Here is a 94,147-nt window from a genome sequence, read left to right as displayed (position 1 = left end):
CCCGACCCGCTCGGCCAGCTCCACGTTGGGAATCCGGCCCTCGCGCTGGAGGATCCTGAGGATCTGCCGGTCGACCCGGTCGAGCCCGTCCGTCATTCTCGCTGCCAAAGCCCGGTTTTGCCGCCGATTCTGCGGCCGACCCCGGATATGCGCCATCGAAGCGCGGCGAAAGGCCCTCTAGGCTGAGAATCGTTCAAGCGCCTCGCCCGGACCGCCCCGATGCCCGCCCCGCTCCCCGTGTTCCACGCTCCCTATGCGGCCGACGACGCCGCCCTCGCCCGCTGCTTCCTGGAGCGCGGCGGCCTCACCCCGGAGCGCGAGGCGCGGGTCGATGCGCTGGCCCGCGACCTCGTCGGCGCGATCCGGCAGGAGACCGGGGGCCTCGGCGGCGTCGAGGCGATGCTGCGCGAGTACTCGCTCTCGACCAAGGAGGGCTTGGCCCTGATGGTGCTGGCCGAGGCGCTGCTGCGGGTGCCGGACGCCGCCACCGCCGACCGGCTGATCGAGGACAAGCTGCGCTTCGGCGGCTTCGAGCAGCACGCCACCCGCTCCGACGCCCTCCTGGTGCGCTCCTCGGCCTGGGCGCTCGGCCTCTCGGCCCGGATCATTCAACCCGGCGACACCCCGGAGGGCATCCTGGCGGGCCTCGCCAAGCGCCTCGGCCTGCCCGCCGTGCGCCAGGCCGCCCGCCAGGCGATGCGGGTGATGGGCGGGCACTTCGTGCTCGGCGAGACGATCGAGGCGGCGCTCAAGCGCTCGGCGAGCGGACAGGGCCGGCTCTACCGCTACTCCTTCGACATGCTCGGCGAGGGCGCCCGCACGGCGGAGGATGCCCGCGCCTACGCCGCCTCCTACGCGAGTGCCATCGAGGCGATCGGCCGCGCGGCGGGCAACCGGGCGCTGCCCGACCGGCCGGGCATCTCGGTCAAGCTCTCGGCGCTGCACCCGCGCTACGAGGCCGTCAGCCGCGACCGGGTGATGGCGGAGCTGGTGCCGGTGCTCCTCGGCCTCGCCAGGGCGGCAAAGAGCTACGACCTCAACTTCACAGTCGACGCCGAGGAGGCGGACCGGCTCGAGCTCTCCCTCGAGGTGATCGCCGCGGTGCTCAGCGATCCCTCGCTCGCCGGCTGGGACGGCTTCGGCCTCGCGGTCCAGGCCTATCAGAAGCGCTGTCTTACCGTCATCGACCACGTCGCCGACCTCGCAGCCCGGCTCGACCGGCGCCTGATGGTGCGCCTCGTCAAGGGCGCCTACTGGGACACCGAGGTGAAGCGGGCCCAGGAGCGGGGGCTGCCCGACTACCCCGTCTTCACCCGCAAGAGCATGACCGACCTGAGCTACCTGGCGGCGGCGGAGCGGATGCTCGCCCACCGGCCGCGGCTCTTCCCGCAATTCGCCACCCACAACGCGCTGACCGTCGCGGCCATCGTCGAGCGCGCGGGGCCGGAAGCCGGGACCTACGAGTTCCAGCGCCTGCACGGCATGGGCGAGGCCCTCTACGCGCGCCTCCTCGCCACCGTGCCGGGGGCGGCCTGCCGCACCTACGCGCCGGTCGGCGGCCACCGCGACCTGCTGGCCTACCTGGTGCGGCGGCTGCTCGAGAACGGCGCCAACTCGTCCTTCGTCTCCCAGGCCGCGGACCCGGCGGTGCCGGTCGAGACCCTGCTGCGCCGGCCGGCCGAGAGCGTCGGCAATCCCGACCGGGCCCGGCACCCGCGCCTGCGCCGCCCCGCCGACCTGTTCGCGCCGGAGCGGATCAATTCCGCCGGCGTCGAGTTCGGCGACCGGGCGGCCCTGGAGCGCCTGACCGAGGCGGTGGCCGCCGCCCGCGGACCGGCGGACGCCGCCGCGGTGATCGACGGCGTCGCGAAAGGCGGAGCGCGGCGCGACGTGGTGAGCCCGAGCGACGCCCGCACGGTCGTCGGCACGGTCGCGGAGGCCTCGCCCGAGATTGCCGCCGCGGCGATGGTCGCCGCCCGCAAGGGCGCGGTCGCCTGGGGCCTGCTGCCCGCCGCGCAGCGCGCCGCCGCCCTGGAGCGGGCCGCCGACGCCATGGAGGCGTCCCGCGGACGCTTGATCCACCTGCTCCAGGCCGAGGCCGGCAAGACCCTGGACGACGCGGTGGCGGAGCTGCGCGAGGCGGTGGATTTCTGCCGCTACTACGCGGCTCAAGGAAGGAAGCTCTTCGGCGCGCCCGAAGCCCTGCCGGGCCCGACCGGGGAGAGCAACCGCCTGTCCTTGCGCAGCCGCGGGGTGTTCGTGGCGATCTCGCCGTGGAATTTTCCCCTCGCCATCTTCGTCGGCCAGGTGGCCGCGGCGCTCATGGCCGGCAACGCCGTGGTGGCCAAGCCCGCCGAGCAGACGCCGCTCATCGCCGCGGAGGCCGTGCGCCTGATGCACCGGGCCGGCGTCGCGCCCTCCGCGCTCCAGCTCGTGCCGGGCGACGGCGCGGTCGGGGCGGCGCTCGTGGCGCACCCGCACGTCGCCGGCGTGGTCTTCACCGGCTCGACCGAGGTGGCGCGCCACATCAACCGGGCGCTCGCCGCCAAGGACGGTCCGATCGTGCCGCTGATCGCCGAGACCGGCGGCATCAACGCGATGCTGGTCGACGCCACCGCCCTGCCCGAGCAGGTCGCCGACGACGTGGTGACCTCGGCCTTCCGCTCCGCCGGCCAGCGCTGCTCGGCCCTGCGCCTGCTGCTGGTGCAGGAGGACGTGGCCGACCGGGTCATCGCCATGGTGGCGGGCGCCGCCCGGGAGCTGCGCCTCGGCGATCCCGCCGACCCGGCGACCCATGTCGGCCCGGTGATCGACGCCGAGGCCCGCGCCCGCCTCGACCAGCACGGCGCCGCCATGCGCCGAGCCGCCACGGCCCATTACGTCGGCGAGGTCCCGGGCAAGGGCCACTTCGTGGCGCCGCAGATCTACGAGATCCCCGGCCCCGGTGCCCTGACCGAGGAGGTGTTCGGCCCGATCCTGCACGTCGCCCGCTACCGGGCCTCCGACCTCGACCGGGTGCTCGATCAGATCGAGGCCACCGGCTACGGCCTGACCCTCGGCGTCCATTCCCGCATCGACGCCACGGTGGAGCGGGTGGTGTCGCGCCTCTCCACCGGCAACATCTACGTCAACCGCAACATGATCGGCGCGGTGGTCGGGGTTCAGCCCTTCGGCGGCCACGGCCTCTCCGGCACCGGCCCGAAGGCCGGCGGGCCGCACTACCTCACCCGCTTCGCCACCGAGCAGACCGTGACGATCAACACCGCGGCGGCCGGCGGCGACGCGGCGCTGATCGCGATGGAGGGGTGAGCGGCACAGCGGGTGCGCGCCCGGGCCGGCAGGCGACCGGCTCGGCGCCACAAAGGACGGCACCTCGCGCAGCGGAATGGCACAGCTTCCGCTGCTGACTGGCCGCATCCGGACCAATTTTTATTCCGTTCGGCCGCGTGCGCGAGGACACATCGCGGCGGGAAGCTGCAATCTATATTCCAGTCATCCCAACGGAAGCAGGTCGATCCAGACCAATCTTCCCCCAACAGGAGACTGAATACCATATGAAGACCCGTATCGCCGCCGTCGTCACCGCCCTCGTCCTTGGCGCCGCTCCGATCTCGTCCGCCATGGCATTCAGCGCGAACTCCCCAGCCGGCCCGTTCTGGAGCCAGGATGTCGAGACCACCGGCTCGCTCGGCAACCCGTTCGGCAACGGCACCCGGCCGTTCTACGGCGCCTGCCCGATGAGCTCGGCCTCGGAGGGCAACGCCAACCAGCAGAACTTCCCGGTCAAGCAGTACGGCCAGACCTCGGGCGGGTACCGCTGCTGAGGAACCTGAGATGAGCGAGATGAAGCTCCTGCGCGCCGTGTCCTACGGCATGATCGGTGTCCTGGCCGGCGGCCTCGCCATGACGGTGGTCGGCACCGCAGCGCCCTGATGAACATGTGAGGCTCACCCCGGTGAGGCTCGCCGAGGACCGCCCCACGGGGCGGTCCTTTTCGCGTGATCGATGGGCCGCCCACCGGATGGACCTTCCTCGCGTCCGGGCCGGCACCGTCACCCGAAATACACACCCCCGGCGCAACCGTGAGCATACCCGGAAATCGCCGTAAACCGCCGTCACAGATCGGGCCTCGGCGCGAGGCATTCGTTGGCCCCGGGCCGTGTCATCCGACGCTCGTTCAGGCGGCAAGTTTGGCACTTCGTTAAGCACTCACTTGCATCCTCGCGCCAACACCCTTTCGGAGATCCTCAGCGTGCGCGCTCTGCCCTCTCACGGCCTTCCGCGTCTCGGCGCGGGCGCGGCGCTCGTCGCCGCCCTCTTCGTCTCAGCCCCCGAGGCCCGGGCACGGGACAATGTCGGCGCGGCGATCCTCGGCGGCGCGGCCGCCGGCGTGCTCGGCGGCGTCGCGGCGGGCGCCCTCATCAACGGCGCCCAGGCGGCTCCCCCGCCGCCCCCGGCCTACGTCGTGCCGCCGCCGCGGCGGGTCTACGTCGAGGAGCCCGAGACCGTGATCGTGCGCCCGCGCCGCGGCCCGATCTGCCACTTCGAGCGCCGCAAGGTCTGGCTCGACGACGAATCCTTCACCTACAAGCGCGTCGAGGTCTGCGAGTAATCCTCGCGCGAGACCGTCCCGCACGGCAAGGGCCGGCACCCGGGAACGGGGCCGGCCCTTCTCATGCCCGCACCCCGTCCTTCACCAGGATCCAGTCCTCGATCACCACGGCGTCGAGCCCGGTGGTGGAGAACATCAGGATCGCGTCCTCGGCGGTGTGGAGGATCGGCTTGCCCATCACGTTGAAGCTGGTGTTGAGCAGGATCGGCACCCCGGTCCGCGCGGCGAAGGCGCGGATCAGGGCGGCGTAGGCCGGGTTGCGGTCCTCGGTCACGCTCTGGAGCCGCCCGGTGCCGTCCTCGTGGACGACCGCCGGCACCCGGGCCCGCATCTCCGGCCGCCACACCAGGGTGCGCTCCATGTAGGGGCTGTCCTGGTAGTCCTCGAACCAGTCCGGCCCGGCCTCGGCCAGGATCGAGGGCGCGAAGGGCCGGAACGCCTCGCGGTACTTCACCTTCGCGTTCAGGATCGCCTTGGCGTCGGCCGGCCGCGGGTCGGCCAGGATCGAGCGGTTGCCGAGCGCCCGCGGACCGAACTCCGCCCGCCCCTGGACCCAGCCGACGAGGCCGCCCGCCGCCAGGATGTCGGCGGCGGCCTGCGTCACGCCGTCGTGGCCGAGGCGGCGCAGGCGCGGCTCCCAGCCGACCATGCGCTCCAGCGGCTCGGTCGAGACCCGCGAGCCGAGATAGGGCGTGGCGAGTGCCCCCGGCCCGGTCCAGTCCGGGTTGTCCTCCTGGAAGGCGAGCCAGGCGGCCCCCAGCGCGTTGCCGTCGTCGGCGGGCGCGGACGGAACGTGGAGGCGCTGGAACTCGCAGCGCCCGAGCAGTCGGCCGTTATAGGACGAGTTGAGGGCGCAGCCGCCGGTAACGACGAGGTTCTCGTGGGGCGCGAGCCGCCAGGCCTCGGCGACCAGCACGTCCATCATCTCGGAAAAGACCGCCTGGCCGCAGGCCGAGAGGTCGGCCCAGCCCTCGTCGTCGGCCTCCGCTGGGCGCCGGGCGCGGATCTCGTCGGCCACCGCCTGCACGGTGGCGGCGTCGGAGAATCGCAGGCGGCCGCCCTCGACCCGGTAGAGCCGGCGCAGGAGCGCCATCAGCTCCGGATCGGGCCGGCCATAGGGGGCGAGCCCCATGATCTTCCACTCCTCGCCCTTGGCCTGGTCGAACCCGGCGAGGTCGGTGACGAGGCCGAAGAAGAAGCCGACCGATTCGCGGCCGCGGTGGCGCTTCACCTCCGCCAGGCGCCCCGCCTCCATCCGGTAGATCGCCGAGGCGCCGGTCTCGCCCATGCCGTCGACGACGAGGCAGGTGGCGTCCCGGAACGGCGAGCCCCACAGGCCGTAGGCCGCGTGGGTGAGGTGGTGGGGGTAGCGCCTGAGGCCCGCGATCCGCGAGCGGCCGCCATGGGCCCGGTCGAGGCCGAGCAGGGTGCCGTAGCCGGCCCGGCCCTGGGCGAGGGCGAGCTCGGCGATGAAGGTGCGCTCGGCCCGCTCCGGCACCAGCGAGCGGTTGAGGGCGGGGGAATGGGCCGAGAGGGCGTCGAGCGCGAAGGCGCCCGTGGCGGCCTGGCCCGCGAGGTAGCGGCTGAAATCCGGTCCCCAGCTGGTGGCGACGACGAGCTCGGCCCCGGGCGGCAGGTGGGCCTTGAGCAGGCCCGCCATGCGGGGCGCCGAGTCCGGCTCGCAGTTCGGGGCGCGCTTGTACTGGAGGTAGCGCTCCGTCGCCTCGGCGAAGAGCACCGTGCCGTCCGGGCCGACCAGGGCGAGGGCCGGGTCGTGGAAGGTGGTGGCGAGGCCGAGATAGTAGCGCATCGGGTCCGGGGCTCTGGACCTCGCCCGACGAAGCCGGCACCGGCTCTTCGGACGAGGCGATCGATCGGCGGCGGGAGCGAAGCCCCTGCATCACGCCGCCGATCTAACAGCGCCGGCCCGCGGTGTCAGGCCGGGACTCAGCGTTGCGCCGGCGCATCGGGGGAGCGCCCTCGCTCCGTGCTCCGGGCGGATTTCGGCCGCGGGCGGGTGCCGATATGCTAGCGCTGTCATCGGGGTACGGCCCGTCGGGCCGTCGGACGAACATGAGGCGGCGCTCTCCTCGCGGGGCGGCACGGACAGCACGGTGCGCGACATCCTGACCGCCCTGGCGGGCCTCGTCATCCTGATCCTCGCCGCGGCGCTGGTCGCGCCGCCCTTCGTGCCGTGGGAATCGTACCGCACCGCCTTCGACGCCGCGCTCAGCCGCTCCCTTGGGGTCGAGGCCCGCAGCGACGGCCGCCTCGAAGTCCGCCTCCTGCCCTCGCCACGCCTGCGGATCGACCACCTGGTGGTCTCGACCGGGCGGGACCGGCCCTCCCTCGACGCGCGCTTCGTCAAGGCCGAGATCGCCCTCACCCCGCTCCTCTCCGGGGAGATCCGCTTCACCGAGACCCGCATCGGCCGCGGCGAGGTCACCCTGCCGATGACCGAGGCCGGCAGCTTCCTGCGCCCGCCGGGCCGCGCCGAGGGCGGGGATTTCCCGGGGCGCGAGCTGGCGGTGGAGGACCTGCGGGTGGCGCAGCTCCTCCTCACCACCCGGGTGGCGGCGACCGGGCGCACCGACCAGGTCTATGCCGAGAACGTGCGGCTCTCCGCGCCGCGCCTCGCCGGCCCCTGGCGGGCCGAGGGCAGCGTCGAGGCGGTGCCGTTCCGCCTCACCACCGGCGCCCCGGGCCCGGACGGGGCGGTGCCGGTGAAGCTCGGCGCCGGCGGCGACACGGTGCCGCGCCTCGATCTCGACGCCAGGGTGTCCGTCGCGTCGGACCCGGAGGGAGGCGGGGTGCCGGAGGCCGGCGGCACGGTCCGCCTGGTGGTGGGACCGCCGGCCCAGGTCGCCGGGCCCGGCCTGCCGTTCTCGCTCCAGGGCGGGTTCAAGGCGCGGGGCCGCCTCGCCACCCTCGACGGGCTCAGCGTCGAGGTGCCGGGCGAGGCGCCCCTGCGGTTCTCCGGCCGCGGCACCCTCGACCTCGCGGCGGCGCGGGCGTCCCTGAGCCTCGAGGCCCGCCGCCTCGACCTCGACGCGTTCCTGATGAGCGCCGCCGGTCAGGCGCTGCTGAGCCGGGGCCTCGGCACCGGGCCGCTGCCCGGCACCCTCGCCCTCGACGTCGCGGTCGACAGCCTGGTGCTCGCCCGGGAGGAGTGGAGCGGCGCCGGCCTCGGGGCCGTGCTGCGGCCCTCCGGCGCCGTGTCCCTGCGCCGGCTGGGCGGCACGGCCGCGGGCGGCCTGCGGCTGGGGCTCACCGGCGACGTGACGCCGAGCGGCGGCTTCTCGGGCCACGCCGCCATCGACGCCCCGGCCTCGGAGCGGCTCGCCCGCCTGATCGACCGCCTCGGCCTCGGCGGCCCGCTGCTCGGCCTCCTCGACGGCCGGCCGTTCTCCGCCGAGGCCGACGTGGCGGCGGCCCTGCCGGTGCTCTCCCTGCGCAACGCCCGCCTGGCGCTCGGGGCCGCGAAGGTCACCGGCAGCGCCCGCTACAGCCCGGCGGGGCCGGACGTCCCGCGCCCGCGCTTCGACGCCCAGATCATCGCCGACGGGCTCGACGTCGCCGAGCTGCCACCGATGCGCGGCGCGGTCGCGGCCCTGCAGGGCCACGATGTCGGGCTGACCCTCCTCGCCCGCGACCTGCGCTACGGCCCGACCGGCACCCGCACCGGCGAGATCGCCGCCAGCCTGCAATCCGAGGGCGCAGCCCTGCGCCTCGACAGCCTGGAGGTGCGCGACCTCGCCGGGGCCCAGGCCAGCCTCTCGGGCCGGATCGGCGCCGACGGCGCCGGGCGCATCGCCGGGCGGGTGAGCGCCCCGGTGGCCGCGCCGCTGATCGACCTCGTGTCCCGGACCTTCGTGGACGAGGCGCGGGTGCTGCCGGCCTTCCTGCGCGACGGCCCGGTCGCCCTCGACGTGACGCTGGAGCGGGAGCCGGGCGCGACGGAGGACGGCCGGCTGCGCGGCCATGCCCGCGGCAGCACCGCCGGCGGCCGCCTCGGCCTGTCCCTCGCCGCCCGGGCCGGGCGGCTCGACAGCCTGGACGCCCGCCTCGACGGCGTGACCTCCGGCCGCTGGCTCGGCCGGCCGGACGATTCGAGCCTGGCGGCACCGGCGAGCCTGCGCCTCGGCGGGCGCCGGGCGGAGGCGAACGGTCCCCTGAGCCTGACCCTGGAGGCCGAGATCGCCGGGGCGGCCATCGGCACCACCCGGCCGCTGCTCCTGCCCGCGGCGGGAGGCCCGCTCCAGGACGGCGCGCTGACGCTGGCCTCCCCCGACCTGCGGCCGCTCGCCGGCCTCCTCGGCCGCGCCGCCATCCCGCCGGAGCCGGTGCCGGCGCGGCTGACCCTCGGCTTCGGCCGCACCGGCGAGGCGCCCCGCCTCGCCGTGGCCGGCACGGTGGCGGGATCCGGGATCGACGCGACCCTGACCCGGAATGCGGGCGGCGACGTCGCCGGCACCGTCGCCCTTGAGCGCCTCGCCCTGCCCTGGCTCGCCGACGCGCTGGTGCTGAACTCCGGCGCGGCCCCGGCCTCCGGGACGGCCGGGGCCTGGGCCGCCGCCCGCTTCGGCCCGCCCCCGGCACTGCCGGCCACCGGGCACGTGACCCTGACGGCGCGGCGGCTCGAGCTCGGCCGCGGCCTCGCGGCGGAATGGGCGCGCTTCGGCCTCGGCCTCGGCCCCGACGGCCTCGCGATCCGCGACTTCGAGGCCGGCCTCGCGGGCGGGCGCCTCGCCGGCAGCGCCACCCTGGCGCGCCAGGGCGCCCAGGCGACGCTGGCGGTGGAGGGCAGCCTGACGGCGGCCGCGCTCCCGGCGCTGACCGGCGGCGACGCCGTGCGGGGCCAAGTCTCCTTGCGCCTGCGCCTCGGCGCGGCGGGCGACAGCCCGGCTGCCCTCGTCGGCAACCTCGCGGGCAGCGGCAACCTGGAGCTCGCCGGCCTGAGCCTGCGCGACCTCGACCCGGCCGCGGTGCAGCGGGCCCTCGGCCGGCTGCTCGCGGAGGAGGACCCGCTGCGGGCCGGCCGCGTCGAGCGGGTGGTGTCGGAGGAGTTCGATCGCGGATCGCTGGTGCTGGCCGGGCCGGTCTCCGTGCCGGCCTCGATGGTCGGCGGGGTGCTGCGCACCGGCACCCTCTCCCTCGACCTCGGCCCCGCTTCCTGGTCCGGCCTGGTGCAGGTGGACGCCAAGTCCTGGCGCCTCGACGCACGCGGCACCCTGACCGCGACGGTGACGCCCCGGACCTGGACGGCGCCGGCCCCGACCCTCGGCCTGGCGCTCGCCGGCTCCCTCGCCCGGCCGCAGCGGGACCTCGACCTGGTCCCGCTCAGCAACCTGCTGGCCGCGGTGGTGCTCCAGCGCGAGCTCGACAAGATCGAGACCATCGAGGCCGACCGCAACGAACTCGCCCGGCGCCGCAGCCGTCTGGAGATGGACCGCGCCCGCGCCGCCGAGGAGGCGCGGCAGGCCAGGCAGCGGGCCGAGGACGCCGCCAGGGCCGCTGAAGCGGCCCGCGCGGCGGAGGCGGCTCGCGCCGCGGAAGCCACGCGTGCGGCAGAAGCAGCGCGTGCGACGGAGGCGGCCCGCGCTGCCGAAGCGGCCCGTGCCGCGGAGGCCGCCCGGGCGGCGGAAGAGGCGCGCGCTGCGGAAGACACGCGCCGGAGGGCCGAGGAGGAGGCGGCGCATCGCAAGGGCGCCGGGGCGCCCGAGACGGACAACCCGTAGGCGCCGGCTCCCGGCACAGGCACCGGCCGCCCTGCCGGGGCTCCGCGGCGGATCCTCCGGGGTCAGGCACTCCTCGGAAACGGCACCACCGTCCCGTCGCCGGCCGTCCCGCGCAGCACCGCCTCGATCATCCGGGCGAGCGCCGCCTGGTCGTAGGGCTTGGCGAGCCGCGGCAGGCTCGCGGCCTCGTCGGGGCCGAGATCGGCGTAGCCCGTGGCCAGGATCACCTTGAGGCCGGGCCGCTCGGCCGCGATGCGGGCGGCGAGCTGGAGCCCGGTCATCTCCGGCATGGCGTGGTCGGTGAGCACGAGGTCGAGGGTGCGCGCCCGGCGCATCAACTCGAGGGCCTCCGGGCCGGAGCGGGCCTCGATCACCCGGTGGCCGAGATCCTCCAGCATCGCGGCGCTGTTCTCGAGCACCAGGGGGTCGTCGTCGACGATGAGGACGACCTGGGAGGTCAGGGCGTGGGACGCGGCGGGGCGGCGGGCCGGCAGCGCCTCGGTCCCGGCGCCCGCGGCCGACGGCGCCGCGACCGGCAGCCAGATCTCCGCCGTGGTGCCGGCCCCCGGCCGGCTGAGCAGCACCAGGCGGCCGTGGGACTGCGCCGCGAGGCCGTGCACCATCGAGAGGCCGAGGCCCGTGCCCTTCCCGACGCCCTTGGTGGTGAAGAACGGCTCCTGCGCCCGGGCGAGGGTCGCCGCGTCCATGCCGGTGCCGGTGTCGGTCACCGACAGGCAGAGCATCGGGCCGGCCTCGCCGGGCTCCCCCTCGCCCGCACGGGCCGCGATGGTGACGGTGCCGCCCTCCGGCATCGCGTCCCGGGCGTTGACCACGAGGTTGAGGAGCGCGAGCTCGAGCTGGTGGGCGTCCACCAGGGCCGGCGGCAACCCCGGGGGAAAGCGCGTCTCGATCCGCACGCTCGGGCCGATCGAGCGCTGCAGCAGGTCGGTCATGTCGCGCACCAGGCGCGACAGGTCGACGGGCTCGGGCTTGAGCTCCTGGCGCCGGGCGAAGGCGAGCATGCGCTGGGTCAGGGCGGCCCCGCGCTCCGCGCCCTGCACGGCGTTGTCGAGCAGGCGCAGCAGGCGCGGATCGTCGGGCAGGCGCTTGCGCAGGAGCTCCAGGCTGCCGAGCACCGCCATCAGGAGGTTGTTGAAGTCGTGGGCGACGCCACCGGTGAGCTGGCCCACCGCCTCCATCTTCTGGGCCTGGGCGAGGGCGGCCTGCGCCTGCTCCAGGGCCTCCTGCGCCTGCTTGCGCTCGGTGATGTCGCGGGTGACCTTGGCGAAGCCGACCAGCGTTCCGTCCTCGCCGATGATCGGGTCGATGACGACGCTGGCCCAGAACCGGGTGCCGTCCCGGCGCACGCGCCAGCCCTCGGCCTCGAACTTGCCGCTGCCGGCGGCGGTGGCGAGCGCCCGGGCCGGCACGCCCTGCCGCTGGTCCTCCTCGGTGTAGAAGCGCGAGAAGTGCCGGCCGATGATCTCGTCGGCCTCGTAGCCCTTGATGCGGCGGGCGCCGGCGTTCCAGTTCGCCACCACGCCGTCGCGGTCGAGCATGAAGATCGCGTAGTCGGTCACGCTCTGGAGCAGCAGGCGGTAGCGCTCCTCGCTGGCGCGGAGCGCCGCTGATTCGCGGGCGGCGCGCTGCGAGAAGCGGCGGTCGATGGTGGCGGCCGAGAGCGCGAGGGCGAGGACCAGGAAGGTCACCGCCGTGATCCCGGCGGCGAGGCGGACCTGGTCGAAGCCCGCCGCCACGCTCGCCTGCGCCGCGTCGCCCGGGTGGAGGAAGGACACGCCCTGCATGGCGGCGTAGTGCATGCCCGCGATGGCGAGGCCCATGATCCCGGAGGCCGCGACCCGCAGGCCGAGCCCGCTCTCGCGCACCGCGAGCCAGACCGCCACGGTGGCGGCCCCGACAGCGATCAGCACCGAGACGGCGACCCAGGCCGGGTCGTAGCGCAGGCCGGCCGGCAGGCGCATCGCCGCCATGCCGGTATAGTGCATCGAGACGATGCCGAGCCCGGTCACGAGGCCCGCCAGGGCGATCGCCCCCGGTCCCGCGCCCCGCTGCTGGGCGATGGCGAGGCCCGCCGCCGTCACCACGACGGGCAGGAAGAGGGAGAGGAGCGTCAGCCCGACGCCGTAGGTGATCTCGATCCCCGGCAGGCGGAAGGCCAGCATCGCCACGAAGTGCATCGACCAGACGCCGCCGCCGAGGACCAGCGCGGCGGTCACCAGCCAGGCCCGCCGCGGCCAGCCGGCAGCGGCCTTCATCCGGCTGGCGAGGTCCAGCGAGACGTAGGAGGCCAGTATGGCGATCGCGATCGAGAGCGCGACGAGGACGGGATCGTGAACGCCGGCATGCTCCATCAGGCACCTTGGGACTCGCGCGGACGGCCGCCGGGATGGGACCACCCATCCCCGGCTCGGCCGAGCCGGGGAGCTTCGAACCTCATGTCATAGCGCAGGTCGCCGGGCCGTGCGATGCACGAAACCGGAGTTGCACAATCTCATATGATCGTCTTCAGGTTGCGATTCTCACCAGGTCGTGGGCTTCGGGTTGCGCTCGTCGAAGCCCTTCTGGTGCCAGTAGGGATAGATCGGCGTCTCCTGGCTCGCGGCGTCGAGGCGGGCGATCTGCTGGGGGTCGAGGGACCAGCCCACCGCGCCGAGATTCTGCTTGAGCTGCTCCTCGTTGCGGGCGCCGACCACGATGTTGGCCACGGTCGGGCGGCTGAGCAGCCAGTTGAGGGCGACCTGCGCCACGCTCCGCCCGGTCTCCGCCGCCACCACGTCGAGGACGTCGACGACCCGGAACAGCGCCTCGTCGGACACGGGCGGACCGCCCTCGGCGCCACCGGCGGCGATGCGCCCGCTGGCATTCGCGCCGCGCCGGATCTTGCCGGTGAGGCGGCCCCAGCCGAGCGGGCTCCAGACCATCAGGGCGACGCCCTGGTCGAGGCCGAGCGGCATCAGCTCCCACTCGTAGTGCCGGCCGACCAGCGAGTAGTAGCCCTGGTAGGCGACGTAGCGGGCGAGCCCGTAGCGCTCGGAGGTGCCGAGCGCCTTCATCAGCTGCCAGCCGGAGAAGTTCGAGGCGCCGATGTAGCCGATCTTGCCCGCCCGCACGAGGTCGTCGAGGGCCCGCAGGGTCTCGTCGACGGGGGTGAGCGCGTCGAAGCCGTGCATGAAGTAGACGTCGATGTGGTCGGTGCCGAGCCGGCGCAGGCTCGCCTCGCAGGCGCGCACCAGGTGGTAGCGCGACGAGCCCTTGTCGTTCGGGCCCTCGCCCATCGGGAAGGTCGCCTTCGTGGAGATCAGCGCCCGGTCGCGCTTGCCCTTGAGCGCCTGGCCCAGGATCTCCTCCGAGGCGCCCTGCGAGTAGATGTCGGCGGTGTCGAAGAAGTTGACCCCCGCGTCGAGGCAGAGGTCGACCATCCGGCTCGCCTCCGCGACGTCGGTCTGCCCCCAGCGCTGGAAGAACTCGTTGTTGCCGCCGAAGGTGCCGGTGCCGAGGCTCAGGACCGGAACCTTGAGGCCGGACCGCCCGAACTGCCGATACTCCATGCTCGATCCCTCATCCGTTGGCCGGGCGGCAAGGCTGCGCTCCCGGGCTGCCGCGGAACGGGGATGTCTTAGGTTCCGAAACCGGCCGGACAACCCGGCCCGGCGCCGGGCCGGCCCGCGCCCGACGCCTTGACCCGGCGGGAGGCCGGCCACCGATCTCGGGCCTGCCCGAGATCGGGAGCGTCGGTCCCGGGCCTGCCCGAGGCCGGCGTCGATGCGCCGGCATCCCGGGCGGGCGGCATCAGGCCGCCTGCCGCAGGTCTGGCCCGGCGAGCACCACCCGGTCCCGCCCCTGGGCCTTGGCCTGGTAGAGCGCCCGGTCGGCGAGGCCGAGCAGGGCCTCGAAGTCGCCGCGGCCCCGGGCGACGCCGACACTGACCGTGACCGCGAGGCTCGGGAGCAGGTCCGGCCGCATCGCGCCGACGGCGAGCCGCACGGTCTCGGCGACGGCCTGGGCCTGCGCCGCGCCGGCGCCCGGCAGGACGCAGGCGAACTCCTCGCCGCCGAGGCGCCCGAGCACCGCCTCCTCGGGCAGGACCTGGCGCGCGGCGGCGCAGAAGCCGACCAGCACCGCGTCGCCGACGGCGTGCCCGAAGGTGTCGTTGACCCGCTTGAAGTGATCGAGGTCGAACAGCAGCAGGCAGGCCGGTCCCGCCGCGAGGTCGCGGCGCGCCCGCGCGACGAGGGCTCGGCGGTTGGCGACACCGGTGAGCGGGTCGGTCTCGGCGGCGCGGCGCTGCTCGGCCTCGAGCCGCTCCTTGGCGAGCGCCATGAACAGCACCGAGACCGCCACCGTGTAGAGCAGCGCGACGAAGCAGAGGACCGCCACCCAGAAGGTCTGGGTCGGGCTGCCGACCGGCGGCGACGGCAGGGCCAGGGTGGCGGGCACCCGGGCCCAGCACAGCAGCGCCTCGCTGGCGAGCAGGATCGCCGCCGGGCCCCGGGACGGCAGCACCTCGCCGCGGTGGTGCCACAGGGTGCGGGCGGCGAGCGCGCAGTACAGGCCGGCGACCGTCGAGGAGAGGATCACCCGGGCGCCGAGGGAGGCGTAGAACGGCGGCACCAAGCAGGCGGCGAGCCAGAGGAGCGCGCCCGCGCCGACCCGGGCGGGCGAGACGCGCATCCCCTGGAACGAGCGGGCGCCGGCCCAGATCAGCCCGAAGGCCGCCAGCATCACCGCGTTGGCGAGCCCGATCGAGATCCAGTCCGGGATGATGCCGCGCAGGCCGAACAAAGCCGCCGCGAGGGCGCCGATGATCTGGGCGGCGCCGAGGAAACCGAGGGCGCGGGTCTGCCGGTCCTGGCTCCAGGAGAGGAGGAACAGCGCCCCCATGATGACCGTCACGAAGACCGTCACGGTCACCAGGGTCGGCGCATCCAGATTCATCCCCGTGGTTCCCCCGGCGCCGCTTCGATGGCGCACCTTAGCACGGCAGCCTGACCGAAAACTGTTCAATGATCGCTGCGGCACCCCCAAACGGGTGACGCCGCAGGAAAATGTCCGGTCGCGGCTAAGCGGCCAGCCGGCGGAAGCGCCACGCCACCTGGGTGCCGTCGCTGGCGGTGAGGTGGAGCACGATCTGCTCGGTGCGGCGGGCGCCGTGGAGGGCGGCGAAGAACACGCTCTCCTCGATCACCGGATCGATCTCGTCGGCCTCGAACAGCCAGGGCGCGCCGGCGCCGACGAGCCGCACGCCCCGCCCGACCCGGCTCGCCCGCACGGTGGGGTGGAGGTGGAAGCGGATCGCCGCCTCGACGGGGCCGCGGCGGGCGGCGGGATCCCGGTGCCCGGCGTCGCGCACGAAGCCGTCGTGCCCCTCCAGCAGGGCGCCGTCCGGGTGCAGGCGCCAGCGCCGCTCGTGGCGCAGGCCCAGGGTCGGGGCGTATCCGTCGTGCCGGGCGGCGAGCACGCTGGCGCCGGCCGCGTCGCTGCCGCGCTCCACCGTGACCTCGGCGGGCCCGCGCACGACGATCGGCCCCATCCGGCGCTTCAGCCAGGACGCCAGGGGGTGGATCAGGCCCGGCTGCGGCAGGGCGAGGAAGCGGCAGGACGAGCTGTCGGCCAGGCAGGCGGTGGAATGGGCCGCGGTGGTGCGGGCGAGCTCCCGCATCTCCTCGCCCGTGGCCGGCATGCCGCAATTCACCACCAGCCGCTGCGGCCCGCAGGACAGCTCGAACGACAGGCAGCCGGCCCCGGCCGCGGCCGAGTAGGCCGGCGGCGGGGCCGGGCCGATATCGGCCACCACCAGGGTGCCGCCCCCGCCTTCGAGGCGGGCGTAGCCGGAATGCGGCGCGTGCATCAGCGGCTGGGCCAGGGCGCCGTCGTAGATCAGCAGGGTGGCGAGCTGGTCGGCGGCGGTCGCCCCCATCCCGTTGTGGTGGCCCAGCGAGGCGTCGCCGTGGCGCAGCAGGCGCAGCAGCGGCAGCATCCGGTCGATGGCATTGAGCAGCGCCTCCGGCGGGGCGATGTCGCGGCTCAGGAAGCTCTGGCGCAGGGGCAGGAGGTCGAGGAGCAGGTCCTTGGCGAAGCCCGGGTCGCGGCTGCGGTGGCCGCCGTCGGGGAGGATCTGGCGGGTCAGCTCCCGGTGGAGCAGCCGCGTGCCCCGGCGCAGCACCGGCTCGAACCCCTCGCAGCACAGGCCCGCATAGGCGAGGGCCACCGCGGCGGCGAGGCGGTCGCGGGGCAGGACGCCGCGGCGCAGGGCCCGGTCGAGGGTGCGGGTGCAGCGCCCGATCAGCTTCAGGAAGGCCTGGTAGAAGGCGTGGTCGGCCCCCTCCAGCACCAGCGGCGACTGGCACAGGAGCGAGATCAGCCGCCGCGCCACCACGGCGGGGCGCTGCGCCAGGGCCTGGTCGCCGCGCCCGGCCATGAAGTCCTGCACGAAGGCGCGGGCGTTGGAGCGCGACAGCGCGCTCTCGGCGGCGCGCAGGTGGCGCAGCCAGCCGAAGCCGTAGAGGTCCTCGCCCCACTGCACCGAGGGCGGCGCGAAGTCGAACGGCGAGCGCCCGCCGGTGGCGAGGGCCCGGCCGGCGAAGACGAACAGCCCGGCATAGATGTCGGCCGCGATGGTGGCGTCGCTGGTGCGCAGGTCCTGCGGCGCGATCACCAGGCCGGTCGGCCGCAGGCGGGCGAGCGCCGAGGGGCGCGACGTGGCCCGGACGGCGGCGGCGCGCAAGCTGCGCCCCGCCTCGTGCCCGACGAGCCGGTAGAATCGCCAGCGGTCAGGCCCCCAACCCACGCCACCTCCTGCCCGGCCCGCGAAACCCGGCCGCCCGCGTCGCGACGCGGATCCCGTCCTCGCTCAGGCGCCGCGCGGGCGTGCGGCACGCTCCCCGGAGGCAACCTCCCGGGCGGCGTGCCGGCCGTCGCCCGCAGGCGGCCACTCTCGTCAAGGAATGGTCAAGGATCATCGCGCGGTCAAACCGCCGGCCGGCCCTGTGAACAGGTTCCGCGCCCCGCTCATGCCCCTGCGCGCTCCAGCCGGACCGCATAGAAGCCGTCGAGGCCGCCGCGCCCGCCCTCGTCGGGCCAGTGCGACGGCAGGGTGCGCAGGTCGCCGGCGGCGGTGACGAGGGCCGCGTCGCCGACCTCGTCGGGCGAGATCGCCCGGCGGGCGAAGTCCGGGTGGCGGGCGAGGAACGAAGCGGCTTGGGCCTCGCCCTCCTCCGGCTCGAGCGAGCAGGTGCAGTAGACGAGGCGCCCGCCCGGACGCACGAGGCGCGCCGCCTTGTCGAGGAGCCGGTGCTGAAGGGCGGTGAGGCGGGGAAGGTCGCCCTCGCGCTTCGCCCAGGCCACGTCCGGGTGGCGCCGCACCGTGCCGGTGGCGCTGCACGGCGCGTCGAGCAGCACCGCGTCGAAGGTCTCGTCGTCCGGCAGCGCCAAGGCGTCGGCGGCCCGGATCTCGGCCGAGAGGCCGAGGCGGGACAGGTTGGCCTCGAGGCGGCGCAGGCGCGGGGCCGAGCGGTCGACTGCCAGCACCTGGGCGCCGGCGGCGGCGAGCTGGGCGGTCTTGCCACCCGGCGCCGCGCAGATGTCGGCCACCCGCTCGCCGGGCCGCGCCGCGAGGAGGTGGGCCGGCAGGGCCGCGGCGGCGTCCTGCACCCACCAGGCGCCGTCCGCGAAGCCCGGCAGCTCGGGTACCGGCGTGCGCGCATCGTCGAGGCGCAGGCTCAAGGATCCCGGCAGGCGCCGGCCGTCGAGCCCCTCGGGGATCGGCGCGCCGGGGCGCAGGGTGAGGTCGAGCCCCGCCCCGCGGGCGTTGGCGGCCGCGATGGCGCGGGCGGTCTCCTCGCCGTAGGCCGCGATCCAGCGGGCGGCGAGCCAGCCCGGCGTGTTGAGGCGGAGCGGCTCGGCGTCGCCCTCGCGGCGGATCGCGTCGCGCTCGCGGGCGATCCGGCGCAGCACCGCGTTGGCGAGGCCGGCGAGGTGCTGCAGGCCGGGCTCGGCCTTGGCGAGGCGCACCGCGAGGTCGACGGCGGCGTGGTCCTGGACGTTGAGGTAGAGGATCTGCGCCGCACCGGTGGCGAGCAGCGCGACGAGGCCGGGCTGGTCCTCCGGCAGGCCCTTGGCGAGGCGCTGGTGCAGGGCGTGGCGGATCACCCCGAGGTGCCGGAACGTCGTCGTGGCGATGGCGCGGGCGAGGCCCGCATCCTGCGGCGGCAGCGCGGCGCGGTGGGCCGCCGGCTCCATCACGTCCTCGAGCGCCGTGCCGCGGTTCTTGCCGATGAGATCCGCCACGGTCTCCCAGGCGAGGCGCCGCGCCGGCAAGCCGGCGACCTCGGTGCGCTGTCCGTCCATCCTCACTCCACTGCGCCCGCGGGCCGCGAGCCCGTTGCCGGGCCGTGACCTTGACGCTGCCTCTTCCGCCCTCCACCTCGGGGACGTCATCCGCTCGAGCCGGGGTGGCATCCGGCCGCCCGAGATGCAAGCGTCAACAGAGCCGATCCTTCGAGAGAGCCGACCGATGAGCGAGAGCGAGGCCACACCCCGCAAGCCCCTGTCGCCCGAGGCGCAGCGCGCCCTCGCCGAGGCCGAGGCGCGCCGGGCCGCGATCGACGCCCGGGCCGAGGAGATCCGGCGCGAGCGCGAGATCAACGGGCGCGGCGGCCTCGAGCCGGTGCGCTACGACGACTGGGAAGTGAAGGGCCTGGCGACGGATTTCTGAGGGGAGAGCGGCATGGGTTTGCTCGACGGCCTGCTCGGCCACGGCAGCGACGCGGCGCCGGAGGCGGTGGCCCAGGAACTCGACGGGATGCTGGTGCCGGGCGAGACCGTGCAGGTGGCGTTCCGGGTGATCCGCGACCTGATGGTCTTCACCGACCGCCGGCTGATCCTGGTCGACAAGCAGGGCGTGACCGGCCGGAAGGTCTCGTACCTCACCGTGCCCTACCGGGCGATCACCTCGTTCTCGATCGAGAACGCCGGCAACTTCGACCTCGATTCGGAGCTGACGATCTGGGTCTCGGGCCGGCCCGACCCGATCGCCCGCACGCTCAAGCGCGGGGCCGACATCCGCGGCATCCAGCGGGCCATCGCCGCCTCCCTGCGGTGACGCCGTCGTCCCGCCGGTGACGCGGGGAACGCCGCTCGCCGGCTCCCGTTGGGGTCGCGAGATCCCTTACTGGAGCAGGACGATGGGCGACACGACGATCAAGAAGGTGTCCGGCGGGCATTCGCCGCAGGGGCCCGACGGCCAGCGCTACCTCGCCTCCGGCAAGCACGTGGCGATGCGGCTGTGGGTGGACGAGCCGCCCACCGACGACAAGCCCAGCGCCGCCCGCGACTACGAGACCGTCGGCTACGTCATCGCGGGCCGGGCCGAGCTGCTGGTCGAGGGCCAGACCGTGCGGCTGGAGCCGGGCGATTCCTGGCTGGTCCCGGCCGGGGCGCAGCACACCTATCGCATCCTCGAGACCTTCACCGCCGTGGAGGCGACCTCGCCGCCCGCGCAGGTGCACGGGCGCGAGGGCTGAGGCCGCCTCAGCGCGTCACCACCACCGTGGCGCCGACCTGGACGCGGCCGTACAGGTCGGCCACGTCCTGGTTGTACATCCGGATGCAGCCATAGGACGCGAAGGTCCCGATCGAGCCCGGCCGGTTGGTGCCGTGGATCGCGTACTCGCCCCGGTCGAGGGTGAGGGCCGCGACGCCCATCGGGTTGCTGGGCGAGCCGCCGGCGATCACGTCCGGCAGGCGGGGATTGTCCCGCTTCACCTCGGCGGGCGGCGACCAGGCCGGCCGCAGGTATTTCCCGTCGATGCGGGCGTAGCCGGTCCACTGCTTGCCGGCCCGGCCGACCGCGACGGGGTAGCGGATCGCCGTCCCGTCGCCGTTGACGAAGTACAGCCGCCGCTCGGCGGTGCGCACCACCACCGTGCCGGGCTCGGCCGCGGCGTCGAAGGCGACCAGTTCCCGCGCCGCCGCCGGCGCGGCCGTCAGCATTGCCGCAGCAAGCGCCGCCGCGGCCCATCCACTCTGCCTGTGCATCCCTGCGGTCCTCGAAGCGTGACCTTTTGAGCAGAGCGATAATCCGCCCGGAAACCTGTCGTTCCGGTTGGCAAAGATGCTTGCTGGCGGGTGAAGGGCGGGGTGGCGCGCGGGAGCGTTAAGGAGCGGTTGCGCGCCGATGCGGAAGTCGGCGCCAGGGGCGTCGCCGGGGAGCGCCCTCCCCTCTCCCGGGCGGCGGAGGCCGCACGCCCGGGAGAGGGCGGGAGACGTCTCACACCACCCGAAGCGGCTTCTCCAGCACCCGCAGCACCTGCGCGAGGTCGTGGCCGCGCTTCAGGATCCGGCCGGTCTCGGCGATCACCGCGTAGGCGCCCTGGCGGCGGGCGAGGCGGGGATCCTTCTCGATGCGGTAGAGGGGCCGCTCGGAGGTGCGGCGGTGGATCGAGAACACCGCCTTCTCGCGGGTGAAATCCATCGTGTAGTCCCGCCACTCGCCCTCGGCGACCATGCGGCCGTAGAGGTTCAGGATGAGGCGCAGCTCGTCGCGATGGAATGACACCTGCGGCGGGGCGGCGCGCGGGAAAGGCACCACGTGGGCCCCGGCGCCGGCGGTCCAGCTCTCGGCCGTCTCTCCCTCGCTCATCGCGTCTCCTGACTGTCGGGGTGATTCGCGCTTCCGGACGGGGCGCGGCGCGGGACGCCGGGGCGGCCCGTCAGGACCATGATGGGATCCCGCAAACGGCCTCGCAAGGGTTGCGCCGGGGCGACAGGTTACCGGTATCGCATCGTAACGAATCGGAAACGCGCGGGATCGGCGGCCTTCGCCCACAAACCGCCGTAATCGCGCCGCGCGCCGGCCTTGATGCGCGCGTAGAGGAGAAGGGACCTCTCGGCCCGTTCCGCCGGCCCCTCCGGTTCCCAGCCCCCCAGCCCCCGCGATGCCGGCGGGACGGGCCTCCTCCAGAGGTTTCGAGACCCACACTTCAGGGCCGCCTCCTCGGAGCGCGGTCCCTTTTTTGAGCCGGCCGGGGGCCGCTACGGCTGCGACCACATCTGCGCGGTGAGCGCGCGGGTGCGGTTGATCCGGATCTCGTCGAGCGTCCAGAACCCGATCACCAGGGCTCCGGCCAGGAAGGCGATCGGGTAGGCGAGCGCCAGGAAGCGGTTCTGCCGCGGCGGGGTGGTCATGCATCCTCCTCGTTCCGGGCGGCGCGGGCCGCCCTGGCCCGGGGAACGCGCGCGGCGCCCCTCCGGTGCCGGCGGGGCCGCGTCAGCCGGCCAGGGGCGCGAAGAAGCAGAAGACGTAGCTGCCGCGGTGGCACCAGTGGAAGCGCCCGTCCTGGCTCGGCCGCACCTTCGCCATCGGCACGAAGATCCCATGCGTCTGGTAGCCGCCCGGCACCTCGACGGCGTCGGAGATCGGCTCGCAATCCTGGTCCGAGCAGCACTCGTAAGGGTACCAGGAATGCGTCGGCTGAACGAGGGAGAGCGCGGCAACGGCGAGGGCGACCTTCATGGGCGGCGTACCTCCTGCGGTTGAATCCGGGCCGAAGGGACACCGGATCTCGGGAGCGGCATGCGGCGTGCCAAGCGTGAGCGCGTCATCGCGGCGCAGGCCTTCCTCCTGTCCGGGGACGGGCGCGTCGCCGCACTTCGTTGACGGCGATCGTCTCGCGCTGCGATCCAGGCAGAAACCCCAGGTTGTCTGCGGCGGGTGGGCCGGCATTTGCGAATGTTAGGATTTCTCAATGTTAGGATTTCTCAACGAGCCGGGCCGCACAACCGGATGATGCGCCCGTTCGATGCCCGCCACGCCGCCCGCTATCCCGTCCTCATCGGTTGCGACGAGGTCGGCCGCGGCGCCCTGTGCGGGCCGGTGATCGTGGCGGCGGTGCATTTCGACCCCGTCGCCCTGCCGGGCGACCTGCTCGAGGCCCTCGACGACAGCAAGCGCCTCGACGCCGCCACCCGCGAGCGCCTGGCCCCGCGGATCGAGGCCACGGCGCGTGTGGCGCTGGCGGGCGCCTCGCGGGCGCTGATCGACCGGATCAACGTGCGCGCCGCCACCCTCGACGCGATGCGGCGGGCGGTCGGGCGGCTCGGGATCGCCGCGGAGGTGGCGGTGGACGGGCGCGACGTGCCCCCCGGCCTGCCCCTGCCCTGCCGGGCCCTCGTCGGCGGCGACCGGCTGGTGCCCCAGATCGCCGCCGCCTCGATCGTCGCCAAGGTGGTGCGCGACCGGCTGATGCGGACGCTCGCCCGGCGTCACCCGGCCTATGCCTGGGAGCGCAACGTCGGCTACGGGACGGCGGCCCACCGGGCCGCCATGCTGGAGCAGGGCCTCACCCGGCATCATCGCCTGAGCTTCCGCTCCCGCGCCTCGTGACGGCGCGCATGCGCGCGCCGCGCTTCCGCTCGGCGCCCGGACCGTCGTAAGCTCCCGCGATGCAGCGCGCACGGGCCGAACGGCCGGCGCCGCCAGGGAGGAGATGCCGCGTGAGCACGATGAGCCGCCGGAGGGCTGCCCGATGATGACGCCGATGTCGCGCCGGGTGATGAACCTCGCCCATGCCCTCACCCAGGCCGCCGCGCGCCATCCCGGCCGCCCCGCCATCGTCTGGGGCGAGCGGCGCTGGAGCTGGGCCGAGTTCGACGCCCGGGTCTCCGCCCTCGCGGCGGGGCTCGCCGCCCGCGGGGTGCGCAAGGGCGACCGCCTGCTGGTCCATGCCCGCAACGGCAACGCCATCCTGGAGATCATGTACGCGGCGTTCCGGCTCGGCGCCGTGTTCGTGCCGACGAACTTCCGGCTGATGCCGGACGACGTCGCCTACCTGGCCCAGCAATCCGGCGCGACGGCCTTCCTGTGCCACGCCGATTATCCCGACCACGTCGCGGCGGTGCGAGCCGCCTGCCCGTCCCTAAGCCGCGTCATCGTCGTCGGCGAGGGACCGGCGCAGGGCGAGGCCTACGAGGACGTCGTGGCGGAGGGCGAGGGCCGGGCGGTGGCGAACGCCGCCGTCGAGCACGACGACCCGTGCTGGTTCTTCTACACCTCCGGCACCACCGGCAAGCCGAAGGCCGCGGTGCTGACCCACGGCCAGATGGCCTTCGTCATCACCAACCACCTCTGCGACCTGATGCCCGGCACGACGCCGGAGACCGATGCCTCCCTGGTGGTGGCGCCGCTCTCGCATGGGGCCGGCGTCCACGCGGTGGCGCAGGTCGCCCGCGCCGTCACCTCGGTGCTGCCGGGCTCCGAGCGCTTCGACGCCGCCGAGGTCTGGGGCCTGGTGGCGCGCCACCGCATCACCAACATGTTCACGGTGCCGACGATCCTGAAGATGATGGTCGAGCATCCGGCGGTCGACGCCAACGACCATTCCTCGCTGCGCTACATCATCTATGCCGGCGCGCCGATGTACCGCGAGGACCAGAAGCGGGCCCTGCGCAGCCTGGGCAAGGTGATCGTGCAGTATTTCGGCCTCGGCGAGGTCACCGGCAACATCACGGTGCTGCCCCCCGCCCTGCACGAGGCGGAGGACGGGCCGGCGGTGAAGATCGGCACCTGCGGCTTCGAGCGCACCGGGATGCAGGTGCAGATCCAGGACCCGGAGGGCCGCGAGGTCGCCCCGGGCGAGGCCGGCGAGATCTGCGTCTGCGGTCCCGCCGTGTTCGCCGGCTACTGGGAGAACCCGAAGGCCAATGCCGAGGCCTTTCGCGACGGCTGGTTCCGCACCGGCGACCTCGGCTACCTCGATGCCGAGCGGTTCCTGTACATCACCGGCCGCGCGTCTGACATGTACATCTCGGGCGGTTCGAACATCTACCCGCGGGAGATCGAGGAGAAGATCCTGGCCCATCCGGCAGTGGCCGAGACGGCGGTGCTCGGCGTGCCGGACCCGACCTGGGGCGAGATCGGCGTCGCGGTCTGCGTGCCCCGCGAGGGCATGGCGCTGACCGAGGAGGACGTGATGGCGTTCCTGTTCGACAAGGTCGCCCGCTACAAGCTGCCCCGGCGGGTCATCCTGCGCGAGTCGCTGCCGAAATCCGGCTACGGCAAGATCACCAAGAAGATGGTGCGCGAGGAGCTGGAGGCGGCCGGCCTCCTCGGCCAGGGGATCCAAGAGGGGCGCAAGACCGATGCGGCCTGAGCCGGCGCCGCGCTTCGCCACCCTCGCCCAGCCCGGACCGGCGCGGCCCGAGCGCCGGCTCGCCGCCGGCGGCGCCTCGATCCACCGCGCCTTCGACCTGGCGCCGGGGGGGCGCACGCTGCTCGACGCCGTCGCCGGGCCGCTCGCCGAGGCCGGGATGCGCGGGGGCGTGGTGCACCTGGCGGGCGGGAGCTTCGCGCCCTTCGCCTACGTGATGCCGGCCCTCTCCACCGAGCCGCGCTTCGCCGCCTACTACAGCGAGACCTTCCGGCCGCCGGGCGAGACGCGGCTGGAGCGGGCGAGCGTCACCTTCGGCGAGCGCGACGGCGCGGCCTTCCTGCACGTGCACGGGGTCTGGACCGAGGCCGACGGTCGCCGCCGCGCCGGCCACCTCCTGCCGGCGGAGGTCGTGGTGGCGCACGGCGTCCGGGCCGAGGCCTGGGGCACGGCGGAGGCCGCCTGGCGGGTCGAGCCGGACGCCGAGACCAACTTCTCGCTGTTCACCCCGGCGCCCCTGCGCCGAGACGGCGCCGGGTGCCTGCTCCTGAAGCTCCAGCCGAACGAGGAGGTCCACCACGCGATCGAGGCGACCTGCCGGGCGCACGGCATCGCGGCAGCGCGGGTGCGCGGTATCGGGAGCATCGTGCGACCGGCCTTCGCTGACGGCCGGGTGATCCCGACCGACGCGAGCGAGGTGCTGATCCGCGACGGCACCGTGCGGCCGGGACCGGACGGGGCGCCGGAAGCCCGGCTCGACATCACGGTGGTGGATGTCGGCGGGGCGATCCACGAGGGCGTGCTGCTGCGCGGCGCCAACGCCGCCTGCATCACCTTCGAGCTGTGCCTGGAGACGGTGCGGGACTGATCTCCGCGGCCATCCCTACGCAGGTCTCGTTCGCCGGATCGCGGCAGGCCAGCGCCGGAAGCGGTCCGGCGCCGACCCTGCGGCAGGATTTCGTGGATTCCCGGAAATATCGGCACCGTGCTAAATTTCCGGGGATCACGTCGTCGCCAAGGCCGAACCATGCTGCACGGAACCGTTTCGGTCGTACTGCCGACGCTGAATCGATACGACGTCGTCCTCAAGACGATTCGGGAACTCCTTTCAGGCGATCCCGCATCCCTGCTGGAAATCATCGTCGTCGACCAAAGCGACGAGCCGTTGAATCTGGACAGGTCCTGCGAGGACCCGCGCCTCCGTTACGTCCACACCCCGATCAAGAACCTGCCGCGGGCCCGGAACATCGGCGCCCGGATCGCGGCCGGAGAGATCGTCCTGTACCTGGATGACGACGTCACCGGCGTTCGGGACATCGTCGCGCGTCACCGGGCGGCCCACGAGGCCGTTCGCGCCGACATCGTGACGGGACCGATCTTCGAGGCGAGGGACCACCCGTCGCTGAGCGACGCACCGCGCCGGGCCGGGCGGCACCCGATCCCGGAACCGGGCTTCGCCCCGGGGGGCAACGCGTCGTACCGCCGGGACGCGATCTTCCGCGCCGGCGGCTTCGACGAGAACTTCACCGGCGGCGCGGTCGGCGAGGACGCGGAGATGAGCCACCGGGTCCGGCAAGGCGGCGGAACCATCGTCCTCGACCACCAATGCGGGATCATCCATCTCAACATTCAGTCCGGCGGCTGCAAGAACGAGAGTGCCGAGATGGACCGCCTCTCGACCCGAATAACCAATTGCCATTACTTCTGGCACAAGGTCGGCGACCGCAGGGCATCGACGACGCAGATCCTGACGTTGATCCGCGCGAACGCGATCGTCCACAGGCCGGCGAGCGGCGGCCTCGCGTTCTTCCCGCCCGACAGGCTCCCGAAACTGCTCGGGTGCTGGATCCGGGCACGCCGGCGGACCAGGGTCCTGCTGGCCAAGCCGCAGACGTGGCTGTCGGCCTGATCCTTCCACGCTTGGGTCGGCAAAGCCCTGCCCCGACACGGCTCGCGCCGCCCGCGGGCGGTGCCGACAATCAGGCGTGACACTCCTCGCGCCGGATCCCGTAGATATGGACGGCCTCGTCGCGCGATCGGGCCGGGGCGTGGATCACCGCCTCGCGCCGGAAGCGCAGACCGCAGCGCCGCATGACGGCGAAGGAAGCGGCATTCTCCGGATGCGCGCTGGCTTCGACGGCATCAAGATCGAGCCAGACGAAGGCGGTGGCGAGGAGCGCGGGGGCCAGTTCGCGCAGGTAGCCCTGGCGATGATGCGCCTCGCCGAGCCAGTAGCCGATCGTGCCGCAGCGGGGATCGTTCGGCATCCGGTGCGCCATCGCCCAGCCGAGCACGGTGCCGTCACCGCGCAGCGTCACGGCGAAGGAGATGGCCTCGCCCGACTCGGCCTGGGCGCGGGCCGTGGCAATCCTCTCCTGCGCCATCGCCACGGTGAACGGCACCGGCCAGCTGGCGACCCAGCGGCTCACCTCCGGGGTCATCAGGGTGGCGGTGACGACCGCATCCTCGGGCACAACGAGGCGTAGTCGCAGGCGGGTGGTTTCCAGAACCGGGAAAAGCCTGTGTGTCATGGCAGCAGGCTACCACGGCTTTCCCTTGAGGAAATCGAGCCCTTCCCGTCAGAACAGGCTGTACTGCCCGCCCACCCGCACCGGCACCCGGAACAGGTCGGCCCTCAGGCGCAGCCTGTCCGCCGGATAGCCGAGCCGGGTCATCGCGGCCTGCATTCGCCGGTCGAGCAGCTCGGCATAGGGCCCCGTGCCCGTGAAGCGGCGGCCATACGCGGCGTCGTAGACCTTGCCGCCGCGCGCCTGGTTGAGGAGCGAGAAGGTGCGGCCGGCCCGGTCGGGATAATGCTCGGCGAACCAGTCGCGCATCAGGTCGGCGAGTTCGTGCGGCAGGCGCAGGAGCACGCCGCCGGCCTCGCTCGCCCCGGCCTCCCGGGCGCGGGCGAGCACCGCCTCGATCTCGTGGTCGTTGAGGCCCGGGATCAGCGGCGCCACCAGCACCATCACGGGCACGCCGGCCGCGGCCAGCGCCCGAATCGCCGCGAGACGCTTCTCGGGCCGGGGGGCGCGGGGCTCCATCCGGCGGGCAAGGTCGGGGTCGAGGGTCGTGATCGAGAGCGCCACCTTCACCAGCCCCTCCCCCGCCATGGGACCCAGGACATCGAGGTCGCGCAGCACGAGGTCGGACTTGGTGACGAGGCCGACCGGATGGCGGAAGCGCGCCAGCACCTCGAGCACGCTGCGCGTCAGGCGGTAGCGCCGCTCGATCGGCTGGTAGGGATCGGTGGCGGTGCCGAGCGCGATGGTGCGCGGGCGATAGCCGGGGGCGGAGAGCTCCCGCTCCAGCAGGGCGGCGGCGTCGGGCTTGGCGAAGAGCTTGGTCTCGAAGTCGAGACCCGGCGAGAGGCCCGCATAGGCGTGGTTCGGCCGGGCGAAGCAGTAGACGCAGCCGTGCTCGCAGCCGCGATACGGGTTGATCGAGCGGTCGAAACCGATGTCGGGAGAATCGTTGCGGGTGATGATGCTGCGCGCCCGCTCCATCGTCACCTCGGTGCGCAGGGGCGGCAGCTCCTCCTCGCGGTCCCAGCCGTCGGCGAAGGCCTCGTGCGACGCCGCCTCGAACCGGCCGGTCGGGTTGGCGGTGGCTCCGCGCCCGCGGCGGCGCTCCTCCGCCGGGGTCGATCCGGCGAGGTGACGGCCGTCACCCCGCCCGCATCCCGATTCCATCCCTGCCTCCGCACTGATTGCGGCCGAGCTTTGAACAAAACAGGAACAAGCGCAAGTGCCAACGATCAAGGCAGGACGCGCCGCCTCCCATCCGCTATGGCGCGATCATGTTTACGGCTGCCATTCATCTTCCGGGCGCGATCGATCTGGAGCGCATCGACGCCCTCGCCGACACCCTGGCGGCCCTGGTGGCCGGCGTGGCGGCGGGCGTGGTGGGCGACGCCGTAATCGCTGCGGCGCATCCGGACGACCCGGAGATCGGCACGATGGCGGAGAGCACCGGGGCGGCCCTGGTAGCGCGGGGCCACTCCCCCTGGGTCGCCGCGGCCGCCGTGGCGCGCCGACCCTGGATGCTGTGCCTGGAGGCCGGCGACGTACCGGCGGAGGGCTGGATCCGGGTGCTCGACCGGTTCGGCGCCACCGCGACGCCAGAGGCGGTCGGTCGCCTGCGCCGCCCGCACGCCCCCTTGTTCGAGCGGATCGCGGCCCGGCGCGAGGCCCTGACCGGCACCCGACGGGTCCGGGCCGGCGATCTCGTCCGAGCGCAGGCCCTGCAGGCGGGCTTGCCGCTGCGCGCCCGCGCGCCGGTCAGGCCCCTGCGGTGCTCGCTGCTGCGGGGCTAGGGTCAGAAACCCAACCAGCCTGCCCGTTCGGGGACTGCTTGTGCCCCTTAGCGGACGGGATCGACGCTGAAGCTTACCTCACGTGCGTAGATCGACCCCTCCAAGCCGTAACTGGTCTCGAAGCCCACCTCGATATCACCGACATTGGGTCCCCCGCAGGTGCTGAAACCAGTCGGGGCGACCGCAACCCGACGAATCCCAACTTCTAAGAGGATTGATGCGGCAATGCCCGTGAGATGCACGCCTGTCACATCGGAAAAGTGAAGTGTCACAACCGCGTGCTTGTCGAGCACGAAGAAGCCCTTCGCGTCCACGGCCTCCGTCATGCGGAAGGCTCGAAGCGCCATTGAGGCCGCACCTCTCGCCAACTCCAGCCGATCCAGTTCTGCGTCATGGAAGGACGGAACGAAGCCGAACCAGTCGATCACCGCTCGCCCACCCGGAAGGGCAGCGAACAACGCCATGTCGGTGGACCAATGGGTGCCGTCAGAGTTCATCATCGCGCTCAGCATGCATCCTGCGACTGAATATTTCGTGGACGACTCGAAAGAAAATTCGGCCTTCGACTCAATGTGGGCCCTCGCGATGTCCGCTTCAGGGCATTCCACAGCATCATATCTCTATGGATGAACAAATATTAGACAAATGATCAAATTCATGATAATCTTCGATCCAAATTTATTGTCTGGCAGTACAGATAATAACAAACCTATAATGCAGTTATTTCTTCTCGATATCGATGTCTATTGATAGAAATAGTTTAGGATTTCGGGATTATCTTTCATCCGGCAAGCGATAAAGAAACAAGCCGTTCGCATCCAACCCCGGCACCCAGCCTCCCTTGAAAAGACGCCAGCCCGACTCGGTCAAATCCGGTTCGTCTTCATGGGAGCAAAGAGGCCACATCGCCCAATCGCGCACGGTGTAGAAGGAGGCAAGCCTGTATAATGGTTCTGAGAGAAAAAAATAGGCTTGTCGACCAATGGCGCCGCTCCGTCGCCCTGCTCGAGCCGACAAGGTGTCTCCCAAACCCTCGAATGGCGTGTCGGCTTCCCTGAAGGCCTCGAGATAGGAGATGGTGCTGGCATCCATGAACCGGACGGCGCTCGTCTCGTCGGGCGCGTCGACGCCGTCGCTCCGAACGGCCCGCAGGCCGCTGCGCAGAATGGCCTCGGCCTCGCTTTCCTCCATGAGGTGCCGGGGCGTTCGAAGGTGGCGTTCGATCCGGCCCGCGATCGCATCTCCATGCGGCAGGAGACCGAGAGCTTCGCCGCGAATACGGACACCCTGGTCCGTGTCGAGGGTCCAGAAGGCGAAATGAAGCCGGAAGTCCTCTTCGATGGGCGGGAGCTGCGCCGGATCGGTCCTGCCTTCCAGCTCGATACCATTGCGGTCGAGGATGGCGTGCCAGCGCCGCTGCCAGTCCTTCACATCAGCGATGGGCGTGCCTTGGTTCGTCATTCGTCCCGCTGGGTCAGCTGTCGATTGATTGCAGCATGAAGGTGACCGGCAGGAAATGAGCCGAAGACGCCGACAGGCTGGTCCAGCTTGGGTGCACTCACACTGGACCGATCTCGACCGGCTTGAACGTCTGGTTTCGGCAGCAGCGCCGAAGCCCGCTCCCCACCCGGAACAGCCTGTCGCACTGTCAAGCTGATCGCGTTTGGACCCTGGGCACCCCTTGCGGGGCGGGGGCTCCGCGTTTCAGGTGCTCGTCGAGGCGCGGCATGATCTCGACGAAGTTGCAAGGCCGGTGCCGGTAGTCGAGCTGGGCGGCCAGGATGCCGTCCCAGGCGTCGCGGCATGCCCCAGGCGAGCCCGGCAGCACGAAGACGTAGGTCGCGGCCACGACCCCGGCGGTGGCCCGCGACTGCAGCGTCGAGGTGCCGATCTTGTCGTAGGAGATGCGGTGGAAGATGGCGGAGAACCCGTCCATCCGCTTCTCGAACAACGGCTCGAGGGCCTCCGGCGTCACGTCGCGGCCGGTGAAGCCGGTGCCGCCGGTGGTGATCACCACGTCCACCCCCGGATCCTCGGCCCAGGCCTTCACCTGGCCGCGGATCGCCTCGACCTCGTCCGGCACGATCGCCCGGGCGGCGAGGCGGTGGCCGGCTTGCGTGAGCCGCTCGGCCAGGGTGTCGCCGGAGCGGTCGTCCGCGAGCGTGCGGGTGTCCGAGACGGTGAGCACCGCGATCCCGAGCGGCACGAAGACGCGGGCGGTGTCGAGGCCGGCCATCAGAGCTGCGCCGCCCGGAAGGTGTCGCAGGACTGCGTCTGGCCGCTGCGGTAGCCGGTCTGGAACCAGCGCATGCGCTGGGCCGAGGAGCCGTGGGTGAAGGAGTCGGGCACCACGTAGCCCTGGCTCTGCTTCTGCAGCCGGTCGTCGCCGATGGCGCTCGCGGCCTGCATGGCTTCCTCGATGTCGCCCGGCTCAAGCGCGTTGAAGCGGTCGTTCGAGTTCTTGGCCCAGACGCCGGCGAGGCAGTCGGCCATCAGCTCGACGCGCACCGAGAGGGCGTTCGCCTCCCGCTCGCCGACCTGCTGCTGGCGCTTCTGCACCTTGGGCAGGATGCCGAGCACGTCCTGGACGTGGTGGCCGACCTCGTGGGCGATGACGTAGGCGTAGGCGAAGTCGCCCTTCACCCGGAACTTCTGCTCCATCTCCTTGAAGAAGGAGGTGTCGAGATAGACCTTCTTGTCGAGCGGGCAGTAGAACGGGCCCATGGCGGCGCGGGCCTGGCCGCAGCCGCTGCGGGTGCCGCCGGTGTAGAGCACCATCGTGGTCGGGGTGTACTGGCGCCCGGTCTGGTTCGGCAGCACCTCCTTCCACACGTCCTCGGTGTTGCCGAGGATCGCGGCGGCGAACTTGCCGGTCTGGTCGGAGGGGGCGCCGGTGCGCCGGTCGGGCTGCTGGCCCTGCTCCTGGGGCGCGCGCTGGCGCGTCACCGTCTCGGCGCCGCCGATCAGGATCGCCGGGTTGATGCCGGTGACCCAGCCGATGATGCACAGGATCACGATCGTGCCGATGCCGAGGCCGCCGGCGCCGCCCCCGGGGAAGCCGAAGCCGCCACCTCCGCCCTCGCCGCGACGGTCTTCCACGTTGTCGGAGGTACGAAAGTCTTCCCAGCGCATGGTCAGCTACCCGTTGGCCCGTGAACCTTGGCCGCGACGGCTACGCGGCGCAGGCTTAAGGCTCAAGGGTAATCGACCAGCGCCGGCACGGTTCCGCTTGGCCGGCGCTCACCGCTCCCCCTCGTCGAGAGCCGCCCGCAGGGCCCGGAAATCGCGCCAGGCGAGGCGCTTCTGCAGCGGCTGGCGCAGCAGGTAGGCCGGGTGCAGGGTGGCCAGCAGCCGGATCTCCCGCCGACCGGTGCGGTAGGGGTACCAGCGGCCGCGGGACTTCAGGATGCCGTCCTTGGTGCCGGCGAGGGACTGCGTGGCGACGCCGCCGAGGCAGACCAGGAAATCGGGGTCGGCCAGCGCGATCTGCCGCTCGATGAACGGCTTGCAGGTCGCGATCTCCTGCGGGGTCGGGTTGCGGTTGCCCGGCGGGCGCCAGGGCACGACGTTGCCGACGTAGGCGTTGGACCGGTCGAGGCCGATCGCCGCCATCATCCGGTCGAGGAGCTGGCCCGAGCGGCCCATGAACGGCTTGCCGACCCGGTCCTCGTCGGCGCCCGGCGCCTCGCCGACGAACATCACCCGGGCCTGCGGGTTGCCGTCGGCGAAGACGAGATTCTTGGCGGTGAAGCGCAGCGCGCAGCTCTCGAACCGGGCGAGCAGCCCCTCCAGCTCCTCCAGGCTTGCCGCGGTGGCGGCGAGCTCCCGGGCGTCGCCGGCGGCCTCGCCGGGGGCTGCGGCGGCCGAGCGGCCGTAGGTGCTGGGCGGCTCCGCCCTGGCGGGCTCCATCCGGGCAAGATCTGGCCGGGCGGGATCCGGCCGCACCGGCTCCGGACGCGGGGCACCGGCGGGCTCCGCCGGCGCGGCACGGCGGTGCGGCTCCTCGCTCGCGGGCTCCGCCCGGGCGGCCCGGCGCGGGGCCTCGGGCTCGGAGAAGCGGTCGTGGGGCGTCTCGTCCAGCGCGGCATCGACCCCGGCCTCGACGTGGAAGTCGAGGAAGGAGAGGAGGTCGCGGCTGTCGGGAGCGTCGGTCGTCATGGGACGGATGTGGCGTGTCGCGCAGCTGTGGACAACCGCCGCGACACTGCGCGCGGGCGCGTTCTCGCGGGCGAGGGACCGCCCGGCGGCTTGCGCCCGGGGACACGGCGTCGCACGGTTCCCACCTTGGAACCGCTTGAGGCGTTTCCAGATCGTTTATATGTGAACCATCGCAGAGTCGAGGGAGGAACGGGATGGAGCTGCCGGAACGCGAGGCGATGGACTTCGACGTGGTGATCGTCGGAGCGGGCCCGGCCGGGCTGGCTGCCGCCATCCAGCTGAAGCAGCTCGCCACCGAGGCCGGCACCGAGGTGTCGGTGGTGGTGGTGGAGAAGGGCAGCGAGGTCGGGGCGCACATCCTGTCGGGCGCCGTCATCGACCCGAGCGGCCTCGACCGGCTGCTGCCCGAGTGGCGCCAGGACCCCGACCGCCCCCTCAAGACCGAGGTGGTGAAGGACGAGTTCATGTTCCTCGGGCCGGCCGGCGGCGTCAGCCTGCCGAACATCGCCTTCCCGAAGCTGATGAGCAATCACGGCAACTTCGTCGGCTCGCTCTCGAACGTCACGAAGTACCTCGGCCGCAAGGCGGAGGAGCTCGGCGTCGAGATCTATCCGGGCTTCCCGGCTGCCGAGATCCTCTACGACGACGCGGGCGCCGTGGTCGGCGTCGCCACCGGCGACCTCGGCATCGCCCGCTCGGGCGAGGCGCGGGACGACTTCACCCGCGGCATGGAGCTGCGCGCCAAGTACACGGTGTTCGGCGAAGGCGCCCGCGGCTCGCTGACCAAGAAGCTGATCGACCGCTACCGCCTCAACCAGCATTCCGACCACCAGAAGTACGGCCTGGGGGTCAAGGAGCTGTGGCAGGTCAAGCCGGAGAAATTCCGGCCGGGGCTGGTGCAGCACTCGATGGGCTGGCCGCTGCCGAACAAGGCCGGCGGCGGCTCCTGGCTCTACCACTTCGACGACCACCTGGTCTCGGTCGGGTTCGTGACGCACCTGAACTACGAGAACCCGACCCTGTCGCCGTTCGAAGAGTTCCAGCGCTTCAAGACCCACCCGATGATCCGGGACGTGTTTGAGGGCGCCAAGCGCATCGGCTACGGCGCGCGGGCGATCATGGAGGGCGGTTGGCAGTCGGTGCCCAAACTGGTCTTCCCGGGCGGCTGCCTCGTCGGCGACTCTGCCGGCTTCGTCAACGTGCCGCGGATCAAGGGCTCGCACAACGCGGTGCTCTCCGGCATGCAGGCGGCCGGCGCGATCCACGAGGCGCTCGTCGCCGGCCGGGCCCAGGACGAGCTGACGTCTTATGAGGAAGGCTGGCGCGCGAGCCCGATCGGCTACGACCTCAAGCGGGTGCGCAACGTCAAGCCGCTGTGGTCGAAGTACGGCACCCTCGTCGGCGTGGGCTTAGGCGGCCTCGACATGTGGCTCAACGAGCTCGCCGGCCTGTCGCTGTTCGGCACGCTCAGCCACGGCAAGCCGGACTATGCCTGCACCAAGCCGCTCAAGGACGTCACGCCGATCAAGTACCCCAAGCCCGACGGGGTGCTGACCTTCGATCGCCTGTCGTCGGTCTACCTCTCGAACACCAACCACGAGGAGGACCAGCCGGTCCACCTCCAGGTCAAGGACATGGGCCTGCAGAAATCCTCCGAGCACGACGTGTTCGGCGGGCCCTCGGCCCGGTACTGCCCGGCCGGCGTCTACGAGTGGATCGAGGAGGGCGGGTCACCGCGCTACCAGATCAACGCGCAGAACTGCGTCCACTGCAAGACCTGCGACATCAAGGACCCGAACCAGAACATCAACTGGGTCACGCCGGAAGGTCCGGGTGGGCCGAACTACGTGAACATGTGAGGAAGAGGGCGGGCCCTGTTCTTGGGCCCGCCCTTCTTCTACGTAGTCAAGTCATTCCGGGGGCGAGAAGCGTAGCCTGGCATCCAGAACCGCGGCTTTTTGCCGAATGAAATCGTCGACGATCGGCTGCGTTCTGTACTGCCCGAGGCTCTGGATCCCGGGCTCTCGCCTCAGGCAACCCCTGGGATGACCAGGTGAGGCTGAGAGCCTGTTTGTTTGGATCCCATAGATTTGACACCCTGCATGTTATTCCGGGCTCCGCTGCGCGGCGCCGGGATGACGAAGAGAGTGCTAATACTATCCAGAAATTCAACCGGGCTCTGAGGTATTACCAAGCCAAATCCCGCGATGTGATTTTCACGCCGCTCTGACCGTCGTCAGGAACCGTCCCATCTCCCCGCGCAGGTGCTCGGACTGGCGCGACAGCTCGCTTGCCGCGGACAGGACCTGGACGGCCGCAGTGCCGGTCTCCTCGGCGGCGCCCGCGACCTGGACGACGCTGCCGGTCACCTCGTCCGTGCCCTTGGCCGCCTCGGCGACGTTGCGGACGATCTCCTGCGTCGCCGCGCCCTGCTCCTCCACCGCCGCCGCGATGGCGGTCGAGGCGGCGCTGATCTCGCCGATCTGCCCGGCGATGCCGCCGATCGCCGCCACGGCCTGCTCGGTCGAGCCCTGGATGCGGGCGATCTGCTCGGCGATCTCGGCGGTGGCACGGCCGGTCTGGCCGGCGAGCGCCTTGACCTCGGCCGCCACCACCGCGAAGCCGCGGCCGGCGGCACCCGCCCGCGCCGCCTCGATGGTGGCGTTGAGCGCGAGCAGGTTGGTCTGGTCGGCGATCGAGGAGATCAGCCCGAGCACGTCGCCGATCCGGGCGGCGCCCTGGCGCAGGTCGTGGACCAGCCGGGCGGTGTCGCCCGCGGCCTCCGCGGCGTTCCGCGCCATCTCGGCGGAGGAGCCGACCCGGCGGCCGATCTCGTTCACCGAGGCGCCGAGCTGGCCCGCCGCGGCCGCGACGGTCGCGACGTTCGAGGACGCTTCCTCGGCGGCGGCGGCGACGCTGGTGCCCTGGTCCGCCGTGCGGCCGGCAATCTCCGTCATGCCGTGGGCGGTGGCCTCCATCTCCGACGCGGCAGCGGTCACCGCGACGAGGACGGCGCCGACGGAGCCCTCGAACCGGTCGGCGAGCTCCCGCAGGGCGGCGCGGCGTTGCGCCTCGGCTCCGGCACGGGCGCCGGCGGCCTCCTGCTCCAGGACGGCACTGCGCGCGAGGCCGTCGCGGAGCTGGCGCATCGCCGACGCCATGGCGCCGATCTCGCTGCGGGCCGAGGCGGCCGGCACCGCGACGGCGAGATCGCCGGCGGTGAGGCGGCGCATCGCCTCGATCATCCGGGCGAGCGGCCCGGTCACGCCGCGCACGAGGAGCAGGGCGCCGCCGCCGACCGCCGCGCAGGCGCCGGCGAGGATCGCGAGCGCGCCGAGGAACCGGACCTCGCTGGCGCGGCTCTCCGCCGCCACGATGGCGCCGAGCGACGCGGTCGCGGCGGTGCGGGCCTGGTTGAGGCCGGTGATGACCTCCGTCGCTTGGCGGAACCACTCCTCGGCAGTGACCGGGTAGGGCTCGCGGGCGGCCCCGGCCCGGTAGACCGCCGCGCGGGTCGCCTCGAACGCTTCGAGGCGGCGGCCGGCGGCGGCCAGCGCCTCGGTGACGTCGCGGCCGAGGGCGGCCCCGGAGGCGTGAGCCTGGTCCAGGGCGGCGTCGACGCGCCCGGCGAGGACGGCCAGGGCGCGGACCTGCTCCACCGGCAGGCCCTGGCGCCCGGCGATCGCGGCGTTGAGGCGGCCGCGCTCGCGGCCGGCGAACTCGCTCGCGTCCCACAGCGCCCGCTTGACGTCCAGACCGCGATGGATCTCCCCCGGCAGGGCCCCGACGATGCCGGCCCGGACGGCGTCGAACAGGGCCTGCTCGCGGGCGATCACGCCGGTCACGCCAGTGAACCAGGTGGCGGCGAGGTCGGGATCGGGAGTGCCCGAGAGGACTTGGTCGGCCCGCCGGCGCAGGGCCGCGAGGTCCTGGCGCGCGGCGCCGAGGGCGGCGGCGGCCCGGGACACGGTCTCGTCCTCCCGCAACCGCGGCAGGGCGGCGGCGAGGTGGCGGTCGCCCTCCTCCCGCAGGCTGGCGAGCACGGATCGCTCGGAGGCCGCCGGCGGCTTGGCCAGCCATCCGTTCGTCAGGCCGCGCTCGGCCGCGAGGGACGCGGCCGCGGCCGCGAGACTGTCAGTCACACTGTTGGCTTCCGCCGCCCGCCGCATGATTTCAGCCCGCTGCCACGCATCTATACCGTGATAACCGGCGAGCCCGACCAGCAGGCAGCCGATCAGACCCAAGATCAGGAAAATTTGTCTACGCAGCGACATGTCCGGCAGCTCAGAGAACGATAATCGAGATCTTCGCCACCATTCGTGCGCATCGCTTAAGATAGCCCTTACAAAACGGAGCGATGCGCGTCGGCACGCTCCGGCGGCGCGGCGGCACCCCCGGTCCCAGCCGTTCCGCCGCGGGGCGCCGACACATCGCCGCCGCCGTTTGGTCTTGCCGCTGCCCCGCGCAGGGTCCAATGTCGCGCCGATTTCGCGCACCGGCGCCGCGGCCGGTGCGACCACGGAGCCAGCGCTTGGTGCCCACGACTCGACTCCCCGCCCTCCGCCGCGGACGCGCGCTCGCCGCGCTGGCCCTCCTCCTCGCCGCCTCGACGGCGCCGGCCCTCGCGGCGCGGCTGCCGGCGCGGGAGGTCGCGGCCGCGCAGGCCTACGAACCGGCGGATTCCCTGGAAGGCAACTTCCTGGCGGCGTACATCGCCGGCGCGTCCCGCGACACGGCCGCCGCGGCTACCTACTACCGCGAGGCCGTCAAGGGCGACCCGCGCAACGCCGAGCTCCTCGAGCGGTCCTTCGTGGCGCTCCTCGCCGACGGCTCCCTGCCCGAGGCGTTCCGGGCCGCCGAGCGCCTGACCGCCCGGGACGGCGCCAACGGCCTGGCCCAGCTCGCCCTCGGGGTGCAGAAGATCAAGGCCAAGCAGTTCGCCGCGGCGCGCCAGAACCTGCAGCGCGGCGGCAAGGGCGCGGCGGCGGACCTGACCTCGACGCTGCTGACCGCCTGGTCCTTCGCCGGCAACAGCGAGGGCAAGAAGGCGCTCGAGACGATCAACAAGCTCAAGGGCGAGCGCTACTACAACGTCTTCCGCGACTATCACGCGGGGCTGATCGCAGCGCTCGTCGGCGACAAGGTCGAGGCCGAGCGGCGGCTCAAGGCGGCCTACGACGCCGACCGCAACACGCTTCGCATCGTCGACGCCTACGGGCGCTTCGAGGCCGAATCGGGCCGGCCCGACCTCGCGGTGGCGGCCTACCAGGAATTCGACAACGTCCTGCCGCGCCACCCGATCGTGCGCGACGCCCTCGACAAGCTCAAGGCCGGCAAGCCGCTCACGCCGCTGATCGCCTCGGCCCAGGAGGGTGCGGCGGAGGTGCTCTACGGCCTCGGCTCCGCCGGGACCTCGCAGGGCGACGAGCTGCCGGCGGTGGTCTACCTGCGCCTGGCGCTCCACCTGGCGCCCGAGCACTCCCTCGCGCTGCTGACGCTCGCCGACACCCTCGAGCGGATGAAGGCGCCCAACCGGGCGAACGAGACCTTCGCCCGCATGCCGGCGAACTCGCCGCTCAAGCTCAACGCCGACATCCAGATCGGCCTCAACCTCGAGCAGATGGGCAAGGGCGAGGAGGCGATCGCCCACCTCGACCAAGTCGCCAAGACCTATCCCAACGACATCGACGTGATCTCGGCGCTCGGCAACGTCCAGCGCTCGCGCAAGAAGTACGCCGAGGCGGCCCAGACCTACACCAAGGCGATCGAGCTGATCGGCGACCAGCCGGCGCGCAACTACTGGACGCTGTACTACTTCCGCGGCACCGCCTACGAGCGGGCCAAGGAGTGGCCGAAGGCCGAGGCCGACCTGAAGAAGGCGCTCGAGCTGGTGCCGGCGACGCAGCCGAACGGCCGCGCCCAGGTGCTGAACTACCTCGCCTATTCCTGGGTCGACCAGAACCAGAACATCGATGAGGCGTTCCGCATGCTGAAGCAGGCGGTCGACCTGCAGCCGCGCGACGGCATGATCATCGACAGCCTCGGCTGGGCCTATTACCGGCTCGGCCGCTGGGACGACGCCGTGCGCGAGCTCGAGAAGGCGATCGAGCTGAAGCCCGGCGACCCGACCATCAACGACCACCTGGGCGACGCCTACTGGCGCAGCGGCCGGCGGCTCGAGGGCAAGTTCCAGTGGCAGCACGCCAAGGACCTGAACCCCGAGCCCGAGGACCTGGCGAAGATCGAGGCGAAGCTGAAGGACGGGCTGCCGGAGCTGGAGAAGCCCGCCGCCACCGCCGACAGCCAGCCCCCGGCCCAGCCCGAGATGCCGAAGGGCGCCCCCGCGCCGAGCGAGCCGCCGGCGATGGGCACGGAGACGAAGAGCGGCGGCTGAGCCCCGTCGATCGCGCAGTCGAGATGACACCCGCGGGCGCGGCGCCGGAGAGGCGCCGCGCCCCATGCCTGTTTCGAGACCCACTCCTGTTTCGGAACCCACGCCTGTTTCGAGAGACGTGAACGTGCCGCCCCTTCCGCCGCCCTTGGCCACCCGCGCGCCCGCCAAGATCAACCTGACGCTGCACGTCCTCGGCCGCCGCCCCGGCGACGGCTACCACGCCCTCGAGAGCCTGGTGGCCTTCGCGGGGCCGCGAGCCGGCGACCTCCTCTCCCTCGAGCCCGGACCGGCGCTCGCCCTCTCGGTCTCCGGCCCGACCGCCGGCCCGGCGGGCCGGACCGACGACAACCTGGTGATGCGGGCGGCCCGCCACCTCGCCGCCGAGCATCCCGGGCTGCGGGTGGGACACTTCCGCCTCGTCAAGCGCCTGCCGGTGGCGGCGGGGATCGGCGGCGGCTCGTCCGACGCGGCGGCGGCCCTGCGGCTCCTCGGGCGCCTGAACGGCCTTTCGCCCGACCCCCCGTCGCTGATGGAGGCGGCCCGCCGCACCGGCGCCGACGTGCCGGTGTGCCTCGACCCGCAGGCGCGGATGATGCGCGGCGCCGGCGAGGCGGTCGGCCCGGCGGTGGGCCTGCCGGCCCTGCCGGCGGTGCTGATCAATCCCGGCGTGCCGGTCGAGACGGCGCCGGTCTTCCGCGCCCTCGGGCTCGCGGTCGGCGAGGCGCATCCCCTCGCCGGGCAGGCCCACCCGGAGATCGCGGGCCTCGACGGCCCGGAAGCCCTGCTCGCCCGCATCGCCCCGGCCCGCAACGACCTCGAAGCCCCTGCCCTCACGGTCGCGCCGGTGATCGGCGACACCCTCGCGGCCCTGCGCGATCAGCCCGGCTGCCGCCTCGCCCGCATGTCCGGCTCCGGCGCCACGGTCTTCGGACTTTTCGCCCACCGCTCGGCCGCCCGGCGCGCCGCCCGGGCGATCGCGGCGGCCCAGCCGGGCTGGTGGGTGCGGGCGACGCTGCTGCGGTAGGCGCAGGCGCACGACGGCGCCCTCGGAAACCTGCCTCGGGCTGCGAGGCGGGTCACTCCCCCGCCGCGCTCTTGCCCGCGGCCTTGGCGGCCGGCTTCTTCGCGGGCACCTTCTTAGCCGTGGTCTTGGCTGCCGCGCTCTTGGCCGAGGACTTCCGGGCAGCGGGCTTGGCCTCGCCGTCCTCCTCGCCGGCCGCGGTCGCCGCCTTGGCAGCCGTCGACTTGCCGGCCGTCTTGCCGCCGGCCGCCTTGCGCGCGCCCGCCTTCTTCTTGGTCCCGCCACCGGCCTCGCGGCGCGCCGCGATCAGGCGCAGGGCCTCGTCGAGGGTAACGGCCCCGGCATCGGCGCCCTTGGGCAGGGTGGCGTTGATCTCGCCGTCGGTGACGTAGGGCCCGTATCGGCCGGCCTTGACGGTGACCGGGCGGCCGCTGTCCGGCGCCGTGCCGATCAGCCGGCCGGGATCCTGCGCGGGGCGCCCGCCGCCCTGCTCCTTCTGGACGATCAGGTCGATGGCGCGGTTCGCCCCGACCTCCAGCACGTCGTCGTCCTTGCCGAGGTTGGCGTAGGTCTTGCCGTGCTGCACGTAAGGGCCGTAGCGCCCGATATTGACGAGGATCGGCTCGCCGGTCTCGGGGTGGCGGGCCACCTCGCGCGGCAGCGAGAGGAGCTTCAGGGCCTTCTCGAGGTCGACCGCCGACGGCGACAGACCTCGGGGCAGCGACGAGCGCCTGGGCTTCTCGGCGCCCTTCTCGGCCGAGGCCTCGCCGAGCTGCACGAACGGGCCGAATCGGCCGTCGCGCAGGGTGACGGGCAGGCCGGTCTCGGGGTCGTCGCCGAGCACCCGCACGCCGGGCTGGCCGCCCTCGCCGGCCCCCTCGCCCTCGCCGTCGAGGCCGGTGGCGTTGAGCTGGCGGGTGTACTTGCACTCGGGATAGTTCGAGCAGCCGACGAAGGCGCCGTACTTGCCGAGCTTGAGCGAGAGCTGGCCGCTGGCGCAGTTCGGGCAGGCGCGCGGGTTCGAGCCGTCGGCCTTGGCCGGGAAGATGTGCTCGGCGAGAAGCCCGTTGAGCGCCTCGAGCACCTCCGCGGTGCGCAGTTCCTTGGTGCCGGCGATCGCCGCGGAGAAGTCGCGCCAGAAGTCGCGCAGCACCGCGCGCCAGTCGATCTCGGCGTTGGAGACCCGGTCGAGCTGCGTCTCGAGGTCGGCGGTGAAGTCGTACTCGACGTAGCGGCGAAAGAAGCTCTCGAGGAAGCCGGTGACGATCCGGCCCTTGTCCTCCGGCACCAGACGCTTCTTGTCGATCTTGACGTATTCGCGGTCGCGCAGCACCTGCAGCACCGCGGCGTAGGTCGAGGGCCGGCCGATGCCGAGCTCCTCCATCCGCTTGACCAGGCTCGCCTCGGAGTAGCGCGGCGGCGGCTCGGTGAAGTGCTGGGTCGCGGCGATGCGCTCGCGGGTGAGGGGATCGCCGGCCGCCATCGCGGGCAGGCGGCGGGCTTCCTCGTCCTCCTCGTCGTCCTTGCCCTCCTGGTAGAGGGTGAGGAAGCCGTCGAACTTCACCACCTGGCCGGTGGCGCGCAGGTCGATGCGGCGCGGGCCGACCTGCGCGGCGATGTCGACGGTGGTGCGCTCCAGCTCGGCCGACTCCATCTGGCTCGCGACGGTGCGGATCCAGATCAGCTCGTAGAGCCGGGCCTGCTCGGGCTCGAGGAAGCGGGCGACGTCCTTGGGCAGGCGGCCGAGGTCGGTCGGGCGCACCGCCTCGTGCGCCTCCTGGGCGTTCTTGGCCTTGACGCTGTACTTGCGCGGCGCCCCCGGCACGTAGGGCGCGCCGTACTCCGCCTCGATCACCTGGCGGGCCTGCGCGACGGCCTCGGGCGCCATGTCGACGCCGTCGGTCCGCATGTAGGTGATGAGGCCGACGGTCTCGCCGCCGATCTCCACGCCCTCGTACAGGCGCTGGGCCACCCGCATGGTCTGGGCCGGAGCGAGGCCGAGCTTGCGCGAGGCCTCCTGCTGCAGGGTCGAGGTGGTGAAGGGCGGCTGCGGGTGGCGCCTGGCGGGCTTGGCCTCCACCTGGGCCACCGTGAAGGTCGCGAGTTCGAGGTCGCGCCGGAACGCCTCCGCCTCCTCGGCGGTGCCGACGTCGAGGCGCTGGATGCGCTTGCCGTCGGCGCCGACGAGGCGGGCGTCGAACACGCCGCCGCCCTTGGTGGCCAGCGTCGCGACGATCGACCAGTACTCGCGGGGCTTGAAGGTCTCGATCTCGCGCTCGCGGTCGCAGACGAGGCGCAGCGCCACCGACTGCACCCGGCCGGCCGAGCGGGCGCCCGGCAGCTTGCGCCACAGGACCGGCGAGAGGTTGAAGCCGACGAGGTAGTCCAGGGCGCGCCGCGCCAGGTAGGCGTCGACGAGGGCCTGGTCGATCGCCCGGGGCTGGGCCATCGCGGTCTCGACCGCGTCCTTGGTGATGGCGTTGAAGGTGACGCGCTCGACCGCGACGTCCTTGAGCACCTTGCGCGCCTGCAGCGCCTCCAGCACGTGCCAGGAGATCGCCTCGCCCTCGCGGTCCGGGTCGGTCGCCAGGATCAGCGTGTCGGCGCCCTTGACCGCCTTGGCGATCTCGGCGACGCGCTTCGCCCCGCGATCCTCCAGCTCCCACAACATATGGAAGTCCTGCTCCGGATCGACCGAGCCGTCCTTCGCCGGAAGATCGCGGATATGTCCGAACGAGGCCAACACCTCGTAGTCGCGGCCGAGATATTTATTGATTGTCTTGGCTTTGGCCGGCGACTCGACAACGACGACTTTCATAGACGGCTTGCCTTTTCGAAGAGCACACCGCGGCAGATCGGGCTTCAACTTGTGCGGGGCGGCCGGCGCGGGTTTTCGCGCGGCGAAGCGGACAAGTGGGTGATGACGCGGCGGTTGTCAAATACCGGCGACCATCGCATGCCATCCGTCTTGGCATCCTTGCGGCCCGCCCCCGCGGCTCCTATAGCGCTCGGCTCAGGATGAGCACCTCGGCACCCCCCGGCTTCCCGCACCGCCACCTCCTCGGCATCGAGGGCCTCTCGCCCCTCGACATCGTGGCGCTCCTCGACCGTGCCGACGAGGCCGTCGAGATCAGCCGCCAGGTCGAGAAGAAGCGCACGACCCTGCGCGGGCGCACCCAGATCAACCTGTTCTTCGAGCCCTCGACCCGGACCCAGTCCTCGTTCGAGCTGGCCGGCAAGCGCCTCGGCGCCGACGTGATGAACATGTCGGTCGCCTCCTCGTCGGTGAAGAAGGGCGAGACCCTGATCGACACCGCCGCGACACTGAACGCGATGCGGCCCGACATCATCGTGGTGCGCCACCACCAGGCCGGCGCGGTGCACCTGCTCGCCCGCAAGGTCGACTGCGCGGTGGTCAATGCCGGCGACGGCGCCCACGAGCACCCGACCCAGGCCCTCCTCGACGCCCTCACCATCCGCCGCAACAAGGGCCGGATCGAGGGGCTGACGGTGGCGATCTGCGGCGACGTCCTGCACTCGCGGGTCGCGCGCTCGAACATCATCCTGCTCATGGCGCTCGGCGCCCGGGTGCGGGTGATCGGCCCCTCGACCCTGCTGCCGCCGGGGCTCGCGCGCTTCGGCGTCGAGGTCTTCACCGACATGCGGGCGGGCCTGAAGGACGCCGACATCGTGATGATGCTGCGGCTGCAGCGCGAGCGGATGAACGGCTCCTTCGTGCCGTCCGTGAAGGAGTATTTCCGCTATTTCGGCCTCGACGGCGACAAGCTGCGCCACGCCCGGCCCGACGCCCTCGTGATGCATCCGGGCCCGATGAACCGCGGCGTCGAGATCTCCTCCGAGGTCGCCGACGGCGCGCAGTCGCTGATCCGGGAGCAGGTCGAGATGGGGGTCGCGGTGCGCATGGCGGTGCTGGAGGCGCTGGCCACGCACCTGCCGAACGCGTGACGCCGTCCGCCGCTTGACATGCCGCCGCGGGACTTCGACCTTGACATCCAGGCGATCCGGCGGCGCCTCGAGCGGGAGGGGTGGCGGATCCGGCCATCGAAGGGCCCGCATGACATCGACACCATGCCGGGACGCCCGCACGTCGCGGTGCCCCGGGGCCGCGGCAGCCTGCCGCCCGGGACGGCCCGGTCGATCGCGCGCAATGCCGGGTGGCTGGACGGGAGCGAGGAGCCGTGACGGCGTATATCGGCATACCGGAGCAGGAGCCCGGCACCCTGTGGGGGCTCTGGTTCCCCGACCTGCCGGGCTGCATCGCCGCCGGCGCGGCGGCCGGCGAGACCCTGGCCCAGGCCGCCGAAACGTTGGACCAGTGGGCTGCCCTGGCGCCGGAGGACGGCGTCGTCCTCCCGGTGCCCCGCTCCATCGAGGCATTGCGATCCGACCCGGACGTCGCCGGTGCCCTCGCGTCGGGCCACGTCGCCGTCGCGGTCAGGCCTCCGGCCGACGATCTCGGCCTCGATGACGCCCAGCTCCAGGCCGTCGACCGGGCCGCCGAGCGGCGCGGCCTGGCCCGCAGCGGCCTCGTCCGGGTCCTGGTGCTCGACGAGATCGCCGGCTGACCCGCCCCTCTCATCCGCTCCCGCTTCCGTAGGCCGATGTCACCCTCCTGCCTCCTCCTCACCAACGCCCATCTGATCGACCCCGCCTCCGGCCGCGAGGGGCCGGGCGCGGTGCTCGTCCGCGATCGATCGATCGCCGACGTCCACTGGGGCACCCCCGCGGTCCTGCCCGAGGGGGCGGAGGTGATCGAGTGCGGGGGGCAGGTGCTCACCACCGGCCTCGTCGACCTGCGCGCCTTCGTGGGCGAGCCCGGCGCCGAGCACCGGGAGACCCTGGCGAGCGCCAGCGCCGCGGCCGCCGCCGGCGGCGTGACGACGCTGGTGTGCATGCCCGACACCAACCCGCCGATCGACGATCCGGCGATCGTCGACTTCGTGCTGCGCCGGGCGCGCGACACCGCGAGCATCCACGTGCTGCCGACGGCCGCCATCACCCGGGGGCTGGCCGGCCAGGTGATGACCGAGTTCGGCCTGCTCACCGAGGCCGGCGCCGTCGCCTTCACGGACGGGCTGAAGGCCGTGACCAACGCCCAGGTGATGCGCAGGGCGCTGACCTACGCCCGCGACTTCGGCGTCCTCTTGATGCAGCACGTCGAGGAGCCGACGCTCGTCGGCGACGGGGTGATGAACGAGGGCGAGATGGCCTCGCGGCTGGGCCTGCACGGCATCCCGCGGGAAGCCGAGACGATCCTGCTCGAGCGCGACATCCGCCTCGTGCGCCTGACCGGCGGGCGCTACCACGCCGCGATGATCTCAACCGCCGACTCGGTCGAGATCGTGCGCCGGGCGAAGGAGGCGGGCCTGCCCGTGACCTGCGGCGTCTCGGTCAACAACCTGGTGCTGAACGAGAACGACATCGGCCACTACCGCACCTTCTGCAAGCTCTCGCCGCCCCTGCGCACCGAGGAGGACCGCCAGGCCGTGGTGGCGGCGCTCAACGAGGGCGTGATCGACGTCGTGGTCTCCGACCACAACCCGCAGGACGTCGAGACCAAGCGCCTGCCCTTCGCCGAGGCCGCCGACGGGGCGCTCGGGATCGAGACCCTGCTCGCCGCCGCACTCCGACTGGTCCACGCGGGCGATATCGGCCTCCCGCGGCTCCTCGCCGCCCTCTCGGCCGCACCGTCGCGGCTGCTCGGCCGCGAGACCGGGCGCCTCGCCCCCGGCGCCCCGGCCGACCTCGCGCTGATCGACCCCGACGCGCCCTACGTGCTCGACAAGCGGCACCTGAAGTCGCGCTCGAAGAACTCGCCCTTCGACGAGGCGCGGCTGCAGGGGCGGGCCACGCTCACCCTGGTCGCCGGCCGGATCGTCCACCGCACCGAGGAGCCGCGCTGATGGCGCCGGACTGGACGCTCGTCGCCGCGGGCCTCGCCCTCGGCTACCTCCTCGGCGCGATTCCCTTTGGGCTGATCCTCACGCGCGTCGCCGGGCTCGGCGACGTGCGGGCAATCGGGTCGGGCAATATCGGCGCCACCAACGTGCTGCGCACAGGCCGCAAGGGGCTCGCCGCGGCGACGCTGTTGGGCGATGCGCTGAAGGGCACCGCCGCGGTCCTGATCGCCGCGCACTTCGGCGGCCAGGAGGCGGCGCTGGCGGCGGGGCTCGGCGCGTTCCTGGGCCATCTCTTCCCCGTCTGGCTCGGCTTCAAGGGCGGCAAGGGCGTCGCCACCTTCATCGGCGTGCTGCTCGGGCTCTTCCCCCTCGGGGTGCTGGTCTTCGCCGCGGTGTGGCTCGGCCTCGCCTTCCTGCTGCGCTACTCCTCGGCCTCGGCGCTGGCGGCCTCCGCCGCGACGCCCGTCGCCCTGTGGGCCTTCGGGCAGGGCCGCCTCGCCGTGCTGTTCTGCGTGCTCGCCCTGCTGCTATGGTGGAAGCACGCGCCCAATATCCGCCGCCTCGCCGCGGGGACCGAGGGGCGCATCGGACAGAAGGGCTGAAGGTCTTACACTGGCCCTCACCCAAGGTTCGCGTGACCTCAAGGGGGAGAGGGCCTTGCACCTCAGCGACGCGCAGCGCCTCGACTGGCTCCGGCTGATCCGCTCGGAGGGCATCGGTCCGCGCACCTTCCGGGGACTGGTGAACCGCTTCGGCGGCGCCGGCGCGGCGCTGAAGGCGCTCCCGGGCCTCGCCAAGGCCCGGGCTAAGCCGATCCGGGTCACGACCAAGGCCGAGGCCGAGCGCGAGCTGGCGGCCGCCGCCCGCCTCGGCGCCCGGTTCGTGGCGATGGGCGAGCCCGACTACCCGCTGCCGCTCCAGGCCACCGCCGACGCGCCGCCGCTGCTGGCCGTGCGCGGCGACGCCGCCTGCCTGAAGCGCCCCGCCGTCGCCCTCGTCGGCTCGCGCAACGCATCCGCCGCCGGCCTCACCTTCACCGAGCGCCTGTCGCACGCGCTCGGTGCCGAGGGGCTGGTGATCGTCTCCGGCCTGGCCCGCGGCATCGACGCCCGGGCCCACAAGGCGGCGCTCGCGAGCGGCACCGTGGCGGTGCTGGCCGGCGGGCACGACCGGATCTACCCGTCGGAGCACGAGGAGCTGGTCGCGCGCATCCTGGAGGCCGGCGGCGCCGTCGTCGCCGAGATGCCGATGGGCTGGGAGCCCCGGGGCCGCGACTTCCCGCGCCGCAACCGCATCATCTCCGGCCTCTCTCTGGGCACCGTGGTGGTGGAGGCGGCGCGCCGCTCCGGCTCGCTCATCACCGCCCGCTTCGCCCTGGAGCAGGGCCGCGAGGTCTTCGCGGTGCCGGGCTCGCCCCTCGATCCCCGGGCCGAGGGCACCAACGACCTGATCCGCGACGGCGCCACCCTGTGCGCCGCCCCCGAGCACGTCATGGCGGTACTCGGACCCCTGATCGACCGGCCCGGTCCGGCGACGGGCGCCGAGGAGGCGGCGGACCTGCCGGAGGCCGCCCTGTACTGGGACGAGATCGACTTCTCGGCCGAGCCGATCACCGCCATGGCGGCCGAACCGGCGCAGAGCCCCCTCGAAAGCTCCCTCGAACCGGCGCCGCCGCGGCCGGTGCCGCAGGACGACCGGATCATCCTGCTCGAACTCCTCGGACCGTCGCCGGTGCCGGTCGACGCCCTGGCGCGGCAGGCCGGATTGTCGGCGCGGGTGGTCCAGGGGCTGCTGATGGAGCTGGAGCTCGATGGGAAGGTATGGCGGCACCCGGGCGGGTCGGTGTCGCTGCGGTGAGGCGTCCGAGCGATCCTCGTCGGTTGAGAGATGACGACGGCGGAACCGCACCGCAGCCCCACGCCGACGGTTCTCGATACGGCACGTCCGCTCCCCCGCCCGGCAGGGCTGTCAGAGCCAACCCGCGCCCGTCCGACGTTTCGAGCTACTACCGGGGCGCCTCACCCCGGTGCATCGCCTCGACCTCCGCCGTGAAGCGCCCGTCCGGCCCATGCAGCACCAGGGCCGGCGCCAGGGTGAAGGGGCCCCGGCTGCCGCGCACGCCCGCCACCAGCACCCGGATCGCCGCCGCCTCCGCCCGCGGCTGGACCGGCGTGACGGTGAGCGCACCGAACCGGCCCGCCATCGCGTCGAGGCAGGCGGGGAGAGCGTCGGCCCGATGGATCAGCACCATCCGGCCGCCGGGGCGCAGCAGGTCGGCGGCGGTGCGCAGCCAGGCTTCCAGCCCGCCGGGCTCGGGGAAGCCGTGCGCCACGGCCCGGGTCGCCACCGGCGAGGCGCGGTGCCGGCCGGGCTCGAAGAAGGGCGGGTTGGTGAGCAGCAGGTCGACCGAATCCGGCAGGAGACCGGCGGCGCGGCGCTCGCGCCCCGGCGCCGTGACGTCGGCTTCGATCACCCGGACCCGCTCGGCGAGCCCGTTCTCCTGCGCGTTGAGGCGGCCCAATGCCGCGGCCTCCGGGTCGCGCTCGACCAGCATCACCCGCGCCTCGGGGCAGGCGAGGGCGACCGCGAGACCGACCGCGCCGGTGCCGGCGCCGAGATCGCACACGGTCTCCCCGCCTCGCGCATCGGCGCTCGCCGCGAGCAGCACCGCGTCGGTCCCGGCGCGGTGGGCGCCGCGGGGCGGCTGGCGCAAGGTGAGCCGTCCGCCGAGCCAGGAATCGGGAACGGACCGGGCGTCGGGCGGGCTCATCGGCTCACGCCTCGTGACGCAACTCGTGGGCCAGGCCCGCATCGGTGAGGAGGCGCCGGGCCTGGCGGGCGTGGTCCTCCGGCACCAGCAGCCGGCGCGGGAAGGCGCCGATCATCCCCTCCATCACGCTGATGTGGTTATCGGCCACCAGCACCGGGATCCCGGCCCCCGCGAGGAGCGATTCCGCGAAGCCGATCAGGACGATGTCGTTGGTGCGGATCAACTCGATCATGGGGTGGCCAAAGGTCTCTCGCCGGGGGTCCCTGGCCGGTCGTTCGCCGGACCGCGGCGGCCATACCACACAAGCCCGCCGGGTGCGCCGCATCCCCAGACCGCCGCACTGCAGCAGGGCCTTGCGGCAGCTTGCGTGTTGCCGCCGGGGGCGCCTGCGTGCCAAAGGGGGCGGGAGATGATCGAGGAGCCCCGCGATCCGGGGCGGCGCTGAGGAGATCGCGCGGGCGTGGGCGTCGTACTTCCCCTCCAGGACAAACCCTCCGACCCGGAGGCCAGCCTCGACGCCCTGGTGGCGCTCGTGGCGGGCGGGATGGAGCGTGTCAACGCGATGATCCTGTCGCGCACCGGCTCCGACGTCACGATGATCCCGGAGGTCGCCAACCACCTCATCTCCTCGGGCGGCAAGCGCCTGCGCCCGATCCTGACGCTCGCCACCGCGGCCCTGTCGGGCTACGACGCGGCCGGCGACGGCGACGTGAAGCTCGCCGCCAGCGTCGAGTTCATGCACACGGCGACGCTCCTGCACGACGACGTCGTCGACGAGAGCGACATGCGTCGCGGCAAGGTCGCGGCCCGGATCAAGTGGGGCAACGAGGCCAGCGTCCTCGTCGGCGACTTCCTGCTCGGCCAGGCCTTCAAGATGATGGTCGAGGTCGGCTCGCTGCGCGCCCTCGACATCCTGTCGTCGGCCGCCTCGGTGATCGCCGAGGGCGAGGTGATGCAGCTCACCGCCGCCCGCAGCACCGAGACCAGCGAGGACGAGTACCTGGCGGTGATCCGGGCGAAGACCGCCGAGCTGTTCGCCGCCGCCTGCGAGGTCGGCCCGGTCCTGGCCCAGCGGCCGAAATCCGAGATCGCCGCCTGCCGCAGCTACGGCATGAACCTCGGCATCGCGTTCCAGCTCGTCGACGACGCCCTCGATTACGGCGGCACCAGCGCCGACCTCGGCAAGAACGTCGGCGACGATTTCCGCGAGGGCAAGATCACCCTGCCGGTCGTGCTGTCGTTCCGCCGCGGCACCGACGAGGAGCGGGCGTTCTGGCGCCGCACCCTGGAGCGCCAGGAGATCGAGGAGCCCCGCGACCTCGACGCGGCGATCGCGATCATGCGCCGCCACCGCGCCCTCGAGGATACGATCGAGCGCGCCCGGCACTACGGCGCCATGGCCAAGGATGCGCTCGCCCTGTTCCCGAATGCGCCGATGAAGCAGGCGCTGCTCGAGGCGGTGGATTTCTGCATCGCGCGGGCGCGCTGAAAGCAGGTTTCGCAGAGGCGGTTGACGCCTCCGTAACAGGAACCTGCGACAGGGCAGACCTTTAAGCGAACGACGCGCTGGCCAGCCGGCGCGGGTCCTCTTGGACGGCGCGCCTTGCCGTCATGCCTCGGTGAATCCGAGCCACCGCCGCACCTCCCCCGGGCTCACGCCCCGCTCCCGCAAAGCCGCCAGCGCCTCGGAGCCCAGGCTCTTCGAGAGCTTCTCCCCCGCCGCGTCGCGGATCAGCGCGTGGTGGTGGTAGCACGGCGTCGGCAGGCCGAGGAGGCGCTGGAGCAGGACGTGAAGGTCGGTCGCGGCCTCGAGGTCCTGGCCGCGGACCACGTGGGTGATGCCTTGCGCGGCATCGTCCAGCACCGCGGCGAGGTGGTAGCTCGTCGGCACGTCCTTGCGGCCCAGCACCACGTCGCCCCAGCGGGCCGGGTCGGCGGCGCGGGTCGCGCCGGGGACGCCCGGCGCGAAGGCCGTGTAGGCGTGCGGTCCCGGGCAGGACTGCAGCGCCCGCGCCATGTCGAGGCGCCAGGCATGGGGCGCGCCCGCCGCCACGGCCGCGGCGGTCGCCGCCGAGCCGCGGCAGGTGCCCGGATAGAGCGGCGCGCCGTCCGGGTCGCGGGCGCCCGTGGCGGCGGCCTGGATCTCCCGGCGCGTGCAGGTGCAGGGATAGACGAGGCCCCGCGCCCGCAGGTCGTCGAGGACGGCCCGGTAGGCGGGCATCCGGTCCGACTGGCGCCAGACCGGCTCCGGGAAGGCGAGCCCGAGCCAGGCGAGGTCGGCGACCAGCGCGTCGGTCAGCTCCGGCCGGCAGCGCACGGGGTCGATGTCCTCGATGCGCAGCAGCAGCTCGCCCCGGATCGCCCGGGCGACGGCCGCGTTGAGGAGGGCCGAGTAGGCGTGGCCGAGATGCAGGCGCCCGTTCGGGCTCGGGGCGAAACGCAGGCGAGGAGACGGCACGGCGGGATGCGGACGCGGAGGAACCCCAAGCCCATAAGCCCGCCGGCCGCCGGCGTCACCGGGCCGCCCTCCCTCTTGCTCGATTCTGAGGCGGTGCTGCGCGAGGGCGTGGCGGCGCTGACGGCGCAGGACCCGATCATGGCGCGCCTCGTGGCGGAGGGCGCGGTGCCGCCCCTGCGCAAGCGCCCGCCGGGCTTCCAGGGCCTCGCCGGCATCGTGGTGGCGCAGCAGCTCTCCACCGCCAGCGCCGGGGCGATCTGGGGCCGGCTCACCGCCCGCCTGCCCGACCTCACCGCCGAGGCCCTGGCGGCGGCCCCGGACTCCGCGCTTCGCGAGGCCGGCCTGTCGGCGCCGAAGATCCGCACCCTGCGGGCGGCGGCCGGGGCCGTCGTCGGCGGCGCCCTGCCCCTCGACACCCTGCACGCCCTGTCGGCGAACGAGGCCCACCGGCTGATGGTGGCGGTGCACGGCATCGGGCCCTGGACCGCCGACGTCTACCTGCTGTTCTGCCTCGGCCATCCGGACGCCTTTCCGGCCGGCGACCTCGCCCTGCAGGAGGCGGCGCGCCTCGCCGACGGGCTCGACGCGCGCCCGAACGCCGCCGCCCTGACGGCGCGGGCCGAGGCCTGGCGGCCCTGGCGCGGGGTCGCCGCCAAGGTGCTGTGGGCCTATTACCGGATCGCCAAGGCGCGCGACGGCGCGCCTGTCCCATCGTAAAGGCGCGCGACGGCGCGCCGCGCCCATCGTGAAGCCGCGCGATGGCGCGGCTCTTCCATCATGGAGGCCGCGCGGTGGCGCGGCCCTTGCGCCCGACGACGCGACCGAACGGAGTTCGACCCGATGCCGATCCTCACCGGCCCGCGCCTGCGACCCCGCTCGGGAGCGCCACCGCGCCAGCTCGTTGTCCTGCTGCACGGCTTCGGGGCCGACGGCAACGACCTGATCGACCTCGCCCAGGAGTGGCAGCCGCTCCTGCCGGACGCCGCCTTCGTGGCGCCGCACGCCCCCGAGCCCTGCATCCAGGGCTTCGGCCGGCAGTGGTTCTCCCTCACCTTCCGCGACCCGCACGAGCGCTGGCGCGGCGTGAACCGGGCCGGCCCGACGCTGGACGCGTTCCTCGACGCCGAGCTCGAGGCGCACGGGCTCGGCCCCCACCAGCTCGCCCTCGTCGGATTCAGCCAGGGCTGCATGATGGCGCTGCACGTGAGCCTGCGCCGCCCGACACCGGTGGCGGCCGTGGTCGGCCTGTCCGGCATGCTCGTGCTGGAGGAGGGCAAGGGCCCCGAGAGCCTGAAGCCCGCGGTCCGTTCGGTGCCGCCAGTCCTCCTCGCCCACGGCGACCAGGACGAGGTGATCCCGGTCGACGCGCTCTTCCTCTCCGCCGAGGCGCTCGCGGCGGCGGACGTGCCGGCGGAGTGGCACCTCTCTGCCGGGATCGGCCACGGCATCGACGACGGCGCCCTGCACCATGCCGGGCAGTTCCTCGCCGCCGGCTTCGCCCGGGCGCGGAAGCGCTAGCCCCGCGCCTCCCTCAGCGCGGCTTGCGCACCCGCCCGCAGCAGGGCGGAATCGCCGGAGAGCGCGATCAGGTCGAAGCCCTCCGCGATCAGCTCGCGGGTGCGCGGGCCCGACAGGGAGTAGATGCCGATGCGCTTGCCCGCCGCCCGGGTGCGCGCCATGGCGTGCTTGAGGGCGTCGCGCACCGCCGCGCCGTCGGGGTCGAGGCCGGCCCCGCCCGAGAGGGCGATCGAGAGGTCGGAGGGGCCGATGAAGATGCCGTCGATCCCGTCCACCGCCAGGATGTCGTCGAGGGCGGCGAGCGCCTCGCGGGTCTCGATCATCGCGAGCGTCTGGCAGAAGCCGTTGGCCTCGCGCAGGTAGGTCTCGGGCGCGAGGCCCGACAGCATCAGGGCCGGGCCCGGGCCCCAGCTGCGCTCTCCGAGCGGCGGGTACTTGGCGAGGCTTGCGAAACGCCGCGCGTCCTCCACGGTATTGACCATCGGGGCGATGATCCCGGAGATCCCGGCATCGAGCAGGCGCGAGACCGTCGAGAACCCGCCGACCGGCACCCGCGCCAGGGTCGGCTTGCCGCGGGCCGCGACGAGGGCGACGGTGCGGCTGATGCTGTCGAAGTCGTGGGCGCCGTGCTGCATGTCGAGCGTCACGGTATCGAACGCCTCGGCGGCGAGGAGCCCCGCGACCGCGGGCTCCGGGATGCCGCACCAGGCCGTGATCAGCGGCTTGCCCTCACGGAATCGCGCCGCCAGCGCGGCCACCGCCCCACCTCGTTCCGCCATCATGCGCCCTCCCGGCCCGGCCGCTGACTCGTTGCGCGGCTCTCGAGGGGCGAGCTTAGGTCAGGCTCGACCGCGCCGTCGAGGCGGAGTCCCCGCGCCCGCGACATGCCGCCCCCTCCCGCCACGCTTGCATCGAGGCCACGGCATGCGCATATCGGCGCGACCAACGACCGCAATTCATCGCAGCGACGTCCGGGTGCCCCCCGGGCGATCCGGCTAACGCGTTGTGCTGCCTTCGCGGTTCGGCTAATTTGCCACCGGCCGCCGGGACGCCCCGGATCGACGCGTCCCCCGGCCCGACCTTCTCCTCGAGGTCGCCGCGCCGCGGGTCCCACACGTCGTCAGGAGCCTCGGCCCCATGGACTTCCTCAAACCACGGTACACGCCTATGAATCGCCGCCGTCGCATCTACGAGGGCAAGGCGAAGGTCCTCTATGAGGGTCCCGAGCCCGGCACGCTCATCCAGCATTTCAAGGACGACGCGACCGCCTTCAACGCCAAGAAGCACGAGGTGATCGACGGCAAGGGCGTGCTGAACAACCGGATCTCCGAGTTCGTGTTCCAGCACCTCAACGACATCGGCGTGCCGACGCACTTCATCCGCCGGCTCAACATGCGCGAGCAGCTGATCCGCGAGGTCGAGATCATCCCCCTCGAGGTGGTGGTGCGCAACGTGGCGGCGGGCTCGCTGGCAACGCGGCTGGGCCTGGAGGAGGGCACCCAGCTCCCGCGCTCGATCATCGAGTTCTACTACAAGAACGACCAGCTCAACGACCCGATGGTGTCGGAGGAGCACATCACGGCCTTCGGCTGGGCGACGCCGCAGGAGATCGACGACATCATGGCGTTGGCCATCCGGGTCAACGACTTCCTGTCCGGCCTCTTCCTCGGCGTCGGCATCCGCCTCGTCGACTTCAAGATGGAGACCGGCCGGCTCTGGGAAGGCGACATGATGCGCATCGTCGTCGCCGACGAGATCTCCCCGGATTCCTGCCGTCTGTGGGACATCAAGAGCCAGGACAAGCTCGACAAGGACCGCTTCCGCAAGGATCTCGGCGGCCTGATCGAGGCCTACACCGAGGTGGCCCGCCGCCTCGGCATCCTGGGCGAGAACGAGAAGGTGCAGACCGGCGGGCCGCGCCTGGTTCAGTAAACGGCCCGGACCGGCTCCTCGCGAGCCGGTCCGGCTGCGGCCTCCGTGCGACGAGCACGCCCGGTTCATCGTTCGATGAACAGCGGCCCGAGGGGTTCCAACCCTCGGACCGCTGTTTGCCTATGGGCGGTGGCAAGGACGCGATGTCCCCGGGACCGCCCTTGGGGGCAGCGAGCACGGCGGCACGGCGGACGCACCAGGATCCGCCCCGTCCCGCACCGTCAGCGGCTCACCATCTGGTCCTCCCGAACCGCCACGCTTATGCTGCGCGAAAAATGGGAGGACACACGACATGCGCAACGCCACGCGCGCGGCATCGCTCGCGCTCGCCGTCATGCTGTGGGCCGGGCCGGCCCCCGCTGCCGACACCGCCACGCCGGAGGGCTTCTCGGCCGAGCGGCTGGCCCGCATCGGCCCGGCGATGAAGCGGGAGATCGACGGCGGCACGATTCCGGGCGCGGTGACGCTGATCGCCCGCAACGGCAAGATCGTGCATTTCGAAGCGCACGGCTTCCTCGATTCGGCGAAGACCAAGCCGATGCCCCGCGAGGCGGTGTTCCGCGGCTTCTCGATGACGAAGCCGATCGTCTCGGTGGCGGCGATCGCCCTGATGGAGCAGGGCAGGCTCGGCCTGCGCGACCCGCTCTCGCAGTACTTCCCCGAGTTCAAGGACATGAAAGTCTACCAGGAGGTGCGCGACGAGCGCGGCCGCACGAGCCGGGTCGCGGTGCCGGCCAAGCGCCCGATCCTGGTCTGGGACCTGATCCGTCACACCGCAGGCTTCACCTATAGCGGGTCGGCACCGTTCCCGGAGATGAAGGAGGCCTACGAGAAGGCCGACGTCGAGAGCCTGGAAACCGACATCTCCAACGAGGAGTTCGTCAAGCGCCTCGCGGCGATCCCGCTCGCCTACGAGCCCGGCACGCGCTGGGAATACTCGGTGGCGACCGACGTCCTCGGCCTCGTGGTCGAGAAGGTGGCGGGCAAGCGCCTCGACCTCCACCTCGACGAGATGATCTTCAAGCCCCTCGGCATGACCGAGACCAGTTTCCAGCTCAGGCCCGATCAGGCGCCGCGCCTCGCCGATGCCTATGAGTCCGACCCGCTCCGAGCCGACCTGTGGAAGCTCGCCCGCAGCGAGCAGGACCCGGGCAAGCGCTACGTCCATGGCGGAGCCGGCGCGGTCATCACGGCGGGCGACTATCTCCGCTTCGCCCAGATGGTGGCGAATGGCGGCGAACTCGACGGCGTGCGGATCCTGTCGCGCGAATCGGTCGAGTTCATGCTCGCCAACCACATCCAGGGGCTGGAGGGCTCGCCGACGCCGACCACGGGTCCGGGCTACGGCTTCGGCCTCGGCTGGGGCGTGCGCCTCGACGAGGGCGGGGCCTGGATCCCGGGCTCGAAGGGCGATGCGATGTGGGCCGGCGCCGGCGGCACCAGCTTCACGGTCGACCGCAAGGAGGGGATCGTCGGGATCTTCCTGTCGGCCGGTCCCAGCACCCGGCAGAAAACCCGCTTCCTGTTCAAGAACCTGCTCTACGGGGCACTGGTGCGCTGAGCGGATTTCGCAAGAGTGGTGATCAGGTTTGCGAAAAACGATCGGCGACAGAACTCAGACATACACGGACGACGCGTTGGCTTGCCGGCGCTTCGTCCGCTGAGGGTCAAAACTCAATCAGCTTGACCGTGCGAGGGGCCGCTCGCAGCCCCTGCCGGACCGTCCGCCTTGCCGGTTTGAATGGCCGCTTGGACGGAAAAAGCTGGCCTGCAGGGCCTGATATGAACAGGTTCTGCCCCCATGTGTCGGAGTGGCAGGCAGCGGCGTGGCAGCACTGTCGAGTTTGGCGCGGGCCACACCCCAAGCCATGGATGCCATGCCGCTGGAGAAGGCGCTGATAAGGCCGGCTCCGAGGATGCCGCTGCCGTAGTGAACTCGTGTCAATACATTCCGACCCCGCCCTGGGCAGGCGGCGAGTGTGCCGGCGGACAAGCTGGCCACGATGAAGCCGGTGGCGGCGATGACTGCGTTTCCAGGCTTGAGAGGCGGACAACCCCGCTCGCCAGCCTCCCTTTAAATTCCGCTCACCGGACTTCCAGCGCCTCCTCGATGAGGCTGCGCGCCTGCTTCCAGGCTGGCGCAGACGGCGTGACCAGGTCGAAGTGACCGGCCTCCGGGATGTTGACCAGCCTCGGCTCGATCGCGGACTTGCCTCTGAGGGCACGGGCATAGTCATAGGCGACCCAGGGCGGGATCAGCCGGTCGAGCACGCCGCTGACCATGACGATCGACCCCGCTGACGGCGTGAGGGCCGCGGGCGAGACCTCCGCGAGCTTGTCCGCCGGGGCGAGACGTTCCGCGATGCCGGGGCCGCACAGCACCGGGACGAACCGGGCAAACGTGGCGAGGTCGCCCACGCCGCCCAAGCTGATCACCGCGCGTGGCACGAACTGAGGTGACCCGTACAGCTGGCTTCCGGTTGGAAGCGATCCGCGCGACACCGCCCATAATGCGAGATGGCCGCCCGCCGAGTGCCCGGCGAGCACCACCCGCGAGAGGTCCAGCCGGTAGGTGGGGGCGTCCTCGGTCAGCCGGTCAAGAGCCGCGCGGACGTCCTGGTAGGTGCCGGGATACCCGCCCCCGGCCTCGTTGGCGCGGCGGTAGCCGATGCTCCAGACCGCGATGCCGCGCTGCGCCAGCTCCGCCCCGAGGTGCCGCATCTGCTCCCGCCCAGCGGTGGTGGCGCTCCAGCACCCGCCATGGATGAGCACTGCGACCGGATGCAGGCCGGGGCCGTCGGGCAGGAACACGTCCACGCCCTGGGCGAGCGCTTCGCCGTACGCGACCTGCACAGTGGGGTTGGGCCTCGGCAGGTCGCGGAAGGTTGAGAGCTCCACCGGGTCGGCCGAGGCCGGCCCGATGGCAAGCACCATCGCCAACACAAAGGTAACGCATCGCTTCATGTCAGCCTCCTGCCAGCCGGCATCGACGGGTCGCGTTCGCGCTTCATCCTAACAGATCGATGCTCCAGGCGCTTCAGGCCGCAAGGCTGGCAACGGTCATGATGCGACTACCAAGCAGTCACGGCGTCGCGCTCGGCTAGGAGATCGCACCTCTAAATAAGAGATCACACCTCTAAATCATGAGCGGACCGTTAGACGTGAAAATTCGGATGTCGGCTTCTGGCGCGATCCTGCCGTTCAGCATCCACCTATTGAACCGCCGCTCCCCACCCTCAGCAGTCCATCGCACGGTCAAGCTGATTGAGTTCTGACCCGTGAGGCGCGCGTCAGCGCGGATTGCCCTCGATCGGGTCTCGCAGGCGCAGGTAGGCGCCGGAGCGCGGGTCGAAGCCGGGATTGTACCAGGGGTCGGCGGCCAGCGCCTCGCCCCAGCGCTCGCGCAGCCGCGCCACCTCGGCGGCGTGGCGCTCCTGCGCCGCCGGGGTCCAGCGGCGGCTCGCCGCCTCGCGGTGGTGGAGCACGGCGCCCGGCACGATCAGGTTGCGGTACCCGGCCCGGTCGAGGCGCAGGCACAGGTCGACGTCGTTGAAGTCGACCGCGAAGGCCTCGGCGTCGAAGCCCCCCACCGCCCGGAATTTTTCGGCCTCGATCACCAGGCAGGCCGCCGTCACCGCCGAGACCCGGTGCGTCGCCCGCAGGCGGTGCAGGTAGCCCGGGGCGTCGCCGGGGAAATGCCGGTGGGCGTGGGTGACGAGGCCTCCGGCGCCGAGGACGATGCCGCCGTGCTGGATCCGGCCCTCGGCATCGAGGAGCTTCGCCCCCACCGCCCCGACCTCCGGCCGCAGGGCCTCGCCGGCCATCCGGGCGAGCCAGTCGGGATGGATCGCCTCGACGTCGTTGTTGACGAAGGCGAGGAGCCTGCCGCTGGCCTCGCTCGCCGCCCGGTTGTTCATCGCGGCGAAGTTGAACGGGCCGGGGCAGGGCAGCACCCGGGCGAGGCCGCGCTGCTCCAGCTCACGGAAATACGCGTGGGTCTCGGGCTCGCGGCTGTCGTTGTCGCAGACGATGATCTCCCGCTCCGGCCAGTCGGTGCGGGCGACGAGGCTCTCGAGGCAGGTGCGCAGCAGCGCGACCCGGTCGCGGGTCGGCACGATCACGGTGGCGCGGGGCGGCTCGGGCAGGGTCCGGCGCGAGACGAGGACGCCGCCCGCCTCCTCGACGCGGCCGACCCCGGCGAGGCTGCGCTCGGCGAGGGCGCGCCGCGACCGGCGCCAGACCTCGGGGGTGACCGGCGGCGCGGCCTCGAACGGGGACCACGTCGAGAGCAGGCGCGGCAGGTGGCGGATGGTGCCGAGTCCCTCGGCCGCGAGGCGCAGCAGCAGGTCGGCGGCCTCGGCGCCGGGCAGGGACGGATCGAGCCCGAGGCGGTCCAGGGCCTGCCGGCGCAGGGCCACCACCGGGCCGACATAGTCGGTGGCGAGCAGGTAGTCGGGATCGAAGGCCGGGCGCAGCACCGGCAGCAGCGGCTTCCCCCCGGGCCCGAGCACCAGAGCGTCGCCGTAGAGGGCCTCGAGGCCGGGCTCGGCCGCGAAGACCTCCGCGATGGCGGGGGCCGCACCCGGCACGAGCCGGTGGCCGGGCGCCGTCAGCACCACGATCGCGGCCGGGCCGGCGCCCTCCGACAGGATCTCGGCGGACGTCGCCACGCGCAGGCCCGGCACGGCCTCGGCCTTCCCCGCCGCGAACGGCGGCGGATGCAGGGCGTGGCGGGCGCCCCAGAGGATCGCGGCACGGTCGCGGGCCCGCACCCGCTTGCCGGCGAGGAGCGCGCGGACGACCTGCCAGGCCTCGCCCGGGTGCCGGGCCGCGAGGAGGGCCCCGGCGCGCCAGCGCCGGGCGGCGCCGGGCTGATCGTCCGCGAAGCGCAGCAGGTCGAAGGCCGGATGGGGCGGGAGCCTCACTCCAGCTCCTCCCCGAAGGTCGTGACCGAGAAGGCCGGGTGATAGTACGGGTCGTCGCGGATCATGGCCCGCCAGCGCGCGGCGAAGCGCTCGCCCTCGGCGTCGAACCGCAGCCGGGCGGCGCCGACGCTCGGGCCGCGGCTGACCGACTCGTGGTGGGCCAGCACCGCCCGCGGCGTCCAGACCGACCTCCAGCCCGCCGCCCGGAGGCGCAGGCAAAGGTCGATGTCGTTGAAGTCGATCGGGAAGGCCTCGGCGTCGAGGCCGCCGACGGCCGCGAACTTCGCCCTGGCCACCGCCAGGCAGGCGGCGGTGACGCCCGCGACCTCGTGGGCGACGGTGAGCCGGCCGAGATGGCCCGGCGTGTCGGCCGGGCGGTTGCGCAGGATGTGCCCGGCCCGGCCGCCGAGCCCGACCACGACGCCGGCATGCTGCAGCCGGCCGTTGCCGAACAGGAGCTTGGCCCCGACGGCGCCGACCTCCGGCCGCAGGGCCTGGCGCACCATCGCGGAGAGCCAGTCGGGGTGCAGCACCTCGACGTCGTTGTTGAGGAGCACCAGGACGTCGCCGCGGGCGGCGGCGGCGCCGTCGTTGACGAGGGCCGAGAAGTTGAACGGGCCGGGACGCTCGAGGCGGCGCACCCGCGGGTCGGCGTCCCACTCGGCGTAGAGGGCGGCGACGGCCGGATCGGTCGAGCCGTTGTCGACGATGACGAGTTCGAGGGCCGGGTAGGCGGTGTCGCGCAGCACGCCCTGCACCGCCACCCGCAGCAGCTCCGGCCGGTCGCGGGTCGGGATCACCACCGAGACGAGCGGCGCCGGCTCGGGCAGCGGCCAGTCGAGGTCGAGGGTGTCGCCGCTGCGCACCATGGCGGCGGGCGCGCCCGCCCGGCGCAACGCCGCCGCGAGGTCGGCGGCGTGGCCGTCGGGGTCGGGCGCCTCGGGCGCGGTGCGGCAGAGGATGCGGGGGATGCGCCGCGGGCGGACCGGCCCCGCCAGGATCGCGGCGAGGAGAAGCGCCCGGGCGCCCTGCCCGGGCTCCCAGCCGCTGCGAGCGACGAGATCCGCCGCGACGAGGAACGGCCGGCCGGGATAGAGCGTCGTCAGGGCGAGGTCCGGGCTCCAGGCCGGCTTGAGGCGCGGGCGCAGGCCCGAGGCCTCCTCCACCTCGCTGTCGGCGTAGGCGAGGTCCGCCGGCTCCGGCCCGGCGAAGGCGGCGGCGAGCTGGGCCAGGGCATGGGGCGCGAGGACGTCGCCCGCCGCGAGGTGCCCGATCGCGACCCCATCCGGCAGGCCGTCGCCGGCGATCCGCGGATCGTCCGGCACGACGCCGGCGGGCGCCGGGCCGCCCCAGCGCACGGCGAGGCGCCAGTCGCGGTGGCTCTGCGCCGTGAGGGCGGCGAGCGTGCGGCGCACCGCCTCGGCCTGCTCCGGCGCCACCTCCAGGATCAGGCCGAGGCGCGGCAAGGGCTTCAGCGGCATCCGGTCGAAGGCGGGCTCGAAGGGCCGGGCACGCTCCGCCTTCCAGGTCGGATACTGCGCGAGCGGCCTCACGCCGGCGGCGATGCGCAGGGTGTTGCGCAGGCGGCGCGCGTCCCGGCGCAGCCACTGGTAGAGGGCGACCGGCAGCTTGTCCGGCCGCCGCCGGGCGCAGAAGGCGAGCATCGCGGCGCGGGAGAGGAGCCGCGCCGCCTCGATCCGGAACCCCTCCGCCGGGGCGGCGAGCAGGATGGCGTCCGTGCCGGGCGGCACCGGCCCGAGCCAGGAGGCGCGCCCGAGCACCGGGCCCGGCAGCAGCGCGTCCTCGTGGGTGCCGTCGCGGCGGCGGAAGCGCAGGAGCGGCCGCACCGGCTCGGCGAAGCGGTCGAGGGCATAGTCGAGGGCGAGCCAGCGCCCGGGAGATACCGCGCCGGGGATCAGCTCGCGGGTGAAGTCCGGATCGTCCGAGCGGGGCGCGATGCGGCAGGTGCCCGGCGCCACCGGCCCGTCAGCCGTCGGCCGGCGGAGCGGCGGGCTTGCGCCGCGGCGCCCTGGCCGGCTTGCCGCCCCCGCCGAGGCCGACCTCGATCTCGAAGTCCCGCGCGAGGGCGGCCGGGACGATGAAGCCCTCTTCCACCACCGTGAAGCTGCCGCTGGCCGCACCCGGCGGGATCGTCGCGGCGCCCTGGCGGCTGCGCCGGTCGACGACCTGGGTGCCGTTCTTCACCGTCACGGTGACCGGGGCGTTGAACCGTCCGGGCGCGCCGCCGGGCCCGAGCAGGACCACGCCCTGCACGCCGACCGTGACGATGGTGCTGCCGTTCGGCCCGGGCTGGCACGAGCGGCTGATCTGGCCGAGGCGGATCTGCGTGCGCACCGTGCCGCCCGCCAGGGTCTGCAGGGAGGAGCCGCCCTCGGTGATGTCGATGATCGGGCAGTAGACGTCGTCGGGGCTCGGGGGCGCCTCGGGCGGCTTGGTGGTGCCGCCGTACTTGAAGATGTTGAGGAAGGAATTGCCCTCGTCCTGCGGCGGCGCGGTCTGCGCCAGCGCCGGGGCCGCAAGCCCGACGAGCGCCGCGGCCGCCAGGGCGAGACGGGGGATACGGAGAAAGCCAGCCGTCACGGTCCTCTCCCGGTGTCGGGTTACTTCAGGCTGTCGAAGCCTTCCTTGAACCCCTTGAGGGACAAGGGGATGCCGACGCCCTCCTCGGGGGTCTGGAAGACGATGAAGGTGGCCTGCTGGCCGGTCTTGAGCTGGTTGATCAGCTTGTCGTCCATCACCACCTCGGCGACGCAGCCGGTGGAGAGGCAGCGCACGAAGGAGGTGCGGCCGATCTCGGCCTGGTCGATCTTCAGGCCGAGGCCGGAGGGCAGCAGGACGCCGAGGGGCGCCACCACCCGCAGCAGCGTGCCGCGGTTGTCGGCGGTCTTCAGCACGATCACCACGAGGGTGAGGTTCGGCCGGTCCTCGGCGGCGACGTACTGCACCAGGGCGCATTGCTCGGCCTTGGCGCCGGCAGGCGTCTCGCAGCGCAGCTGCCAGTCCTCGAAGCTCTGCTTGACCGCGCCCTGCGCCAGGGCGGCGGGGGCCGGCAGGCCGAGGGCGAGCGCGAGGCCGAAGGTGCCGGCCCGCACCCGGCGTCCGATCCGTCGCAAGCTGTCTCCCACGCCGCTCACCGCTCCGCTGCCCCGGCCGACCGCCGGTCCGGGGCGTTCCGACCACGGGGCACGGAAGCTGTCAAGCCGAGGTGCCGGCCTCATCCCGTCGCAACCGGGAACCGGATGGCCCGGCGCGGGCTTAGCTGTAGGCTCGGGCCGCGCCGCGGAGCGTGCGGACCGGCGTTAGTGGTTTCACACGGTTTCTGGTTCATACGGACACCAACGCGCGGGCTCCGCCGGGGAGCGCGCGCCGTCCGAAACGATCGCTCAGACCGCCCTCCCCTCCTCGCGAGAGCCGCCCCGATGAGAGTCGCCGCCACCTCCCTCGCCCTTCTGGTCCTGGCCGCCGGTGTCTTGGCCGCGGGCGCCGCCGCGGCCGAGCCGCTGCCGGTGGACGAGACCACCTACATCGAGCGCTCGCTCAACCACGACGCGACGCTGACGATCGAGCACCCGCCGGTGCCCCGCAATCCGCGCGGGCGCCGGGCCTCGCGCTCGGCCGAGATCGCCGGCTTCTGCCGCGACGCGGGCGTGATCCGCCGCCGCGGCGAGCACGGCGAGATCATCCTGCGCCAGCGCGAGAATTGCGACAGCATCGCGCCCCGCACTCTGGCGCCGGGCTACGTCGATCCCCGGCCGGCCTGGCCGGCGGAGCGCGTGGTGGTGGTCCGCACGAAGGGCTGACGCGCCGGGCCGGGGGCGTCAGCCGTAGCGGTGCAGCTCGGTGCCGTGCCGCTTCAGCCAGCCCTCGGGCTCCTCGTAGCCCGGGTAGAGGCCGGCCACGACGCGCCAGAACCGGTCCGAGTGGTTCATCTCGGCGAGGTGGGCGACCTCGTGGGCAGCGAGGTAGTCCAGCACCGCCGGCGGCGCCATGATCAGGCGCCAGGAGAAGTTCAGGTGGCCCGCGGCCGAGCATGAGCCCCAGCGGCTGCGGGTGTCGCGCACGGTCAGGCGCTTGGGCGAGCGGCCGAGAGCCCCGGCGTGGCGCGCCACCGCCGCGCTCAGGTCCCGGCGCGCTTCGGCCTCGAGGAAGTCGCGCACCCGGCGGGCGACGTGGGGCAGCCCGCCCGAGACCGCGATCACCGGCGTGCCGTCCGGCTCCGTGGTGGCGACCGTCGCGCCCGGGGCGGTCGACCAGTGCAGGATGCGGTGCGGTACGCCCCGCAGCGGCACCACCGCCCCCGGCACGAAGGCGACGCGCTCCGGCAGCTTGGCCACCCGGGCCGCGATCCAGGCGCCGTGGGAATCGGCGAAGCGCTGGGCGGCGGCGAGGTCGGTGCGCTCCGGCAGCGTCAGGACGATCTCGCCCGTGGCGCTCGAGACCCGCAGGGTGATCCGCCGGGCCGCCGCGCGGCGGCGCACGCAGACCGGGTAGCAGGTGCCGGCATGGATGACGGTGACGTGGGTGGGTTCGGGCGCCGACCGGCGCAGGAGCGCGACTCGCATGCCACCATTGTACGCGGGAGGACCCGAGCGTGTCAGCGTCCCGGTTCGCCGCGCCACGGCGAGCAGGGTTTCGAACCATGCGCGCAAGCGGTGGGCCGGCGGCACTGCGGGCAGGATCCTCAGAAGGGAGATTGGTGCGTCCGTCGGGAAAGTCCGGCCGGCGCCGCCGGGGCGGCGCCGGTCGCGAGGCTCAGGACGCCTCGCGCAGGTCGGAGAGCTGCGTCCCCTGCATCTCGTGCATGAAGGCGGAGATGCGCGGCGCGATGTGGGCGCGGAAGCGCGAGCCGTTGAAGACGCCGTAATGGCCGACGCCCTTCTGCAGGTGGTAATGCTTGCGCTCTGCGGGCAGGTTCGGCGTCAGGTCGAGGGCCGCCAGGGTCTGGCCGACGCCCGAGATGTCGTCGTTCTCGCCCTCCACCGCCATGATGGCGCAGCGGCGGATCGCCGTCAGGTCAACGAGCTCGCCGTGGTGGCGCATCTCGCCCTTCGGCAGGGCGTGCTCGACGAACACGGTGTTGACGGTCTGGAGGTAGAACTCCGCCGTCAGGTCCATCACCGAGAGGTACTCGTCGTAGAACTCGCGGTGCTTCTCGGCCGAATCGCCGTCGTGGCGCACGAGGTGCTTGAACATGTCCCAGTGCGCCGTCAGGTGACGGTCGAGGTTCATGCCCATGAAGCCGGAGAGCTGGAAGAAGCCCGGATAGACCTCGCGCCAGCTGCCCGGGTAGCCCGGGGGCACGACCGTGATGCAGTTGCGCTTGAACCACTCGGAGCCGCGCTCGGCAGCGAGGCAGTTCACGGCGGTCGGCGAGCGGCGGGTGTCGATCGGGCCGCCCATCAGGGTCATCGAGGTCGGGACGCCGGGGAGGCCCTGCGCCTCCATCCGGGCCACCGCGGCGAAGACCGGCACCGAGGGCTGGCACACCGCGACGACGTGCAGGTCCGGGCCGAAGGCCTGGAACATCTCGATCAGGTAGTCGATGTAGGTGTCGAGGTCGAAGCGGCCGGCCTCGAGCGGCACCATGCGGGCGTCGGTCCAGTCGGTGATCATCACCTCGTGGGCCGGCAGCAGCGCCTCGACGGTGCCGCGCAGGAGCGTGGCGTAGTGGCCCGACATCGGCGCCACCACCAGCACCTTGGGCTGGGCCTGGGCCGGCGTGTGCTTGAGGGCGCGCTCGAACGCGATCACCTGGCAGAACGGCTTCTCCCACACGATCCGCTCGGTGACCTCGGCGGGCACGCCCTCGACGGTGGTGCGGGGGAGGTTGAAGGCCGGCTTGCCGTAGCGGCGCGTGGTGCGCTCGAACATCTCGCACGCCGCCGTCACGGTCCGGCCGTAGGGCGTGTACGTCATCGGGTTGACGGGATTCTTGAACACGAGCTGCGTGGCGTCGGCGGCCGCTCGGGCAGGCGTCAACATCCAGTGGGCTGCTTCATACCAGAAATACGAGAGATCCATGACGCCACCGTCCACGATTGACCCAGCGGCGCGCGCAGCCGCCACCAGGAGACGCCTGACCCTACCGGGAGTCAGACAATAGAGTACCGGTATTGAAGGGCAACATCTGCGGAAAACCAAGCTGTCAAAAGGTGGAACTGTGCCCTTTTTACCTCAATCTCCGCGCGCGCCCGGAGCGTTGCGGAAGCCAGTGCGGTCGAAGGAAGCCTGTGCTGGAGCGACGGTCGCGCGGGAGAGGAGAACGCGTCGGGCGGCCAAAGGGTTTCCCAATCGGTCGCCCTGGGCGGCGGGCGGTGCCGCACTATCGTCAGGCCATGTTCGATACCTCGCAGACCGACCTGGTGCGCGACGCCCGCCACCTGCGCCTCGACACCCTGGTGCGGCTGCGCTGGCTGGCGGTGGCCGGCCAGGGCGCGGCGGTGGCCGGCGCCCATCTCGGGCTCGGCCTGCCCCTGCCCTTCGGCTGGTGCTTCCTCGTCATCGCCGCCTCGTCCTGGCTCAACCTCACCCTGCGCATCCGCTACCCGGCGAGCCACCGGCTCAGCGACGACGCCGCGGTGCTGCTCCTCGCCTTCGACATCATCCAGCTCGCCGCCCTCCTCTTCCTCACCGGGGGCCTGCAGAATCCCTTCGCGCTGCTCTTCCTCGCCCCCGTGCTGATCTCCGCCACCGCGCTGCCCCCGGCCCGGACCCTGGCGCTCGGCCTCCTGGCGGTCGGCCTCTCGACCCTGCTCGCCCTCGTGTACCGGCCCCTGCCGTGGTTCGCCGGGGAGAAGCTCGAACTGCCGTTCCTGTACGTGTCGGGCGTCTGGACCGCGATCCTGCTCGGAACTGCGTTTACGGGAGTTTACGCCTGGCGCGTCGCCGAGGAGGCGCGCCAGCTCGCCCAGGCGCTCGCCGCGACCGAGCTGGTGCTCGCCCGCGAGCAGCACCTGTCCCAGCTCGACGGGCTGGCGGCGGCGGCGGCCCACGAGCTCGGCACCCCCCTCGCGACGATCACGGTGGTGGCCAAGGAGCTCGACCGTCAGCTCGGCCCGAGCGCCTCGCCCAGCGTGGCGGAGGACCTGCGGCTCCTGCGCGACCAGGTCGAGCGCTGCCGCGGCATCCTGGCCAAGCTCACCTCCCTCGACGCCGACCAGGGCGGCTTCATCGAGACCATCACCCTGAGCCACCTGGTGGAGGAGCTGGTGGCGCCGCAGCGGGCGCTCGGCATCGTCCTCGACGTCTCGACGCGGGGCGACGGGCCGGAGCCGGCCTGCCGGCGCAATCCCGGGGTGATGTTCGGGCTGGGCAACATCGTCGACAACGCGGTGGACTTCGCCGAGAGCTGCGTCTCGATCGAGGCGCGCTGGAGCCCGGAGCGGGTCTCCCTCGAGATCCGGGACGACGGGCCCGGCTTCGCCCCCGAGGTGCTGCTGCGCGTGGGCGAGCCGTATGTCAGCACCCGCAGCGTCGCCAGGACCGGGCCGGACAAGGCCGGGCCGGAGGGCGGAACGGGGCTGGGGCTCGGCCTGTTCATCGCCAAGACGCTGATCGAGCGCTCGGGCGCGCAGCTGAGCCTGGCCAACGCGGTCGACCCCTCGACCGGCGCCGTGGTGCGGATCGTGTGGCCCCGTCACGTTTTCGAGAGGGAGGCGAAAGGTCACCGAAACCCGGGCACGGACGACGCCGCACCCCTGACGCAGGCCCGTGACGTTCCTATATAAATCTCTGAACTTGCTGACTGAAAGCTGGAGGAGCGTCGTTTGATGACGCAGTACGGAACACTCAGCCCGGAGGCCGCGGCCGGTACCATTCCGGAGGGCGACGCCCTCGCCAACCACGCCGATCGCAGCCTGCTGATCGTGGATGACGATAAGCCGTTCTCGACCCGCCTCGCCCGGGCCATGGAGGCGCGCGGCTACCGGGTTCACGTCGCCGAGAGCGTCGCCGAGGGAGTCTCAGCGGTGGACGCGCAGCCCCCCGCCTTCGCGGTGATCGACATGCGGCTCGGCGACGGCAACGGCCTCGACGTGATCGCCCGCCTGAAGGAGCGAAGGCCCGAGGCCCGCGGCGTGATCCTGACCGGCTACGGCAACATCGCCACCGCCGTCACGGCGGTGAAGCTCGGCGCCTTCGACTACCTGGCGAAGCCCGCCGACGCCGACGAGATCCACGGCACCCTGATGGCCGAGCCCGGCGAGCGGGCCGACCCGCCGGAGAACCCGATGTCCGCCGACCGGGTGCGCTGGGAGCACATCCAGCGGGTCTACGAATTGTGCGGCCGCAACGTCTCCGAGACGGCGCGCCGGCTCAACATGCACCGGCGCACGCTGCAGCGCATCCTGGCGAAGCGCGCGCCGCGCTGAGGCGGAATGATCGGGGAAAGAAGGACCCGGCGCCGGGAGGCGCCGGGTCTTTTGTTTTTGGGATGGACCGCGGGCTTTGCGACTTCTCTCAGGTCGAAACGACACCCTCCTGGTCATTCCGGGTCCGCGCAGCGGAGCCCGGAATGACCAGGGGGATAGGGGCTTCGCCGAGACAACCGAAGGCGATCCGGAAAGAACCTACACCCCCGCCGCACCCCCGTCCGAGCGCGGATCGTGCGTCGCCTCGATCCGGCCGTTGCCGGGATGGCGCACCAGCAGGCCGGCGTGACCCAGCGAGTCGATGTACGACCCGCCCAGCTCCTCGACCTCGTGCCCCATCCGGGCCAGCGCCGCGATGCAGGACGACTCGAACCGGTCCTCGACCTTCACGGTCATCGACTCGGCGCCCCAGGTGCGGCCGAACAGGAAGCGCGGGGCGTCCACCGCCTCGGCGACGCCCATGCCGTAGGTGGCGTAGCGGGTGAAGACCTGGGCCTGGAACTGCGGCTGCCCGTCCCCGCCCATGCTGCCGTAGGACAGGACCCGCCCGTCGGCGAGCACCGCCAGCGCGGGGTTGAGGGTGTGGAATGGCCGCCGCCCCGGCTCGAGCGGGTTGACCGAGCGAGGATCGAGGGAGAAGGCCACGCCCCGGTTCTGCCAGGTGATGCCGGTGCGGGGCAGGACGAGGCCGGAGCCGAACTCCCAGTAGACCGACTGGATGTAGGAGACCGCGACGCCGTTCTGGTCGATCGCCCCCATCCACACCGTGTCGCCGTCGCCGACCGGGCGCACCGGATAGGGCGAGGCGCGGTCCATCCGGATCATCGCCGCCTCCGCTTCCAGGCGCTCCGGCGCGAGGAAGGCGGCGGGGTCGTGGCGCAGGCGGTCGAAGTCGGTCACCACCGCGTCGCGCACCCGGAAAGCCCGCTTCGTCGCCTCGATCAGGCCGTGGTAATGCGCCGCCGTCTCGGGCCGGATGCCGCCCAGCCGCTCGTAGAGGCCGAGGATCATCAGGGCGGCGAGGCCCTGGCTCGGCGGCGGGCAGTTGTAGACCGTGGCGCCCGACAGTTTCAGCGAGAGCGGCGCCCGCGACACCGCCCGGTAGCGCTCGATGTCGCTTCGGGTCACCGGGCTGCCGGCCCGCTCGAGGTCGGCGGCGACCTCGCGGCCGACGTCGCCGCGGTAGAAGTCGTCGAGGCCGGCATGGCCGAGCTGCTCCAGGGTGGCGGCGAGCGCCGGCAGCGCCCGCACGGTCCCGGCCTTCGGACTCTTGCCGTCGATGAGAAACGTCTCGCGGAAGCCGAGCTGGTCGTGGAGCGTGTCGAACTCCTTCGGCACGTAGCGCGCCTCGGAAGGAGAGACCGCGACGCCCTCCCGGGCATGGCGCACCGCGTCGGAGAGGAGCAGGCCGAGGGGCAGGCGCCCGCCGAGGTCGCGGGCGATGTCGTGGGCGAGCGCCCAGCCGCCGACGGCGCCGGCCACCGTCAGGGCGGCGTCGGGCCCGCGCTCGGGAATCGCGTCGTAGCCCTTGTCGCGGTAGCGCCGGATGGTGGCGAGGCTGCCGGCGGGCCCGCAGGCCTCGATCGCCCGCACCGCGCCGTTCGGGCCGCGCACCAGCCAGAAGCCGTCGCCGCCGATGCCGTTCATGTGGGGGTAGACCACCGCGATGGTCGCCGCCATGGCGAGCATCGCCTCGACGGCGTTGCCGCCTTCGGCAAGGATCGCCCGGCCGGCCTCGGCCGCGAGGTGATGGGGAGCCGCGCAGGCGGCACGGGCGAAGACGGGAGTCTCGGGCATCTCGGAGGCTTTTGCGAGGGCTCGGCGGAAGCGCCACGGGCCCGCGAGGTTGCGCAGGTCCGCCGGTTCAGGCTAGTGCCCGCAGCCATGAAACGATAGGCGCATGCCGCCACGGCATCGCCCGTCGGCACCGACGGCCTCGTGCCCGTCGGCACCCCGTCTCGCAGCAGGAAGGGTCAGGCCGCGTGCCCGCATCAGGTTCCCTCAAGCCCCGCAGCCTCCTCACCATCGTCAGCATCATGGTGCTGGTCGGCATCGAGGTGTTCGCCGTGGCGATCGCGGCGGGCTGGGCGCTGGCCGGCATCTTCGAGCTCGGCGACACCATCGGCCACGTGCTGATGGCGGTGTTCAGCCTGCTCGCCCTCTACATCATGGTTCAGCTCTGGCGCCGGGCCACCAGCATCGAGCCGATCCGCTAAGGGCTCGCTGAGATGATCGACCGCCGCACGCTCCTCGCCGGCGCCGCGCTCCTGCTCGGCTCCGGCCCCGAAGTCCTGAGCGCGGAGTTGCCCCTCGGCCGGCCGGAGCCCTTCGACTTCGAGGCCCTGAAGGCCCGGGCGCGGGACCTCGCCCGCCGGCCCTACGCGGCCCCGGCGGTCCCCGACCGCGACGTGCTGCAGGCGATCGACTACGACGCCCACGGCAAGCTGAGGTACAAGCCGGACCACGCCCTGTGGGCCGAGGGGCCGAGCGCCTTCCCGGTCACGTTCTTCCATCTCGGCCGCTACTTCCAGAAGCCGGTGCGGATGCACGTGGTCGAGGGCGGCCAAGCGCGCGAGATCATCTACGATCCGGCCGCCTTCGAGATGCCGGCGGATTCGCCGGCCAGGCGCCTTCCGCCGAACCCGGGCTTTGCCGGCTTCCGGTTCCAGGAGCGCCGCGATGGCCCCCTCGACTGGCGCCGCAACGACTGGGTCGCGTTCCTCGGCGCCTCGTACTTCCGGGCGATCGGCGAGCTCTACCAGTACGGGCTCTCGGCCCGCGGGCTCGCCGTCGATACCGTGATGCCGGACCGGCCGGAGGAATTCCCGGACTTCACCCATGTCTGGTTCGAGACCCCGGCGCCGGGCTCCGACACCGTCACGGTGCTGACGCTGCTCGACGGCCCCTCGGCCGCCGGCGCCTACCGCTTCCGCATGCGCCGCACCAAGGCGGTGGTGATGGAGATCGAGGCGAGCCTGCATCTGCGCAAGGATGTCGGCCGCTTCGGCTTGGCGCCGCTCACCTCGATGTACTGGTTCTCCGAGACCACCAAGCCGACGGCGGTGGACTGGCGGCCGGAGGTCCACGATTCCGACGGCCTGGCGCTCTGGACCGGGACCGGCGAGCGGCTGTGGCGCCCCCTGCGCAACCCGCCCCGCACCATGGTCTCGGCCTTCGCCGACGAGCGCCCGCGCGGCTTCGGGCTGATGCAGCGCGACCGGCTGTTCGACCATTACCAGGACGGCGTCTACTACGACCGCCGGCCCTCGCTCTGGGTCGAGCCCCTCGGCGACTGGGGCAAGGGCAGCGTGCAGCTGGTCGAGAACGCCACCGACGACGAGATCCACGACAACGTGGTGGCGATGTGGGTGCCGGCGGAACCCGCCCGCGCCGGCACCTCGCACGACCTCGCCTATCGCCTGCACTGGGTCGCCGACGAGCCCTACCCTACCCCCTTCGCGCGCTGCGTCGCGACCCGCGAGGGCAATGGCGGCCAGGCCGGCACCGACCGGCCGAAGGGCGTGCGCAAGTTCGTGGTCGAGTTCCTCGGCGAGCCCCTGGCCCGCCTGCCCGCCGGGGTGAAGCCGGAAGCCGTGCTGACCGCCTCCCGCGGCACCTTCCCGCTCGCCCGCACCGAGGCGGTGCCGGACGACGTGCCAGGCCACTGGCGGGCCGAGTTCGACATCGCGGTGACCGGACCCGAGCCGGTGGAACTGCGGCTGTTCCTGCGCCGGGGGGATGAGACCCTGAGCGAGACCTGGACCTACCAGTATATTCCGCCGGCCTGAGCCCGACTCGGCGGGTTCGACATACGCCGACGTCATCCCGGGGCCGCGAAGCGGAACCCGGGATGGCGCAGTGAATCGCAGACGAGCGTCATCCTGCCTGCCCGACAAGAAAGCCCCGCGGCTCGCACCGCGGGGCTTTCTGTTTCACGTCACACGGTCAGGCGTTTCAGCCCACCCGCACCCGCCAGATCTCCTCGGCGTATTCCCGCATCGTGCGGTCCGACGAGAACCAGGCCGTGCGGGCGGTGTTGAGAATCGCCGCGCGCCACCAGGCGCGGGGCCGGCGCCAGGCCGCGTCGATCTCCCGCTGTGCCCGCCAGTAATCGTCGAAGTCGGCAGTGAGCAGGAAGCGGTCGCTGCGGGTCAGCTCGTCGACGAGGGGACGGAAGCGGCCCGGCTCGCCAGCTGAGAACCCGCCCGCGGCGATCATGTCGAGAGCGGCGCGCAGGCGCGGCGACGCCGCGATGGCGCGCGACGCGTAGCCCGGCTCGGCCTGGACGCGCTGCACCCCGGCCGCGTCGAGGCCGAAGATGAAGATGTTCTCCGGCCCGACATGGTCCTTGATCTCGATGTTGGCCCCGTCGAGGGTGCCGACGGTGAGCGCGCCGTTGAGCGCCAGCTTCATGTTGCCGGTGCCCGAGGCCTCAAGGCCCGCGGTCGAGATCTGCTCCGAGAGGTCGGCGGCCGGGATGATCGATTCGGCGAGGCTCACCGAGTAGTTCGGCACGAAGGCCACGGTCAGGCGGCCGGCCACGTCCGGATCGGCGTTGACGCGCTTGGCGACGTCGCTGGCGAGCCGGATGATCAGCTTGGCCTGGTGGTAGCTCGGCGCCGCCTTGCCGGCGAAGAGCTTGACCCGGGGCGTCCAGTCGCGGTGCGGCTCGGCCTTGATCGCCTGGTAGAGCGCGACCGTCTCCAGGATGTTGAGGAGCTGGCGCTTGTACTCGTGGATGCGCTTGATCTGGACGTCGAACAGGGCCTCCGGGTCGAGGGTGATGCCGGTGCGGTCTTCGACCACCCGGGCGAGCGCCTCCTTGCGCTCGCGGCGCACCGCCGCGTAGCGCTCCTGGAAGCCGGCATCGTCGGCCAGCGCCGCCAGCCCCTCGAGGTGGCGCGGATCGTCGAGCACCTTCGCGCCCAGCGCGTCGACGGCGAGGCGGGTAAGGCCCGGATTGGCGTTGTGGAGCCAGCGGCGGAAGGTGATGCCGTTGGTCTTGTTGACGATCTTGTCGGTATCGAGGGCGTGGAGCGGGGCGAACACCGTCTGGCGCATCAGCTCGGTGTGGAGCGCCGAGACGCCGTTGACCCGGCGCGCGCCGAGGAAGGCGAGATGCCCCATCCGCACCCGCTTGCCGTGGCTCTCGTCGATCAGCGAGACCTCGGCGAGCTGCTCGGGCGACGCACCGTGCCGCGACACTTCCTCGAGGTGCATCCAGTTGATCAGGTAGATGATCTGCATGTGGCGCGGCAGCAGCCGCTCCATCAGCTCCACCGGCCAGGTCTCGAGCGCCTCCGGCATCAGGGTGTGGTTGGTGTAGCCCAGCGTCTGGGTGGTGACGTGCCAGGCATCCTCCCAGGACAGGCCGTGCCCGTCGACGAGGAGCCGCATCAGCTCCGGCACGGCGATGGCCGGGTGGGTGTCGTTGAGCTGGATCGCCGCGTGATCGGGCAGCGAGCGCAGGTCGCCGCGCTCGGCGACGTGGCGCCGCACGAGGTCCTGGAGCGAGGCCGAGGTGAAGAAGAACTCCTGGCGCAGGCGCAGCTCCTGGCCGGCCGGTGTGCCGTCGCTGGGGTAGAGCACCCGCGAGATCGCCTCGGCCCGGGCGCGCTCGGCCACGGCGCCGACATGGTCGCCGGCGTTGAAGCGGGCGAGATCGACGGGCTCCACGGCGCGCGCCGCCCACAGGCGCAGGGCGTTGACGTGCTTGGCGCCGCGGCCGATCACCGGGGTGTCGTAGGGCACGGCCCGCACGATCTCGGCCGGGCGCCAGACCCGGCGCAGGGTGCCGTCCGGCTGGACGCTCATCGCCACGTCGCCGCCGAAGCCGACCTCGCAGGCCGCCTCCGCCCGCTCGAACTCCCAAGGGTTGCCCTCGGCAAGCCAGGTCTCCGGCACCTCGCGCTGCACCCCGTCCTCGATCACCTGCCGGAAGAGGCCGTGGTCGTAGCGGATGCCGTAGCCGTAGGCCGGAATGGCGAGGCTCGCCATGCTCTCCATGAAGCAGGCGGCGAGGCGCCCGAGGCCGCCATTGCCGAGCGCCGCGTCGGGCTCGGCCCCGGCCACCGCGTCGAGGTCGACGTCGAGCCCGGCGAGCGCCGCGCGCACGGTCTCGGCGACGCCGAGATTGCCCATTGCGTCGGAGAGCAGGCGACCGATCAGGAACTCGAGGGAGAGGTAGTGCACGCGCTTGTGCGGCACGGTGCCGGCGGAGGCGGCACCCGCCGCCACGGCGCGGTCGCGCAGGGCCAGCGCGGTCGCGGCGAACCAGTCCCGGTCGCGCGCCGTCGCGGGCGTCTTGCCGAGGGCGTAGGCGAGCTTGGCGAGGATCGCGGCGCGCATGGCCGCGACGTCGTCGCCGGCGGGCGCGGCGGCGGCCGGCTGCGGCATCCAGGAGCGCGGCGCTTCCGCGTCCCGCGGAGCCTCATCGCGCTGGCGACCGGACAGAATAGCTTCGTTCAGCACCTTGGAACCCCCTTCGCTGCCGCAGGTCTCGATTGCTGCAGCGCGATCTCGCGTCGCGTGCTGTGCAGCTAACCTTCGGCCACGGCAGCATCGTGTGGCTGTCGGACGACGATGTCGAGACGCCGAGACCAACTCCTGCACGCGTCTTCCCGCGTGTTGCTGTCCCGACACGTCTCACGGAAACGAGACTTGATTTTGGCGAAGCGGCCTGAAGCGAGTGTGAACGCCCCGGAAGCCGCCCGCACGCCGGACCTTAGGGTTAAGGCGAGGCGCACTGACCCTGGGAAAGGCTTAAGCCTTGGGTCTGAGCCCGTCCCCGACGCCCACCGGTCTTTCGGCGGATCATTCTTTCGGCGGATCCCTCGGCCCGGGTGACCGGGCGGGCGCCTCCCCGCTGATGACGGCGCGGCCGCCGCTGATGCAGGCGTGCCACGCTCGGCGCCCGCGTGCAGGAATGCGGGAACCGGAAGCGGCAGCGCGGCTTCCCCGCAGGGTGTCGCAAGGGCGTCGTGGCCGCGGGCGCTCATATAGGGGCGGCCGGTCACCCGCTCAACCCCGCCGCCCGACCGGGCACCCGACCGGACGCCCTCCCCGATCCTTGATCCCTTCCCTGCGCCCGCGCGGGCGCGCCACGGAGCCCAGCATGACCGAGGACGCGACGCTTGGACGCCTGCCGGCGGGCGAGCTCTGGTGGAAGGCCGGGATCGTCTACCAGATCTATCCGCGCTCGTTCCAGGACACGGACGGCGACGGCGTCGGCGACCTGAAGGGCGTCACCGCCCGGCTCGACTACCTGGCCTGGCTCGGGGTCGACGCCCTGTGGCTGTCGCCGGTCTGCCGCTCGCCGATGGCGGATTACGGTTACGACGTCTCGGATTACTGCGACATCGACCCGCTGTTCGGCACGCTGGCCGATTTCGACGCCCTGGTGGCCGAGGCCCATCGCCGGCGCCTGCGCGTCATCATGGACTTCGTGCCCAACCACACCTCGCAGGATCATCCCTGGTTCCGGGAGTCCCGCACCTCCCGCGACAACCCGAAGCGCGACTGGTACATCTGGCGCGACCCCGCCCCCGACGGCGGACCGCCGAACAACTGGATCAGCAATTTCGGCGGCCCGGCCTGGACCCTCGATCCGGCGACCGGCCAGTACTACTACCACGCCTTCCTGCGCGAGCAGCCGGACCTGAACTGGCGCAACCCCGCGGTGCGCGCCGCGATGCTCGACGTGCTGCGGTTCTGGCTCGACCGCGGCGTCGACGGCTTCCGGGTCGACGTGATCTGGCACCTGATGAAGGACGAGGCCTTTCGCGACAACCCGGTCAACCCGGACTACGTGCCCGGCGACCCCGAGATCAACCGCCTGGTCCAGCTCCACTCCGCCGACCAGCCCGAGGTGATGGAGGTCATCGCCGCGATGCGGGCGGTGCTGGAGGAGTACGACGCCCGGGTGCTGATCGGCGAGATCTATCTGCCCCTGGAGCGGCTGGTCGCCTATTACGGCGTCGACCTGTCGGGCGCGCACCTGCCGTTCAATTTCCAGCTGATCCAGACGCCCTGGCACGCCGTCGCCGTAGCGGACCTCGTGGCCGAGTACGAGGCGGCCCTGCCTCCCGGCGGCTGGCCGAACTGGGTGCTCGGCAACCACGACCAGCCCCGCATCGCCGCGCGGGTCGGCGACGCCCAGGCCCGGGTCGCCGCGGTGCTGCTCCTGACCCTGCGGGGCACCCCGACGCTGTATTATGGCGACGAGATCGGCCTCGGCCGGGTGCCGATCCCCCCGGAGAGGGTGCGCGACCCCTGGGAGCACAACGAGCCCGGCCGCGGCCGCGACCCGGAGCGCACGCCGATGCAGTGGACGCCCGGGCCCCGGGCGGGCTTCTCCACCGTCGAGCCCTGGCTGCCCCTCGATCCCCAGGCCGAGACCCGGAACGTCGAGGTGCTACGGGACGATCCCGCCTCGATCCTCACCCTGCACCGCCGGCTGATCGCCCTGCGGCGCGAGCATCCGGCGCTGAGCATCGGCGCGTACCGGGCCGTGTCGGTCGCGGGGGACGTCCTCGTCTACGAGCGCCTGCACGGCGACGAGATCGTCCGCGTCGCGCTCAATTTCGGGCACGGGTCTTGCCTCGTCGACGTGCCGCCCGAGGCCGCCTGGGAGGTGCTGCTGTCCAGCGCCGGCGGCCGGCGCGGCGAGGGCCCGCAGGACGGCCGTTTCGCACTTGCGGGAGACGAGGCCCTGGTGCTGATCCGGCGTCCGCCGGGGGCGGCCGGCTGACCCGATCTTTACCCGCCTAAGCTCCGATACGCAGTGGCAAAGCTTGCAAAAACGACAGCAAATCCGGGATTTTTGTTCCGGATTATCATAAATTGTCTTGCCGACGGAAAACCTTCTGATATTGTGCAGCGCACTGGAACCGGGGCTAGAGCAGCGCGTTGTCGTCGCAGTACGCCGCGACGTTGTCCGCTCGCATTCCGTCCGGCTCGCGGCGTGGGGGCTTATTCATGACATTTCCGGCGTCGGCACGGTCGGCTTCCCAGGCGCCGGCAGTGCCGTCAGGCGGATCCCCGAGGGGGGCCGTCGAGGCGCTGCGCGGCTCGCTCAAGCCGCGGATCCTGTACGCCACGCCCGAGATGGCCGATTTCGTGAAGACCGGCGGCCTCGGCGAGGTCGCGGCCTCCCTGCCCCGGGCCCTGCGCCAGCACTACGACGTGCGCATCCTGATCCCGGGCTACCGCCAAGTCGTCGAGCATCATCCCGAGATCGCGGTGGTGGCCCAGCTGCCGGGCAGCGCCGACATGCCGCCCTGCGACCTCGGCCTGATCGAGACCGGCGACGGCCTGCCGGTCTACGTCATCCTCTCCCCCGCCCTCTACGAGCGCGACGGCTCGCCCTACGGCGACCAGGGCGTCGACTTCTCGGACAACGACCTGCGCTTCGGCCGCCTCAGCCTGGCGGCCGCCGAGCTCGCCCAGGGCATCGACCCGGAGTGGCGCGCCGACCTCCTGCACCTCAACGACTGGCAGACGGCGCTCGCCCCGGCCTACCTGGCCTGGCGCGGCCTGCGCACGCCGACCGTGCTCACCATCCACAACCTCGCCTACCAGGGCCTGTTCCCCTGGGAGAACCTCGGCCGCCTCGGCGTGCCGGAGAGCGCCTTCCAAATCGACGGCGTCGAGTTCTACGGCAAACTCTCCTTCCTCAAGGCCGGGCTGTTCTACGCCTCGCACGTCACCACCGTCAGCGAGACCTACGCCCACGAGATCACCACGCCGGAATTCGGCTGCGGCCTCGACGGCCTCCTGCGCACCCGCGCCCACCAGGGCCGGCTCGCCGGCATCCTCAACGGCATCGACGAGAGCTGGGACCCGCGCACCGACCCCCACCTCGCCACCCGCTTCGAGCCCGACGACTGGAAGGGCAAGCGCGCCAATGCCGACGCGGTGCGCGGCCGCTTCGGCCTCGGCGTCTCCCGCGGCCCGCTCTTCGCCATCGTGTCGCGCCTCGTGCACCAGAAGGGCGTCGACCTCACCTTGGCGGCGGCCGAGTCCATCGTCGCCGAGGGCGGGCAGCTGGTGGTGACCGGCCAGGGCGAGCCCCGTTTCGAGGCCGCCTTCCTCGACCTCGCCCGGCGCCACCCCGGCGCGGTCGGGGTGAGGGTCGGCTTCGAGGAGACCGACGCCCACCGGATGTTCGCCGGCAGCGACTTCCTGCTGATGCCCTCGCGCTTCGAGCCCTGCGGCCTCGCGCAGATGTACGCCCAGCGCTTCGGCTCCCTGCCGATCGCCCACCGCACCGGCGGCCTCGCCGACACGGTCGAGGACGGCGTCACCGGCTTCCTGTTCGGCGAGGCCTCGCTCAAGGGCCTGAGCGGCGCCATCCGCCGCGCCTTCGACACCTTCGCCTCGAAGCGCCGCCTCGGGACGATGCGGCGCAACGCCATGGCGCGGGAGTTCGGCTGGGACAAGGCCGCCGACGGCTACGGCTCGCTCTACACCCGCGTCGTCGGCAACGGCGCCGACCTGATCCGCGGGCGGGCGGCCGCCTGATCGGGCCCGGTCCTCGTCACGGTTCATCCTCGACCCCGCGGCGCTGACGGCACCGCGGGGTCGCTCGCTTCGGGCGCCTCCCAGGGAGCGACCCTGCAGCCCCCGGGACCGCCCTCCATCGCCGAACGTGGCGGCAGACGACGGCGGCGCCCCGAGGCAGAGTCCGGGAGACGGCGATGCTTCACGCCTCGCAGCGAGGGAGCCAGTGATGAGGACGATGATCGCGGCGGCCCTGCTCGGCGCCTTCTGTGTCGACGGCGGGACCGACCTGCTGGCCCGGGAATCCGACGAGGTTCCGATTCAGCGCGACCTCAGGCGCGAGCAGCGCCTCGACCGCAGATTGCAGGATGCTCGACCTCCGGCGGGCGATCCGAACGTGAGCCCGGACAATCCGGACGGTGTCGTCGGATTCGACGGACCCCCGGGCCTCTTCGACGACAACGACGTCGAGGAGAGCGGTCCGATGGCGCCTGGATCGCCGGCCGACATCGACGACGACTGAGCGTCCGGCACCGACAGGCACCGATCACCCTTGACACCCTGCCGTGGCGGCAGCAACATATGAGCACGTGTTCATATGTTGAGGGAAGGCGGCGTGCAGCTCCCGTCGCCCGAGCAGGTCGCGGACGTGGCGGAGGTCTTCCGGCTCCTGGGTGAGCCGAACCGCCTGCGCATCGTGCTCGCCTGCCTGGAGACGGACCGCACGGTCGGCGAGATCGGCGAGGCGCTCGGCCTCTCGCAATCGCTGACCTCGCATCATCTGCGCCTGCTGCGCACGGCCCGCATCCTGCGGGCCGTCCGGCACGGCCGGCACGTCGCCTACGCGATCGACGACGATCACGTCCGCGACGTCCTGAGCAGCATGCTCGCCCACTTCACCGAGCCGCACGAGCGCGCCCGAGAACCAGGATCAGGAAGAGGAACCGGAGCCATGGCCAGCGTCGATGTCGAGGCGGTGAAGTGCGCCTGCGAGGATTGCGTGTGCGTCGTGCCGCTGGCCAAGGCGGTGTCGCGCGACGGCAAGGCCTTCTGCTGCGACGAGTGCGCCGACGGCCATCCCCACCATGCCGGCTGCGACCACGCCGGCTGCGCCTGCCACGGCTGAGCACCGCCGGGATCGTGCACCGGCGCGAAAATGCTCTAAACAGGCCGTCGACATGAGCAGTGCCCGGGCTCCCGCCCGGGCCGGGGATGGACGACGCCGATGATCGCGGGCTGGACGGTGGTGCTGGCGGCCCTCGTCTACATCTGCGCCCTGTTCGCGGTCGCGCACTGGGGCGACGTCGCCGGGCGGACCCTGATGCGCGACGCGCGGGTGCGGCCGACGATCTACGCCCTGTCGCTCGCGGTCTACTGCACCTCGTGGACCTTCTTCGGCTCCGTCGGGCTCGCCAGCCACGCCGGGCTCGACTTCCTCACCATCTATGTCGGCCCGATCCTGGTGGTCGGTTTCGGCTACCGGCTGCTCGCCCGGGTGGTGCGGATCGCCAAGGCGCAGAACTCGACCTCGATCGCCGACTTCATCGCCGCCCGCTACGGCAAGAGCGAGCGCATCGCCGCGCTGGTCTGCCTGATCGCGGTGGTAGGCGCGGTGCCCTACATCGCCCTGCAGCTGCGGGCGGTGGCGGCCTCGCTCCAGGTCTTCCTGCGCGCCACGGACGGCGTCGGCGCGCCGGCGGGCATGCTCGGCGACCTCGGCCTGTTCGTCGCCCTGGTGCTGGCGGGCTTCGCGGTCGCCTTCGGCACCCGCCACGCCGATGCCACCGAGCACCAGGACGGGCTGACCCTGGCGGTGGCGCTGGAATCCCTCGTCAAGCTCCTGGCCTTCCTCACCGTCGGCGGATTCGTGGTCGGCTGGATGCTGCGCGACCTGCCGGCGGCCTCCAGCGCCGTGCATGGCGTCGGCGCTCTGGCCGGGCAGACCTCCGGCCCAGCCACCCTGATCGTGCAGACCCTGCTCTCGGCCGCCGCCGTGCTGCTGCTGCCGCGCCAGTTCCACATGGCGGTGGTGGAGAACCGCGCGGTCGCCGATGTCGGCCGGGCGGCCTGGACCTTCCCGCTCTACCTCGTCCTCATCAACCTGTTCGTGGTGCCGCTGGCGCTCGCCGGCCTGGCGCTGTTTCCCGAGGGCACGGTGCAGCGCGACATGATCGTGCTCGCCCTGCCGCTGCACGAGCGGGCCGACGGGATCGCCCTGGTGGCCTTCATCGGCGGCCTCTCGGCGGCGACCGCGATGGTGATCGTCGAATCCGTCGCGGTGGCGATCATGATCTCGAACCACCTCGTCATCCCGGTCGCCCTGCGGCGGCGCAACCTCGGGGCCGGCGCCGCCCCGCGCGCCGAGCCCGGCACCTCGGATCTCGGCGGCTACGTGCTGGCGGTGCGCCGTGCGGCGATCGTGGCAGTGGTGCTGGTGGCCTACGCCTACTCGCAGGTCGCCGGCGAGGTGGCGCTCGCCTCGATCGGGCTCCTGTCCTTCGCGGCGGTGGCGCAGATCGGCCCGGCCTTCGTCGGCGCGCTGTACTGGGGCAGGGGCACCGGCACCGGTGCCGCCGCAGGGCTGATCGTCGGGTTCGCGGTCTGGCTCTACACCCTGCTGCTGCCGAGCCTCGTCACCGGCGACGGCTGGGCCGCCACGCTCATCGCGGAGGGACCGTTCGGCATCACCTCCTTGAGCCCGACCGCGCTCATGGGCGTCGACGACTTCCCCCGCCTCGTCCACGGCACCCTGTGGAGCCTCTCCCTCAACACGCTCGCCTACGTCGTCGGCTCGCTCCTGCGCCCGCCGAGCGCCATCGAGCGGCTGCAGGCCGAGGCCTTCGGGCAGACCTTCGGCCTGGACGAGACCGGCCCGGGCATGTCGAGCTTCCGACTGTTCCGCAGCGCCGTGACCCTGGCGGAGCTGCGCGCCACGGTGGCCCGCTTCCTCGGCGAGGAGCGGGCGGTGCGGGCCTTCGAGGAGTTCGCGCAGGCGCACGGGCGCGGGCCGGTGCGGGACGAGGCCGTGGCCGGCCTGCCGGAGCTGCGCCACGCCGAGCACCTCCTCGCCTCGGCCATCGGCGCGGCCTCCGCCCGGCTCGCCCTGTCGCTGCTGCTGCGCCGGCGCAACGTCTCGCCGAAGGCGGCGCTGAAGCTCCTCGACGACGCCTCGGCGGCCTTCCAGTACAGCCGCGACATCCTCCAGCACGGGCTCGACCACGCCAAACAGGGCATCACGGTCTTCGACCGCGACATGAAGCTGATCGTCTGGAACCGGGCCTTCGCCGACCTGTACGACCTGCCGCCGGAGATGATCCAGACCGGCATCGGCCTCGAGGCGATCGTGCGCTTCAATGCCGGCCGCGGGGCCTACGGGGCGCGGGACGCCGACCTCCTGGTCGCCGAGCGCATCGCCGCCTTCCGGCTCGAGGCCGGGCCGCAGCGGCTGCGGCTGCACCCGAGCGGCCGGGTGATCGAGATCCGCGCAAACCTGCTGCCGAACGGCGGCGTGGTGGCGACCTACACCGACGTGACCGACTCGGTCGCCGCCGAGGAGGCCCGCACCCGCCTCAACGAGGAGCTCGAGACCCGGGTGCGCGAGCGCACCGAGGAGCTGACCCGCCTCAACGCGGCGCTCACCCGCGCCAAGGCCGAGGCCGAGGAGGCCAACGCCTCGAAGACCCGCTTTCTCGCGGCGGCCAGCCACGACATCCTCCAGCCCCTCAACGCGGCGCGGCTCTACGCCAGCGCCCTCGTCGAGCGCGATCGCGGCACCGATCCCACCCTCGCCGAGAACGTCGACGCCTCCCTCGACGCCGTCGAGGAGATCCTGACCGCGCTGCTCGAGATCTCGCGCCTTGACACCGGGGCGCTGAAGCCCCAGCTCTCGATCGTCCGGGTCTCGGACCTCTTCCGCCAGGTCCAGCGTGAGTTCGGCCCGATGGCGCAGGAGAAGGGGCTGCGGCTGACGGTGATGCCCTCGTCCCTCGCCCTGCGCTCGGACCGGCAGCTCCTGCGCCGGCTGCTGCACAACCTGGTCTCGAACGCGATCAAGTACACGCCGCAGGGACGGGTGCTGGTCGGCGCGCGCCGGCGCGGCGAGCGGGTGGTGCTGATGGTCTGCGACACCGGCCTCGGCATCCCGGCCGCGCAGCAGAAGCTGGTCTTCCGGGAGTTCCAGCGCCTCGACCAGGGCGCGCGGGTCGCCCGCGGCCTCGGCCTCGGCCTGTCGATCGTCGATCGGACCGCGCGCCTCCTCGACCATCCGGTGACCCTGGTCTCGCGGCCCGGCCGCGGCTCGGCCTTCTCGGTCGCGGTGCCGAGCGCCCCGTTGCGGCCCGCTCTCGAGACGCAGGGCGAGGCGCCGCGTCCGGCCACCGTGCCGCTCGCCGGCCTCACCGTGCTCGCGGTCGACAACGAGCCGGCGATCGTCGACGGGATGCGGGTGCTCGTCGGCAGCTGGGGCTGCGCGCTCCATACCGCCGGGTCGCTCAGCGAGGCCCTCGCCCTGGTGCTCGGCGGCTCGCTTCGCCCGGACGTGATCGTGGCCGACTATCACCTCGACCAGGGCACTGGCCTCGACCTGATCGCCGGCTTGCGGGCGGCCCTCTCCGCCGACATCCCGGCGGTGCTGCTGACCGCCGACCGCTCCCCGGCCGTGCGCGACGCCGCGAGCGCGCAGCGGATCCAGGTGCTCAGCAAGCCGATCAAGCCGGCCGCCCTCCGGGCGCTGCTGACCCAGTGGCGGGGGCAGCGGGCGGCGGCGGAGTGATACGACGTCTGGAAGATCGCTTCCGGACGTCGTATCACTAGCCCGCGCGGCGCTTGAGCGAGGTCGATGTCCGCATCGCGAAAGCGACCGCGCAGCGGTCGCCGGAAGCGTTCAATCGGAAATCGCATGAGGCCGGCGGTCGAGCGCGAGTGGCCGTCGGGATCTACTGCCGCACCCACATCACCCGGGCCATCCAGGCGATCTCGGCCGCCGGGATCACCCGGTCGGGCTCGCCCGGGTGGGGCCCGCTGAACTCGGCGGCCCGGGCGGTGCGCCGCTTCAGCTCGGCCGCCAGGATGCCGCCGCCGCCGAGGCACGTCACGACCCGGTCGCCCCGGCGCATCGCGGCGGTGGGAGAGACCACCAGCACGTCGCCCTCCCGGTAGAACGGCGTCAGGGTGCTGCCCCGCACCTCGATGGCGAAGCAGCGCTCGGTCCCGAAGCCGGGCAGCTCCATCTCCTCGAGGACGCTGCCGTTGCCGGGCAGGCCATTGACGCCGATCTGGCCGGTCGCGCTCTCGCTGCCGATCAGCGGCACCACGATGCGCGTCTCGCCTGCCCGCGGCTCGACGAGGTGCAGGAAATCGTCGAGGGTGGTCCCGGTGGCAGACAGGATCTTGGCGACCGACTCCGTCGAGGGCCAGCGCTTGCGCCCGTCGGGACTGATCCGCTTCGAGCGGTTGAAGCTCGTCGCGTCGAGGCCGGCACGCTTCGCGAGCCCGGAGGCCGTGAGATTGTTGCGCTGGGCCAGGTGATCGATCGCGGACCAGATTCGCTCGTGGGACAGCATTGGGGCCTGGCCTGACGCGGGAGGTGTTCACCAACGAACTAACAAATGTAAAGTACCCAAGCCTCACCGAAAGGCAACGGCGTTGCCGGTTCATCCCGGGACCGGTATCGCTCCCCGCCAGCCCGCCGAGGAGGCCCGCCGCGCCCATGCCGCTCGTGTACAAGATATGCCCTGCCAGCCTGTGGCGGGACGCCGAAGCGGCGGGCCGCTTCGACGGTGCGCCCGTCGACCAGGCGGACGGATTCATCCATTTCTCGACCGCGGCGCAGGCGCCCGAAACGGCGGCCAAGCACTTCGCGGGACTGGATGATCTTCTCCTGATCGCGGTCGACGCCGAGGCCCTGGGGGACGCCCTGCGCTACGAGCCCTCCCGGGGCGGCGCCCTGTTCCCGCACCTTTACGGCCCGCTGCCGCTCACCGCCGTCAGGCGCGTCACGCCGCTGCCGATCGGCCCCGAAGGAACTCATATTTTTCCAGATTTCACCAGGGGTTGATCGTGCTCTCGGCCGTTTTCCCGCTCGTCCGCCCGCTCCTGCATGCCCTCGACGCCGAGACCGCGCACAGCTTGACCTTAGGGGCGCTCGCGCGCCTTCCCCTGCGGCCTCCGCCCGCCGACGACCCCCGACTCCACGTAACCGTTATGTCCCGGACTTTTTCCAATCCGGTCGGACTGGCCGCGGGATTCGACAAGGGTGCGGAGGCGCCGGACGCGCTGCTGGGGCTCGGGTTCGGCTTCGTCGAGGTCGGCGGCGTGGTGCCGCGGCCGCAGCCCGGCAACCCGCGGCCCCGGGTCTTCCGGCTGCCCGAGGACCGGGCGGTGATCAACCGCTTCGGCCTCAACAGCGAGGGGCTCGCGGTGGTGCGAGGGCGCCTGGAGGCACGGCGCGGCCGGCCGGGGATCGTCGGGGTCAACATCGGGGCCAACAAGGATTCCGCCGACCGGCTCGCCGACTACGTCGCCTGCACCCGCGGCCTCGCCGGCCTGGTGGACTTCATCACCGTCAACGTCTCCTCGCCCAACACCCCCGGCCTGCGCGACCTCCAGGGCGAGGCCTTCCTCGACGACCTGCTCGCCCGGGTGGTCGCGGCCCGCGACGAATCGGGGACCGGCACGGCGGTGCTGCTCAAGATCGCCCCCGACATCGGCCTCGACGGGCTCGACGCGATGACCGCCACCGCGCGGCGCCGGGGGATCGACGCGCTCGTCGTGTCCAACACCACCGTGGCGCGGCCGGCGAGCCTCGCCGGGGCCGCCCGGGCCGAGACCGGCGGCCTGTCCGGGCGGCCGCTGTTCTCGCCCGCGACCCGGCTCCTGGCCGAAGCCTTCCTCCGGGTCGGGACCGAGCTGCCGCTGATCGGCGTCGGCGGGATCGACTCGGCGGACGCGGCCTGGACCAAGATCCGGGCGGGCGCCAGCCTGGTCCAGCTCTACTCCGCCCTCGTCTATGCGGGGCCGGGCCTCGTCGGCGAGATCAAGGCCGGCCTCCTGCGCCGGCTCGAGCAGGAGGGCGCCCGGAGCCTCACGGGGATCGTCGGGCGCGACGCCGCCGACCTCGCCCGCTCCGCCTGAGGCGCGCCCTGCCGCCGCGCCTTCGCTCCGGGACGCGGCGGTGTCACAGCTCCGGGTTGGTCGGCTCGGTGCGGCGGGCCACGACGGTGTAGCAGAACCGCCTCTGCCCGAGCAGCAACTGGCGGTGATAGGTCACCACCGACTCGCCGAAGCCCAGGACGGCGAGGAGTTCCTGCATCGTCGTCGGCGCGATGGTCCACCAGGAATCGAAGCGAATCCGCTGGTCGGCGCGCGGCAGGAGGAACATCGGCAGGCCGAGGCCGCGCGGCAGGTAGCGCAGGAAGTGGAGGGATTTCGGCAGCATCTCGGTGACCACCACGGTCTCGCGGGTCAGCCGCAGGACGCCGTGGAGGGCCCGGAACGGGTCGCGCAGCCGCGCGAGCGCGTTGCCGAGAAACGCGATGTCGACCGGGCCGACCGCCTCCGGCACGTCGTAGAGCGAGCCGCCCGCCCGCCGCGCCCGCGAGCCGAGGGCGGCGTGGGAGAACCAGTAGGCGTTCTCGAACCGGCGCAGGTGGTTGCGGATCTCCGGGGCGATCATGGCGCGCTCGAAGTCGGGATACGGCACCATCTCCCAGCACGCGTCGCCGGCGAAGTCGTAGGACACCACCTCGGCGCCGCGCGCCTCCATGCCGAAGCCCACGAAGCCGCTGGTGGCGCCGAAATCGAGCACGCGCTTGCCCGCCACGGCGACGTGGCCGAGGTAGTCGTCGAGACCCGCCCGCAGGTCCCAGGCCCCCGTCATGGTGCCGTGCCCGGGCAGCTCGATGGTGTGGTTGAAGGTGCAGGCGGCCATGTCCTCGACCGCACGGGGCGCCGCGAAGGGGGTGTCGGAGGCGGTCTCGGGAAGCGCGGTCAGGTCCGCCGTCGTCATGCGGGCTCGTCTCTCGGGGCGGGTCGCCCGGGTGTCAGGTCGCTCGGGGTCGGGTCCAGCCGGGGCGGCCGTCAGGACCCGTCCCGCGCCTGCGGGTAGGCGGGCAGCCCGGCAGGCAGGGCGACCCAGGACAGGCGGCGGGAGACCCAGACGTGGTCGCGCGGGGGAAAGCGCTCCGGGTCGTCGAGACTGGCGGTGGTGAGGTCGATCTCCTCCGGCAGGTCGTCCGCCACGTATGCCAGGTGGGTGCCGCAGGTCGGGCAGAAGGCTCGCTGTGCCCGCGGGCTCGAGCGGAACCAGGTCGGCGTGCCGGCGGTGAAGCGGCACGCCGCCCGTCGCACGGTGATCCAGCCGACCATCGGCGCCCCCGTGGTCCCGCGGCAATCGGCGCAGTGGCAGACGGTCTGGTTCCAGGGCTCCCCGCCCGCCTCGTAGCGCAGGGCGCCGCACCGGCATCCCCCGGTGATCCGGCCGTCCGTGATCATCGCGTCGCCTCCTCCAGCATGGTGGCCCGCGGCCGCGGGAAGGCGCCGGCGACGAGCCTGGGGTAGAGCAGGGCCTGGCCGAGGCCGCGGGCCGCCAGGAAGGCCAGCATCGCGAGCCACAGCCCGGCATTGCCGGACCCTCGGGTCGCGGCCAGCACCATCACGTCCACCGCGAGGGCGGCCAGCATGAGGTTGCGCATCGCCCGGGTCCAGGTCGCCCCGATATAGACGCCGTCGAAGGCGAAGGCCGCGGCGGCGGCGAGCGGCGTCAGGGCGGCGTAGACCAGGAAGTCGCGGGCCGCCGCCCGCACCTCGGGCGTGGTGGTGACGGCGTCGATGAACGGGCCGCCGAAGCCGAGGAACAGGCCGGACACCGCCAGCGCGAAGCCGAGGCACCACCCGAGCGCCAGGCGCACCGCCCTCCGGAACGCGTCCTCGTCGCGGGCGCCGAGGGCCTGGCCGCACAGGACCTCGGCGGCGGTGGCGAAGCCGTCGAGGAAGAAGCTGCCGACGAGGAAGAGGTTCTGCAGCACGGCGTTGGCCGCCAGCGTCACGTCGCCGGCCCGGGCGCCGAGGCCGGAGAACAGCGCCAGCGCGGTGATGAGCGCCAGGGTGCGCACCATCACGTCGCCGTTGACCGCCAGCATGCGCCGCAGGCCCGCGCCCTCGACGACCTCGCCCCACGGCACCCGCCAGGGCCGGGCGCCGAGGCGGCGCAGCACCAGGAGGCCGAGCCCGGTGCCCGCACTCTCCGCCAGCACCGTGGCGAGCGCCGCACCGGCGACGCCGTAGCCGAGCCCGAGGACGAAGAGGAGGGTCAGGACCACGTTGACGACGTTGATCGCCACCTGCAGGCCGAGCCCGAGGTCGGTGCGGCCGCGCCCGAGGGTCGAGCCCAGGACGGCGTAGTTCGCGAGCGTGAACGGCGCACCCCAGATCCGCACCCCGAAATACGCCGCCAGGGCCGTCGTCACCTCCGGGCTCGCGCCAAACAGCCGGAAGGCCGCCGCGGCGAGGGGGACCTGAAGCGCCACCATCGCGAGCCCGACCGCGACGGCGACCGCCAGCGCCCGGGCGAGGGTGCGGTCGATCTCGGCCCGGTCCCCGGCCCCGGCCGCCTGCGCGGTCAGGCCAGCGGTGGCCATGCGCAGGGCGCCGAAGGTCCAGAACAGGTAGTCGAAGATCACCGCCCCCAGGGCCAACGCCCCGAGGAGCGCCGCGTCGCCGAGCCGCCCGACCGCCGCCGTCCCGACGAGGCCGAGGAGCGGCGTCGTGACGTTGGCGAGCGTCATCGGCCCGGCGAGGGCCAGGATGCGGCGGTGCGTGACCTGCGGGCGCGCGGCGGGCGTCATCGGGCGATTCTCGGGGCGATCTCGGGCTTGAAGCAGCTCCGGCGTCAGCGGCCCCGGGCGAGCACGCGCGACAGGAGCCAGAGCGGCACCACCACCACGGCGCCCGCGACGAACCAGCGGCCGGCATCGTGGAAGGTGTCGAAGCCGAGCTCGATCAGCGAGCGCACGGTGTCGTAGGCGTGGGCGAACAGGGCCGCGGGCGTGACCCCGATCATCGCCATGCCGGCCCCGACGAGGAGCGACAGGACGACGAGCCGGACCAGCACCGCCGCCGGCGAGCCGCCGAGGAAGCGGTGCAGCCCGGATTCCCGGCGCGGCCCGTACCCGCCGGGCCCCTGCCCGCCGGGACCCTGCCCGTAGTGATCTTGCCCATAGGGGGCCTGCCCGCCCGGGCCGGGCCCGCCGAAGGGACGGTGGAATCTCTGCTCGCTCATGCTTCCTCGCGACCCTGACGTTGCGCTCTCTCGCGTCCGAAGGTTGTGGACCGCGACCCCGTGAGGTCGCGGCACGCAGCCCTGAACGTTGCGGGATTGCCACATGCGGGCGAAACCCGGGGCGGTCCGGCGCATTGCACCGTTTGGCAATCCGGACCTGAGATGGCAACCTTCGCGGATTATCCCAAGATGCATCCCGAAATGCTCCCTTGGACGTCCGGCCTGGACCGCCGGGCCGGAGGGCGGCCCGCCCCGCAACCCCGAGACGCTCCGCCGCTCCGCCGGCGGCGCAGCGCCGCGAGATTGATACACCGAGCATGATCGACCACGCGCTCTTCGACCCGGCGAAGGCCGACCCCGACGCCGAGCGGCTGAACCAGGAGATCATCGCCGCCCAGGCCCGGGCGCCGGACCCGTGGTCCATGCCGGTCGCGGAGGTGCGCGAGCGCCGCCGCCGCGGCAGCACCGCCTACCCGGCGATGCCGCGCAGCGCCCGGGCCGAGACCATGACCATCCCGGGGCCCGGCGGGCCCCTCGCCCTGCGGGTGATCCGGCCGCAGCGCAAGCCCCGGGGCGCCTACCTGCACATCCATTCCGGCGGCTGGGTCTGGGGCGGGGCCGACGAGCAGGATCCCTGGCTCGAGCGCATCGCCGAGCGCTGCGGCTTCGTCTGCGTCTCGGTGGAATACCGGCTGGCGCCCGAGCACCCCTACCCGGCACCGATCGACGATTGCGAGGCGGCGGCGCTCTGGCTCTACCATGAGGGCCGCAAGCTGTTCGGGATCGAGGCCCTGACCATCGGCGGCGAATCGGTCGGCGCGCATCTGAGCGTGATGACGCTCCTGCGCCTGCGCGACCGCCACCGGCTGCCCAAGGCCTTCCGCGGCGCCAACCTCTTCTCCGGCCTCTACGACCTCGGCGTCACGGCGAGCGCCCGCAACTGGGGCGACGAGCGCCTGGTCCTCAACTCCACCGACATCCGCCGCTTCGCCGACGGGTTCGTGCCCGAGGGCGTGGCGCGCCGCTCGCCCGAGGTCTCGCCCCTCTACGCCGACCTCGCCGGCCTGCCCCCGGCCCTGTTCTCGGTCGGCACCCGCGACCCCCTCCTCGACGACACGCTGTTCATGTCGATGCGCTGGGCGGCGGCCAACAACGGCGGCTACACCTCGGTCTATACCGGGGGCTGCCACGTCTTCATCCGCTATCCGCTGGCCATGACCCAGCGCGCCCTGGAGCTGATCGAGCGGTTCCTGATGGCGCTCGCGTGAGGGGATCCTCGCCGGCCGCCGCCTACGCGCTCCTCAGCCTCGCGGCCCTGCTCTGGGCCGCCAACGCGGTGGTGAGCAAGGCCGCGGTCGGGCTGGTCTCGCCCCAGGCGCTGACCTGCCTGCGCTGGTCGATCGCGCTGACCGCGATCGCCCTCGTCGCCGGGCGGGAGACGCTCCGGCACTGGCGCGTCCTGCGCGCCCGCTGGCTCATGATCCTGCTGATGGGCGGCTTCGGCTACACCGCCTTCAATGCGCTGTTCTACGTCGCGGGCGCCCATACGAGCACCGTCAACCTGGTGCTGTTCCAGGGTGCGATCCCGGTCCTGGTGATGCTGCTGAACTACCTCGCCCGCGGCATCGCGGTGCGGCCGGTGCAGCTCCTCGGGGCCGCCGTCACCCTGGCCGGCGTGGCGCTCGCCGCGAGCCACGGCGATCTCGCGCGGCTCAGCGCCCTCACCTTCAACCGCGGCGACCTGTTCGTGGCCCTCGCCTGCCTGTTCTACGCCGGCTACACCGTCGCGCTGCCGCTGCGGCCGGCGGTGCCGGGGCTGGTGTTCTTCGCCGCCATGGCGGTGGCGGCCTGGGCCACCTCGGTGCCGCTGCTCCTCGGCGAGTGGGCGAGCGGCCACGTCCTCTGGCCCGGCCCCGCGGGCTGGGGGCTGATCGCCTTCACGGCGCTGGGGCCGTCGCTGGCGGCGCAGCTCGCCTTCATGCGCGGGGTCGAGGTGATCGGGCCGAACCGCGCCGGGCTGTTCGCCAACCTGGTGCCGGCCTTCGGAGCGATCCTGGCCGTCGCCCTGGTGGGCGAGCCCTTCGGCGCCACCGAGGCGCTGGCGCTCGGCCTGGTGCTCGGCGGGATCGCGGTGTCGGAGGTGCCGGGACGCCGCCGGGCGGCGTGAGCTGCAAGAGGTTCAGCTCTTCTGCCCGCCGAGGCCGAGGCGGCGGATCAGCAGGAAAGCCGCGGCGGCGGACAGGACCGCGATCAGGATCGCGATCGTCGAGCCCTCGTCGTACTCGGCGAGCGGCAGCCCCTTGGTGTTCATGCCGAACAGGCCGGTGACCAGGGTCGGCGGCAGGAACAGGGCGGTCAGGACCGACAGGGTCTGGAGCTGCCGGTTCGACTGGCGCGCGAGCAGCGCCGACAGCTCCTCCTGCAGGAGCCGGCTGCGGTCGGCCAGCACCACCATGTCGCGGTCGAGGGCGTCGAGGCGCTGGGCGATGCGCGAGGCCGCCTCCAGGGTCGCCTCCGGCAGCGCCTCGCCGTCCTCCTCCAGGCGGTGGAACACCGCCCGCAGGCCGTTGAGCTGCCGGTGCAGCCGCACGGCGTCGCGGCGGATCGGCCCGAGCTGGCGGGTCTCGTCGCGGATGCGCTCGTCGAGGATGTGGTCCTCGATCCCGTCGAGGCGTTCCGACAGGATGGTGCCCCGCGCCCCGATCGCCGCCGCGACCCGGCCGATCAGCGTCTCGAGCAGGGCCACCGGGCCGGCGAGCGCCCTCCCCTCGGCGACCGCCTCGCGCACCGCGTCGGGCCCGATGATCGGATGACGGCGCCCGCTGACGAGGTAGTTCGGCCCGAGCACGAAGTGCAGCCGCCCGGCCGCGTCCGGCAGGCGGGCCGAGGCGTCCGGCGCGTCCGCGTCGCGGGCGAGGTCGGCGATGACGCCGCCGACCTGGCCGTCCTCGACCGTGACCCGCTGGTGCGGATCGCTGGCGAAGGCCGCCGACGCCAGTTCCGGCGGTCCGAGGCGCCCCTCCGCCGCGAGGCCCGCCACCCGGGCGTCGTTGAGGTTGACGTGCAGCCAGACGAAGCCCTCGCCGAAGCGGCCGAGCGTCGGGATCTCCTCGCCGGGCTCGACCATGCGGCCGCGCCCGTCCGCATCGAACCGCATCGCCCAGATCAGGCCGGGCAGCGCGGGCTCGTCGCTGAGGAGGTGGGCCATCGGGCGTCCTTGCGCATCCCCGCCAGTCTCGATGGGGACGACCGGGGACGCCGCCGCACCCGGCGGCCGTGGCTAGGGGCCGGGCGCGACGGTTCGATGACAGGCCCGGGTGTTCGCAAGGGCGCTTACCGGCACGGACATCCGCCGGATCCTCTCTGTCGCGGGCGCGCGTCACCGCTGCCGGCATGGAGAGGAGGCCCGCGCCGTCCCGTCGCCGGGGGCGCCGGGCGGCCAGGCTCACCGTGGCAGGACCTTCGCCTCCTGCAGGCGCCGGATGGCGCCGACCAGCGCCTCGAGACTGTCGACGCTCTCGGTGAACCCCGCGCGCCGGATCTTGCCCATGTCGGAGACGAGGTCGAAGTCGCTGTGGAACACGAAGTCACCGAAGGCCCAGCCGACCGCCCGTTCGTAGGGCGCGTCGCTCAGGCCCTGCGCGGCCACCAGCCGCGCCCACACCGGTTGCTTGTCGGCCATGTGGGCGGCGAGGCGCAGCGGCACCGGCGGCCCGAGCGGCAGGTCGAGGGTGGCGGCGAGCTTCTCCCAGATGCGGCGCCAGCGGAACGGCTCGTGCACGTAGTTGAAGGCCTCGCCCCGCGCGGCCTCGGCCGTGGCGGCCCAGAGGCTCGCCCGGGCCAGCGCCCTCGCATCCGTCACCTGGGCGAACACCCCGTCATAGACGTGGGCCGGGCCGGGGAAGCGGAAGGCCGCGCCCTCCGCCCGGCACAAGGACGCGTAGGCGCCGATCACCATGGCGATGTTCATGGCGTTGCCCGCGGCATCCCCCACCACCACGTCCGGCCGCAGGATCGAGAAGGCCGGGCCGCCCCGGGCCGCCCGGGCCCTGAGCTCGTCCTCCTGGGTGAAGTAGAAGTTCGGTCCGATATGGCGCGGGTTGTCGTCCTCGTAGAACGGCGACGGCACCGGCCCGAGATGGACGCCGTAGACCTTCGCGCCCTGGTAGAGCACCACCCGCTCGAGCGGCGCCCCGGCGGCCTCGAGCCCGTCGAGGAGGTTGCGCAGCATCGCGCCGTTCACCCTCGCCTCCTCGGCGAGGCTCGGCTGCGGCGCCAGCGCCGCGTAGAACAGGTGCGTGGTGTCCCGCGCCGGCGCGAGGGCGGCGCGGGCGGCGTCCGCGTCGGTGAGGTCGGCCGCGATCGCCCCGGTCGAGCCGTGCGGGCGGCGGGACAGGGCGCGGGCGCGCCAGCCGGGCGCCGCGCCGAGGGTTTCCATCAGCGCCTTGCCGATGATGCCGTTGGCGCCGGCGACCAGGGCGGTTCGGGATTCTGCCATCGTCTTCTACGTCTCGCTCCGTTTCGGAACGGACCCGCCGGCCGGGTCCGAGAACGGGCCTGCCGGTGGGGCCGGGATGGGCCTGGCGGCCTCATGGGGCCAACATCCGCGCGCTGCCCCGGATCCCGCCCCGCGAAGGCCGTCGCGGGCCCCTTCCGGCGCCCGGCGGCGTTGCACCGGGATGAGCAGGCAGGCACGCCCCCGCCGCGCGGTCCGGCCGCGGAAACCCTCGGCCTGGTTCGAGGTTGCCCGTCGCGCCGCCCGCGAGCTGCCGGGCGTCGCGGAGCACGCCACGGCGGCCGGGCCGGTGTTCCGGCTCGGCCGGCGGCGGCTCGCGTGGCTGGCGGAGGATGGGGTGTCGCTGGTGGTGCCGATCGAGGAGGACGAGCGGGCGATGCTGGTCGCGGCGGAGCCCCGGACCTTCTCGCCCGAGGCTGCCGGCCGCGGGACGCCGCTGGTGCGGATCCACCTCGCCTACGTGGACGCCGGCACCCTGGCACGGCTCCTCGCGCAGGGAGCCGCCGCCCTCACCGCGCAGCGCAAGACCCCGCAG

81 protein-coding genes and 1 pseudogene are annotated in these 94,147 nt (G+C 72.9%); 42 read left to right on the top strand and 40 right to left on the bottom strand.

Going from position 1 to position 94,147, the window contains the following annotated elements; genetic code table 11:
* The coding region (locus VQ02_RS37520; protein WP_157080785.1) for an AsnC family transcriptional regulator at positions 1-96 on the bottom strand (96 nt) is incomplete at its 3' end.
* Between the two features lie 123 nt (positions 97-219).
* Here VQ02_RS37520 and putA point away from each other — a divergent pair.
* From putA to VQ02_RS24105, 3 genes are all read left to right on the top strand, one after another.
* Positions 220-3,309 (top strand): bifunctional proline dehydrogenase/L-glutamate gamma-semialdehyde dehydrogenase PutA, encoded by a 3,090-nt coding sequence (gene putA / locus VQ02_RS24115; RefSeq protein ID WP_048446763.1) that lies wholly within the window; start codon positions 220-222, stop codon positions 3,307-3,309.
* Positions 3,310-3,554: 245 nt separating this feature from the next.
* Complete coding sequence (locus tag VQ02_RS24110; protein ID WP_048443219.1) at positions 3,555-3,824, top strand: hypothetical protein; 270 nt, start codon at positions 3,555-3,557, stop codon at positions 3,822-3,824.
* Between the two features lie 428 nt (positions 3,825-4,252).
* Entirely contained in the window at positions 4,253-4,612 is a 360-nt protein-coding gene (locus VQ02_RS24105; protein WP_048446762.1) for a hypothetical protein, read from the top strand.
* Between the two features lie 61 nt (positions 4,613-4,673).
* Here the strand turns inward: VQ02_RS24105 and VQ02_RS24100 are convergent, their stop codons facing one another.
* Positions 4,674-6,422 (bottom strand): carbamoyltransferase family protein, encoded by a 1,749-nt coding sequence (locus VQ02_RS24100; protein WP_048446761.1) that lies wholly within the window; start codon positions 6,420-6,422, stop codon positions 4,674-4,676.
* A 304-nt stretch (positions 6,423-6,726) separates the two neighbouring features.
* Here VQ02_RS24100 and VQ02_RS24095 point away from each other — a divergent pair, with 304 nt between their 5' ends.
* Entirely contained in the window at positions 6,727-10,350 is a 3,624-nt protein-coding gene (locus tag VQ02_RS24095) for an AsmA-like C-terminal region-containing protein (RefSeq protein ID WP_048446760.1), read from the top strand.
* A 62-nt stretch (positions 10,351-10,412) separates the two neighbouring features.
* Here VQ02_RS24095 and VQ02_RS24090 read toward each other — a convergent pair whose 3' ends face one another.
* The 5 genes from VQ02_RS24090 to VQ02_RS24070 all read right to left on the bottom strand — a co-directional run bounded on the left by VQ02_RS24090 (position 10,413) and on the right by VQ02_RS24070 (position 18,717).
* Positions 10,413-12,722 carry an MHYT domain-containing protein gene (locus VQ02_RS24090; RefSeq protein WP_048446759.1) on the bottom strand — a complete coding sequence of 770 codons (2,310 nt, stop codon included), beginning with the start codon at positions 12,720-12,722 and terminating at the stop codon, positions 10,413-10,415.
* A gap of 168 nt (positions 12,723-12,890) precedes the next feature.
* The gene (locus tag VQ02_RS24085) at positions 12,891-13,919 is read right to left on the bottom strand and encodes an aldo/keto reductase (RefSeq protein ID WP_048446758.1); all 1,029 of its coding nucleotides are present in this window, start codon (positions 13,917-13,919) and stop codon (positions 12,891-12,893) included.
* Between the two features lie 241 nt (positions 13,920-14,160).
* Positions 14,161-15,306, bottom strand: coding sequence for a GGDEF domain-containing protein (locus tag VQ02_RS24080; protein WP_048446757.1), 1,146 nt, complete (start codon positions 15,304-15,306; stop codon positions 14,161-14,163).
* Between the two features lie 124 nt (positions 15,307-15,430).
* Positions 15,431-17,158, bottom strand: a complete 1,728-nt coding sequence (locus VQ02_RS24075) for a heparinase II/III family protein (protein WP_048446756.1) — start codon at positions 17,156-17,158, stop codon at positions 15,431-15,433.
* A gap of 221 nt (positions 17,159-17,379) precedes the next feature.
* Positions 17,380-18,717, bottom strand: a complete 1,338-nt coding sequence (locus VQ02_RS24070; RefSeq protein WP_048446755.1) for an RsmB/NOP family class I SAM-dependent RNA methyltransferase — start codon at positions 18,715-18,717, stop codon at positions 17,380-17,382.
* Positions 18,718-18,883: 166 nt separating this feature from the next.
* Here VQ02_RS24070 and VQ02_RS24065 point away from each other — a divergent pair, with 166 nt between their 5' ends.
* From VQ02_RS24065 to VQ02_RS24055, 3 genes are all read left to right on the top strand, one after another.
* The gene (locus tag VQ02_RS24065) at positions 18,884-19,084 is read left to right on the top strand and encodes a DUF1674 domain-containing protein (protein WP_048446754.1); all 201 of its coding nucleotides are present in this window, start codon (positions 18,884-18,886) and stop codon (positions 19,082-19,084) included.
* Between the two features lie 12 nt (positions 19,085-19,096).
* On the top strand, positions 19,097-19,471 hold the full coding sequence (locus VQ02_RS24060) for a PH domain-containing protein (RefSeq protein WP_048446753.1): 375 nt from the start codon (positions 19,097-19,099) through the stop codon (positions 19,469-19,471).
* An 82-nt stretch (positions 19,472-19,553) separates the two neighbouring features.
* On the top strand, positions 19,554-19,892 hold the full coding sequence (locus tag VQ02_RS24055) for a cupin domain-containing protein (RefSeq protein ID WP_048446752.1): 339 nt from the start codon (positions 19,554-19,556) through the stop codon (positions 19,890-19,892).
* A gap of 7 nt (positions 19,893-19,899) precedes the next feature.
* On the opposite strand, the gene VQ02_RS24050 is transcribed toward VQ02_RS24055, so the two are convergent.
* The 4 genes from VQ02_RS24050 to VQ02_RS24040 all read right to left on the bottom strand — a co-directional run bounded on the left by VQ02_RS24050 (position 19,900) and on the right by VQ02_RS24040 (position 21,883).
* Positions 19,900-20,406 (bottom strand): L,D-transpeptidase, encoded by a 507-nt coding sequence (locus tag VQ02_RS24050; protein WP_048446751.1) that lies wholly within the window; start codon positions 20,404-20,406, stop codon positions 19,900-19,902.
* A gap of 232 nt (positions 20,407-20,638) precedes the next feature.
* On the bottom strand, positions 20,639-21,010 hold the full coding sequence (locus tag VQ02_RS24045; RefSeq protein WP_048446750.1) for a DUF2794 domain-containing protein: 372 nt from the start codon (positions 21,008-21,010) through the stop codon (positions 20,639-20,641).
* A 392-nt stretch (positions 21,011-21,402) separates the two neighbouring features.
* Complete coding sequence (locus VQ02_RS37515) at positions 21,403-21,555, bottom strand: hypothetical protein (RefSeq protein ID WP_157080784.1); 153 nt, start codon at positions 21,553-21,555, stop codon at positions 21,403-21,405.
* Positions 21,556-21,637: 82 nt separating this feature from the next.
* Complete coding sequence (locus VQ02_RS24040; protein ID WP_048446749.1) at positions 21,638-21,883, bottom strand: hypothetical protein; 246 nt, start codon at positions 21,881-21,883, stop codon at positions 21,638-21,640.
* A 270-nt stretch (positions 21,884-22,153) separates the two neighbouring features.
* Here VQ02_RS24040 and VQ02_RS24035 point away from each other — a divergent pair, with 270 nt between their 5' ends.
* From VQ02_RS24035 to VQ02_RS24020, 4 genes are all read left to right on the top strand, one after another.
* The gene (locus tag VQ02_RS24035) at positions 22,154-22,753 is read left to right on the top strand and encodes a ribonuclease HII (RefSeq protein WP_048446748.1); all 600 of its coding nucleotides are present in this window, start codon (positions 22,154-22,156) and stop codon (positions 22,751-22,753) included.
* Between the two features lie 145 nt (positions 22,754-22,898).
* Positions 22,899-24,518, top strand: a complete 1,620-nt coding sequence (locus VQ02_RS24030) for an acyl-CoA synthetase (RefSeq protein ID WP_048446775.1) — start codon at positions 22,899-22,901, stop codon at positions 24,516-24,518.
* A complete protein-coding gene (locus tag VQ02_RS24025; RefSeq protein WP_048446747.1) occupies positions 24,508-25,383 on the top strand; it encodes a PCC domain-containing protein in 876 nt (291 codons plus the stop codon). The genes VQ02_RS24030 and VQ02_RS24025 overlap by 11 nt, the downstream gene beginning before the upstream one ends.
* Before the next feature lie 159 nt (positions 25,384-25,542).
* Positions 25,543-26,424 (top strand): glycosyltransferase, encoded by an 882-nt coding sequence (locus VQ02_RS24020; protein WP_048446746.1) that lies wholly within the window; start codon positions 25,543-25,545, stop codon positions 26,422-26,424.
* 70 nt (positions 26,425-26,494) lie between these two features.
* Here VQ02_RS24020 and VQ02_RS24015 read toward each other — a convergent pair whose 3' ends face one another.
* Together VQ02_RS24015 and VQ02_RS24010 are read right to left on the bottom strand one after the other, a co-directional pair.
* Positions 26,495-27,046, bottom strand: a complete 552-nt coding sequence (locus VQ02_RS24015; protein ID WP_048446745.1) for a GNAT family N-acetyltransferase — start codon at positions 27,044-27,046, stop codon at positions 26,495-26,497.
* A 48-nt stretch (positions 27,047-27,094) separates the two neighbouring features.
* Positions 27,095-28,210 (bottom strand): PA0069 family radical SAM protein, encoded by a 1,116-nt coding sequence (locus VQ02_RS24010; RefSeq protein ID WP_048446744.1) that lies wholly within the window; start codon positions 28,208-28,210, stop codon positions 27,095-27,097.
* 107 nt (positions 28,211-28,317) lie between these two features.
* Between VQ02_RS24010 and VQ02_RS24005 the strand changes: the two genes are divergently transcribed.
* Entirely contained in the window at positions 28,318-28,833 is a 516-nt protein-coding gene (locus VQ02_RS24005) for a hypothetical protein (RefSeq protein ID WP_048446743.1), read from the top strand.
* 47 nt (positions 28,834-28,880) lie between these two features.
* Here the strand turns inward: VQ02_RS24005 and VQ02_RS24000 are convergent, their stop codons facing one another.
* The 5 genes from VQ02_RS24000 to VQ02_RS23980 all read right to left on the bottom strand — a co-directional run bounded on the left by VQ02_RS24000 (position 28,881) and on the right by VQ02_RS23980 (position 32,991).
* Positions 28,881-29,345: a hypothetical protein gene (locus tag VQ02_RS24000; protein WP_053080528.1), complete on the bottom strand. Its 465-nt coding sequence runs from the start codon at positions 29,343-29,345 to the stop codon at positions 28,881-28,883.
* A 262-nt stretch (positions 29,346-29,607) separates the two neighbouring features.
* Positions 29,608-30,294 carry a hypothetical protein gene (locus tag VQ02_RS23995; protein ID WP_048446742.1) on the bottom strand — a complete coding sequence of 229 codons (687 nt, stop codon included), beginning with the start codon at positions 30,292-30,294 and terminating at the stop codon, positions 29,608-29,610.
* A gap of 187 nt (positions 30,295-30,481) precedes the next feature.
* Positions 30,482-31,069 (bottom strand): molybdenum cofactor biosynthesis protein B, encoded by a 588-nt coding sequence (gene moaB, locus VQ02_RS23990; protein ID WP_048446741.1) that lies wholly within the window; start codon positions 31,067-31,069, stop codon positions 30,482-30,484.
* The gene (gene ypfJ / locus VQ02_RS23985) at positions 31,069-31,965 is read right to left on the bottom strand and encodes a KPN_02809 family neutral zinc metallopeptidase (protein WP_048446740.1); all 897 of its coding nucleotides are present in this window, start codon (positions 31,963-31,965) and stop codon (positions 31,069-31,071) included. The genes moaB and ypfJ overlap by 1 nt, the downstream gene beginning before the upstream one ends.
* A 108-nt stretch (positions 31,966-32,073) precedes the next feature.
* Positions 32,074-32,991, bottom strand: coding sequence for a uracil-DNA glycosylase (locus tag VQ02_RS23980; RefSeq protein WP_048446739.1), 918 nt, complete (start codon positions 32,989-32,991; stop codon positions 32,074-32,076).
* 194 nt (positions 32,992-33,185) lie between these two features.
* Here VQ02_RS23980 and VQ02_RS23975 point away from each other — a divergent pair, with 194 nt between their 5' ends.
* Positions 33,186-34,850, top strand: coding sequence for an electron transfer flavoprotein-ubiquinone oxidoreductase (locus tag VQ02_RS23975; protein ID WP_048446738.1), 1,665 nt, complete (start codon positions 33,186-33,188; stop codon positions 34,848-34,850).
* 357 nt (positions 34,851-35,207) lie between these two features.
* Here VQ02_RS23975 and VQ02_RS23970 read toward each other — a convergent pair whose 3' ends face one another.
* Positions 35,208-37,133 carry a methyl-accepting chemotaxis protein gene (locus tag VQ02_RS23970; protein WP_053080527.1) on the bottom strand — a complete coding sequence of 642 codons (1,926 nt, stop codon included), beginning with the start codon at positions 37,131-37,133 and terminating at the stop codon, positions 35,208-35,210.
* Between the two features lie 392 nt (positions 37,134-37,525).
* On the opposite strand from VQ02_RS23970, the gene VQ02_RS23965 reads away from it, so the two are divergent.
* Positions 37,526-39,385 (top strand): tetratricopeptide repeat protein, encoded by a 1,860-nt coding sequence (locus VQ02_RS23965; RefSeq protein ID WP_048446773.1) that lies wholly within the window; start codon positions 37,526-37,528, stop codon positions 39,383-39,385.
* 124 nt (positions 39,386-39,509) lie between these two features.
* The gene (locus tag VQ02_RS23960; protein WP_245239831.1) at positions 39,510-40,409 is read left to right on the top strand and encodes a 4-(cytidine 5'-diphospho)-2-C-methyl-D-erythritol kinase; all 900 of its coding nucleotides are present in this window, start codon (positions 39,510-39,512) and stop codon (positions 40,407-40,409) included.
* A gap of 52 nt (positions 40,410-40,461) precedes the next feature.
* On the opposite strand, the gene topA is transcribed toward VQ02_RS23960, so the two are convergent.
* The gene (topA, locus tag VQ02_RS23955) at positions 40,462-43,224 is read right to left on the bottom strand and encodes a type I DNA topoisomerase (protein WP_048446736.1); all 2,763 of its coding nucleotides are present in this window, start codon (positions 43,222-43,224) and stop codon (positions 40,462-40,464) included.
* Between the two features lie 200 nt (positions 43,225-43,424).
* Here topA and VQ02_RS23950 point away from each other — a divergent pair, with 200 nt between their 5' ends.
* Genes VQ02_RS23950 through dprA form a run of 6 tightly spaced genes read left to right on the top strand, consistent with a single transcriptional unit; the run spans position 43,425 to position 48,184 of the window.
* Entirely contained in the window at positions 43,425-44,372 is a 948-nt protein-coding gene (locus VQ02_RS23950) for an aspartate carbamoyltransferase catalytic subunit (RefSeq protein ID WP_048446735.1), read from the top strand.
* A gap of 18 nt (positions 44,373-44,390) precedes the next feature.
* Positions 44,391-44,609 carry a type II toxin-antitoxin system HicA family toxin gene (locus VQ02_RS23945; protein WP_048446734.1) on the top strand — a complete coding sequence of 73 codons (219 nt, stop codon included), beginning with the start codon at positions 44,391-44,393 and terminating at the stop codon, positions 44,607-44,609.
* Positions 44,606-44,992: a type II toxin-antitoxin system HicB family antitoxin gene (locus VQ02_RS23940; RefSeq protein ID WP_048446733.1), complete on the top strand. Its 387-nt coding sequence runs from the start codon at positions 44,606-44,608 to the stop codon at positions 44,990-44,992. The genes VQ02_RS23945 and VQ02_RS23940 overlap by 4 nt, the downstream gene beginning before the upstream one ends.
* 36 nt (positions 44,993-45,028) lie before the next feature.
* The gene (locus tag VQ02_RS23935) at positions 45,029-46,330 is read left to right on the top strand and encodes a dihydroorotase (RefSeq protein ID WP_048446732.1); all 1,302 of its coding nucleotides are present in this window, start codon (positions 45,029-45,031) and stop codon (positions 46,328-46,330) included.
* Positions 46,330-46,929: a glycerol-3-phosphate 1-O-acyltransferase PlsY gene (gene plsY, locus VQ02_RS23930; RefSeq protein WP_048446731.1), complete on the top strand. Its 600-nt coding sequence runs from the start codon at positions 46,330-46,332 to the stop codon at positions 46,927-46,929. The genes VQ02_RS23935 and plsY overlap by 1 nt, the downstream gene beginning before the upstream one ends.
* Positions 46,930-46,984: 55 nt before the next feature.
* Positions 46,985-48,184, top strand: coding sequence for a DNA-processing protein DprA (gene dprA, locus VQ02_RS23925; protein WP_048446730.1), 1,200 nt, complete (start codon positions 46,985-46,987; stop codon positions 48,182-48,184).
* Positions 48,185-48,332: 148 nt separating this feature from the next.
* Here the strand turns inward: dprA and VQ02_RS23920 are convergent, their stop codons facing one another.
* On the bottom strand, positions 48,333-49,097 hold the full coding sequence (locus VQ02_RS23920) for a tRNA1(Val) (adenine(37)-N6)-methyltransferase (protein WP_048446729.1): 765 nt from the start codon (positions 49,095-49,097) through the stop codon (positions 48,333-48,335).
* A 4-nt stretch (positions 49,098-49,101) separates the two neighbouring features.
* Positions 49,102-49,329 (bottom strand): putative signal transducing protein, encoded by a 228-nt coding sequence (locus VQ02_RS23915; RefSeq protein WP_048446728.1) that lies wholly within the window; start codon positions 49,327-49,329, stop codon positions 49,102-49,104.
* A gap of 228 nt (positions 49,330-49,557) precedes the next feature.
* Between VQ02_RS23915 and VQ02_RS23910 the strand changes: the two genes are divergently transcribed.
* Positions 49,558-50,586: a polyprenyl synthetase family protein gene (locus tag VQ02_RS23910; RefSeq protein ID WP_048446727.1), complete on the top strand. Its 1,029-nt coding sequence runs from the start codon at positions 49,558-49,560 to the stop codon at positions 50,584-50,586.
* A 120-nt stretch (positions 50,587-50,706) separates the two neighbouring features.
* Here the strand turns inward: VQ02_RS23910 and gluQRS are convergent, their stop codons facing one another.
* Complete coding sequence (gene gluQRS / locus VQ02_RS23905; protein ID WP_048446726.1) at positions 50,707-51,555, bottom strand: tRNA glutamyl-Q(34) synthetase GluQRS; 849 nt, start codon at positions 51,553-51,555, stop codon at positions 50,707-50,709.
* A 6-nt stretch (positions 51,556-51,561) separates the two neighbouring features.
* Between gluQRS and VQ02_RS23900 the strand changes: the two genes are divergently transcribed.
* Both VQ02_RS23900 and VQ02_RS23895 read left to right on the top strand, forming a co-directional pair.
* Positions 51,562-52,272, top strand: coding sequence for a DNA-3-methyladenine glycosylase family protein (locus VQ02_RS23900; protein ID WP_048446725.1), 711 nt, complete (start codon positions 51,562-51,564; stop codon positions 52,270-52,272).
* A 123-nt stretch (positions 52,273-52,395) separates the two neighbouring features.
* A complete protein-coding gene (locus VQ02_RS23895; protein WP_048446724.1) occupies positions 52,396-53,073 on the top strand; it encodes an alpha/beta hydrolase in 678 nt (225 codons plus the stop codon).
* Here VQ02_RS23895 and VQ02_RS23890 read toward each other — a convergent pair.
* Entirely contained in the window at positions 53,070-53,852 is a 783-nt protein-coding gene (locus VQ02_RS23890) for an HpcH/HpaI aldolase family protein (RefSeq protein WP_048446771.1), read from the bottom strand. The genes VQ02_RS23895 and VQ02_RS23890 overlap by 4 nt on opposite strands.
* Positions 53,853-54,210: 358 nt before the next feature.
* Between VQ02_RS23890 and purC the strand changes: the two genes are divergently transcribed.
* A complete protein-coding gene (gene purC, locus VQ02_RS23885) occupies positions 54,211-55,005 on the top strand; it encodes a phosphoribosylaminoimidazolesuccinocarboxamide synthase (RefSeq protein ID WP_063838512.1) in 795 nt (264 codons plus the stop codon).
* Positions 55,006-55,297: 292 nt separating this feature from the next.
* A complete protein-coding gene (locus tag VQ02_RS23880) occupies positions 55,298-56,566 on the top strand; it encodes a serine hydrolase domain-containing protein (protein ID WP_048446722.1) in 1,269 nt (422 codons plus the stop codon).
* 524 nt (positions 56,567-57,090) lie between these two features.
* On the opposite strand, the gene VQ02_RS23875 is transcribed toward VQ02_RS23880, so the two are convergent.
* The 5 genes from VQ02_RS23875 to VQ02_RS23855 all read right to left on the bottom strand — a co-directional run bounded on the left by VQ02_RS23875 (position 57,091) and on the right by VQ02_RS23855 (position 63,064).
* Positions 57,091-57,969: an alpha/beta hydrolase gene (locus VQ02_RS23875; protein WP_048446721.1), complete on the bottom strand. Its 879-nt coding sequence runs from the start codon at positions 57,967-57,969 to the stop codon at positions 57,091-57,093.
* 326 nt (positions 57,970-58,295) lie between these two features.
* A complete protein-coding gene (locus VQ02_RS23870) occupies positions 58,296-59,930 on the bottom strand; it encodes a glycosyltransferase family 2 protein (RefSeq protein WP_053080526.1) in 1,635 nt (544 codons plus the stop codon).
* A complete protein-coding gene (locus VQ02_RS23865) occupies positions 59,927-61,909 on the bottom strand; it encodes a glycosyltransferase family 2 protein (RefSeq protein WP_048446720.1) in 1,983 nt (660 codons plus the stop codon). The genes VQ02_RS23870 and VQ02_RS23865 overlap by 4 nt, the downstream gene beginning before the upstream one ends.
* Positions 61,910-61,916: 7 nt before the next feature.
* The gene (locus VQ02_RS23860; protein ID WP_048446719.1) at positions 61,917-62,531 is read right to left on the bottom strand and encodes a hypothetical protein; all 615 of its coding nucleotides are present in this window, start codon (positions 62,529-62,531) and stop codon (positions 61,917-61,919) included.
* Between the two features lie 20 nt (positions 62,532-62,551).
* On the bottom strand, positions 62,552-63,064 hold the full coding sequence (locus tag VQ02_RS23855; protein WP_425339924.1) for an invasion associated locus B family protein: 513 nt from the start codon (positions 63,062-63,064) through the stop codon (positions 62,552-62,554).
* Between the two features lie 306 nt (positions 63,065-63,370).
* Between VQ02_RS23855 and VQ02_RS23850 the strand changes: the two genes are divergently transcribed.
* On the top strand, positions 63,371-63,751 hold the full coding sequence (locus tag VQ02_RS23850) for a hypothetical protein (protein ID WP_048446717.1): 381 nt from the start codon (positions 63,371-63,373) through the stop codon (positions 63,749-63,751).
* Between the two features lie 18 nt (positions 63,752-63,769).
* On the opposite strand, the gene VQ02_RS23845 is transcribed toward VQ02_RS23850, so the two are convergent.
* Positions 63,770-64,513 carry a M48 family metallopeptidase gene (locus tag VQ02_RS23845; protein ID WP_048446716.1) on the bottom strand — a complete coding sequence of 248 codons (744 nt, stop codon included), beginning with the start codon at positions 64,511-64,513 and terminating at the stop codon, positions 63,770-63,772.
* A 190-nt stretch (positions 64,514-64,703) separates the two neighbouring features.
* Positions 64,704-65,972, bottom strand: coding sequence for a polyhydroxyalkanoate depolymerase (locus VQ02_RS23840; protein WP_048446715.1), 1,269 nt, complete (start codon positions 65,970-65,972; stop codon positions 64,704-64,706).
* Positions 65,973-66,286: 314 nt separating this feature from the next.
* On the opposite strand from VQ02_RS23840, the gene VQ02_RS23835 reads away from it, so the two are divergent.
* Together VQ02_RS23835 and VQ02_RS23830 are read left to right on the top strand one after the other, a co-directional pair.
* Positions 66,287-67,678, top strand: coding sequence for an ActS/PrrB/RegB family redox-sensitive histidine kinase (locus VQ02_RS23835; protein WP_048446714.1), 1,392 nt, complete (start codon positions 66,287-66,289; stop codon positions 67,676-67,678).
* 42 nt (positions 67,679-67,720) lie between these two features.
* Positions 67,721-68,320 (top strand): ActR/PrrA/RegA family redox response regulator transcription factor, encoded by a 600-nt coding sequence (locus VQ02_RS23830; protein ID WP_157080783.1) that lies wholly within the window; start codon positions 67,721-67,723, stop codon positions 68,318-68,320.
* 198 nt (positions 68,321-68,518) lie between these two features.
* Here VQ02_RS23830 and VQ02_RS23825 read toward each other — a convergent pair whose 3' ends face one another.
* Positions 68,519-70,117, bottom strand: a complete 1,599-nt coding sequence (locus tag VQ02_RS23825) for a gamma-glutamyltransferase family protein (RefSeq protein ID WP_048446712.1) — start codon at positions 70,115-70,117, stop codon at positions 68,519-68,521.
* Positions 70,118-70,356: 239 nt separating this feature from the next.
* Here VQ02_RS23825 and VQ02_RS23820 point away from each other — a divergent pair, with 239 nt between their 5' ends.
* Both VQ02_RS23820 and VQ02_RS23815 read left to right on the top strand, forming a co-directional pair.
* Positions 70,357-70,536 carry a hypothetical protein gene (locus VQ02_RS23820; RefSeq protein ID WP_048446769.1) on the top strand — a complete coding sequence of 60 codons (180 nt, stop codon included), beginning with the start codon at positions 70,357-70,359 and terminating at the stop codon, positions 70,534-70,536.
* Positions 70,537-70,548: 12 nt separating this feature from the next.
* On the top strand, positions 70,549-72,108 hold the full coding sequence (locus VQ02_RS23815) for an OpgD/OpgG family glucan biosynthesis protein (RefSeq protein ID WP_048446711.1): 1,560 nt from the start codon (positions 70,549-70,551) through the stop codon (positions 72,106-72,108).
* 166 nt (positions 72,109-72,274) lie between these two features.
* On the opposite strand, the gene VQ02_RS23810 is transcribed toward VQ02_RS23815, so the two are convergent.
* On the bottom strand, positions 72,275-74,716 hold the full coding sequence (locus VQ02_RS23810) for a glycogen/starch/alpha-glucan phosphorylase (protein WP_245239830.1): 2,442 nt from the start codon (positions 74,714-74,716) through the stop codon (positions 72,275-72,277).
* 718 nt (positions 74,717-75,434) lie between these two features.
* Between VQ02_RS23810 and VQ02_RS23805 the strand changes: the two genes are divergently transcribed.
* From VQ02_RS23805 to VQ02_RS23780, 6 genes and pseudogenes are all read left to right on the top strand, one after another.
* Positions 75,435-77,069 (top strand): alpha-amylase family glycosyl hydrolase, encoded by a 1,635-nt coding sequence (locus VQ02_RS23805; protein ID WP_048446709.1) that lies wholly within the window; start codon positions 75,435-75,437, stop codon positions 77,067-77,069.
* 227 nt (positions 77,070-77,296) lie between these two features.
* Positions 77,297-78,841, top strand: coding sequence for a glycogen synthase GlgA (gene glgA, locus VQ02_RS23800; protein ID WP_083469403.1), 1,545 nt, complete (start codon positions 77,297-77,299; stop codon positions 78,839-78,841).
* A 217-nt stretch (positions 78,842-79,058) separates the two neighbouring features.
* Positions 79,059-79,343, top strand: coding sequence for a hypothetical protein (locus VQ02_RS23795; RefSeq protein ID WP_048446707.1), 285 nt, complete (start codon positions 79,059-79,061; stop codon positions 79,341-79,343).
* 75 nt (positions 79,344-79,418) lie between these two features.
* A pseudogene (locus VQ02_RS35990) lies at positions 79,419-79,682 on the top strand (ArsR/SmtB family transcription factor); the annotation flags it as partial.
* Between the two features lie 90 nt (positions 79,683-79,772).
* A complete protein-coding gene (locus VQ02_RS23785; protein WP_048446767.1) occupies positions 79,773-79,946 on the top strand; it encodes a metallothionein in 174 nt (57 codons plus the stop codon).
* Positions 79,947-80,045: 99 nt separating this feature from the next.
* Positions 80,046-83,591 (top strand): hybrid sensor histidine kinase/response regulator, encoded by a 3,546-nt coding sequence (locus tag VQ02_RS23780; RefSeq protein WP_048446706.1) that lies wholly within the window; start codon positions 80,046-80,048, stop codon positions 83,589-83,591.
* Between the two features lie 163 nt (positions 83,592-83,754).
* Here the strand turns inward: VQ02_RS23780 and VQ02_RS23775 are convergent, their stop codons facing one another.
* Complete coding sequence (locus tag VQ02_RS23775) at positions 83,755-84,381, bottom strand: S24 family peptidase (RefSeq protein ID WP_048446705.1); 627 nt, start codon at positions 84,379-84,381, stop codon at positions 83,755-83,757.
* A gap of 146 nt (positions 84,382-84,527) precedes the next feature.
* On the opposite strand from VQ02_RS23775, the gene VQ02_RS23770 reads away from it, so the two are divergent.
* Positions 84,528-84,875 carry a DUF952 domain-containing protein gene (locus VQ02_RS23770; protein WP_048446704.1) on the top strand — a complete coding sequence of 116 codons (348 nt, stop codon included), beginning with the start codon at positions 84,528-84,530 and terminating at the stop codon, positions 84,873-84,875.
* Between the two features lie 2 nt (positions 84,876-84,877).
* The gene (locus tag VQ02_RS23765) at positions 84,878-85,951 is read left to right on the top strand and encodes a quinone-dependent dihydroorotate dehydrogenase (RefSeq protein WP_048446766.1); all 1,074 of its coding nucleotides are present in this window, start codon (positions 84,878-84,880) and stop codon (positions 85,949-85,951) included.
* Positions 85,952-85,994: 43 nt separating this feature from the next.
* Here the strand turns inward: VQ02_RS23765 and VQ02_RS23760 are convergent, their stop codons facing one another.
* From VQ02_RS23760 to VQ02_RS23745, 4 genes are all read right to left on the bottom strand, one after another.
* Positions 85,995-86,825 (bottom strand): class I SAM-dependent methyltransferase, encoded by an 831-nt coding sequence (locus VQ02_RS23760; RefSeq protein ID WP_053080524.1) that lies wholly within the window; start codon positions 86,823-86,825, stop codon positions 85,995-85,997.
* 71 nt (positions 86,826-86,896) lie between these two features.
* Complete coding sequence (locus tag VQ02_RS23755; RefSeq protein WP_048446703.1) at positions 86,897-87,310, bottom strand: GFA family protein; 414 nt, start codon at positions 87,308-87,310, stop codon at positions 86,897-86,899.
* Positions 87,307-88,662: an MATE family efflux transporter gene (locus VQ02_RS23750; RefSeq protein WP_048446702.1), complete on the bottom strand. Its 1,356-nt coding sequence runs from the start codon at positions 88,660-88,662 to the stop codon at positions 87,307-87,309. The genes VQ02_RS23755 and VQ02_RS23750 overlap by 4 nt, the downstream gene beginning before the upstream one ends.
* A gap of 44 nt (positions 88,663-88,706) precedes the next feature.
* Positions 88,707-89,096 (bottom strand): DUF6460 domain-containing protein, encoded by a 390-nt coding sequence (locus VQ02_RS23745; protein WP_048446701.1) that lies wholly within the window; start codon positions 89,094-89,096, stop codon positions 88,707-88,709.
* Between the two features lie 317 nt (positions 89,097-89,413).
* On the opposite strand from VQ02_RS23745, the gene VQ02_RS23740 reads away from it, so the two are divergent.
* Positions 89,414-90,364: an alpha/beta hydrolase gene (locus tag VQ02_RS23740; protein WP_048446700.1), complete on the top strand. Its 951-nt coding sequence runs from the start codon at positions 89,414-89,416 to the stop codon at positions 90,362-90,364.
* Entirely contained in the window at positions 90,361-91,263 is a 903-nt protein-coding gene (locus tag VQ02_RS23735; protein ID WP_048446699.1) for a DMT family transporter, read from the top strand. The genes VQ02_RS23740 and VQ02_RS23735 overlap by 4 nt, the downstream gene beginning before the upstream one ends.
* A gap of 12 nt (positions 91,264-91,275) precedes the next feature.
* Here the strand turns inward: VQ02_RS23735 and VQ02_RS23730 are convergent, their stop codons facing one another.
* A complete protein-coding gene (locus tag VQ02_RS23730; protein ID WP_048446698.1) occupies positions 91,276-92,304 on the bottom strand; it encodes a transporter in 1,029 nt (342 codons plus the stop codon).
* A 237-nt stretch (positions 92,305-92,541) separates the two neighbouring features.
* The gene (locus VQ02_RS23725) at positions 92,542-93,594 is read right to left on the bottom strand and encodes an SDR family oxidoreductase (protein ID WP_048446697.1); all 1,053 of its coding nucleotides are present in this window, start codon (positions 93,592-93,594) and stop codon (positions 92,542-92,544) included.
* 181 nt (positions 93,595-93,775) lie between these two features.
* Between VQ02_RS23725 and VQ02_RS23720 the strand changes: the two genes are divergently transcribed.
* On the top strand, positions 93,776-94,147 hold a 372-nt coding region (locus tag VQ02_RS23720), incomplete at its 3' end, for a hypothetical protein (RefSeq protein ID WP_053080523.1).

This window comes from Methylobacterium variabile, assembly GCF_001043975.1.
Taxonomy (GTDB): Bacteria; Pseudomonadota; Alphaproteobacteria; order Rhizobiales; family Beijerinckiaceae; genus Methylobacterium; species Methylobacterium variabile.
This window is presented reverse-complemented; position numbering and strand designations above follow the sequence as displayed.

Bases quoted from the DNA above. Each gene is read 5' to 3' on its own strand.
- glgA (WP_083469403.1), top strand. From the start codon at position 77,297: ATGACATTTCCGGCGTCGGCACGGTCGGCTTCCCAGGCGCCGGCAGTG.
- VQ02_RS24025 (WP_048446747.1), top strand. From the start codon at position 24,508: ATGCGGCCTGAGCCGGCGCCGCGCTTCGCCACCCTCGCCCAGCCCGGA.
- VQ02_RS24010 (WP_048446744.1), bottom strand. From the start codon at position 28,210: ATGGAATCGGGATGCGGGCGGGGTGACGGCCGTCACCTCGCCGGATCG.
- VQ02_RS24070 (WP_048446755.1), bottom strand. From the start codon at position 18,717: ATGGACGGACAGCGCACCGAGGTCGCCGGCTTGCCGGCGCGGCGCCTC.
- VQ02_RS24000 (WP_053080528.1), bottom strand. From the start codon at position 29,345: ATGCTGAGCGCGATGATGAACTCTGACGGCACCCATTGGTCCACCGAC.
- VQ02_RS23740 (WP_048446700.1), top strand. From the start codon at position 89,414: ATGATCGACCACGCGCTCTTCGACCCGGCGAAGGCCGACCCCGACGCC.
- VQ02_RS23775 (WP_048446705.1), bottom strand. From the start codon at position 84,381: ATGCTGTCCCACGAGCGAATCTGGTCCGCGATCGATCACCTGGCCCAG.
- VQ02_RS23795 (WP_048446707.1), top strand. From the start codon at position 79,059: ATGATCGCGGCGGCCCTGCTCGGCGCCTTCTGTGTCGACGGCGGGACC.
- topA (WP_048446736.1), bottom strand. From the start codon at position 43,224: ATGAAAGTCGTCGTTGTCGAGTCGCCGGCCAAAGCCAAGACAATCAAT.
- VQ02_RS23880 (WP_048446722.1), top strand. From the start codon at position 55,298: ATGCGCAACGCCACGCGCGCGGCATCGCTCGCGCTCGCCGTCATGCTG.
- VQ02_RS23850 (WP_048446717.1), top strand. From the start codon at position 63,371: ATGAGAGTCGCCGCCACCTCCCTCGCCCTTCTGGTCCTGGCCGCCGGT.
- VQ02_RS24040 (WP_048446749.1), bottom strand. From the start codon at position 21,883: ATGAAGGTCGCCCTCGCCGTTGCCGCGCTCTCCCTCGTTCAGCCGACG.
- VQ02_RS23935 (WP_048446732.1), top strand. From the start codon at position 45,029: ATGTCACCCTCCTGCCTCCTCCTCACCAACGCCCATCTGATCGACCCC.
- moaB (WP_048446741.1), bottom strand. From the start codon at position 31,069: ATGGCCGGCCTCGACACCGCCCGCGTCTTCGTGCCGCTCGGGATCGCG.
- VQ02_RS23845 (WP_048446716.1), bottom strand. From the start codon at position 64,513: ATGCGAGTCGCGCTCCTGCGCCGGTCGGCGCCCGAACCCACCCACGTC.
- VQ02_RS23815 (WP_048446711.1), top strand. From the start codon at position 70,549: ATGATCGACCGCCGCACGCTCCTCGCCGGCGCCGCGCTCCTGCTCGGC.
- VQ02_RS23750 (WP_048446702.1), bottom strand. From the start codon at position 88,662: ATGACGCCCGCCGCGCGCCCGCAGGTCACGCACCGCCGCATCCTGGCC.
- VQ02_RS23780 (WP_048446706.1), top strand. From the start codon at position 80,046: ATGATCGCGGGCTGGACGGTGGTGCTGGCGGCCCTCGTCTACATCTGC.
- VQ02_RS24050 (WP_048446751.1), bottom strand. From the start codon at position 20,406: ATGCACAGGCAGAGTGGATGGGCCGCGGCGGCGCTTGCTGCGGCAATG.
- VQ02_RS23895 (WP_048446724.1), top strand. From the start codon at position 52,396: ATGCCGATCCTCACCGGCCCGCGCCTGCGACCCCGCTCGGGAGCGCCA.
- VQ02_RS24015 (WP_048446745.1), bottom strand. From the start codon at position 27,046: ATGACACACAGGCTTTTCCCGGTTCTGGAAACCACCCGCCTGCGACTA.
- VQ02_RS37515 (WP_157080784.1), bottom strand. From the start codon at position 21,555: ATGACCACCCCGCCGCGGCAGAACCGCTTCCTGGCGCTCGCCTACCCG.
- VQ02_RS23945 (WP_048446734.1), top strand. From the start codon at position 44,391: ATGCCGCCGCGGGACTTCGACCTTGACATCCAGGCGATCCGGCGGCGC.
- VQ02_RS23725 (WP_048446697.1), bottom strand. From the start codon at position 93,594: ATGGCAGAATCCCGAACCGCCCTGGTCGCCGGCGCCAACGGCATCATC.
- VQ02_RS23920 (WP_048446729.1), bottom strand. From the start codon at position 49,097: ATGAGCCCGCCCGACGCCCGGTCCGTTCCCGATTCCTGGCTCGGCGGA.
- VQ02_RS23950 (WP_048446735.1), top strand. From the start codon at position 43,425: ATGAGCACCTCGGCACCCCCCGGCTTCCCGCACCGCCACCTCCTCGGC.
- VQ02_RS23835 (WP_048446714.1), top strand. From the start codon at position 66,287: ATGTTCGATACCTCGCAGACCGACCTGGTGCGCGACGCCCGCCACCTG.
- VQ02_RS23805 (WP_048446709.1), top strand. From the start codon at position 75,435: ATGACCGAGGACGCGACGCTTGGACGCCTGCCGGCGGGCGAGCTCTGG.
- ypfJ (WP_048446740.1), bottom strand. From the start codon at position 31,965: ATGCGCTGGGAAGACTTTCGTACCTCCGACAACGTGGAAGACCGTCGC.
- VQ02_RS23745 (WP_048446701.1), bottom strand. From the start codon at position 89,096: ATGAGCGAGCAGAGATTCCACCGTCCCTTCGGCGGGCCCGGCCCGGGC.
- purC (WP_063838512.1), top strand. From the start codon at position 54,211: ATGGACTTCCTCAAACCACGGTACACGCCTATGAATCGCCGCCGTCGC.
- VQ02_RS23760 (WP_053080524.1), bottom strand. From the start codon at position 86,825: ATGACGACGGCGGACCTGACCGCGCTTCCCGAGACCGCCTCCGACACC.
- VQ02_RS23730 (WP_048446698.1), bottom strand. From the start codon at position 92,304: ATGGCCCACCTCCTCAGCGACGAGCCCGCGCTGCCCGGCCTGATCTGG.
- VQ02_RS24090 (WP_048446759.1), bottom strand. From the start codon at position 12,722: ATGGAGCATGCCGGCGTTCACGATCCCGTCCTCGTCGCGCTCTCGATC.
- VQ02_RS24020 (WP_048446746.1), top strand. From the start codon at position 25,543: ATGCTGCACGGAACCGTTTCGGTCGTACTGCCGACGCTGAATCGATAC.
- VQ02_RS24100 (WP_048446761.1), bottom strand. From the start codon at position 6,422: ATGCGCTACTATCTCGGCCTCGCCACCACCTTCCACGACCCGGCCCTC.
- VQ02_RS24110 (WP_048443219.1), top strand. From the start codon at position 3,555: ATGAAGACCCGTATCGCCGCCGTCGTCACCGCCCTCGTCCTTGGCGCC.
- VQ02_RS23825 (WP_048446712.1), bottom strand. From the start codon at position 70,117: ATGCCCGAGACTCCCGTCTTCGCCCGTGCCGCCTGCGCGGCTCCCCAT.
- VQ02_RS23785 (WP_048446767.1), top strand. From the start codon at position 79,773: ATGGCCAGCGTCGATGTCGAGGCGGTGAAGTGCGCCTGCGAGGATTGC.
- VQ02_RS24060 (WP_048446753.1), top strand. From the start codon at position 19,097: ATGGGTTTGCTCGACGGCCTGCTCGGCCACGGCAGCGACGCGGCGCCG.
- VQ02_RS23975 (WP_048446738.1), top strand. From the start codon at position 33,186: ATGGAGCTGCCGGAACGCGAGGCGATGGACTTCGACGTGGTGATCGTC.
- VQ02_RS23980 (WP_048446739.1), bottom strand. From the start codon at position 32,991: ATGACGACCGACGCTCCCGACAGCCGCGACCTCCTCTCCTTCCTCGAC.
- VQ02_RS23830 (WP_157080783.1), top strand. From the start codon at position 67,721: ATGACGCAGTACGGAACACTCAGCCCGGAGGCCGCGGCCGGTACCATT.
- VQ02_RS24030 (WP_048446775.1), top strand. From the start codon at position 22,899: ATGACGCCGATGTCGCGCCGGGTGATGAACCTCGCCCATGCCCTCACC.
- VQ02_RS24080 (WP_048446757.1), bottom strand. From the start codon at position 15,306: ATGAATCTGGATGCGCCGACCCTGGTGACCGTGACGGTCTTCGTGACG.
- VQ02_RS24055 (WP_048446752.1), top strand. From the start codon at position 19,554: ATGGGCGACACGACGATCAAGAAGGTGTCCGGCGGGCATTCGCCGCAG.
- VQ02_RS23875 (WP_048446721.1), bottom strand. From the start codon at position 57,969: ATGAAGCGATGCGTTACCTTTGTGTTGGCGATGGTGCTTGCCATCGGG.
- VQ02_RS23840 (WP_048446715.1), bottom strand. From the start codon at position 65,972: ATGGATCTCTCGTATTTCTGGTATGAAGCAGCCCACTGGATGTTGACG.
- VQ02_RS23770 (WP_048446704.1), top strand. From the start codon at position 84,528: ATGCCGCTCGTGTACAAGATATGCCCTGCCAGCCTGTGGCGGGACGCC.
- plsY (WP_048446731.1), top strand. From the start codon at position 46,330: ATGGCGCCGGACTGGACGCTCGTCGCCGCGGGCCTCGCCCTCGGCTAC.
- VQ02_RS23890 (WP_048446771.1), bottom strand. From the start codon at position 53,852: ATGGCGGAACGAGGTGGGGCGGTGGCCGCGCTGGCGGCGCGATTCCGT.
- VQ02_RS23900 (WP_048446725.1), top strand. From the start codon at position 51,562: ATGCGGACGCGGAGGAACCCCAAGCCCATAAGCCCGCCGGCCGCCGGC.
- VQ02_RS23915 (WP_048446728.1), bottom strand. From the start codon at position 49,329: ATGATCGAGTTGATCCGCACCAACGACATCGTCCTGATCGGCTTCGCG.
- VQ02_RS23820 (WP_048446769.1), top strand. From the start codon at position 70,357: ATGGTGCTGGTCGGCATCGAGGTGTTCGCCGTGGCGATCGCGGCGGGC.
- VQ02_RS23995 (WP_048446742.1), bottom strand. From the start codon at position 30,294: ATGACGAACCAAGGCACGCCCATCGCTGATGTGAAGGACTGGCAGCGG.
- putA (WP_048446763.1), top strand. From the start codon at position 220: ATGCCCGCCCCGCTCCCCGTGTTCCACGCTCCCTATGCGGCCGACGAC.
- VQ02_RS24085 (WP_048446758.1), bottom strand. From the start codon at position 13,919: ATGGAGTATCGGCAGTTCGGGCGGTCCGGCCTCAAGGTTCCGGTCCTG.
- VQ02_RS24065 (WP_048446754.1), top strand. From the start codon at position 18,884: ATGAGCGAGAGCGAGGCCACACCCCGCAAGCCCCTGTCGCCCGAGGCG.
- VQ02_RS24005 (WP_048446743.1), top strand. From the start codon at position 28,318: ATGTTTACGGCTGCCATTCATCTTCCGGGCGCGATCGATCTGGAGCGC.
- VQ02_RS24045 (WP_048446750.1), bottom strand. From the start codon at position 21,010: ATGAGCGAGGGAGAGACGGCCGAGAGCTGGACCGCCGGCGCCGGGGCC.
- VQ02_RS24035 (WP_048446748.1), top strand. From the start codon at position 22,154: ATGATGCGCCCGTTCGATGCCCGCCACGCCGCCCGCTATCCCGTCCTC.
- VQ02_RS23755 (WP_048446703.1), bottom strand. From the start codon at position 87,310: ATGATCACGGACGGCCGGATCACCGGGGGATGCCGGTGCGGCGCCCTG.
- VQ02_RS23810 (WP_245239830.1), bottom strand. From the start codon at position 74,716: ATGCCGCAGCCGGCCGCCGCCGCGCCCGCCGGCGACGACGTCGCGGCC.